This is a genomic window from Rhizobium sp. C1 (assembly GCF_021026335.1).
Taxonomy (GTDB): domain Bacteria; phylum Pseudomonadota; class Alphaproteobacteria; order Rhizobiales; family Rhizobiaceae; genus Ensifer_A.
In genome coordinates this window covers 114,184-226,025 of sequence record NZ_JAJNCY010000001.1, presented here as the reverse complement: position 1 = coordinate 226,025, position 111,842 = coordinate 114,184, and the positions used below count along the sequence as shown (strand labels likewise).

Annotated in this window: 113 protein-coding genes (2 of these 113 only partly in view); 68 read left to right on the top strand and 45 right to left on the bottom strand. The window is 61.5% G+C overall.

Features of this window, described 5'->3' with window-relative positions:
- Window positions 1–560, bottom strand: the 5' portion of a protein-coding gene (locus LQK83_RS21720) for a DUF930 domain-containing protein (RefSeq protein ID WP_230835444.1). It extends 358 nt beyond the left edge of the window; only the first 560 of its 918 coding nucleotides appear in the window; its start codon is at window positions 558–560; the stop codon falls past the left edge of the window.
- A 112-nt stretch (window positions 561–672) separates the two neighbouring features.
- Between LQK83_RS21720 and LQK83_RS01080 the strand changes: the two genes are divergently transcribed.
- Window positions 673–1,020 (top strand): hypothetical protein, encoded by a 348-nt coding sequence (locus LQK83_RS01080; protein ID WP_230835443.1) that lies wholly within the window; start codon window positions 673–675, stop codon window positions 1,018–1,020.
- 22 nt (window positions 1,021–1,042) lie between these two features.
- Here the strand turns inward: LQK83_RS01080 and rpoD are convergent, their stop codons facing one another.
- On the bottom strand, window positions 1,043–3,091 hold the full coding sequence (gene rpoD / locus LQK83_RS01075; RefSeq protein ID WP_230835442.1) for an RNA polymerase sigma factor RpoD: 2,049 nt from the start codon (window positions 3,089–3,091) through the stop codon (window positions 1,043–1,045).
- A 380-nt stretch (window positions 3,092–3,471) separates the two neighbouring features.
- Window positions 3,472–5,469, bottom strand: a complete 1,998-nt coding sequence (gene dnaG, locus LQK83_RS01070) for a DNA primase (RefSeq protein ID WP_230835441.1) — start codon at window positions 5,467–5,469, stop codon at window positions 3,472–3,474.
- A 243-nt stretch (window positions 5,470–5,712) separates the two neighbouring features.
- On the opposite strand from dnaG, the gene LQK83_RS01065 reads away from it, so the two are divergent.
- Both LQK83_RS01065 and LQK83_RS01060 read left to right on the top strand, forming a co-directional pair.
- On the top strand, window positions 5,713–6,681 hold the full coding sequence (locus LQK83_RS01065; RefSeq protein ID WP_230835440.1) for a VOC family protein: 969 nt from the start codon (window positions 5,713–5,715) through the stop codon (window positions 6,679–6,681).
- A 123-nt stretch (window positions 6,682–6,804) separates the two neighbouring features.
- Window positions 6,805–7,230 (top strand): Ivy family c-type lysozyme inhibitor, encoded by a 426-nt coding sequence (locus LQK83_RS01060; protein ID WP_230836243.1) that lies wholly within the window; start codon window positions 6,805–6,807, stop codon window positions 7,228–7,230.
- A 64-nt stretch (window positions 7,231–7,294) separates the two neighbouring features.
- On the opposite strand, the gene LQK83_RS01055 is transcribed toward LQK83_RS01060, so the two are convergent.
- Complete coding sequence (locus tag LQK83_RS01055; protein WP_230835439.1) at window positions 7,295–7,744, bottom strand: GatB/YqeY domain-containing protein; 450 nt, start codon at window positions 7,742–7,744, stop codon at window positions 7,295–7,297.
- 326 nt (window positions 7,745–8,070) lie between these two features.
- Between LQK83_RS01055 and carA the strand changes: the two genes are divergently transcribed.
- Window positions 8,071–9,282: a glutamine-hydrolyzing carbamoyl-phosphate synthase small subunit gene (gene carA, locus LQK83_RS01050; RefSeq protein WP_230835438.1), complete on the top strand. Its 1,212-nt coding sequence runs from the start codon at window positions 8,071–8,073 to the stop codon at window positions 9,280–9,282.
- Window positions 9,283–9,372: 90 nt separating this feature from the next.
- Here carA and LQK83_RS01045 read toward each other — a convergent pair whose 3' ends face one another.
- From LQK83_RS01045 to LQK83_RS01030, 4 genes are all read right to left on the bottom strand, one after another.
- Window positions 9,373–10,746, bottom strand: a complete 1,374-nt coding sequence (locus tag LQK83_RS01045; protein WP_230835437.1) for an MATE family efflux transporter — start codon at window positions 10,744–10,746, stop codon at window positions 9,373–9,375.
- 197 nt (window positions 10,747–10,943) lie between these two features.
- Window positions 10,944–11,858 carry a KPN_02809 family neutral zinc metallopeptidase gene (gene ypfJ / locus LQK83_RS01040; RefSeq protein WP_230835436.1) on the bottom strand — a complete coding sequence of 305 codons (915 nt, stop codon included), beginning with the start codon at window positions 11,856–11,858 and terminating at the stop codon, window positions 10,944–10,946.
- A gap of 73 nt (window positions 11,859–11,931) precedes the next feature.
- Window positions 11,932–12,579 (bottom strand): glutathione S-transferase, encoded by a 648-nt coding sequence (locus LQK83_RS01035; protein WP_230835435.1) that lies wholly within the window; start codon window positions 12,577–12,579, stop codon window positions 11,932–11,934.
- Window positions 12,580–12,590: 11 nt separating this feature from the next.
- Window positions 12,591–13,136: a DUF2306 domain-containing protein gene (locus tag LQK83_RS01030; RefSeq protein ID WP_230835434.1), complete on the bottom strand. Its 546-nt coding sequence runs from the start codon at window positions 13,134–13,136 to the stop codon at window positions 12,591–12,593.
- 92 nt (window positions 13,137–13,228) lie between these two features.
- On the opposite strand from LQK83_RS01030, the gene LQK83_RS21715 reads away from it, so the two are divergent.
- Window positions 13,229–14,080 carry a LytTR family DNA-binding domain-containing protein gene (locus LQK83_RS21715; RefSeq protein WP_230835433.1) on the top strand — a complete coding sequence of 284 codons (852 nt, stop codon included), beginning with the start codon at window positions 13,229–13,231 and terminating at the stop codon, window positions 14,078–14,080.
- Window positions 14,081–14,091: 11 nt separating this feature from the next.
- On the opposite strand, the gene LQK83_RS01020 is transcribed toward LQK83_RS21715, so the two are convergent.
- Together LQK83_RS01020 and LQK83_RS01015 are read right to left on the bottom strand one after the other, a co-directional pair.
- On the bottom strand, window positions 14,092–15,018 hold the full coding sequence (locus LQK83_RS01020) for a DMT family transporter (RefSeq protein WP_230835432.1): 927 nt from the start codon (window positions 15,016–15,018) through the stop codon (window positions 14,092–14,094).
- A gap of 96 nt (window positions 15,019–15,114) precedes the next feature.
- The gene (locus LQK83_RS01015) at window positions 15,115–15,627 is read right to left on the bottom strand and encodes a MarR family winged helix-turn-helix transcriptional regulator (protein ID WP_230835431.1); all 513 of its coding nucleotides are present in this window, start codon (window positions 15,625–15,627) and stop codon (window positions 15,115–15,117) included.
- A gap of 197 nt (window positions 15,628–15,824) precedes the next feature.
- Here LQK83_RS01015 and LQK83_RS01010 point away from each other — a divergent pair, with 197 nt between their 5' ends.
- From LQK83_RS01010 to LQK83_RS00965, 10 genes are all read left to right on the top strand, one after another.
- Window positions 15,825–17,294, top strand: coding sequence for an MDR family MFS transporter (locus LQK83_RS01010; RefSeq protein WP_230835430.1), 1,470 nt, complete (start codon window positions 15,825–15,827; stop codon window positions 17,292–17,294).
- A 163-nt stretch (window positions 17,295–17,457) separates the two neighbouring features.
- Entirely contained in the window at window positions 17,458–18,390 is a 933-nt protein-coding gene (locus tag LQK83_RS01005; protein ID WP_230835429.1) for a phosphatase PAP2 family protein, read from the top strand.
- A gap of 157 nt (window positions 18,391–18,547) precedes the next feature.
- Window positions 18,548–22,033, top strand: a complete 3,486-nt coding sequence (gene carB / locus LQK83_RS01000) for a carbamoyl-phosphate synthase large subunit (RefSeq protein WP_230835428.1) — start codon at window positions 18,548–18,550, stop codon at window positions 22,031–22,033.
- Between the two features lie 175 nt (window positions 22,034–22,208).
- Window positions 22,209–22,553: a hypothetical protein gene (locus LQK83_RS00995; protein ID WP_230835427.1), complete on the top strand. Its 345-nt coding sequence runs from the start codon at window positions 22,209–22,211 to the stop codon at window positions 22,551–22,553.
- A gap of 99 nt (window positions 22,554–22,652) precedes the next feature.
- Complete coding sequence (locus tag LQK83_RS00990; RefSeq protein ID WP_230835426.1) at window positions 22,653–23,912, top strand: DUF2235 domain-containing protein; 1,260 nt, start codon at window positions 22,653–22,655, stop codon at window positions 23,910–23,912.
- Window positions 23,913–23,986: 74 nt separating this feature from the next.
- The gene (ppk2, locus tag LQK83_RS00985; protein ID WP_230835425.1) at window positions 23,987–24,889 is read left to right on the top strand and encodes a polyphosphate kinase 2; all 903 of its coding nucleotides are present in this window, start codon (window positions 23,987–23,989) and stop codon (window positions 24,887–24,889) included.
- Window positions 24,890–25,045: 156 nt separating this feature from the next.
- Window positions 25,046–25,897, top strand: a complete 852-nt coding sequence (locus tag LQK83_RS00980; protein WP_230835424.1) for a GGDEF domain-containing protein — start codon at window positions 25,046–25,048, stop codon at window positions 25,895–25,897.
- A gap of 445 nt (window positions 25,898–26,342) precedes the next feature.
- Window positions 26,343–26,720, top strand: a complete 378-nt coding sequence (locus LQK83_RS00975; RefSeq protein ID WP_230835423.1) for a DUF930 domain-containing protein — start codon at window positions 26,343–26,345, stop codon at window positions 26,718–26,720.
- A gap of 240 nt (window positions 26,721–26,960) precedes the next feature.
- Window positions 26,961–27,437, top strand: a complete 477-nt coding sequence (greA, locus tag LQK83_RS00970; RefSeq protein ID WP_112696535.1) for a transcription elongation factor GreA — start codon at window positions 26,961–26,963, stop codon at window positions 27,435–27,437.
- Between the two features lie 21 nt (window positions 27,438–27,458).
- Window positions 27,459–28,517 carry a glycosyltransferase family 4 protein gene (locus tag LQK83_RS00965; RefSeq protein ID WP_230835422.1) on the top strand — a complete coding sequence of 353 codons (1,059 nt, stop codon included), beginning with the start codon at window positions 27,459–27,461 and terminating at the stop codon, window positions 28,515–28,517.
- 152 nt (window positions 28,518–28,669) lie between these two features.
- Here LQK83_RS00965 and LQK83_RS00960 read toward each other — a convergent pair whose 3' ends face one another.
- Window positions 28,670–29,137, bottom strand: coding sequence for an Lrp/AsnC family transcriptional regulator (locus LQK83_RS00960; RefSeq protein WP_230835421.1), 468 nt, complete (start codon window positions 29,135–29,137; stop codon window positions 28,670–28,672).
- Between the two features lie 209 nt (window positions 29,138–29,346).
- Here LQK83_RS00960 and trxB point away from each other — a divergent pair, with 209 nt between their 5' ends.
- Both trxB and LQK83_RS00950 read left to right on the top strand, forming a co-directional pair.
- Window positions 29,347–30,312, top strand: a complete 966-nt coding sequence (gene trxB / locus LQK83_RS00955) for a thioredoxin-disulfide reductase (RefSeq protein WP_230835420.1) — start codon at window positions 29,347–29,349, stop codon at window positions 30,310–30,312.
- Window positions 30,313–30,342: 30 nt separating this feature from the next.
- On the top strand, window positions 30,343–31,245 hold the full coding sequence (locus tag LQK83_RS00950; protein WP_230835419.1) for a LysR family transcriptional regulator VtlR: 903 nt from the start codon (window positions 30,343–30,345) through the stop codon (window positions 31,243–31,245).
- 469 nt (window positions 31,246–31,714) lie between these two features.
- On the opposite strand, the gene LQK83_RS00945 is transcribed toward LQK83_RS00950, so the two are convergent.
- Entirely contained in the window at window positions 31,715–32,452 is a 738-nt protein-coding gene (locus LQK83_RS00945) for an EF-hand domain-containing protein (RefSeq protein ID WP_230835418.1), read from the bottom strand.
- Window positions 32,453–32,634: 182 nt separating this feature from the next.
- Complete coding sequence (locus tag LQK83_RS00940) at window positions 32,635–33,837, bottom strand: pyridoxal phosphate-dependent aminotransferase (RefSeq protein ID WP_230835417.1); 1,203 nt, start codon at window positions 33,835–33,837, stop codon at window positions 32,635–32,637.
- A gap of 231 nt (window positions 33,838–34,068) precedes the next feature.
- On the opposite strand from LQK83_RS00940, the gene LQK83_RS00935 reads away from it, so the two are divergent.
- Window positions 34,069–34,965, top strand: coding sequence for an EAL domain-containing protein (locus LQK83_RS00935; protein ID WP_230835416.1), 897 nt, complete (start codon window positions 34,069–34,071; stop codon window positions 34,963–34,965).
- 24 nt (window positions 34,966–34,989) lie between these two features.
- On the opposite strand, the gene LQK83_RS00930 is transcribed toward LQK83_RS00935, so the two are convergent.
- Window positions 34,990–35,496 carry a DUF4405 domain-containing protein gene (locus LQK83_RS00930; RefSeq protein WP_230835415.1) on the bottom strand — a complete coding sequence of 169 codons (507 nt, stop codon included), beginning with the start codon at window positions 35,494–35,496 and terminating at the stop codon, window positions 34,990–34,992.
- 375 nt (window positions 35,497–35,871) lie between these two features.
- Here LQK83_RS00930 and LQK83_RS00925 point away from each other — a divergent pair, with 375 nt between their 5' ends.
- The 5 genes from LQK83_RS00925 (at window position 35,872) to LQK83_RS00905 (ending at window position 39,344) form a co-directional block, all read left to right on the top strand.
- A complete protein-coding gene (locus LQK83_RS00925; RefSeq protein WP_230835414.1) occupies window positions 35,872–36,432 on the top strand; it encodes a hypothetical protein in 561 nt (186 codons plus the stop codon).
- The gene (locus tag LQK83_RS00920) at window positions 36,422–37,054 is read left to right on the top strand and encodes a class GN sortase (protein ID WP_230835413.1); all 633 of its coding nucleotides are present in this window, start codon (window positions 36,422–36,424) and stop codon (window positions 37,052–37,054) included. The genes LQK83_RS00925 and LQK83_RS00920 overlap by 11 nt, the downstream gene beginning before the upstream one ends.
- A gap of 135 nt (window positions 37,055–37,189) precedes the next feature.
- The gene (locus LQK83_RS00915) at window positions 37,190–38,092 is read left to right on the top strand and encodes a DMT family transporter (RefSeq protein WP_230835412.1); all 903 of its coding nucleotides are present in this window, start codon (window positions 37,190–37,192) and stop codon (window positions 38,090–38,092) included.
- A gap of 397 nt (window positions 38,093–38,489) precedes the next feature.
- Window positions 38,490–38,705: a cold-shock protein gene (locus tag LQK83_RS00910; protein ID WP_109857120.1), complete on the top strand. Its 216-nt coding sequence runs from the start codon at window positions 38,490–38,492 to the stop codon at window positions 38,703–38,705.
- 210 nt (window positions 38,706–38,915) lie between these two features.
- Window positions 38,916–39,344: a BA14K family protein gene (locus tag LQK83_RS00905; protein WP_230835411.1), complete on the top strand. Its 429-nt coding sequence runs from the start codon at window positions 38,916–38,918 to the stop codon at window positions 39,342–39,344.
- 81 nt (window positions 39,345–39,425) lie between these two features.
- Here the strand turns inward: LQK83_RS00905 and LQK83_RS00900 are convergent, their stop codons facing one another.
- Window positions 39,426–40,073: an MBL fold metallo-hydrolase gene (locus LQK83_RS00900; RefSeq protein WP_230835410.1), complete on the bottom strand. Its 648-nt coding sequence runs from the start codon at window positions 40,071–40,073 to the stop codon at window positions 39,426–39,428.
- Window positions 40,074–40,122: 49 nt separating this feature from the next.
- Here LQK83_RS00900 and LQK83_RS00895 point away from each other — a divergent pair, with 49 nt between their 5' ends.
- The 5 genes from LQK83_RS00895 (at window position 40,123) to LQK83_RS00875 (ending at window position 43,693) form a co-directional block, all read left to right on the top strand.
- Entirely contained in the window at window positions 40,123–40,368 is a 246-nt protein-coding gene (locus LQK83_RS00895; RefSeq protein WP_230835409.1) for a hypothetical protein, read from the top strand.
- A 163-nt stretch (window positions 40,369–40,531) separates the two neighbouring features.
- The gene (locus LQK83_RS00890) at window positions 40,532–40,807 is read left to right on the top strand and encodes a hypothetical protein (RefSeq protein WP_230835408.1); all 276 of its coding nucleotides are present in this window, start codon (window positions 40,532–40,534) and stop codon (window positions 40,805–40,807) included.
- Between the two features lie 185 nt (window positions 40,808–40,992).
- Window positions 40,993–41,499, top strand: a complete 507-nt coding sequence (locus LQK83_RS00885) for a MarR family winged helix-turn-helix transcriptional regulator (protein WP_230835407.1) — start codon at window positions 40,993–40,995, stop codon at window positions 41,497–41,499.
- The gene (locus LQK83_RS00880) at window positions 41,496–42,206 is read left to right on the top strand and encodes a response regulator (protein WP_230835406.1); all 711 of its coding nucleotides are present in this window, start codon (window positions 41,496–41,498) and stop codon (window positions 42,204–42,206) included. Before LQK83_RS00885 ends, LQK83_RS00880 begins: the two co-directional genes overlap by 4 nt.
- Window positions 42,207–42,289: 83 nt before the next feature.
- The gene (locus tag LQK83_RS00875; protein ID WP_230835405.1) at window positions 42,290–43,693 is read left to right on the top strand and encodes an ATP-binding protein; all 1,404 of its coding nucleotides are present in this window, start codon (window positions 42,290–42,292) and stop codon (window positions 43,691–43,693) included.
- A 5-nt stretch (window positions 43,694–43,698) separates the two neighbouring features.
- Here the strand turns inward: LQK83_RS00875 and LQK83_RS00870 are convergent, their stop codons facing one another.
- The 5 genes from LQK83_RS00870 to LQK83_RS00850 form a co-directional block, all read right to left on the bottom strand.
- Window positions 43,699–44,256: a protein tyrosine phosphatase gene (locus LQK83_RS00870; RefSeq protein WP_230835404.1), complete on the bottom strand. Its 558-nt coding sequence runs from the start codon at window positions 44,254–44,256 to the stop codon at window positions 43,699–43,701.
- Between the two features lie 72 nt (window positions 44,257–44,328).
- On the bottom strand, window positions 44,329–44,670 hold the full coding sequence (locus LQK83_RS00865; protein ID WP_230835403.1) for a tRNA-binding protein: 342 nt from the start codon (window positions 44,668–44,670) through the stop codon (window positions 44,329–44,331).
- A 10-nt stretch (window positions 44,671–44,680) separates the two neighbouring features.
- Window positions 44,681–45,490 (bottom strand): pyrroline-5-carboxylate reductase, encoded by an 810-nt coding sequence (gene proC / locus LQK83_RS00860; protein WP_230835402.1) that lies wholly within the window; start codon window positions 45,488–45,490, stop codon window positions 44,681–44,683.
- Between the two features lie 3 nt (window positions 45,491–45,493).
- Window positions 45,494–45,994: a YbjN domain-containing protein gene (locus LQK83_RS00855; RefSeq protein ID WP_230835401.1), complete on the bottom strand. Its 501-nt coding sequence runs from the start codon at window positions 45,992–45,994 to the stop codon at window positions 45,494–45,496.
- A gap of 476 nt (window positions 45,995–46,470) precedes the next feature.
- Window positions 46,471–46,731 (bottom strand): accessory factor UbiK family protein, encoded by a 261-nt coding sequence (locus LQK83_RS00850; protein WP_230835400.1) that lies wholly within the window; start codon window positions 46,729–46,731, stop codon window positions 46,471–46,473.
- Window positions 46,732–46,952: 221 nt separating this feature from the next.
- Here LQK83_RS00850 and lgt point away from each other — a divergent pair, with 221 nt between their 5' ends.
- From lgt to LQK83_RS00805, 9 genes are all read left to right on the top strand, one after another.
- Window positions 46,953–47,798 (top strand): prolipoprotein diacylglyceryl transferase, encoded by an 846-nt coding sequence (gene lgt / locus LQK83_RS00845; protein WP_230836241.1) that lies wholly within the window; start codon window positions 46,953–46,955, stop codon window positions 47,796–47,798.
- The gene (locus LQK83_RS00840) at window positions 47,795–48,910 is read left to right on the top strand and encodes a class I SAM-dependent methyltransferase (protein ID WP_230835399.1); all 1,116 of its coding nucleotides are present in this window, start codon (window positions 47,795–47,797) and stop codon (window positions 48,908–48,910) included. Before lgt ends, LQK83_RS00840 begins: the two co-directional genes overlap by 4 nt.
- Window positions 48,911–49,005: 95 nt before the next feature.
- Window positions 49,006–49,794, top strand: coding sequence for a peptidoglycan editing factor PgeF (gene pgeF / locus LQK83_RS00835; RefSeq protein ID WP_230835398.1), 789 nt, complete (start codon window positions 49,006–49,008; stop codon window positions 49,792–49,794).
- Between the two features lie 48 nt (window positions 49,795–49,842).
- Entirely contained in the window at window positions 49,843–50,118 is a 276-nt protein-coding gene (locus tag LQK83_RS00830) for a type II toxin-antitoxin system ParD family antitoxin (RefSeq protein WP_442966674.1), read from the top strand.
- Window positions 50,111–50,401: a type II toxin-antitoxin system RelE/ParE family toxin gene (locus LQK83_RS00825; protein ID WP_230835397.1), complete on the top strand. Its 291-nt coding sequence runs from the start codon at window positions 50,111–50,113 to the stop codon at window positions 50,399–50,401. Before LQK83_RS00830 ends, LQK83_RS00825 begins: the two co-directional genes overlap by 8 nt.
- Before the next feature lie 119 nt (window positions 50,402–50,520).
- Window positions 50,521–51,672 carry a M24 family metallopeptidase gene (locus tag LQK83_RS00820; protein ID WP_230835396.1) on the top strand — a complete coding sequence of 384 codons (1,152 nt, stop codon included), beginning with the start codon at window positions 50,521–50,523 and terminating at the stop codon, window positions 51,670–51,672.
- A 116-nt stretch (window positions 51,673–51,788) separates the two neighbouring features.
- Complete coding sequence (locus LQK83_RS00815; protein ID WP_230835395.1) at window positions 51,789–52,565, top strand: hypothetical protein; 777 nt, start codon at window positions 51,789–51,791, stop codon at window positions 52,563–52,565.
- 125 nt (window positions 52,566–52,690) lie between these two features.
- Window positions 52,691–53,623: a ribose-phosphate pyrophosphokinase gene (locus LQK83_RS00810; protein WP_230835394.1), complete on the top strand. Its 933-nt coding sequence runs from the start codon at window positions 52,691–52,693 to the stop codon at window positions 53,621–53,623.
- 151 nt (window positions 53,624–53,774) lie between these two features.
- Window positions 53,775–56,039: a methyl-accepting chemotaxis protein gene (locus tag LQK83_RS00805; protein ID WP_230835393.1), complete on the top strand. Its 2,265-nt coding sequence runs from the start codon at window positions 53,775–53,777 to the stop codon at window positions 56,037–56,039.
- An 80-nt stretch (window positions 56,040–56,119) separates the two neighbouring features.
- On the opposite strand, the gene LQK83_RS00800 is transcribed toward LQK83_RS00805, so the two are convergent.
- Window positions 56,120–57,061, bottom strand: coding sequence for a helix-turn-helix domain-containing protein (locus LQK83_RS00800; protein WP_230835392.1), 942 nt, complete (start codon window positions 57,059–57,061; stop codon window positions 56,120–56,122).
- A gap of 410 nt (window positions 57,062–57,471) precedes the next feature.
- Between LQK83_RS00800 and LQK83_RS00795 the strand changes: the two genes are divergently transcribed.
- The 5 genes from LQK83_RS00795 to pth all read left to right on the top strand — a co-directional run bounded on the left by LQK83_RS00795 (window position 57,472) and on the right by pth (window position 63,074).
- On the top strand, window positions 57,472–58,077 hold the full coding sequence (locus LQK83_RS00795) for a 50S ribosomal protein L25/general stress protein Ctc (protein ID WP_230835391.1): 606 nt from the start codon (window positions 57,472–57,474) through the stop codon (window positions 58,075–58,077).
- Between the two features lie 265 nt (window positions 58,078–58,342).
- Window positions 58,343–60,652 (top strand): putative bifunctional diguanylate cyclase/phosphodiesterase, encoded by a 2,310-nt coding sequence (locus LQK83_RS00790; RefSeq protein ID WP_230835390.1) that lies wholly within the window; start codon window positions 58,343–58,345, stop codon window positions 60,650–60,652.
- Window positions 60,653–60,658: 6 nt separating this feature from the next.
- Entirely contained in the window at window positions 60,659–61,444 is a 786-nt protein-coding gene (locus tag LQK83_RS00785; protein ID WP_230835389.1) for a substrate-binding periplasmic protein, read from the top strand.
- A 68-nt stretch (window positions 61,445–61,512) separates the two neighbouring features.
- Window positions 61,513–62,268 (top strand): substrate-binding periplasmic protein, encoded by a 756-nt coding sequence (locus LQK83_RS00780; protein ID WP_230835388.1) that lies wholly within the window; start codon window positions 61,513–61,515, stop codon window positions 62,266–62,268.
- A gap of 89 nt (window positions 62,269–62,357) precedes the next feature.
- The gene (pth, locus tag LQK83_RS00775) at window positions 62,358–63,074 is read left to right on the top strand and encodes an aminoacyl-tRNA hydrolase (RefSeq protein ID WP_230835387.1); all 717 of its coding nucleotides are present in this window, start codon (window positions 62,358–62,360) and stop codon (window positions 63,072–63,074) included.
- Between the two features lie 8 nt (window positions 63,075–63,082).
- Here pth and LQK83_RS00770 read toward each other — a convergent pair whose 3' ends face one another.
- The 3 genes from LQK83_RS00770 to LQK83_RS00760 form a co-directional block, all read right to left on the bottom strand.
- Window positions 63,083–63,394: an ATP-dependent Clp protease adaptor ClpS gene (locus LQK83_RS00770; protein WP_109857096.1), complete on the bottom strand. Its 312-nt coding sequence runs from the start codon at window positions 63,392–63,394 to the stop codon at window positions 63,083–63,085.
- Between the two features lie 128 nt (window positions 63,395–63,522).
- Complete coding sequence (locus LQK83_RS00765) at window positions 63,523–63,915, bottom strand: type II toxin-antitoxin system VapC family toxin (RefSeq protein ID WP_230835386.1); 393 nt, start codon at window positions 63,913–63,915, stop codon at window positions 63,523–63,525.
- On the bottom strand, window positions 63,912–64,169 hold the full coding sequence (locus LQK83_RS00760) for an AbrB/MazE/SpoVT family DNA-binding domain-containing protein (protein WP_230835385.1): 258 nt from the start codon (window positions 64,167–64,169) through the stop codon (window positions 63,912–63,914). The genes LQK83_RS00765 and LQK83_RS00760 overlap by 4 nt, the downstream gene beginning before the upstream one ends.
- A 148-nt stretch (window positions 64,170–64,317) precedes the next feature.
- On the opposite strand from LQK83_RS00760, the gene ychF reads away from it, so the two are divergent.
- From ychF to LQK83_RS00725, 7 genes are all read left to right on the top strand, one after another.
- Complete coding sequence (gene ychF, locus LQK83_RS00755; protein WP_230835384.1) at window positions 64,318–65,421, top strand: redox-regulated ATPase YchF; 1,104 nt, start codon at window positions 64,318–64,320, stop codon at window positions 65,419–65,421.
- An 81-nt stretch (window positions 65,422–65,502) separates the two neighbouring features.
- Window positions 65,503–66,717, top strand: a complete 1,215-nt coding sequence (locus LQK83_RS00750) for a glycosyltransferase family 2 protein (protein ID WP_230835383.1) — start codon at window positions 65,503–65,505, stop codon at window positions 66,715–66,717.
- 86 nt (window positions 66,718–66,803) lie between these two features.
- Window positions 66,804–67,280 (top strand): MaoC family dehydratase, encoded by a 477-nt coding sequence (locus LQK83_RS00745; protein ID WP_230835382.1) that lies wholly within the window; start codon window positions 66,804–66,806, stop codon window positions 67,278–67,280.
- Window positions 67,277–67,744: a MaoC/PaaZ C-terminal domain-containing protein gene (locus tag LQK83_RS00740; protein WP_230835381.1), complete on the top strand. Its 468-nt coding sequence runs from the start codon at window positions 67,277–67,279 to the stop codon at window positions 67,742–67,744. Before LQK83_RS00745 ends, LQK83_RS00740 begins: the two co-directional genes overlap by 4 nt.
- A gap of 28 nt (window positions 67,745–67,772) precedes the next feature.
- Window positions 67,773–68,252 (top strand): glutathione peroxidase, encoded by a 480-nt coding sequence (locus LQK83_RS00735; protein WP_230835380.1) that lies wholly within the window; start codon window positions 67,773–67,775, stop codon window positions 68,250–68,252.
- A gap of 4 nt (window positions 68,253–68,256) precedes the next feature.
- Window positions 68,257–69,087, top strand: a complete 831-nt coding sequence (locus LQK83_RS00730) for an AraC family transcriptional regulator (RefSeq protein WP_230835379.1) — start codon at window positions 68,257–68,259, stop codon at window positions 69,085–69,087.
- Window positions 69,088–69,133: 46 nt separating this feature from the next.
- Window positions 69,134–69,748 (top strand): LysE family translocator, encoded by a 615-nt coding sequence (locus tag LQK83_RS00725; protein ID WP_230835378.1) that lies wholly within the window; start codon window positions 69,134–69,136, stop codon window positions 69,746–69,748.
- Here the strand turns inward: LQK83_RS00725 and LQK83_RS00720 are convergent, their stop codons facing one another.
- The 5 genes from LQK83_RS00720 to petA all read right to left on the bottom strand — a co-directional run bounded on the left by LQK83_RS00720 (window position 69,749) and on the right by petA (window position 74,245).
- Window positions 69,749–70,801, bottom strand: a complete 1,053-nt coding sequence (locus LQK83_RS00720; RefSeq protein WP_230835377.1) for a hypothetical protein — start codon at window positions 70,799–70,801, stop codon at window positions 69,749–69,751.
- A gap of 38 nt (window positions 70,802–70,839) precedes the next feature.
- Window positions 70,840–71,379 carry an adenine phosphoribosyltransferase gene (locus tag LQK83_RS00715; RefSeq protein ID WP_112696458.1) on the bottom strand — a complete coding sequence of 180 codons (540 nt, stop codon included), beginning with the start codon at window positions 71,377–71,379 and terminating at the stop codon, window positions 70,840–70,842.
- Window positions 71,380–71,505: 126 nt separating this feature from the next.
- Complete coding sequence (locus LQK83_RS00710) at window positions 71,506–72,381, bottom strand: cytochrome c1 (protein ID WP_230835376.1); 876 nt, start codon at window positions 72,379–72,381, stop codon at window positions 71,506–71,508.
- Window positions 72,382–72,407: 26 nt separating this feature from the next.
- Complete coding sequence (locus tag LQK83_RS00705) at window positions 72,408–73,664, bottom strand: cytochrome b (RefSeq protein ID WP_230835375.1); 1,257 nt, start codon at window positions 73,662–73,664, stop codon at window positions 72,408–72,410.
- Window positions 73,665–73,681: 17 nt separating this feature from the next.
- The gene (gene petA / locus LQK83_RS00700; RefSeq protein WP_269065241.1) at window positions 73,682–74,245 is read right to left on the bottom strand and encodes a ubiquinol-cytochrome c reductase iron-sulfur subunit; all 564 of its coding nucleotides are present in this window, start codon (window positions 74,243–74,245) and stop codon (window positions 73,682–73,684) included.
- Between the two features lie 705 nt (window positions 74,246–74,950).
- On the opposite strand from petA, the gene LQK83_RS00695 reads away from it, so the two are divergent.
- Window positions 74,951–76,240 carry a sugar MFS transporter gene (locus tag LQK83_RS00695; protein ID WP_230835373.1) on the top strand — a complete coding sequence of 430 codons (1,290 nt, stop codon included), beginning with the start codon at window positions 74,951–74,953 and terminating at the stop codon, window positions 76,238–76,240.
- A gap of 81 nt (window positions 76,241–76,321) precedes the next feature.
- On the opposite strand, the gene LQK83_RS00690 is transcribed toward LQK83_RS00695, so the two are convergent.
- Window positions 76,322–78,199 (bottom strand): ABC transporter ATP-binding protein, encoded by a 1,878-nt coding sequence (locus LQK83_RS00690; protein WP_230835372.1) that lies wholly within the window; start codon window positions 78,197–78,199, stop codon window positions 76,322–76,324.
- A 249-nt stretch (window positions 78,200–78,448) separates the two neighbouring features.
- Here LQK83_RS00690 and LQK83_RS00685 point away from each other — a divergent pair, with 249 nt between their 5' ends.
- Window positions 78,449–78,856, top strand: a complete 408-nt coding sequence (locus LQK83_RS00685; RefSeq protein WP_230835371.1) for a hypothetical protein — start codon at window positions 78,449–78,451, stop codon at window positions 78,854–78,856.
- Window positions 78,857–79,535: 679 nt separating this feature from the next.
- Here LQK83_RS00685 and LQK83_RS00680 read toward each other — a convergent pair.
- Entirely contained in the window at window positions 79,536–81,398 is a 1,863-nt protein-coding gene (locus LQK83_RS00680) for an ABC transporter ATP-binding protein (RefSeq protein ID WP_230835370.1), read from the bottom strand.
- Between the two features lie 430 nt (window positions 81,399–81,828).
- On the opposite strand from LQK83_RS00680, the gene LQK83_RS00675 reads away from it, so the two are divergent.
- Window positions 81,829–82,305 (top strand): tRNA (cytidine(34)-2'-O)-methyltransferase, encoded by a 477-nt coding sequence (locus LQK83_RS00675; protein WP_230835369.1) that lies wholly within the window; start codon window positions 81,829–81,831, stop codon window positions 82,303–82,305.
- A gap of 17 nt (window positions 82,306–82,322) precedes the next feature.
- On the opposite strand, the gene LQK83_RS00670 is transcribed toward LQK83_RS00675, so the two are convergent.
- Complete coding sequence (locus LQK83_RS00670) at window positions 82,323–83,273, bottom strand: flagellin N-terminal helical domain-containing protein (protein ID WP_230835368.1); 951 nt, start codon at window positions 83,271–83,273, stop codon at window positions 82,323–82,325.
- Window positions 83,274–83,554: 281 nt separating this feature from the next.
- On the opposite strand from LQK83_RS00670, the gene LQK83_RS00665 reads away from it, so the two are divergent.
- A complete protein-coding gene (locus LQK83_RS00665) occupies window positions 83,555–84,763 on the top strand; it encodes an MFS transporter (protein WP_230835367.1) in 1,209 nt (402 codons plus the stop codon).
- A complete protein-coding gene (locus LQK83_RS00660; protein WP_230835366.1) occupies window positions 84,760–85,791 on the top strand; it encodes a 2-dehydropantoate 2-reductase in 1,032 nt (343 codons plus the stop codon). The genes LQK83_RS00665 and LQK83_RS00660 overlap by 4 nt, the downstream gene beginning before the upstream one ends.
- Here LQK83_RS00660 and LQK83_RS00655 read toward each other — a convergent pair.
- The gene (locus LQK83_RS00655) at window positions 85,760–86,020 is read right to left on the bottom strand and encodes a hypothetical protein (protein WP_230835365.1); all 261 of its coding nucleotides are present in this window, start codon (window positions 86,018–86,020) and stop codon (window positions 85,760–85,762) included. The two genes, LQK83_RS00660 and LQK83_RS00655, sit on opposite strands and share 32 nt — an antisense overlap.
- Before the next feature lie 156 nt (window positions 86,021–86,176).
- On the opposite strand from LQK83_RS00655, the gene hemF reads away from it, so the two are divergent.
- The 3 genes from hemF (at window position 86,177) to LQK83_RS00640 (ending at window position 88,715) form a co-directional block, all read left to right on the top strand.
- Complete coding sequence (hemF, locus tag LQK83_RS00650; protein WP_230835364.1) at window positions 86,177–87,091, top strand: oxygen-dependent coproporphyrinogen oxidase; 915 nt, start codon at window positions 86,177–86,179, stop codon at window positions 87,089–87,091.
- A 70-nt stretch (window positions 87,092–87,161) separates the two neighbouring features.
- Window positions 87,162–87,347, top strand: a complete 186-nt coding sequence (locus tag LQK83_RS00645) for a DUF1059 domain-containing protein (RefSeq protein WP_230835363.1) — start codon at window positions 87,162–87,164, stop codon at window positions 87,345–87,347.
- Between the two features lie 102 nt (window positions 87,348–87,449).
- A complete protein-coding gene (locus LQK83_RS00640) occupies window positions 87,450–88,715 on the top strand; it encodes a GGDEF domain-containing protein (RefSeq protein WP_230835362.1) in 1,266 nt (421 codons plus the stop codon).
- Here LQK83_RS00640 and LQK83_RS00635 read toward each other — a convergent pair.
- The 3 genes from LQK83_RS00635 to LQK83_RS00625 are packed head-to-tail and all read right to left on the bottom strand — an operon-like array spanning window position 88,696 to window position 91,192.
- Window positions 88,696–89,961: a CCA tRNA nucleotidyltransferase gene (locus LQK83_RS00635; protein WP_230835361.1), complete on the bottom strand. Its 1,266-nt coding sequence runs from the start codon at window positions 89,959–89,961 to the stop codon at window positions 88,696–88,698. The genes LQK83_RS00640 and LQK83_RS00635 overlap by 20 nt on opposite strands.
- Window positions 89,955–90,584, bottom strand: coding sequence for a CoA pyrophosphatase (locus tag LQK83_RS00630; protein ID WP_230835360.1), 630 nt, complete (start codon window positions 90,582–90,584; stop codon window positions 89,955–89,957). Before LQK83_RS00630 ends, LQK83_RS00635 begins: the two co-directional genes overlap by 7 nt.
- The gene (locus tag LQK83_RS00625) at window positions 90,581–91,192 is read right to left on the bottom strand and encodes a DUF1285 domain-containing protein (protein WP_230835359.1); all 612 of its coding nucleotides are present in this window, start codon (window positions 91,190–91,192) and stop codon (window positions 90,581–90,583) included. The genes LQK83_RS00630 and LQK83_RS00625 overlap by 4 nt, the downstream gene beginning before the upstream one ends.
- A gap of 151 nt (window positions 91,193–91,343) precedes the next feature.
- Between LQK83_RS00625 and LQK83_RS00620 the strand changes: the two genes are divergently transcribed.
- From LQK83_RS00620 to LQK83_RS00605, 4 genes are read left to right on the top strand one after another with little or no spacing between them, the layout of a single operon-like run.
- Complete coding sequence (locus tag LQK83_RS00620; RefSeq protein WP_230835358.1) at window positions 91,344–92,348, top strand: AAA family ATPase; 1,005 nt, start codon at window positions 91,344–91,346, stop codon at window positions 92,346–92,348.
- Window positions 92,349–92,357: 9 nt separating this feature from the next.
- Window positions 92,358–93,263 carry a DUF58 domain-containing protein gene (locus tag LQK83_RS00615; protein WP_230835357.1) on the top strand — a complete coding sequence of 302 codons (906 nt, stop codon included), beginning with the start codon at window positions 92,358–92,360 and terminating at the stop codon, window positions 93,261–93,263.
- A complete protein-coding gene (locus LQK83_RS00610; protein ID WP_230835356.1) occupies window positions 93,263–96,064 on the top strand; it encodes a DUF4159 domain-containing protein in 2,802 nt (933 codons plus the stop codon). Before LQK83_RS00615 ends, LQK83_RS00610 begins: the two co-directional genes overlap by 1 nt.
- Window position 96,065: 1 nt before the next feature.
- On the top strand, window positions 96,066–98,135 hold the full coding sequence (locus tag LQK83_RS00605) for a hypothetical protein (RefSeq protein WP_230835355.1): 2,070 nt from the start codon (window positions 96,066–96,068) through the stop codon (window positions 98,133–98,135).
- A 12-nt stretch (window positions 98,136–98,147) separates the two neighbouring features.
- Here LQK83_RS00605 and LQK83_RS00600 read toward each other — a convergent pair whose 3' ends face one another.
- Window positions 98,148–99,002, bottom strand: coding sequence for a LysR family transcriptional regulator (locus LQK83_RS00600; protein WP_230835354.1), 855 nt, complete (start codon window positions 99,000–99,002; stop codon window positions 98,148–98,150).
- An 88-nt stretch (window positions 99,003–99,090) separates the two neighbouring features.
- Between LQK83_RS00600 and LQK83_RS00595 the strand changes: the two genes are divergently transcribed.
- Entirely contained in the window at window positions 99,091–100,074 is a 984-nt protein-coding gene (locus tag LQK83_RS00595) for a bile acid:sodium symporter family protein (protein WP_230835353.1), read from the top strand.
- A 6-nt stretch (window positions 100,075–100,080) separates the two neighbouring features.
- Here the strand turns inward: LQK83_RS00595 and LQK83_RS00590 are convergent, their stop codons facing one another.
- Window positions 100,081–100,584, bottom strand: a complete 504-nt coding sequence (locus LQK83_RS00590; protein ID WP_230835352.1) for a GNAT family N-acetyltransferase — start codon at window positions 100,582–100,584, stop codon at window positions 100,081–100,083.
- A 235-nt stretch (window positions 100,585–100,819) separates the two neighbouring features.
- Between LQK83_RS00590 and LQK83_RS00585 the strand changes: the two genes are divergently transcribed.
- The 3 genes from LQK83_RS00585 (at window position 100,820) to LQK83_RS00575 (ending at window position 102,835) form a co-directional block, all read left to right on the top strand.
- Window positions 100,820–101,791 carry a glutathione S-transferase family protein gene (locus LQK83_RS00585; RefSeq protein ID WP_230835351.1) on the top strand — a complete coding sequence of 324 codons (972 nt, stop codon included), beginning with the start codon at window positions 100,820–100,822 and terminating at the stop codon, window positions 101,789–101,791.
- A 67-nt stretch (window positions 101,792–101,858) separates the two neighbouring features.
- Window positions 101,859–102,335 carry a type II RES/Xre toxin-antitoxin system antitoxin gene (gene parS, locus LQK83_RS00580; RefSeq protein WP_230835350.1) on the top strand — a complete coding sequence of 159 codons (477 nt, stop codon included), beginning with the start codon at window positions 101,859–101,861 and terminating at the stop codon, window positions 102,333–102,335.
- Window positions 102,332–102,835 carry an RES family NAD+ phosphorylase gene (locus LQK83_RS00575; protein WP_230835349.1) on the top strand — a complete coding sequence of 168 codons (504 nt, stop codon included), beginning with the start codon at window positions 102,332–102,334 and terminating at the stop codon, window positions 102,833–102,835. Before parS ends, LQK83_RS00575 begins: the two co-directional genes overlap by 4 nt.
- 3 nt (window positions 102,836–102,838) lie before the next feature.
- Here the strand turns inward: LQK83_RS00575 and LQK83_RS00570 are convergent, their stop codons facing one another.
- Window positions 102,839–103,330, bottom strand: a complete 492-nt coding sequence (locus LQK83_RS00570) for an NUDIX domain-containing protein (RefSeq protein ID WP_230835348.1) — start codon at window positions 103,328–103,330, stop codon at window positions 102,839–102,841.
- A gap of 70 nt (window positions 103,331–103,400) precedes the next feature.
- Here LQK83_RS00570 and LQK83_RS00565 point away from each other — a divergent pair, with 70 nt between their 5' ends.
- Window positions 103,401–104,294: a metallophosphoesterase family protein gene (locus LQK83_RS00565; RefSeq protein WP_230835347.1), complete on the top strand. Its 894-nt coding sequence runs from the start codon at window positions 103,401–103,403 to the stop codon at window positions 104,292–104,294.
- A 6-nt stretch (window positions 104,295–104,300) separates the two neighbouring features.
- Here the strand turns inward: LQK83_RS00565 and LQK83_RS00560 are convergent, their stop codons facing one another.
- From LQK83_RS00560 to LQK83_RS00545, 4 genes are read right to left on the bottom strand one after another with little or no spacing between them, the layout of a single operon-like run.
- Complete coding sequence (locus tag LQK83_RS00560) at window positions 104,301–105,437, bottom strand: ABC transporter permease (RefSeq protein WP_230836238.1); 1,137 nt, start codon at window positions 105,435–105,437, stop codon at window positions 104,301–104,303.
- Window positions 105,437–106,357, bottom strand: coding sequence for an ABC transporter ATP-binding protein (locus LQK83_RS00555; RefSeq protein WP_230835346.1), 921 nt, complete (start codon window positions 106,355–106,357; stop codon window positions 105,437–105,439). Before LQK83_RS00555 ends, LQK83_RS00560 begins: the two co-directional genes overlap by 1 nt.
- Window positions 106,354–107,322: an HlyD family secretion protein gene (locus LQK83_RS00550; RefSeq protein WP_230835345.1), complete on the bottom strand. Its 969-nt coding sequence runs from the start codon at window positions 107,320–107,322 to the stop codon at window positions 106,354–106,356. The genes LQK83_RS00555 and LQK83_RS00550 overlap by 4 nt, the downstream gene beginning before the upstream one ends.
- Before the next feature lie 4 nt (window positions 107,323–107,326).
- The gene (locus LQK83_RS00545; RefSeq protein WP_230835344.1) at window positions 107,327–107,977 is read right to left on the bottom strand and encodes a CerR family C-terminal domain-containing protein; all 651 of its coding nucleotides are present in this window, start codon (window positions 107,975–107,977) and stop codon (window positions 107,327–107,329) included.
- Between the two features lie 161 nt (window positions 107,978–108,138).
- On the opposite strand from LQK83_RS00545, the gene LQK83_RS00540 reads away from it, so the two are divergent.
- Window positions 108,139–108,693: a tetratricopeptide repeat protein gene (locus LQK83_RS00540; protein WP_442966672.1), complete on the top strand. Its 555-nt coding sequence runs from the start codon at window positions 108,139–108,141 to the stop codon at window positions 108,691–108,693.
- Between the two features lie 67 nt (window positions 108,694–108,760).
- Here LQK83_RS00540 and LQK83_RS00535 read toward each other — a convergent pair whose 3' ends face one another.
- On the bottom strand, window positions 108,761–109,567 hold the full coding sequence (locus tag LQK83_RS00535) for an alpha/beta fold hydrolase (protein WP_230835343.1): 807 nt from the start codon (window positions 109,565–109,567) through the stop codon (window positions 108,761–108,763).
- A gap of 87 nt (window positions 109,568–109,654) precedes the next feature.
- Window positions 109,655–110,929: an arsenic transporter gene (locus LQK83_RS00530; RefSeq protein ID WP_230835342.1), complete on the bottom strand. Its 1,275-nt coding sequence runs from the start codon at window positions 110,927–110,929 to the stop codon at window positions 109,655–109,657.
- A gap of 346 nt (window positions 110,930–111,275) precedes the next feature.
- Here LQK83_RS00530 and LQK83_RS00525 point away from each other — a divergent pair, with 346 nt between their 5' ends.
- Window positions 111,276–111,842, top strand: the beginning of a protein-coding gene (locus LQK83_RS00525) for an MFS transporter (RefSeq protein WP_230835341.1). 699 nt of this gene lie beyond the right edge of the window; the window shows 567 of its 1,266 coding nt (coding positions 1–567); the start codon lies at window positions 111,276–111,278; the stop codon falls past the right edge of the window.

The window sequence follows — 111,842 nt, the reverse complement described above, 5'->3', positions numbered from 1 at the left end:
AACTCCCTCGCCTCATCGGGCTTCGGCGCGGCGGCCTTCTCCTCGGCAGGCTTGCCGGCAGCGGCAGCGGCGGCAGACGCCTGTTGCTCCTGCGTTTTCAGGACATCCGGAACGCCGGGAATGTTATCTTTCGGTGGCTCTTTCGCAGCCTCCTCCGTGACAGCCTTCGGCTCCTCGGCAGGCGGGGCAGCTGGCTTCTGGTCCGCAAGCTCATCTGCCGCATCCTTCTCGCCGTCAGAGGCGCTGCCGGCCTGTTTCTGCGATGCCTCATCCTTCTGGCCGAACTGGAAGACAGGCCTCAGCTGTGGAATGGGCGGACTTTCCGGCGGCTCGACCTTTGCCTCCTCCTTGGCTTCCGGCGGAGGCGGTGGAGGCGGTGCTGGCGGCTTCTCCGCGGCCTTCTCCTCCGGCTTCTTTTCTTCCGGCGGCTTCTGTTCAGGAGGGGGCGGTGCCTCCTTTTCCTGCACGATATCCACCTTCACCGCTTCATCCTTGGGCGGTTCGGCGGAGTGCTCGGGAAGTTTCAGAAAAAGCACCAGCGCAACGGCAATATGAAGCACGGCGGACGCCGCATAGGCCCACCCATTTCTCCGCTCCGGCAATTCCTGCGCACCGTCCATCATTCCTATGTAGGGCGGAATCAGCCCGGGATCGAGAGGGGAAACCGGCAGATTGGACAGCTATGTGCATTGCGCGGTTAAACAAAATGCTCCCGTGTTAAATATATCGGACAAGCGCTACGCAAGCGGCAGTCGTCCAGTCGTCATCCAACCGGCTGACCACAAATTCGGTTCGTCATGGCCCGGTCAGCGCTTCCCGTTTCATGACGGCGGCGCGCTTCATGAAGGGCATACGCTCGACCTGCGCTCTGGAGACGCACCGCATCTGGCCATTGCGTTCGAAACGGGAGACACAATGGTGGTAACGCTGGAAGCAAGACTGACAAAGGCATGCGAGGCGCTGGGCGCTTTTGCAGAGATCGCATGGAAAAGCCGGCGAAGTTGCCCTCGCCGGCTTTGAAATCTCTCAAAAGCTACTCTGCTCAACTGTCGAGGAACGAGCGCAGCTTGCGCGAGCGGCTCGGGTGCTTGAGCTTGCGAAGCGCCTTGGCTTCGATCTGGCGGATACGTTCGCGGGTGACGGAGAACTGCTGGCCGACTTCTTCGAGCGTGTGGTCCGTGTTCATGCCGATACCGAAGCGCATGCGCAACACGCGTTCTTCGCGCGGCGTCAGCGAAGCGAGAACGCGGGTGGTTGTCTCGCGCAGGTTCGCCTGAATGGCGGCGTCGATCGGCAGAAGCGCATTCTTGTCTTCGATGAAGTCGCCGAGATGGCTGTCTTCTTCATCGCCGACCGGCGTTTCGAGCGAGATCGGCTCCTTGGCGATCTTCAGAACCTTGCGCACCTTTTCAAGCGGCATGGCGAGCTTTTCGGCCAGTTCTTCCGGCGTCGGCTCGCGGCCGATCTCGTGCAGCATCTGGCGCGACGTGCGAACGATCTTGTTGATCGTTTCGATCATATGCACCGGAATGCGGATCGTGCGGGCCTGGTCGGCGATCGAACGCGTGATCGCCTGCCGGATCCACCACGTTGCATAGGTGGAGAACTTGTAGCCGCGCCGATACTCGAACTTGTCGACCGCCTTCATGAGGCCGATATTGCCTTCCTGGATGAGATCGAGGAACTGCAGGCCGCGGTTCGTGTACTTCTTGGCGATCGAGATCACGAGACGAAGGTTGGCTTCCACCATTTCCTTCTTCGCAATGCGCGCTTCGCGTTCGCCCTTCTGCACCATGTGCACGATGCGGCGGAACTCCGTGACCGAAATACCGGTCTCCGTGGCGAGGTTCTGGATCTCGGAACGCAGGTCCTTGATCGCGTTGTTTTCCTCGCGGGCGAATTCCTTCCAGCCCTTGGAGGCAAGGTTTGCGATCGACTTCATCCAGTTCGGATCGAGCTCGGCACCGTGATAATGTTCCAGGAAGCTGTCGCGCTTGACGCCATAGGACTCTGCCAGACGCAGCAGCTTGCCTTCGTTCTGCACGAGACGCTTGTTGATGTCGTAAAGCTGCTCGACCAGAGCATCGATACGGTTCTGGTTGAGAGACAGCGACTTCACGGCCGCAATCAGCTCGTCCTTGAGTTCCTTGTACCGGCGCTCCTGCGCAGTCGACAGCGATGCGGTTGCGGCAAGGCGCGCCTCCACCTGCTGGTCCTGCAGCTTGCGCAGCTTCTTGTAGGTCTCGGCGATCAGGTCGAGCGTCTGCATGACCTGCGGACGAAGCTCGGCTTCCATCGCGGCCAGAGACAGGTTGGACTCGTCTTCGTCCTCTTCCTCTTCTTCAGGCGCCAAGCCCTCGCCGCCGACATTGGTGATGTCGTCGTCATTGGCAGCAGAGCGGGCACGCTTTGCCTTGTCCTTCTCTTCGGCAGCCTTGCGGTCGGCCTCGATCTTCTCGGGGCTTTGGAACTGCGGCGCAGCCTTGGCTTCCGGGCCGGAATAGGTGGTTTCGAGGTCGATGATTTCGCGCAGCAGCGTCGCGCCTTCATTCAACTCGTCGCGCCAGATGATGATGGCCTGGAAGGTCAGCGGGCTCTCACAGAGGCCCTGGATCATCGTTTCGCGGCCGGCCTCGATGCGCTTGGCAATCGCGATTTCGCCTTCGCGCGAGAGCAACTCGACAGAGCCCATCTCGCGCAGATACATGCGCACCGGATCGTCCGTGCGATCGGTCGGTTCTTTCTTCTTTGCCGTAGCCAGCGCCGTGCTCGCCGAGGTGGTCACAAGACCGCCCTCGCCGTCCTCGTCGTCATCAGCTGCAGCGCTGTTGGCGTTCTCGTCGACTTCTTCGTCTTCAACGACGTTGATGCCCATGTCGGAGAGCATTGCCAGAATGTCTTCGATCTGCTCCGAGCTGACTTCCTCGGAGGGCAGAACGGAGTTCAGCTCGTCCATGGTGACATAGCCGCGCTTCTTCGCGACCTTGATCATCTTCTTGACGGCGTCGTCCGAAAGATCGAGAAGCGGACCGTCTGTTGCGCCTTCGCGTTCAGATTCGGCTTCTTCGTTCTCTTTGACCTTCGTTACCATGTATCCGTCGCTTTCCTGTCACGTCTCAATTCGCCAAGCCGGACGAGAGGCTTGCGCAACGGCTCTTGAAAGCGTCGCGTCGCCCCCGTATCTGTCTTGAGCTAGCGGAAGACCATTAAATCCTGATTAACCACGAAGGCCCTCTTCTCGCAGCAGCCGGTTCGGCGCATGCATGAAGATGCAGGCATTCAAGTTGATTGACCAATACCACCATTTCCGATCCCGAAGGTGATTCCCACAATTCTCCGGGCAGTCAAGCATTTTGCCTGAAAAATCTGAAAAAACACCAAAAGCTGTAAAATCCAGACCTTTCGGGGCAGTCTCCACTATTTGGGAACTGTGAGGGAAATTTCAAGTCGCGGGAAATTCCGCGAATCATTTCAACTGCCGACTGCGGGTCCTTTGACGCGTCCGGACAACACGCCGAAGCCATCGATGATGGCTTCCTGGTTCTCCAGCCGGGCGGCTTCCGTCTGCACTTCCCGCAAAGCCTGCATCAGGGCGTCGATGTTCCGGTCATCATCACGCTCGATGGCGTCGGCGATTTCGCGTTCCAGTTCGCCGATCTGCTGCCGCAGCACACGGGTTCGCTGGTGCAACGCCAAAACCTGCAGGAAAGCTTCCCGCGCGTCCTCGGATGCCGCCTGCTCCGTGGCGGTCCACAGCCGGGCATTGCGCACCTGCTGATCGAGAAGCTTGAGCAGCGTCGAAAAGCCTTGTGCCTCCAGACTCGCAATCAGCGTCTCGCGGCTGAATTTCATCGACCCCGCCATGGCGGCCTCGGACAGCACCGCCGAACGCAGCTTCTGGATATCGCGGTTCTCGAACTCGAGATCGGCGATGTGGTCATATTCATCGATCAGGATCTGCGGATGGTTCACGATGGTCAGCGCCAGCACCGCCTCGCGCAACGTCGGAACATCCTGATGCCCGCGCACCATACCGGACCGCGCAAGGCTGTCGGAAATGCCGCCCACGCGGCTATTGGCCTGAGAGCCGCGCTGACCGCCGCCACCCCGCTGGAAGTTGCCGCCGTTGCGCCCGCCCCCACCGCCCGAGCGCCAGTTTCCACCATCGCGCTGCTGCGGCTGAAAGAAGGCAGTCAGTTTTTCGCGCATCGCCTGCTGGTAATGGCGGCGCACAGTCTCGTCCGCGATCACATTGGTGATCTGCCTGAGCCGTGCTTCCAGTTCCGCGCGCTTTTCGGGCGTCGCGAAACTGCCGGACTGCGATTCCCGTGTCCAGATCATCTCCGCAAGCGGTTTCGCCTGCGCCATGACCCGATCGAACGGCGCGCGCCCGTCATGCTTGACCAGATCGTCCGGGTCCTTGCCATCGGGAAGCAGCGCGAAAGACACCGACTTGCCCGGCCCGATCAGCGGCAAAGCCAGATCGGCGGCACGATAGGCCGCGCGCAGGCCCGCCCCATCACCATCGAAGCAGAGCACAGGCTCGGGCGTCATTTTCCAGAGCAGTCCGAGCTGGTTTTCGGTGAGCGCGGTGCCAAGCGGCGCTACTGCGTTCTCAATGCCCGCCTGATGTAGCGCAATCACGTCCATGTAGCCTTCGACCGCGATCACGGTCGACGCACCATTTGCTCCCTGCATCGCCTTCCGTGCACGGGCAAAATTGTAAAGCACGTCGCCCTTGTGGAAGAGCTCCGTGTCATTGGAGTTGAGATATTTCGCCATCGCGTCCGGCGACATCGCGCGCCCGCCAAAGGCGATGACCCTCTCCCGCGAGCTCAGGATCGGGAACATGATGCGATCCCGGAAGCGGTCGTAGGAAACCGGGATGTCCGGTCCATGCACGACGAGTCCGCAGGCCTCGATCTGCTCCTTCTGGATCCCCTTCCCCGCCAGATGCTCCTTCAGCGCGTTGCGGCTCTCCGGCGCATAGCCAAGACGAAACGTCTCGATCGTCCGCCCCGTCAGCCCGCGGTCGCGCAAGTACGCCCGCGCCCTGGCGCCATTGGCGCTCTGCAACTGGTCCTGGAAGAAGGCGGTCGCCAGCTCCATGACATCCATGAGCGTCGTGCGCTGCTCGTCGCGCCGCGCTGCTTCCGCATCCGGCTGCGGCATGGGAACGCCCGCAAGCCCTGCGATCTGCTCGACCGCTTCCGGAAAGCTGATCCCCTCAAGGTCCGTCAGAAACCGGAAATGATCGCCCGTCACCCCACAGCCGAAGCAATGGTAGCGCCCCTTGCGGTCCTCGCAGTGAAAGCTCGGCGTCTTCTCGCCATGGAACGGGCAGCAACCCCAATAGTCGCCACGCGCCGCATTCGTCTTCTTGCGATCCCACGCAACGCGACGACCGATCACCGCCGAAATCGGCACACGATCGCGTATCTCGTCGAGAAAGCCCTGGGAAAAGCGCATGGAAACCTCTGATTAATTCTTCCATATAGGTCGGCCGGCCCCAGAAGACCACCTACTATGCCGCTCAGCCCCCGATATTCACAATCGGCGCCGGTCAGGATGACCGCAACCTAACGATCTTCTACGCTGAACAATAACACATCCGTTGTTCACTCCAAGAGAACGATTCATCCATTCCGCGTGATCTATGCGGGCGACTTCCGGTGGAGCATAACATCTCCATCATAACCGCAGGATCACCCCATGGCCTCCTCCCTTGACATCACCCGCCGCGCCGCCCTCCACGTGCTGGGCGCAGCACCGATCCTCCTTGGTGCAGCCGCCCCCTCCCTCGCAGCGCCGCTAAAGCCGTCCTTCGCCGTCAGTACGCCGATCCATATCAACTCGGTGACGCTGCGTGCGCGCGACATGACGGTCATGACCACCTTCTACAATCAGGTCCTCGGGCTTGCCATTCTGACGTCGAACGCAGATCACACGGTGCTGGGAGCCGATGGCATGCCGCTCGTCACACTCCTCAACAAGCCGCAAGACGCTCCCGACGATCCGTCGACCGCCGGTCTCTATCACACGGCCTTTCTGATGCCAGACCGCGAACAACTCGGCCGCTGGCTGATCACGGCCTATGTCAACGGCGTCCCGTTCACCGGCTTCGCAGACCACTCCGTTTCCGAGGCGCTCTATCTCGATGACCCGGAAGGAAACGGCGTCGAAGTCTATGCCGACCGGCCGCACGAAGGCTGGACATGGAAGACCGATGGCCAGGTGAAGATGGGGACCGACGAGCTGAACGTCGATGACCTCATTGCCGGACTGCCGCGAGACAGCAAGCTGCCCTACACGGCGCCCGCCGGCTTTCGCATCGGCCATGTCCACATGCGCGTCGGCGACACGGCGCTGGCCCGCGATTTCTACGTCAAGGCGACCGGTCTCGACATGACGGCGCTGATTGCCAACGAAAGCGCTGCCTTCTTCTCAAACGGACGCTATCACCACCATGTCGGCTCCAACGTCTGGCAGTCGCGGGGAGCCGGCCGGCGGCCGGGCAACATGTCGGGTCTCGAAACGGCCGCATTCACGGTCGCTCCGGACCTGATGGACGACCTGCGTTCGCGCCTGAAAAGCCATGGTACGGACACAAAGGAGGAAGGCAGCACGCTCGTGGCACTCGATCCGTGGAACACCCCGATCCGGTTTGTTCCGGGCGTTTGAGCCTGAACGATTTGAAACTGAACGATTTGAAACTGAACGCGCAGGTGAAAATCGCTTGCGGCGAGACAAGAGCGGTGGGATAAAGTCACGTTGAATCAAAGTCCAAACGGAGAACTCCGCTTGATGCGTCTCGCTCTGATCGCCGCCGCTGTTTTTGTGACAGCTTTCCAAGCCCAGGCAGAGGACGTCAAGTTCGCGCCGACCGATGCCAAGAAACCGTATCTGATGGATGCGTTGAGAGACAGGACCGTCCGCGCGCCCATCGTCTCGCTCATCACGCGCGAAGAGCTGCCTCACTGGGCCAAAGGCATCATCAAGAACCGCAACTACACCGCCCAGCCCGTGCTGACGACAATTTCGCCGCTGCCGGGAACGGATGTCTACAACGCCTGCGAAGCGCATAATTGCAGCGAAGCCCGCATCTCTATCCTGGTGACCCCGCAGCGGAAGCATGCCTATGCTCTGCTGAAGGAAGGCAAGACGCTCCGCTTCGTGGGCGGGCCGAAGCCGCAGCAGCAGGCTATCCTCAGCGCCGCCATGGCGAAGTGAGGCGGCCGCCTTGTGCGGTCGGGAAAGGCTGGAACCGCTTCCCCGACCGGCATGACCTGTGGGTCTACTTCAAGAGCTCCTTGAGGATCGCCGAAGCCTTGGCGAAATCCATCTGGCCGGGATAGCGCTCTTTCAGAAGCGCGACGCATTTGCCCATGTCGCGCAGACCCAACGCCCCCGTTTCAGCGATGACACCTACACAGATTTCCCGAACCTTCTCGTCCGATAGCTGTTCCGGCATGAAGCTGCGGATGATGTCCATTTCCTCGCGTTCCTGATCGGCGAGATCGGCGCGGCCGTTTTCCGCATAGATCTTCGTCGATTCCTCGCGCTGCTTGATCATCTTGGCGAGGACCTGCAGGATATCCTCGTCGCTGATCTGCTCGTGCCCCGGCGCGCGCGTGGCAATGTCCCGATCCTTGATCGCGGCCATGATGAGACGGACGGTCGCAAGCCGCCGCGTGTCCTTGGCCTTCATGGCATCCTTCATGGCTTGTGAGAGCGTGTCGCGCATCGAATTTTCCCTTGTCAGTCGCCGGCCAACGAAAGATTTTTCCAGCAGGCGCTACAGCTTGCGGCGGCTCTTTCAATCCCGGCATTTTTCGGATTTCAGTGCGCCGTACTTAGGCTCTCGTCTGCCACCAATCAAACAAAATGAATAATCGATTGAAAAGATTAGCCTTTTAAAACGAGGAATCGTCCCGCCAAAGGTTGACCCCAAGGGATGCCCGCACTATTTTCCCGGCCTTAGCACACAGACAGATGGATTTCGCATCCGCGGCGCAGGCAACTGCGAGCCGCGCCCTTGCCGCGAACCCGTCAAACCGCCGGAGAAAAGCCATGGCCACCGCCCCCTGGACGACTGAAAAGCCCACCGCCCTTCTGGTCCTCGCCGACGGAACGGTCATCGAAGGCAAGGGCATCGGCGCCACGGGCCATGTCCAGGCCGAGGTCGTCTTCAACACCGCGCTCACCGGCTACGAGGAAATCCTCACCGATCCCTCCTATCTCGGCCAGATCGTCACCTTCACCTTCCCCCATATCGGCAATGTCGGCACGAACGAGGAAGATATCGAAGACCTGACGCCCGCAGCCCGCAAGGGCGCTGTCGGCGTCATTTTCAAGGCCGATATCACCGATCCGTCCAACTATCGCGCCGCCAAGCATCTCGACCAGTGGCTGAAGGCCCGCGGCGTCATCGGCCTGTGCGGCGTCGATACCCGCGCGCTCACCGCCTGGATCCGCGAAAACGGCGCGCCGAACGCCGTCATCGCCCACGAGCCCTCGGGCACGTTCGACGTTGAAGCGCTGAAGAAGGACGCCAAAGCCTGGAGCGGCCTGATCGGTCTCGACCTCGCCATCGAAGCGACCTCCGGCCAGTCCTCGCGCTGGAACGAGCGCCCGTGGGTCTGGAACGAAGGCACGAGCGAACTCGGCGACGCCGACGCCCGCTACCACATCGTCGCCGTCGACTATGGCGTGAAGCGCAACATCCTGCGCCTCTTTGCCGGTCTCGACTGCCGCGTCACCATCGTTCCGGCCAAGACGTCGGCTGAAGACATCCTGGCGCTGAACCCGGACGGTATCTTCCTGTCGAACGGCCCCGGCGACCCGGCCGCCACCGGCGAATATTCCGTTCCGGTCATCCGCAAGCTGATCGACAGCGGCCTGCCGCTCTTCGGCATCTGCCTTGGCCACCAGATGCTCGCTCTGGCGCTGGGCGCCGAGACCGAGAAGATGCATCAGGGCCATCATGGCGCCAACCACCCGGTCAAGGATTACACGACCGGCAAGGTGGAAATCGTGTCGATGAACCATGGTTTCGCAGTTGCCTCGAAGTCGCTGCCGGAAGGTGTTGAGGAGACTCACGTTTCCCTCTTCGACGGCACCAATTGCGGCATCCGCGTCGTCGGCAAGCCGGTCTTCTCGGTGCAGCATCACCCGGAGGCTTCGCCCGGCCCGCAGGACAGCCACTACCTCTTCCGCCGCTTCATCAACCTCGTGCGCGAGCGCAAGGGCGAGCCGGCGCTGAACGAACGCAGCGCCGCCTGATCGACCAGCCCGCGACCTGACGCACAAAAGCCCCGTGCATCCTTTCGAAGCACGGGGCTTTTCTTTGACTTCTTAAGGCCGCGGGAGCTTTCAGGCGAGCCGGTTGCGGCGTGCCAGATAATAGAAGCGGCCGTTGAGCGCGATGGAGGCCGCCGCCAGTCCCAGCATGAAGCCGTACCAGATGCCGATCCCGCCAAAGCCCAGCGGGAAGGCAAGCAGATAGGCGCTGGTAAAGCCGATGCCCCAATAGCTGACGATCGCCAGAACCATCGGCACGGTCGAGTCCTTGAGGCCGCGGGCAAGGCCTGCTCCGATCGCCTGCAGCCCGTCAAAGAGCTGGAAGGCGCCGGCGACGATGATGAACGGGCCTGCCGTTGCGATCAACTCTGCCGCATTGTTTGAATCCGGATCGACGAAAAGCCGCGCAAGCGATTCTCTTTCCACGATAAAGAGGATACAGCTCGCGAGCGCAAACCCGGTGGCAAGCAGTACGGCTGCGCCTCCCGCCCGCATCACATCGGCACGCTTGCCTGCCCCCGCCGCCAGGCCAACGCGAACAGTCGCGGCCTGTGCCAGCCCGAGCGGCACCATGAAGGACATGGAGGCGAACTGCAGCGCAATGCCATGCGCGGCAAGCTCAACCGTCCCGATCCAGCCCATCATGAGAGAGGCAACGGTGAAGAGGCTGACTTCCGCCAGAACCATCAGGCCGACCGGAATACCAAGCCGCACCACCTCGCCCAACGCCTGCCAGTCAGGCCGCCAGAAGCGGGTAAACAGGCCATAGGCCGCCAGGATCGGCACGCGCTCGATATAGACGACCGCAGCCACGAAGCCGAACAGGTTCACGCCAGCCGCCACATAGGCCGCCGCATGCATGCCGAAGGCCGGCATGCCGAAATGCCCCAGCACGAAGGCATAGGCAAAGACAGCGTTGAGCACGAGGACCGCAACCGTCACATAAAGGATGATGGCCGCGCGCTTGAGTGCGCTGAGGAACGAGCGCAGCACCATAAACTGCAGCGCCGGAATGATGCCAAAGCCGGCAATGTGCAGGTAGGACGCCGCATAGGCCGCCACGTCCGGCTTCTGCCCGAGCAGGAGCAGGATCGGCTCCGAGTAAAGGAACAGCGGAATGCACAGGATGGAGAAGGCGAGCGACGCCCACATGCCCATGCGGATCGCGCGGCGCACGCCGCGCTCGTCGCCAACTGCCAGCGCATGCGTCGCCAGCGGGATCGCCGCCGTCGAAAAGCCGCTGCCCAGAATGAAGATCGTGAAGAAGAACTGCGAGGCCAGCACGATCGCCGCCAGCTCGGTGGTTCCCAACTGGCTGATGATGAGCACATCCGTCGTGTTGATCGCCAGCTGCGCGATCTGAGCGCCGATCAGCGGTGCACCGAGCAACGCCGTGTCCGCCAGATGCCGGCCCCAGGAGCCGCCTGTTTTCAATGCCTGTTCCATATCGATTCTCGAGGCGCTTTATCTTAGCCACCGGTCAGGAAAGCGCTAAAAGCATCCCGGCAGTCTCAATTTGCGCGAGAACCTAGCTTAAAAAAGCGGCAAATGGCACCCCGGAAAAGTACCGCGTTGATGAAATTTCTTGATAGAGCGCAAAGGCGGGCGAATGGGACAAGCCCATTCGACCCTCCATGTACGGCTCAAATCGCGCCGCTGAACGTATCGCAGGCCGAAAGCTTGCCGGTGTCGAAACCGCGCTGAAACCACTTCATGCGTTGCGCTGACGTGCCATGCGTGAAGCTGTCGGGAACGACATAGCCCCGGCCCTGCTTCTGCAGCGCGTCGTCACCGATCTGGTGGGCGGCATTGAGAGCTTCTTCCAGATCGCCCGATTGCAGAATACCCTTCTGCTGGGTGAACTTGCCCCAGATGCCGGCAAAACAGTCGGCCTGCAGCTCGACCCGCACGGACATGGCATTCGCCTGCGTCTCGCTCATGCTTTTGCGCGCCTGGTTGAACTTCGGCAGAATGCCGAGAAGGTTCTGCACATGGTGGCCAACCTCATGCGCGATCACATAGGCATCGGCGAAGTCACCGCCAGCCGAGAACTTGGTCTGCATCTCGTGGAAGAAATCCGTGTCGAGATAGACCTTGCGATCGGACGGACAATAGAAGGGCCCGACGGCAGCACTGGCCTCGCCGCAGGCCGAGTTCCAGCGGCCTGAATACATGACCAGCTTCGGCCGCTCGTAATTCTTGCCCATGGATTCGAAAATGCCGCTCCAGGTATCTTCCGTATCGGCCAGCACCTGCGAGACAAATTTCTTCATGTCATCGTTCTGCGCGGTGTTGCTGGCCGGATTTTGCGACTGGCTGTAGCTTGACCCGGCCTGCCTGCTGGGCTCGCCGGAGAGAAGCTGCAGGAGATCGATCCCGAGCGCAAACTTGCACACAAGATAGATCACCGCGAAGATCAGGAGAGTACGGAAGGAAAAACCGCCAAGCGGGATGCCGCCCGGAATGTTAAATCCCCCACCGCGCCCGACAGGCCCGCCATCGGACTGACCCCGCACATCCTCGATATTGTCGGATTCCCGGCGTCCGTTCAGATCCATAGCGAGCCCCTCTCAACCGCTGACATCACCCTTCTATCCGAATTGAGCGGCGCGGCAAATCTATGGCGCAGCCTCAGCTCACCTTTTCACTGGCCCGCTTGTGAGCGTCCCGCGTCTTGATCGCCTGAAGCCATTTCTGGATCGCGGGATAGCCGGAACCGAGGCCAGCCCGCGTGACGGCAGCCTCCACCGGAAAACTCATGATGATGTCGGCGGCCGAAAAGGCAGAGCCGGCAAACCAACCGTTCTCGGAAAGCTCCGCCTCCCACAGATCGGCATTCTCCTTCAGCTGCGGATCGATCATGCGCCCCATGATGCCGCCGCTGATCGCCCTGGCGAAGGGCTTCATGAAGAAGGGAACCTGTTTCGGGATCATGGTGAAGATCAGTTTCATGACCAGAAGCGGCATGGCCGAACCTTCGGCATAATGAAGCCAATAGGTATAGGCCAGACGCTCCGGCGTTCCTGGCTGCGGCACGAGGCCCTTCGGATCGTATTTATCCAGGAGATATTCGAAGATCGCCCCACTCTCGGCAATCACCAGACCGTCGTCTTCCAGAACCGGCGACTTGCCGAGCGGATGCACCTTCTTCAATTCGGCCGGCGCACGATAATCAGGACCGCGCCGGTAGAATTTGATCTCGTAGTCGAGGCCAAGCTCTTCAAGCAGCCAGATCAGCCGATGGGCGCGGGAGTTGTTGAGGTAATGGACGATCAGCACATGGTTCTCCGTCAGGCATTTTCTAAACGTCGCGCATTCCGGGCAGGCCGCCGCGCGGACCGGAAACGCGTAGCATACATCGCACAGGCATATCCAATCGCAACCACAATACCGGCTGCCAGGATCGAATGCCGAACAGTATCCGCATCAGAACCGACGGAGCCACCCAGAACGATCTGGTTCATCAGCCGGCCCGGCCAGAATGTGAAAAGCCCCGCACCGAAGATGCCGCCGATATAGGCGCTGATCAGGGCGGATTTATGCGCCCGGATGTTTCCGCGCCGAACCTGCCAGATCGCGAGCGCACAGGAAACGATTACGACGACAGAGAGAAGATGGATCGGGCTGAAAGCACCCCAAACCCGGATTTGGTGGATAAAGAAGGTGGAGATTGCCGTCAGGATCATCAGCGCCACCCAGATGCGACCAAGGCGTTTGTGGCGCGCTGTACCCTTTCGGGTCATGAGGACATAGGCGCCGAGAAATGCCGCAGGGATGACGGTACAAACGTGAAACTGTACCGCGAAGGAGGCGTCGAGAAAGGGCTGAAGGTTCATTTGGCACACTCCGGGGGATTGCAACTGGCCTCTGCTTCGTCCAATTGTTTCCGCCGATCAAATCCGTGTACGCACGTTGAAGGGGCACATACGTGAACGGTGGCAAATTGCACTCCGCGCTTCGCGAATTGCAGGATTTCGCAAGCTCCAGAAACTTCTGGATCGTGCTGGCGGCCATCGTCTTGCTGTTCACCGCCATTGGCCCGTTTGGCACGGGCCAGCATCTCGGGGTCTTGCCGCGCTTCGGCTTCTGGCTGGTGAGCATCTTCGTCAGTACCGGGATTGCCATCGTCTTCGTGATCCTTGCCGAACTGTACCTGGACGGACTGATCGCAGCGCCCTTCCCCCGTATGTTTCTGGGCTCGCTCGCCTCCTGCCCCGTCATCGGCCTGTCGACGATGTTCATCGTCTATTCCTGGCGCGGCCCGGAACCGTCCTGGCAGGCCTATCTGGAAAACACCGCACAAGCCCTCCCGATCTCCGTGGTTTTCACGCTGATTTTCTGGGCCTCGATGCGGCATGAAAAGCAGATCCGGATGGTGACGGACGCGGCCAATGCCTCTGCAGCAGCCGTCTCTGCACCCTTTTCGGCAGAAGCAGGCATGCAGCCTTCACGGACACCGGAGCCGCCTGCCCTTCTATCCCGTCTCAAGCCGGAAAATCGCGGCCCGATCCTGCGCCTTTCGGCGGAAGATCATTACACGATGACGGTCACGAGTCGCGGACGCGAACTGATCCTCATCCGCTTCTCCGATGCGCTCTCGGAACTCGCAGAGACAGAGGGGACACAGATCCACCGTTCGCACTGGATCGCCCGCGCCGCCTTCGAGGCCCTGGCCTCAAGGGACGGCAAGCTGCTGGCGCGTCTGAAAGACGGAACGGAACTGCCCGTCAGCCGCAGCTTCGCAAGCGAAGTCAAGGCAAAGGTCGCGAGCTGGAACTGACACTTGTGTTTTCAGGCCGTCTTCGGACGCGCTACCCAGATGCCGCAGAGAATGACCAGTCCGCCACCCGCCTGAAGCAGCGACACCGGCTCATCGAGCAGGATCCAGGCGATGATCGCTGCGGCAATCGCCTCGAGGAAAATGACCAGCGACGAGAATACGGTCGGCAGACGGCCCAGCGCGATGGAGAGCAGCCCCTGCCCGCCGGCATGACTGACAAAGGCGAGCGTCAGGAGAATCCCCCAGCCATAGCCACTCTTCGGCAGAATATGCGGCTCCATGACCAGGGCCACAACGAAAAGCAGTGCCGCCGTGATGAGACTCATTTCGAACGTGACGCGTGCCGCTCCGCTCTTCAGGCGCGCAGCGCCGACTGCGAGGAAATAGAGACCGAAGAACACGCCGGTGACGATGCCCATCATGTCCCCCAGCGCATGAGCGGGATTGAAGGCGAGACTCTCCGCCACCAGCGCCGAACCGCCGACCAGGCACAGCCCCAGGCCGAACAGCGTCATGCGGCTCACCTTCTGGCGCAATAACAGCCAGCCGAAAACAACCACCCAGAGCGGCGCCATGGTGGCGAAGAACGTGCCATTGGCGATGCTCGTATGCATCACCGTCAGATGCCAGAAGAAGAGATCGCCGGTAAAGGCGAGGCCCGCCAGGATCGTTCCGAGCGGAAAATGCGCCCGCGGCGCATCCGGTCGCTGCCGCTCCTCCTGCAGCATCCAGAACCACAGGACAGGCAGCGCCAGAAAAACGCGCCAGAAGGCGCTGGCATAGGGGCCGACATCGGCAAGCCGCACAAGCGACGGGGAAATGCTCATCGCCAGCGCCGCGGCAATCATGGCGACAAGGCCAAGCGCGAAGCCCGCCGGTCGCCCCGAAGGCGCCACAGCGGCTGCAGTTTCAGGCTTCGGTGAAGCATCGATGATCATGGAGGGGACTTTCGGGAAAAACGACCCCCGCCTTCTGACAGAATCGCGGCGTCATGGAAATGTCTTTTTGAGACGCTCCATAGGCCGGATGGGAAATCAGACCTCGGAGGACTTCGCCATTTGCTCGAACTCCTCGACGAATTTCAGGTAGAGGCGCCCGAAATGCGCGATATCGTCCACGCTCCAGTCTGCGACGATGGATTCGATCAGGTCGCGCTTGACGCTCTGGGCCTCGCGGAAATAGGCGCGTGCCTTGTCGGTGAGTTCGACCACCGCGCGCCGCGCATCGGCCTGCGAGACGGAGCGGACGAGGAATTCACCTTGCACGAGCTCGGAAATCAGCCGGCTGCTGCGGGATGGATCGACATGCATCATGTCCGCCACCGCCCCGACCGTCACCTCGCTGCTCTCGGAAATTCGCCGGACCGCCTCGATGACGTCGAGATGCGACAGCTCGAGCGTCGGCGCCGCCCTCTTCATCGCCATACGGCCGATGATGCGTCGGCCAATCATCAGGCGCATGCGCGACATCGCCTGCGATATCCGCGCGATATCCGCCGCGGCGGCAGACTTTTCACCGTTGGACGCGTGTTCGGCCTTGGCGCTCATGACGATAAAAACTCCTCCTGATCCTGCTGAAGTATAACAAATTTAATTGCACTTGTCACGCATATGAATTTGACATTTGTTTGATGTAGGCACATAAATGCGCGACTTCCCATACGCTGCACTATCGGAATTGTCCTGTCATGCACAACCGTTTGAAAAATGCGAGCCCCGAGGCCGAAATTCATCATGAAGCGCCCATGGGACTCGACCACAAGCGCCGGCTGATCATCTTCGCATTTCTCTTGACGGGCGTGTTCATGGCCACGCTCGACAACCAGATCGTGGCGACGGCGCTGCCGACGATCGTCGGCGAGTTCGGGCAACTGGAACGCTTCGGCTGGGTCGGCTCTGCCTATCTTCTCGCCTCCAGTGCAGTCATGCCTCTTTACGGGAAGCTCGGCGATCTGTTCGGACGCAAATATGTGATGATGGCGGCTGTCTTCATCTTTACCCTGGGCTCCGCCACCTGCGGTCTTGCGGTCTCGATGGACACGCTGATTGCCGCGCGCGTCCTGCAGGCGCTGGGCGGCGGCGGCATCATGGTCTCGATCTTCTCGATCAACGCCGATCTCTTCGAGCCGCGTGAACGGGCGAAATACCAGAGCTATTCGAGCCTGATGCTGATGCTTTCGGGTGCGGTCGGACCGGCGCTCGGGGGCGTGATGAGCGACGTTTTCGGCTGGCGGTCCATCTTCCTCGTCAACCTGCCCGTCGGCATCGTCGTCCTGCTCGGCATCGGCGCCATGCTGCCTTACAAGCGTCCGCATCGTAAACCGAAGATCGACTATATCGGCGCGCTCCTTCTGGCGGCCGCCATTGCAAGCCTCGTCCTTTGGGCAGACAGCTCGGAACTGTTCGGCGGCCTGCTCGCGCCTCAAAGCCTCGCCATCCTCGGCATCGGCGCGCTCTGCATCGTCTTCTGGATCCAGGTGGAAAAGCGCGTGGCCGAACCGGTCGTGCCCCTGAGCCTTTTCTCGAAGTCGACGGTCAATCTTCTCCTGGTCTTCTCCATGGCAAGCGGCGCAATCGGCATCGGCCTTTCGACCTATTTTGCGCTTTATCTCCAGTCCGCCGTGGGCCTCACCCCGACCAACGCGGGTCTCCTGTTCATCCCGCTGACCGGCGGCATCGCCATCGGTTCCGTCACCTCCGGCCGCATCATGTCGCGCACGGGTCGCTACAAGATCTTTGCCGTCATTTCAGGCTGCTCGGGCGTTGTCGCGCTGACGATCATCGCCTTCCTGCCGCTCTCCGCCCCGCTCTGGGTCATCGCGCCGCTGCTGCTGCTCAACGGGCTTGGCATCGGCGTTGCCCAGCAGGTTCCGGTTCTCGGTGTCCAGAACGCAGCCGACAAGCGCGATACGGGCGCCGCGACCGGCGTGGTCACGCTCACCCGCATGGGCGGCGCCTCCATCGGCATCTCTGTCTATGGCGCGATCCTTGCGGCCAGCGTCGCCCATCTTGCCAAGCCCATTCCCGGCGTCGACGACATCGAAAAGCTGACCCCGAAAGACGCTGCAGCCCTCCCGGAAGCCGCTCGCCATCTCGTCGCCGAAGTCTATCACGGCGCCTTCCACCCGCTCTTCCTGACGGGTGCCATCATCGGCTTTATTGCGCTGATCTGCGCGGTGAGCTTGAAGAATGTACAGCTGCCGGTCAAAAAGTAGGATATTCTACAATATAAAAATATATATATTATCTATACCGACAGACATCAGGACAGCCTCAAGATTTTTATTTTGAGCAAGCTCCTGAACTGGAAATACTGCGTTAACTCGCAGCGATCTAGGATCGCACCACATCGATCTGATATATATCCGGGGTGGTAAAATGCTAAAATTGCTGACATGGTTTTCGGCAGCATTTTGGCTTGTGATCGTCGCAATACTGCCTTTTACAGTCCTGCGTGTGGACCTCGAAGCATGGTTCATGGCGTTGGCTCCAGCAGCAATAGCGAGTGCCACTTTGGCGTTATACGCTCGTAGATGCGGGTTCCGTCGGGTTCAGGCTTTTGCGCAGGCTCTACTCTTTCACTTGCTTCTGCTTTTTCCCGTTGCGGCCTCGGCTTATATCGCGATGCAACTGCCTTTCGATTTCTCGGATCACCAGTTAAGTTTTGCCGATTCCGCCATAGGTTTCGACTGGAAAGCAACAATCGGGTTCATTGATGAGCGGCCGTGGCTTGGCCGCCTGTTTGGCTACGCCTATTCGGCATTCACGCCGCAGCTCATTGCATACCCATTGCTGCTCTCACTCGGCTCCGTTCCAACGCGGGCTTACAAGATGATTATGTGCTATGGTCTGATTGTTTTGGCTGCAAGCATCGTCGCAGCAACGGCACCGGCAGTGGGCGCATTTGCCGCCGCCGACATACACCACGCGAAAAATATTAGCTTGCAGTTCGCCCTCGATTTCGTTCCGCAACTGCAACAACTCAAGAGCGGTAACATTTTCGCCTTCGCACCGTTTAAGCTCGCAGGGGTCATATCTTTCCCATCGGTGCATGCAGCAGTGGCGGTTCTATGCGGATGGGCGTGGTGGCACCACAAGCTTCTCCGCTACCCCGTCGCGGCCATCAATGCTATGATGGCGGCATCCGCAATCCCCAATGGTGGGCATTACCTCGTCGATGTTATCGCAGGAATTGCCGTTGCCGCTTGGGCCATTCTCGCCGTCTCACGTCTGGAAACGCGCCTGAAATCACGTTCTGGTCTCCGGCCCGTTCAAATGGATTACGTGGGAGCAACGACCGTCCCCTCCTGACGGTACAAATCCCCAGAGAGTTACATTTTCGGGGTTGGTTTCCACAAAGACATTCCCTATAAGGCCCACCTAGCCTTTAAGTCACGAAGCCTGCACCCGGCCCGGTCAAGTACCGTCGCCGGTCTTTGTCGCAGGCCTACAAATATGGAATGACGCCATGCCGAAGCGCCAAGATCTCAAGTCCATCCTCATCATCGGCGCGGGGCCGATTGTCATCGGTCAGGCTTGCGAATTCGACTATTCAGGCACACAGGCCTGCAAGGCTCTCAAGGAAGAGGGTTACCGCGTCATTCTGGTCAACTCCAACCCGGCCACGATCATGACCGATCCGGGTCTGGCGGACGCGACCTATATCGAGCCGATCACCCCTGAAGTCGTCGCCAAGATCATCGCCAAGGAGCGCCCCGATGCGCTCCTTCCGACCATGGGCGGCCAGACGGCGCTCAACACCGCCCTCTCACTGAAGCGCATGGGCGTGCTCGACCGCTACAATGTCGAGATGATCGGCGCCAAGCCCGAAGCCATCGACAAGGCAGAAGACCGCGCGCTCTTCCGCGAGGCGATGGAAAAGATCGGTCTCGAAACGCCGAAGTCGATGCTGGCCAATGCCACCGACATCAAGAATGCCGACCGCAAGACGCATGAGGCCGCCCGCGCCAAGCTGCGCGCCGAGCTGTCCGGCGACGCGCTCGACAAGGCGCTCGACGAGCTGGAAAACCAGTGGAACCTTGGCGAGACCGACCGCAAGCAGCGCTATATCAGCCACGCAATGGCGGTCGCCGCGCAGGCGATCGATGTGGTCGGCCTTCCCGCCATCATCCGCCCGTCCTTCACCATGGGCGGCACCGGGGGCGGCATTGCCTATAACCGCTCGGAATTCTACGACATCGTCTCCGGCGGCCTCGACGCCTCGCCGACCACCGAAGTCCTGATCGAAGAAAGCGTTCTCGGCTGGAAGGAATACGAGATGGAAGTTGTCCGCGACAAGGCGGACAATTGCATCATCATCTGCTCGATCGAAAACATCGACCCGATGGGCGTCCACACCGGTGACTCGATCACCGTTGCCCCTGCGCTGACGCTGACCGACAAAGAATACCAGATCATGCGCAACGCCTCGATCGCGGTTCTGCGCGAGATCGGCGTCGAGACCGGTGGCTCGAACGTTCAGTTCGCCGTCAACCCGGAAAACGGCCGCCTCGTCGTCATCGAAATGAACCCGCGCGTGTCGCGCTCGTCCGCTCTTGCATCGAAGGCCACCGGCTTCCCGATCGCCAAGATCGCCGCCAAGCTCGCCGTCGGCTACACGCTGGACGAACTCGAAAACGACATCACCGGCGGCGCAACGCCGGCCTCGTTCGAACCGTCAATCGACTATGTCGTCACCAAGATCCCGCGCTTCGCCTTCGAGAAGTTCCCGGGCGCATCGCCGGTTCTGACGACCGCCATGAAATCGGTCGGCGAAGTGATGGCGATCGGCCGCACCTTCGCGGAATCGCTGCAGAAGGCCCTGCGCGGTCTTGAAACCGGCCTGACCGGCCTCGACGAAATCGAAATCCCCGGCCTCGGCGACGGCGACGACGACAAGAACGCCATCCGCGCCGCCATCGGCACGCCGACCCCGAACCGTCTGCGCCACGTCGCCCAGGCGCTGCGCCTCGGCATGTCGGAAGAAGAAGTGCATCAGGGCTGCAAGATCGACCCGTGGTTCATCGCCCAGCTCAAGAAGATCGTCGACATGGAAGCCCGCGTGCGCGAGCATGGCCTGCCGGAAGACGAGCAGAATCTGCGCATGCTGAAGGCCATGGGCTTCTCCGACGCCCGCCTCGCCTCGCTCACGGCCAAGACCGCCAAGGAAGTCGCGCACCTGCGCAACCGCCTTAACGTCCGCCCCGTCTACAAGCGCATCGACACCTGCGCTGCCGAATTTGCCTCGCCGACCGCCTACATGTACTCGACCTACGAGACGCCCTTTGCAGGTGCGACGCGCTCCGAAGCGCAGGTCTCGACGCGCAAGAAGGTCGTCATCCTCGGCGGCGGCCCGAACCGCATCGGCCAGGGCATCGAGTTCGACTATTGCTGCTGCCATGCCGCCTTCGCGCTGAAGGATGCCGGCTTTGAAGCCATCATGGTCAACTGCAACCCGGAAACGGTCTCGACCGACTACGACACCTCCGATCGCCTCTATTTCGAGCCGCTGACGGCCGAAGACGTGATCGAGATCATGCGCGCCGAGCAGGAAAGCGGCGAGCTCGTCGGCGTCATCGTGCAGTTCGGCGGCCAGACCCCGCTGAAACTGGCCGAAGCGCTCGAAAAGAATGGCATCCCGATCCTCGGCACCGCGCCGGACATGATCGACCTTGCCGAAGACCGCGACCGCTTCCAGAAGCTCCTCCAGAAGCTCGACCTGACGCAGCCGAACAACGGCATCGCCTATTCGGTCGAGCAGGCCCGCCTCGTCGCCGGCGAGATCGGGTTCCCGCTGGTCGTTCGCCCGTCCTATGTTCTGGGCGGCCGCGCCATGCAGATCATCCATTCGGAAGGCCAGCTCCAGTCCTACCTGCTGGATACAGTTCCGGAACTCGTGCCGGAAGACATCAAGGCGCGCTACCCGAACGACAAGACCGGCCAGATCAACACGCTGCTCGGCAAGAACCCGCTTCTCTTCGACAGCTACCTGACCAACGCCGTCGAAGTCGACGTCGACTGCCTCTGCGATGGCAAGGATGTGTTCGTTTCCGGCATCATGGAACATATCGAAGAAGCCGGCATCCATTCCGGCGATAGCGCCTGCTCGCTGCCCGTCCACACGCTGTCTAACGAGATGGTCGACGAACTGGAACGCCAGACCAAGGTTCTCGCCAAGGCGCTGAACGTCGGCGGCCTGATGAACGTCCAGTTCGCGGTCAAGGACGGCACGATCTACATTCTCGAAGTGAACCCGCGCGCCTCGCGCACCGTACCCTTCGTCGCCAAGACCATCGGCGCGCCGATCGCCAAGATCGCCGCCCGCATCATGGCCGGCGAAAAGCTCGACGAGGCCGTCGCCGCCTATGGCAAGAAGCCCGATCCGCGTGCGCTCAAGCACATCGCGGTCAAGGAAGCCGTCTTCCCCTTCGCCCGCTTCCCCGGCGTCGATACGCTGCTCGGCCCGGAAATGCGCTCGACCGGCGAAGTCATGGGCCTCGACACCGATTACGCGCTGGCGTTTGCCAAGTCGCAGCTCGGCGCCGGCGTCGATCTCCCGCGTGAAGGCACCGTCTTCGTCTCCGTGCGCGACGGCGACAAGGACCGCATCCTGCCCGCCATCCGCATCCTCGCCGACATCGGCTTCCGGGTGCTGGCAACCGGCGGCACCCAGCGCTTCCTCGCCGAAAACGGCATCGAGGCGATCAAGATCAACAAGGTGCTGGAAGGCCGCCCGCATATCGAGGACGCCATCCGCAACCGCCAGGTCCAGCTCGTCTTCAACACGACGGACGGCAACAAGGCGATTTCGGACTCAAAATCGCTGCGCCGCGCCGCGCTGATGCAGAAGGTGCCCTACTATACGACCATGTCGGGCTCTCTTGCAGCAGCGGAAGCGATCCGCGCTCTGAAGCAGGGCCAGCTGGAAGTGCGTCCGCTGCAGAGCTATTTCTGACTTCAGCATCGGTCCGCAGCCCGACGCGGGTTGCGGACCCAACCGCGACTCTGCCCGAATTAACGGTATTGTGTGGACCGATTAGGGGCCGCCAGAGTTTGCTTGACCGTATCCTTCTTCCAAGATAGCCCTTTCAGCGAGGGTACGTTTACATCTTGGGATTGTGAGGATTTTTATGAAGAAGATTGCAGTTCTCCTCCTGTGCGGCCTTGCCGTTTCGGGATGCACCACTGTGCCCTCAAAGACAAATTTTGAAACCGGCGCCGCCGCGCTTGCAGGCAGCAAGAGGCTGCGGAGTGAGACGACGGAAAAGTGCATCGCGCATGCGCATCTCTCCAGTCCACAGACAAGACATAACGTGGCGCTGCTTCTTGACGTCAAGGACTCGGAAGCTGATCGCGCAGCCTGCACGAGAATGATCAACGCGGTCGCAAGCGGACGCCTTTCCTACGAGGAAGTCGCGCAGATGCGCCTCGGGCACATGAGCCCGAGAGTGGTCAGGATTCTTCAGCAGCGATAGAGCGCGTCGGCAAGACGCGAATATATGCAAAAATAAAACCTGCAATTGAAAAAATTGAACAGACCCACTAAGATCCCCTTCATGACTATGGAGGGGATCGTGGCCAAGAACATCGTGATCATTTTCGACGGAACGTCCAACCAGATCAGCGGTGACCGCACCAACCCCTTGCGCCTCTACGGCTGCCTCGAAAGAAGCGCTCGGCAGCTCGTCTATTATGACCCTGGCGTGGGCACAATGGGTGTCAATCACGACACCAGCTGGCTCGCCAGCCGGATCTATGAAATCTGGGGGCTGGCCACAGGCTTCGGGCTCGATCAGAATGTTCTCGATGCCTATGGCTTCATTGTCGAGAATTTCGAAAGAAGCGCTCTCGACGCGTCTGGGCGCAAGACCGGCGAGGAAGATCGCATCACCATCATCGGCTTCAGCCGCGGCGCCTATTCCGCCCGCGTGCTCGCGGGTTTCATTCATGCTCTGGGTCTTGTCGAACCCTACCAGCTAAACCTGCTCGACTATGCCTACCGCACCTACAAGTCGATCCCCAAGACCGAGGATGACGACGGCATATCGCGCGAAACCTCAGGGCCAGACGCCGCTTTCCAGACGATGCGCCTCTACGAGCGAACGCTGCGGACCTACCGGCCCGCGATCAAGTCGCTGCTTCTGTTCGATACGGTATCCTCGGTCATTGAATGGGGTAAATACTACCCGCAACTGACCACACATCCCTTTACGCGCAAGAACCGCAGCGTCGAGGCCGTCAGGCACGCGGTTTCCATCGACGAGCGGCGCACCATGTTTCATCCGCAGCTTTGGCCAGCCGGCGAGAAATTCTGGGGCGGCCCGTTCCGGCCGAAGGATGCATTCGGAAACCCACTGCCGGACGCGGCCCTCCCGGATCAGAACGTCAAGGAGCGATGGTTTGCCGGCGTCCACGCCGATGTCGGCGGCGGCTATGTGGAGGCGGAAAGCGCGCTCGCAAAGGTTCCGCTGGAATGGCTGATCACAGAATCGGCGCAGAGCAATATTGGTCTGCTTTACGACGAAAGCGCGATCCAGACACTGCTCGGCAAGGCACCCGGCAGTCCTTATCCGGCGCCCTCTCCCGTCGCGAAACAGCACGAATCCCTCAAAGGTCTCTGGTGGATCATCGAGTGTATCCCGCGTCTTCGTCCGTGGCGTGAAGACGAACGGGGCCGGCCAAATCGCGGCTGGCGAGGCTGGATGATCCCGTTCGGTCGGCATCGCAAGATACCACAAGACGCCATCCTCCATCCCTCTGTCGGGACCCGCTTAGAAGAGCGCAAGGACTATCGTCCGCCCAACCTCCCCCCAAATCCGACCTTCGGCATCTGAACGTCATCCAACTGTCACAAGTCCTTCACAGAAGCCTGCTTCTCTCCGGCCAATTCGACGGAAGGATTTGACGAATGCAATATGACCTCGAGCGCATCAAGACGGAAATCGCCGACAGCTTCGATGAGGAGCTGGAAATGCAGATGGACGAGGATCAGCTCGATGAGCTCGTCGTCGACGGCATGACGCATGAGGCCGAGCCGACGCTCGACCGCAAGGTCTACTTCCGCGAACTCTTCCGACTGCAGCACGAGCTTGTGAAGCTGCAGGACTGGATCCAGCACAAGAAGCTCAAGGTCGTGGTGATCTTCGAAGGCCGCGATTCCGCCGGCAAGGGCGGCGCGATCAAGCGTGTCACGCAGCGCCTCAACCCGCGCGTCTGCCGCGTCGTGGCACTCCCTGCGCCGACCGAGCGCGAGCGTCACCAGTGGTATTTCCAGCGTTATGTGCCGCATCTGCCGAGCGCCGGCGAAATGGTTCTCTTCGACCGCTCCTGGTACAACCGCGCCGGTGTCGAGCGCGTCATGGGCTTCTGCACCAAGGACGAACTGGAAGAATTCTTCCGCTCCGTCCCGGAATTCGAGCGCATGCTTGTCCGCTCGGGCATCATCCTCATCAAGTACTGGTTCTCGATCACCGACGAGGAGCAGGAATTCCGCTTCAAGATGCGTATCCACGATCCGCTGAAGCAATGGAAGCTCTCGCCGATGGACCTCGAAAGCCGCGTCCACTGGGAAGACTACACCAAGGCCAAGGAAGAGATGCTGGACCGCACGCATACGCCCGAAACCCCGTGGTGGGTGGTCGAGGCGGTGGACAAGAAGCGCGCCCGCCTCAATTGCATCGCCCACCTCCTCAAGCAGATCCCTTACGAGGAAGTGCCGCGCCCGGCCATCGACCTGCCCGAGCGCGTCCATCACGATGACTATTACCGCAAGCCGGTACCCGAAGACATGTATGTGCCGAAGCTCTACTGAGCATCTGCACCAGAACGGCACGAAAATGCGGCTCCCTGTTACCAGGCGGTTAACACGGAGCCGCAGAATTTACACCGGGCTTAGACGGTTCCTCAGCAAAATTGACTTATAACAAGTCGGGCAAGGTCATCTTGTTTCGGCGCAGTCCGAACGACGATGATCCTGAACGGTCCGGTTGAAACAGGAATTCGCCTGTCGCCCGGCCCCAAGGACGCCGCGGTGAAGTCAGTCAAATTGAGCATGCGGGATTATGCGCTGATCGTCGCCGCGACGACCGGTTTCACGATCGTGGTCCTGGCTCTGGTCTTTGCGCTCGACTACGGCAACCTCACGGCTCAGACAAACGAACTCGTTTGGCTTAGCGTCCGCAATGACATTCTCGGCCCCGTTCTGATCGGCGGCCCCACATTCTTCTATCTCTTCTCGAAGCTTCGCCAACTAGCCCTTACCCGTGAGGCGCTGGAGCGCCTGGCCTTCACCGACAGCCTGACGGGTATCTTCAACCGGCGCGCGTTCCACAATGCGGTCGAGCCAGTTTTGCTCTCCGATACACCTGTGGCTGCGGCCATGCTGGTCATCGACGTCGATCATTTCAAGAAGGTCAACGACACGTTCGGCCATCACACCGGTGACGAAGCGCTGATCGCCGTCACGGAGGCGATCAAAGGCTGCCTTAGGGAGGATGAGGTCTTCGGTCGTATCGGCGGTGAGGAGTTTGCCGTGTTCACCCGTAGCGCCACAGCTGGTCTGGCCGCCCTCCAGGCCGAGCGCCTGCGAGCAGCCGTTGCAGCTGCTGAGTTTTCCCAAACGTTCCTGCCCACCCGACTGACCGTGAGCATCGGCGTCGCCTTCAGCGACACGGCGGCCACATATGAACAGCTCTATCGCGAGGCCGACGCTTGTCTTTATGAAGCAAAGCAGACGGGCCGCAACCGTGTTGTCGTCGCCTTCCGCGATCGGCATAGTACCTTTGCCGATACACCATCCCCTGCCGTGAGCGCGGCCTGAGACGCCGGACGTCGATTGACTGTTGCGTCCAGCACCCAGCCCAGTATCGATGACGGGAGCGAAGGACATCGAGGCAACAGGACAGATGGCGCACCCCATGCAAACAAGGAAGGATTTTCGGGCCGGCCTTGCCGCGTCGATCGTCCTCCACCTTGTTCTGCTCGCTTCTCTCCTGCGGTTCGCGCCTGCTTCGGTGGAAGACGCGCCCGAACCCGTAATCTCCATCAGGATGGTCCCGCAAACCGTCGCCCCGGAAACCCCGAACAGTCCACAGCCACCGGCGGCAGGCACTTCCGCGGAACAACAGCAACCTAGACCTGCCGGGCAACAGGCCGAAGGCGCAGCCCCACCGCCTGCGCCTCCGGCCCCTACCGCTACGCCGGCCCCTGAGGCGGTCCCGAAACCGGGCGAGACGCAAACTGAGCCGCCCAAGGCCGAGCCGGAGATGAAGGAGGCAAGCGCCTTCTATGCCGCCACCATTCTCTCCCGCCCGGAAAACCGCTCCGCTCGCGACGCACTGAAAACGCTGTCCCCGTCCGAACGGAACGAGCAGATTTGCGATACGGAGGCGATGGAGCAAATTCGCCGCACCGACTCAAAGCTCCAGCCGGACCGGCTGATTGCCTACGCTCTGGAGAATACACAGGTGGATGGGGATCGGTTGCGCGCGCCCGGTGCCGCCTTCCGGAGCGCGCATCGCTGGTTCCGCCTGACCTTCGACTGCATCCTCGACACCAGGCGTGGCGCCGTCATCGCCTTCCGCTTCGCCATCGGCACACTCATCCCGAGCAGTCGCTGGGACGACCTTCATCTGGAACGCTGAGCCTCCACCAAGCATTTGTTCTCAAAGCGCCTTTGGAAACAGGCCGAGCACCGCGACAGATTTTTCTCGCTTTTTCGAAAAGCTTTCTGTTATATTGTTTTCCGTTTTGAACGGTTCCGTTGCGTGAAGCTCCGGGGACCGTTTTATTTTTGTGCCGCGCTCATCAAAAGACGTGGAAACGACAAGACATGCGGCCGCATGGGAGATGTCCTATGCGTCAGCGACGGGAAGGAAATGGAAATGGTCGAAAAAGTTCCGATGACCCAGTCCGGCTTCGCCAAGCTCAATGAGGAGCTGCGTTGGCGCCAGCAGGAAGAACGCCCCCGCATCATTGAGGCGATCGCCGAAGCGCGCGCCCATGGCGATCTGTCGGAAAACGCCGAGTATCACGCCGCCAAGGAAGCACAGAGCCACAACGAAGGCCGTATCAGCGAGCTTGAGGATCTGATTGGTCGCGCCGAAGTCATCGATCTTTCCAAGATGTCCGGAAGCACGATCAAATTCGGTGCCACCGTCAAGCTCGTTGACGAGGACACGGAAGAAGAAAAGACCTACCAGATCGTCGGCGACCAGGAAGCGGACGTGAAGTCCGGCCGCATCTCGATCTCCTCGCCGATCGCCCGCGCCCTCATCGGCAAGGAAAAGGGTGACTCGATCGAGGTCAACGCCCCCGGCGGTTCCAAGGCCTACGAAATCCTCAACATCTCCTGGGGCTGATCCGCCCGGAAATCCGACACCGTGCCCGAGTTAACGACCGCCGCCGAAACCCGCGTCATTGCGCCGAATTTCAAGCGGCGGCTCTCGGGCGTGACGTCCACGATCGTCCAGCTCGTGCCGGAACAGAATAGCCAGGGCCAGCGCGTCGCCGTGCTCGGCCCCGGCCTGCCCGCCCACCTGCCGCATCTTGGCTGGCTCGACCTTCTGAAGCTCTGGCGCAAGCCAAGGGGCGGCGGCAAGCGCATCTGGCATGCGCGCCGCAACAACGAAATGCTGTTCGGCCTCCTCCTGCGCGACGTGTTGCGCATGCCGATCCGGCTGCTCTTCACATCTGCCGCCCAACGCAACCACAGCCACTACACCCGCTGGCTGATTGCGAAGATGGATGCCGTCGTCGCCACCAGTGCGCGCTCGGGCTCTTTTCTGAAAGTGCCGCACACCGTCGTCTCCCATGGCGTCGACCTCGCCCTCTTCCATCCGGCAGAAACCGACAGCGACACGATGGCGGCGTCAGGCCTGCCCGGCCGCTATCTCATCGGCTGCTTCGGCCGCGTCCGTCATACGAAGGGCACCGATCTTTTCGTCCGAGCGATGATCGAACTTCTTCCGAAGTATCCGGACTGGACCTCGATCGTCACGGGCCGCGTCACCTCCGACAACAAACCCTTCGCAAATGCATTGGAAGCCGACATCAAGGCCGCCGGTCTCGAAGACCGCATCCGCATCCTGGGCGAGGTGGACGATATCAAGCCTTGGTACCGCCGGCTTACGCTATACGTCGCCCCCTCCCGCAACGAAGGCTTTGGCCTCACCCCGCTCGAAGCCATGGCATCGAAGACGGCGGTGGTTGCCAGCGACGCGGGTGCCTATGCTGGAATGATCGTGCCCGGAAAGACCGGCGAGATCGCACCGGCCGGTGATTACGAGACGCTGCGCGATGCGATTGCGAAATACTTGGCAGACCCGTCATTGGCGGAAGCGCACGGAGAAGAAGCTCTCGCCGACGTCCGCGCACGCTTCGATCTCAAGGGCGAGGCTGAAGCGCTGGGCGCGATTTACGAGACGTTGGCGAGGGACTGAGAGCCCGCCCCAACCGTCTCCCCCCTTGTGGGGGAGATGGCGGCAGCCAGAGGGGGACTTTACCGCGAACGCCGGAGCGAGCGGAAATAAAGACCCCTCCCCAACCCTCCCCACAAGGGGGAGGGAGAGTTACCCGCAGCGCAAGCCCACCATCAAATCTCGATCAGCCCGACCTTCTTCACCTGCCGGATCGTCAGCATGGTCCGCACGGTGTCGACATTCTCGTCTGCCGCCAGTTGCTCGATGACGAAATCCTGAAACACGGTCAGGTTCTCCGCCACGCATTGCAGCAGGAAATCGCTTTCGCCCGACACCATCCAAGCCTGCCGCACCAGCGGCCACTTGGTGGTGGCGGCCGAAAAGCTCTTGAGATTGGCCTCAGACTGATGCTTCAAACCCACCATGCAGAAGGCCGTCAGATCCATCCCGAGCTTCGGACCGTTCAGGATGGCGCGATAGCCTTCGATGATCCCGGTGTCCTCCAGCCGGCGGACCCGACGAAGACAGGGCGGCGCGGAAATGCCGGCGCGGCTTGCGAGCTCCACATTCGTGATGCGCCCGTCCGCCTGAAGCTCCCGAAGGATTCTGATGTCGATCGCGTCGAGTTCGGCACGGAACATGAAGGGTCCAAAAGCTTGGGAATCGGCTGAAATGTGTGCTTTAGCTATGACAGGACGCGAGTTTACGCACAAGCGGGCGCGGCTTTCTGTTGGTAAGCAGCCCGCTCCCTTGAAACTACCCCCTGCCGCCTCATAAATAACGTTCAAGTTTCATGGTCGCGGCGCGCATATTGCTTTGCGCCTTTCAGGCCGCGCGAAAGGATCACACAATGTCCAACCGTCACGTCAAGGTTCTCATCATCGGCTCCGGCCCGGCCGGCTACACCGCCGCTATCTACGCCGCGCGCGCCATGCTGCAGCCGGTGCTGATCGCCGGCCTCGATCAGGGTGGCCAGCTGATGATCACTACCGATGTCGAGAACTATCCGGGCTATGCCGATCCGATCCAGGGCCCGTTCCTGATGGAGCAGATGCTGAACCAGGCGACGCATGTCGGCGCCGAGATCGTCAACGACATCGTGACGAGCGTCGACACCTCCCGCCGTCCCTTCAACGTCGTCACCGACAGCGGCGCGACCTGGACCGCCGACACGCTGATCATCTGCACCGGCGCAAAGGCCAAGTGGCTCGGCATCGACTCCGAAAAGACCTTCCAGGGCTTCGGCGTCTCGGCCTGCGCCACCTGTGACGGCTTCTTCTATCGCAACAAGGACGTGATCGTGGTCGGCGGCGGCAACTCGGCCGTTGAAGAAGCGCTCTATCTCTCCAATATCGCGAAGTCGGTGACCGTCGTGCATCGCCGTGACTCGTTCCGCTCGGAAAAGATCCTGCAGGAACGCCTCTTCGCCAAGGAAAACGTCAAGATCGTCTGGAATGTCGAGATTGCCGAAATCGTTGGCGACGCCTCCCCGGTCTCCGTGACCGGCGTGAAGCTGCGCAACACCAAGACCGGCGAGATCACCGAACACGCCACCAATGGCGTCTTCGTCGCCATCGGCCATGCGCCGGCGGTCGAACTCTTCGAAGGCCAACTGCGCCAGAAGCCGAACGGTTACCTGTGGACAGCGCCCGATTCGACTGCCACAAACGTCGAGGGGGTATTCGCAGCAGGCGACGTGACGGACGACACCTTCCGGCAGGCCATCACGGCGGCCGGCATGGGCTGCATGGCAGCGCTCGAAGCCGAGCGCTATCTGGCCGGTCACCTCGCAGCACCTGCTGTCGCCGCCGAATAAATAAAAGTTCATGACCTAAAGGGGAACGGCATGGGCGGACCGCTGGACTGGGACAAGCTGAGAATCTTTCATGCCGCTGCGGAGGCAGGCTCGTTCACGCATGCCGCCGAGAGCCTGCATCTGTCGCAATCCGCGATCAGCCGTCAGGTCAGCGCGCTGGAAAGCGATGTCGGCTGCAAGCTCTTCCACCGCCATGCCCGCGGCCTGATCCTGACCGAACAGGGCGAACTGCTCTATCGCACCGCCCATGATGTGCTGATGAAGCTGGAAACGGTGAAGATCCAGCTCACCGAAACCACCGAGAAGCCGAGCGGCAAGCTGAAGGTCACGACGACCGTCGGTCTGGGCCAGGGCTGGCTGACCGACAAGATCCAGGAATTCCTGAACCTCTATCCCGACATGCAGGTCCAGCTCATCCTTGACAATGAGGAATTGGACGTGAACATGCGTCACGCCGACTGCGCCATTCGTCTACGCCAGCCGCAGCAGTCGGACCTCATCCAGCGCAAGCTCTTCACCGTGCATATGCATGTCTATGCCGCCCCCGCCTATCTGAGCCGCCACGGCGAGCCGCAGTCGCTCGACGATCTGGACAAGCACCGCATCATCACCTTCGGCGAGCCTGCCCCCGGCTACCTGCTGGACGTGAACTGGCTGGAGATCGCCGGTCGCTCGTCCGACAACCCGCGGGCATCGCATCTGCAGATCAATTCGCTCAGCGCCATCAAGCAGGCAGCCCTCAAGGGCATCGGCATCGCCATGTTGCCCGACTATATCGTTGGCCGCGATCCGGGCCTCGTACAGCTGGTCACCAATGCCGACGTGCCGTCATTCGACACCTATTTCTGCTATCCCGATGAAATGAAGAACGCAGCAAAGCTCAAAGTCTTCCGCGATTTCATCGTCGCCAAAGCGCGTAACTGGAACTTTTGATCCTCTGTGCAACGTCAAAATTGCGCCGCACAGATTCGAGGCAGACATAGTTGACGGCTATATTTTAAGCAGAAATCAATCAAATTTAGTGAGCGCTGTCGGACGATTCAAAATTCTGATTGATGAAGCCTTGAAATTTTGACCGCAGAGTCAAATATTTAAATCATAAAAAACAATAACTTATTGGAAAAATCACCAAAGCTATGCGCAAAAAGCATGTCTGGCATGCAAGGCCAATCCTTGAAACTTGCACAATTTGGCATCATATCACGCTCAGTTGTTGAGCTCAGCGGTTTTCCTCCCAGTGCCGCTGCAACAACTGTTCCCCTCTGGAGGTTTTTACCTTCACAACTATACGGGCCCGAGAGAAATCTTGCGGCCCATTTTTTTTGCTTGAAAAAATGCTTTGGTTTTGACGTGAAGACGAGCGCGGCGTGACCGCCACGCTCTCGGCAGGCTTCGCCACTCCTTATCCCACGGTGGTCGTATCCGCCGGCTGCTGGCCGACATCCCCGCCATCGACATAGCCGTTGTTGAAGGTCTGGATGACCTGCTTGAGCTGCGTCATCAAATCCTGCGCCAGCGTCTTCATATCCGGCTTGGCGTCGCCACTTTCAGCGCCCTTGGCATGATGCGCGCCGCCGGCCTTCTCATGCTCCGCCTTCAGATGCGTTGCGAATTGCTGCTCGTCGATCGATCCCGTCCCACCCGTATCGATCGACTGAAAGATCTTGGTCGCATCGTCCTCCGACATGGTTTTCGGACGACCGGCAACGAATTCGGAAAGCGAAACGGAACCGCTCTTGTCGGTGTCGATGTTGGAGAAGGCCTTAGCCGCTGCCGCCTCACCTCCACCATGATGGCGATGATGGTGGCCATTAACCGCGCCGCTCTGCTGCGGGTCGACGGGCTGTGTGCCGTCAGCGGTGGAACCCGTCGTCGAAGACGGATCGACTGGCGTTCCGGCCCGCATCGCCTGGATCTGCATCATCAGCGAATTGATGGTGGAGGCCGCCTGCGCGCCCACCCCCGTGGTATCGTCGGTACTCAGAACGCTCGCCAGCGACGGAACCGTCTGGCTGGCCGCAACCGGGCTATTGCTGCTGGATGAATCATCATTGTCCGCAGACTGGTTGGCTGCGAGCAATTGGGACAATTGACTGGAATAGACGGCACTGCCGCCTGGTGATGACATTATCGAAGTCATGCTCATCTCCTCGAGAGATTGCAGTTGGAGTCACCACTCGCCGCTGTCCCCAAGCGTTGAGAGGCAGCTTCACTAGGCTCGCGGAAGCTTGAGCCAGGATTGCGTTTTCAAAGCCGACATACGAAAAAACCGCCGGATTTGCGCCCGGCGGTTTGAAACATGCGAAAAACGCTCTTCAGCGCTTAGTTGCAGGCATTGCAGAAGCGCTGAATGCGGCGGCAAGCCTCTTCCAGCATGGCTTCCGACGTCGCATAGGAGATGCGGAAATTCGGGCCCATGCCGAAGGCAGTGCCGTGAACGACGGCCACACCTTCCGATTCGAGCAGTTCCATCACGAAGTCCTGGTCCGTGTTGATGACGCGGCCCGAAGGAGCCGTCTTGCCGATCAGGCCGGCGCAGGACGGATAGACGTAGAATGCGCCTTCCGGAACCGGGCAGGAAATGCCCTTCGCCTGATTGAGCATGGAGACGACCAGATCGCGGCGCGACTGGAAGATCGCCTTGTTCTTCTCGATGAAGTCCTGCGGACCGTTCAGTGCCTCAACGGCTGCCCACTGGGCAATCGCGTTAGTGCCGGAGGTCTGCTGACCCTGGATCATGTCCATGGCCTTAATCAGCTCGACGGGGCCGGCGGCATAGCCGATACGCCAGCCGGTCATCGCATAGGCCTTGGAAACGCCGTTCATGGTCAGCGTACGGCTATAAAGGCCGGGCTCGACCTGAGCAGGTGTCGCAAACTTGAAGCCGTCGAACGTCAGGTGCTCGTACATGTCGTCGGTCAGAACCCAGACATGCGGATGGCGCAGCAGAACGTCGGTCAGCTTCTTCAGCTCGTCATGCGTATAGGCCGCTCCGGAAGGGTTGGACGGCGAGTTGAAGATGAACCACTTGGTCTTCGGCGTGATCGCCTTTTCCAGATCTTCCGGCTGCAGCTTGAAGCCGTTTTCGATCGTGGCGTTGACGAAGACGGACGTCCCGCCGCAGATCGCGACCATTTCCGGATAGGAGACCCAGTAAGGCGCAGGGATGATGACCTCGTCGCCGGGGTTCAGCGTCGCCATCAGCGCGTTGAACAGGATCTGCTTGCCGCCGGTGCCGACGATGACCTGGGCCGCCGTATAGTCGAGGCCGTTCTCGCGCTTGTACTTCTTGGCGATCGCCTCGCGCAGTTCCTGGATACCGGCAACAGCCGTGTACTTCGTCTCGCCGCGGTTGATGGCGTCGATGGCGGCTTTCTTGATGTTGTCCGGCGTATCGAAATCGGGCTCGCCTGCGCTGAGGCTGATGACGTCAACGCCCTTGGCCTTGAGCTCGCGGGCCTTCTGGGCCATTGCGATGGTGGCGGAGGGCTTCACTCGGGAAAGCGCGTCGGCAATAAAAGCCATGATCTTCGAACCTTTGAGAACTGACAGAAAGGCTGGCCGACCCCTTGAGAACCCGGCCTTGAGCCGCGATGGGTTATGTCGAAACAAACCCCGTAATTCAAGTCAATTCAGGCGATGAATGCTTCAATTTTGACGATCGCTCGGCAGTCAATCGGCAAGGCTTAATCGGCAAGTAACGATTTCGTGCTACCCCAGAGGTTGATTGTACCAATATGCCACCGGATTCCGTTGATGACGTCGACCAGTCTCTTCTCACGTTTGCAGCGCCTTGAGGATGGCACGTATGTTGCAACCCATGGCGCCTTCGTGCTTCAGACCGCGCTCCAGCCGATCTTCGGCGAAGATGCCAATGGCGATCTGCTCCTGGCCGCCTTCGAAGGCCTCGTACGCGCCCGGCGCGGCAATGATGCCGTCGCCCCGTCACAATTCTTTCCGCAGGTCGATCCCGCCGATCTTCCGGAAGTCGACAGCCTGCTGCGCACGCTGCACATTCTCAACACCGGGCTTCTCAACCGCCGCTCGGTCAAGCTCTTCGTCAACTTCCATCCCGGCATGTTCCTGACGTTGCAGGCGATCCGCCACGAAGTGGACCGCATTGCGCTCGCCACCCGCGAAGCCGGCATGAAGCCCGAGCAGATCGTCTGCGAAATCACACGCAAGAAGAACGAGGACCTGAAGGCGATCACCCATTTCGCCAACAGTCTGCGCGAACTCGGCTTCAAGACCGCCGTCGACGAATATGGCGCGCAGGACAGCGACGCCGAGCGCGTGGCGATCCTCAAGCCGGAATTCGTCAAGTTCGAAACCAGCTGGGTTCTCGAATTCATGCAGGACTCGACGGGCTTTGCGCTCCTGAAGGTCATGGTCGAGCAGTTCATGGAACGTGGGATCCAGCCGATCTTCGAGGGCCTGGAAGAACTTTCGCAGGTGGAACTCTGCCAGGAACTCGGCGTACCGCTCATGCAGGGCTATGTGCTCGCCCGCCCGGAAATCGCGCCGACGAGTTTCAACCGCACCTATCCGGAGCCCTTCGAGCATGTGCGTCCGCAGATCGCCCCTGCCCGCGCCTCCATGCCGTCCTTCGGCACCGGCCGACGGGCTTCCTCCTTCGGTAAGCGAGGGGCGTAAGCGCCCCTCTCCGTCTGGAAACGCTTACTTCCCGACCGAATTCAGCACCTTGTAGAGATCCGCAGGCTTCTTGCCGGCAGCCGCTGCCATGGCGCTCATCGGCGAAGCGGCATCGGCATTGATAAAGCCGGCGGCCTTCAGCGTCCCGACCAGTTCATCCGGGGTGACGCCCAGCACCGGTGCGACCGTAGTCGGCGTCGCGGCAGCCATGGCAGCCGCCAGCGCGAATTGTGGCGGTCCGCTTCTTTCCCCTTGCGCACCCGCCGGAACAAGCCCGAAGGCAGCCACGGCGGCAACGCCAAAGGCAAGGCTGACAGGCATGGCCGCGCGTTTGAAATAGTTAATAAAAGGTCTCCAGTTTCGCCACATGTGAAGCCCGAAAGGGACTGCCAGAAGCAGGCTGAGCCATTCATGGACGCCATGCAACCAACTGGGTCCGATGTGGAAGAAAATGATCACGCCAGATATCAGCGAGACAACAAAAAGTGAGGTCAGCGCGGGGGTCGCATAACGGAACAGGACGTCTTTCATCTCCGGTCTCCTTCAGGCCTTTCAAACATGTCCGGAAGATGTCGTACGCCTGATATAAACGCCTGTAAAACAACATTAAATTTGTTTTCCTTCGCGCAAAATGGCTTCACGTTTACGACACAAAACTTAACATGCGGCCCGCCTTGCGGCAGTCAGGAGGCGATGGCGTCATACAAGTTTCACGCGTGCCTTGAATTGGCCACGATAAATCTCGGCTGGCGTCACAATTTGACCCGTCTGAGGCCATGATGACCCGTTTTAAAATAAGACATCGATCACGTGCCGTCTGTAACACGAGGAAACAGCCTCCGGCCGTCGAGATCGGTGGGACATTGCAGGCCAGTCCAACGGCCGGCAGGAAGATTGGGGAAGATCATGTTTCTGGAAGACGAACTGGAATATGTCCGGCTGAAGCGCAACGACAACATCATGGGCTGGCTCGCGATTGTCTTCGTGGCCGCTCTGGTGTTCATGTTCGCGGGCCTGATGAATTCCGCCTCTGCAACGGGCGCTTCCCCGGCGCATACAGCCGAGGCACGCCAGAATGCCGGCGTCGGCTCTCTCTTCCTTCCCTCGCCTCACGTAACGAGCCACGTGGCGGCAAGCCAACCTCTGCTTGTCGAGGTCGCCAGCCGTGACGTCCCGTCGGCCGAAGCAGCCTCGCAGCCGGCAGACGCGATGTTTCAGACCGTGGCCCTGAACGATGCCGATGCAAACGAGACCTCTTTTGCTCAGGCCGGGCGGGAACTGGCCCTGGCGATCTCCAAGCAGGCCAGCGCCTTCCAGTTCGCGCAGAGCGCGGGGCTCGCCGATCACGACATCCTGAATGGCCTGCTGCTGGTCTCCGTCGCGTTCATCGGCGGCAGCTTTATCCTGCTCACGTTCGGCGGCCCGCGCGGCAGCAGGGACGATGAGGATCGTATTGATGTCCTCTAAAAAGGACGATCGCCGCCAGCCTCTCGCCATCCGGACTGCTATAGCCCTGTTGGCGACGCTGGCTCTGGCAGGCCTCGTCCTGATTGGGAACGGCCTCTACATCAAGGCAAAAGCTGAACTGTCACAGGCCCTCCTAAACCGCAGCTTCGAACGTCGCGTTCAGGGCCTGGGTGACGGCAGGCCTTGGCCATGGGCGGATTTTCAGGTGGTGGCGCGCATCTCGACGCCCCGCCTGGCAAAACGCGGCATCGTGATTGCCGGCGTCAGCGCCACGACACGCAGCCTCGGTCCCGCATGGCTTGAAGCCTCTCCCTTGCCAGGCGACAACGGCACGTCCGTCATCGCAGCAAACAGCGACAGCCAGTTTGCCTGGATTGGCAATCTGAGGCGTGGCGACACCATCCACATCGAACTCGCCGACGGGCGCGCGCTGGATTTCCGCGCCACCGGCACCCGCATTGCCCGCTGGGACGATAACGGCATCGACGTCTCGGCGCTGGGCCGTCATCTGGCCCTGACGACCTGCTGGCCGCTCGACGGCACGGCCGGGAGCCCCTTTCGCTATGTGGTCGATGCCGACCTCATCGATATCCGGCAACCGATGCTGGCCTCGGCGCGCTGAACCCCGACGCCGGCACGGCCCCCGCCCACCCCTTGAGCCCACACCGTGATCCCGGCCCCTTGAGGAAGAGACAAACGGCTGGTAGAAGGCCGGCGTCGCGCATTGCCGCGCCCTCCCCCGGAAAAGGCTCTCAACATGTCCCGCCTGCAAGCCAATCTTTGCCTTCTTCTCGCCGGCGCGATCTGGGGCGGAGGTTTTGTCGTGCAGGCAAGCGCCATGAAATCGCTCGGCCCGCTTTGGTTCATCGGCCTGCGGTTTCTGGTTGCCACCGCCGCCGTGGCACCCTTTGCCTGGCGCGAGGCAAAACGCGCAGAAAAGCCGGTGACGCCCCGCACATACGCTGCCTTCTCGGCCATCGGCCTGGCGCTCTTTGCCGGTGCGGTGACGCAGCAGATCGGACTTCTGACGACCACGGTCACGAATTCCGGCTTTCTGACCGGCCTCTACGTCATCATGGTGCCGATCCTCACCGTCGTCATCCTGCGCAAGGCGCCGCACTGGATCATCTGGCCGGCCGCCATGCTGGCGCTGATCGGCATCTTTCTCCTCAGCGGCGGGGCGATCGCCAGCCTCACCTACGGCGACGCCATGACGATTGTCTGCGCGTTCTTCTGGTCGGTCCAGGTATTCCTCATCGGCATCTTCGCCAGCCAGAGCGGTCGACCGCTGCTCTTGTCTGCCTGGCAATTCGCCGTGACGGGGATCTGTGCGACCGCCGGTGCCATTCTGCTGGAACCGATTTCATGGACCGCCATTTCAGATGCGGCGTTCGAGATCGCCTATGCAGGCATCTTCTCCTCAGGGCTCGCCTTCAGCCTGCAGGTCATAGGCCAGCGCTATACGACGGCGCCGCAGGCCGCGATTTTCCTCTCCTCCGAAGCCTTGTTCGCAGCGACGTTCGGGGCGCTGATCCTGGGCGAAACGATCACCCCGCTCGGCTATGTCGGCTGCGGCGTCATCTTTCTCGCGATGATGCTGGTTGAAATCGTTCCGGAAATTCTGTCGCGACGAAGCCAGTCCGCGACGCAAGCAGGATAAAAGTCAGCCCTACACACTGATTACTTTTCAAGCACTTGCGAAATATGCCCATATGGCGGGCAATTAAACATTTGAAATTTCCGCGCGCGGACCCGAGAAGTTTTCAAAAAACCCGTAAAAGTTTCTCTTGCCAATTTTTCAGAACTACATCACTCTGCGCTCCGTCCACAGAAATGTTTGGACACACGGGAAGACCTCATAATTTCTGCGCTCCGGAGACGCGACAAGTTCCGGGCGGTCGTTTTGGGTATCGGGCAAGGCAGGTCCGGTGTCCAGATGAACCGCGGTAACAAACAGGACCTTTCCTCCGCATGACGACGACTGCCTGCCGGGGGCGCTTCTGATGGCGCTGAATGAGCCCGTACCGGCACGGGCATGAGAAAAGGACCTGAGACACATGGCCGAGACTGGCACTGTAAAATTCTTCAATACCGACAAGGGCTTCGGCTTCATCAAGCCCGACAAGGGCGGCGCGGACATCTTCGTCCACATCTCCGCCGTACAGGCATCGGGCCTCAATGGCCTGACCGAAAACCAGAAGGTCAGCTTCGACACCGAGCCGGATCGCCGCGGCAAGGGCCCGAAGGCTGTCAACCTGACGGTGACCGGCTAAACGGCGACGACTTGAGCGTCTGACTTAGATTTGAGACCGCAGTTTGCCGGCGCAGCCTTTTGCGCTTCCAGACTGCGGTTTTCTCTTTTGGTGCGGAACTTTCGGACCTTTGGGCAATTTTAACCTTGTTCAGACTGCGTTCAGCTTCGAAGACCTAACTTTCGTCGCAACAACGCGATCTGATCGCGCGCATGGACGAAAGGAAAGGCCATGAACAAGGTTTCGAAATTTGTCGCGATTTCCTGCGCCGCAACGGTCGCAGCCTTTGCAGTTGCCGGCAGCGCATCTGCTCATGAATGGCATCGCCGCTACTATGGCGGTGGAGATGCCCTTGCCGCGGGCGTGGCGGGTCTGGCCGTCGGCGTGATCGCCGGCGCAGCCATTGCCAGCCCGCCGCCGCCGCGCCGCTACTATTATGATGACGGTTATTACGCCCCGCCGCCGCCACCGCCGCCACGCCGTGTCTACTATCGCCCGGCCTATGTTTACGAGCAACCGGTTCCGGTCTATCGTCCGAGCCTCGAGCCGTGGTCGCGCAGCTGGTATCGCTATTGCTCGAACCGCTATCGCTCGTTCGACCCGCAGAGCGGCACCTTCATCGGTTATGACGGCCGCCAGCATTTCTGCACCGCAGGCTGATCAGCGTCTTCTCTCAAAACTGAAAATGCCGGGTTCGTCGCCCGGCATTTTGTCTGCCTCTCGGTGCTCGAAGCTAGGCGCTCAAAGCCCGGCCAGGAAAGGATTGTTCCGGCGCTCGTCGCCGATCCTGCTCCCCGGTCCATGTCCGCAAAGAAAGCCGACATGGTCGCCGAGCGGAAACACCTTGGTCTTGATCGAATTCAGCAGTGTCGCGTGGTCGCCGCCCGGCAGATCCGTGCGCCCGATGGAACCATGGAAGAGCACGTCGCCGAGATGAGCGATGCCCTCCTCCCGGTGGAAATAGATCACGTGCCCCGGCGCATGGCCCGGCGTGTGATAGACCTCGAAGACATGGGTGCCGAAGCTGACGGTCTCGCCGTCGTCCAGCCAGCGATCGGGAACACAGTTGCGCATGGGCGTATCGAGCCCATACATTTTCGCCTTCGCCTCGATATCCTTCAGCAAAGTCTCGTCGTTCCTGTGCGGACCGACGATCTCGACACCCAGTGCCTCCTTGAGCTCCATCGCCCCGCCGGCGTGATCGAGATGGCCGTGGGTCAGCCAGATCGCCTTCACGTCGATCGCATTGGACTTCAGAACCTCAAGGATCGTCCCGACATCGCCGCCGGGATCGACGACGACGCCTTCCTTGCTCTCACTGTCAAAGAGGACCGTGCAGTTCTGCTGAAAAGCCGTTACCGGGATCACGCCTGCCTGAAGCTTCGCCATATCGCTACTCCGTTGTCGTTGCCACAGCAGATAGAGGAAGATCGAGCAGATGGAAACGGGGCTGATGGGAATTCAGCGTTCGGAAACCGCCTCGGGCACGGCAAGCGGCGATACCGCCAAGGATGCCGTCGTAGCAAGAAGCGCCGCAATGCCGAAAACGACGGTGAAGAAAAGGATGGCCACAGGCCGCATCGAGCGCGGCTCGTCCTCTTTGGTAATTTCGGTCGACGACATGGGTACCCCTTTTCATGCGGTTCTGGTAGCGGATTCGCGGCTAGAACGCGAGGAAGGATAAAGGGTTCCGCGGGGAAAAGCGCTGCTTTTGCCTTTTATCAAGCCCGTGCATATTTTGTCACACCAAACTTTGATCTGGATCAAGCTGCGTCATTAAGTCGTTGACATAAACACAGATTCGCATGAAACTTTCGGACAGATCATGAACTGACGGGAGGCATTTCATGGACTACGCGAATATCGCAATACAGATCGTCGCAGGCATTATCGCCGGTAACGCCGTCTGCGCGGGCATGAAGCAACCGGCTCTCACGCTTTTGAGCAGAACAGCGATCGGCGCGGTGGGCGGCGTCCTTGGCGGCCTCGTGTTCAACCTGACCGGCGGCGCAAGTGCCGTCTCCGGTGCATTGGTGGATGTTTACACGGGCGGCTTCGGAGGCGCGATCCTCACGCCGATCGTCGGGGCCCTGGCGACAGGCATGCTGCGGACGCGCCACTAGGCCGACTAGGGAGCGACGGAGAGCGGATAGAGAGGCGGGTGGACCCGCGACGCAGCGGAATGCTTCTCCGGCTGGAGCGGCGAAGCAGAACTCATATCTTGCTGTTGATCCGATGGACATTTACGGTCTATCGGAAAACACGGTCGCAGACTGCGGCTGCGACATGAAAGACATGAGGACTACGCATGCTTGAAGCTCAACGCACGCGGCCTGGCAAGAAAAGCCGGCCCGAACCAGTCATGGAGCCGATGACGGCTGCCGATGGCGTTGACTTCGAGATCATAGAACTCCTCTTCTTCGCCTATCGCGCCTTTACCTCCGACCCTGACGCGATCCTGGAAAAGGGCGACATGGGCCGGGCGCATCACCGCGTCCTGCATTTCGTCAACCGCGAGCCGGGCATGACGGTGGCAGCGCTTCTCGACACGCTCAAGATCACCAAGCAGTCGCTTGCCCGCGTCCTGAAGCAATTGATCGACAAGGGTTACATCTGTCAGATCGCAGGACCGGAAGATCGCCGCCAGCGCTGCCTCTACCCCACCCGCGCCGGTCGTGACCTGGCGCTCGAACTGTCCACGCCCCAGCACCGCCGCATCGCGCGGGCGCTGGCGTCCGCAACCGCGCAGGAACGCGCCGAAATCGTGCGTTTCCTGACCCGCCTGAGCGTCGAAGACGAAGGAGGCGAAGCATGATCGCCAATGTAAAGGCCGAACCGATTGCCGATGACGCCCCTCACCTCCTGATCGTCGATGACGACAAGCGTATTCGCGATCTGCTGCAGCGCTTCCTGCAGGACAAGGGCTTTCGTGTCACCGCCGCCGCTGATAGCCAGGAGGCGCGACGCAAGCTGGAAGGCCTCGATTTCGACCTTCTGATTGCCGACGTGATGATGCCCGGCGAAAACGGCATTGCGCTGACGAAGTCGCTGCGCAAGGACCGCAAGTTCCCCATCATCGTGCTGACCGCGCTCAGCGAACCGGAATCGCGCATTGAAGGACTGGAAGCGGGCGCGGACGACTATCTGGGCAAGCCGTTCGATCCGCGCGAGCTGGTGCTGCGCATCAACAACATCCTGCGCCGCAGCGTCGCCGAACGCCCCCCGGCGATCGAACAGATGATGTTCGGCCCGTTCACCTTCTCGATCACCAAGGCCGAGCTTCGCCGCAGCGGCGAATTCGTGCACCTCACAGATCGCGAGCAGGAGATCATGCGCATTTTCGCCATGCGCGCAGGCGATACCGTTCCCCGTCACGAGCTGGCCGGCAGCGACGCCGAGACGGGCGAGCGCACCATCGATGTCCAGATCAACCGCCTGCGTCGCAAGATCGAGGACGATCCGTCCAATCCGGTCTGGCTGCAAACGGTGCGCGGCATCGGCTATCGTCTCAACACGGAATAGGTATTCAGGCACGCCCGGTGAAATCGGAAACGGTTTTTTCGACAGGGTGTGCCAAACGGGAAGCTGGGTTCAGGACCCTTGAAATGGCAGATACGGACGCAAAGCCGAGCAGTTTCGATGCGATCCGCCCCGAGCGGGACCGCGTCCCGTCGTCGGGCTGGAAGCGGTCGATCCGCTGGCTGCGCCGGCAGTTGCCGACCGGCCTGTTTGCCCGCTCGCTGCTGATCATCATCCTGCCGATGTTCATCCTGCAGGGCGTCGTGACCTATCTCTTCATGGAGCGTCACTGGCACATGGTGACGGAGCGCCTGTCGAGCGCGGTGACGCGCGACATCGCCGCGATCATCGACATGATGGAGACCTATCCGCAGAACGACGATTTCGCCCAGCTGAAACGCATCGCCAGCCAGCGCCTCGAACTGGATATCTCGGTCGAGAAGAACGGCACACTGCCACCGCCACGGCCCAAGCCCTTCTTCTCCCTGCTGGACGACTTCCTGAGCCAGGAAATTGCCCGGCGCATCGGCAAGCCCTTCTGGATCGATACGGTCGGCAATTCGCGCATCATCGAAATCCGCATCCTGGTCGGCAAGGACGTGCTGCGCATCTTCGCGCCCCGTGCATCCGCCTATGCCTCCAACACCCATATCTTCATCGTCTGGATGGTGGTGACGTCGATCATTCTGATCGGCATCTCCGTCCTCTTCATCCGCGGCCAGATCCGGCCAATCACTGCGCTGGCCAGGGCCGCGGAAAGTTTCGGCAAGGGCCAGAAGATGCCGGAAAACTTCGCCCCGCGCGGTGCCGATGAGATCCGTAAGGCAAGCCTCGCCTTCATTCTCATGCGCGAACGCATCGAGCGCCATGTGGAGCAGCGCACCGCGATGCTCAGCGGCGTCAGCCACGACCTGCGAACGGTGCTGACGCGCTTCAAGCTGCAGCTGGCCCTTCTCGGCGACGACAAGGAACTGGAGCCGCTGCACCAGGACGTCAACGACATGCAATCCATGCTCGAAGGTTATCTCGCCTTCGTCCGCTCGGAAGCGGAAGAGGATGTCGGAACGGTCTATTTGAGCGAAGTTGTGCGCCGGCTGGAAATGCATGCGGAGCTGGAAAACAAGGGCTTCAGCGCGACGATCGAAGGGCAGGATGAAATCCGCGTCCGCCCCAATGCCTTCAACCGGCTGATCTCGAACCTCATTTCGAATGCCTGGCGGCATGCCGACAATGTGCGCTTCAAGGCCGATCACGGCACGAAGTGGCTGACGGTGACGGTCGATGACGACGGTCCAGGCATTCCGCCTGCTATGCGCGACGACGTCTTCAAGCCGTTCTTCCGGCTGGACGAGGCTCGCAATCTCAACGCCTCCGGCACCGGTCTCGGCCTCTCCATCGCGCGCGACGTCGCTCGCTCGCATGGCGGCAACGTGACGCTGGACGACAGTCCCATGGGAGGCCTGAGGGCCGTTATCCGTATCCCGGCATAAGCCGGCTACCGGCCGTAACCACCCATCAGTTCAGGATAGGGCCGACGCAGATTGAAGCGATGCCAGGCATCGATGCGCTTGGGATAGCGCGCCCTGAGCGCGTCGAGCGGCTGCAGAAGCGCGCCGCCGCGACCGAGATGTGCGTCGATGATCTCGACGATGCGCCGGTTGGGCCAGGGCTTGTTGACGATCTTGAGAAAGGCGTCGAAGGCCTTCGCCTCCTGCCCTGCCCCCGCTCGATGCGCCATGAGGCAGAAGGCAAACGCAGTCGAACGGCTCACGCCGGCATGGCAATGCACGAGAATGCGGCTGTCCGGCAGTTCCACGGCGGGCCGCACAGTCTCGAACAGGCTGACGACAAGATCGGGAAAATGCGCGGTAAAGGCCGCGGTCTCCTGGTCGCGCAGCCGCGCCACGATATGCTCGCCGCGCCCGATGACCGGCACGAGATGATCCGGCAATTCGGGATCGATCAGCGACACGACATGAGTGGCGCGCCATTCCTCCGCCACCTCGCGGGCGCGCGGCAGGCAGCTCACACGGAAATTCTGATCCAGCATCATCTTCATCCCCTCGAATCCCGGAATCAGGCCTACGCCTCGATTGGGGCAAAAAACGGCACATTCAGGGAGAGTTCAGTAGAGCCGCGCACCATCCGGGACAGGACGCTCGACACCGGCCAGAACAATCGCGCCTTCCGCATCGGCAAAGCCAAGGGTCAGCACCTCGGACATGAACGGGCCGATCTGGCGTGGCGGAAAATTGACAACGCCCATGACCCGCCGCCCGACCAGCGTCTCGGGCGCATAATGCACGGTGATTTGCGCGGAGGACTTCTTCCGGCCGATCTCCGGCCCGAAATCGATCACCAGCTTGATGGCTGGCCTGCGCGCCTGCGGAAAGGGTTCAGCCTCTACGATCGTCCCGATGCGGATATCCACCTTCTCGAAATCAGCATAGGTGATCGGTTCGGTCATGATGGCTCGCTCAGTTTGCCAGTTCCTGCGCACGCTTCCGCGCCGCGGCGATCGCGGCATCGAAAAGCGGCTGCATGCCGTCCTCGGCCATCAGGACGGAAAGGGCTGCCGCCGTCGTGCCGCCCGGGGACGTCACATTGATACGCAGCCGCGAAGCATCCTCGGGGGACTGGTGTAGGAGTTCACCAGCCCCCGAGACTGTTTCTCGAGCAAGACGCATGGCGAGATCCGCCGGCAGACCGAGTTTTCGGCCCGCCTCAGCCATGCACTCGACGAGATAGAAAACATAGGCCGGGCCACTGCCCGACAGCGCCGTGACGGCATCGATATCCGCCTCCGACGAAACCCATTCGACCGGACCGCTGACCTTGAGCAGGTCATGAACCTTTGCCTTCTGCGCAGGCGTCACGGCGGAATTGGCATAGGCCCCGGTCACCCCGCGACCGACCATGGCCGGCGTATTCGGCATGGCGCGCACATGGGCGCCCGCTCCGAGATGTCCTTCAATGAACGAAAGCGTCTTGCCTGCGGCAATCGACACCACAACCGTGTCCACCCCAACCAGACTTTTGACCGAGGGCAGCGCGGCATCCATGATCTGCGGCTTCACGGCCAGAAAAAGGATCGACGCCTTGAGGCCTTCCGGCGCAGTGGTGGCAACCTCCACGCCATGCTCGGCGGCCAGCGCCGCCATGGCATCGGAGACCTTCGGATCGAGGATCAGGATCGAGGAACCGGCAATACCGCTTTTGAGCCAGCCGGCGAGCATCGCCCCGCCCATATTGCCCGCACCGAGAAGAACGATCTTGCCTTCAGACATGCCTCAGGCTTCCCCGGCCGTTTCAAACAGGACAGCGTCAACCGCGTCCTGTGCATCCATGCCGGACCAGACGACGAACTGGAACGCCTGGAAATAGGCTTCGCAGCTGTCCAGAGCATTCGACAGCAGAACCTCCACCTGACGATCGGTCGGCTCGGCCCCGCCTGCCAGAAGAAGAGACTGACGGAAGATCACCGCGTCCTCATGCCGCCACAGATCGAAATGACCCATCAGCACCTGTCCGTTGACGATGGACAGGAGGCGGATCACTTCGTTGACGCGGCTTTGCGGCACTTTCAGATCGAAGGCGCAGGCCAGATGCAGCGCTTCGAACTCCTCCATCCAGGAAAAGGACACGTTGTAGTCGGCCCAGCGGCCGCCCACGGACATCGAAATCTCGTCTTCGCCGGACCTTTCGAAGGACCAGTCATTATTGGCGGCGACAAACTCGATCATATCGACCGGGTTCGACTGGCGCGCGATCTGCATTTCAATAAGGCTCATTCGGCATGTTCTCCATCGGACCCGCAACGGCTCGGCGACAAGCACACACTCGCCAAACCCAATGAACGCGCCAGATACAAAGATTAAACGATCCTATGCGGTAAAAAGGCTAGGCGCGTCGTCCTGCCCGAAACTTGCGCCGCTTCGAATCGTCGTTGAAAATCAGTCTATAGCGGCGCCCCGTTCCCGCCACCCCCGCATCAATACCTTTTGGCGCATCAAATGGCGCAACCGCTTTAGGAGCTGCTTGATCGCAAAGGCATAACCGACTCTGCGGCAATGATTTTTCGGTGGAATCCACAGGCGCAGAAAATTTCTGAAAAAATTCGATTGAACGGAAATGCGATGAATGCACCTGCGAAAAGGCGGTGATTCATACACAGGCAAAGGCCCGCAACAGCGGAAAAACAAAAGGGGCCTCGCCAAACGAGACCCCTCGAATTCTTTGTAATTCAACACCAAAGCCGAGGCGGCGGTCAGCCCTTCTTCGCCGCCAGCTTCGCCTCAAGCTCGGCGATCTTCGCGGCCAGCGCGTCGTTTTCCTCGCGCGCCTTCACAGCCATCTCGCGCACGGCCTCGAATTCCTCGCGCTTGACGAGGTCCATCGAGTTCATGAAGCGCTCGGCCTGAGCCCGGAATGCCGTTTCGGCCTCCTGACGAAGGCCCTGTGCTGCGCCCGCCGCATCCGTCATCAGCTTGGCGAAATCGTCAAAAATGCGGTTCGGTCCCGTGGACATGATCGTCTCCCTTGCCTTTCGGACTACAACATTCAGAAACTGAGGTAGGTCGTCGCGCGGTCTTATGCAAGCACTATTGCTCGATGCCGCAACCCGCGCGCGGCAAAGCCCGTGGAGGTTTACCAAAGGTCAGAAAAATCGCCTTGACCCTGCCCCTTTCACACTTCATTTTCCCGCCGAAACAACGGGCGGGAAACAGATTGCACACCGAACTCATCACCATGTCGGCCCTCGCCTTTCCGGGCTTCAACCCGATCGCCTTCGAAATCGGGCCGCTGAAAGTACATTGGTACGGCATCGGCTATGTCGTCTCCATCATGCTCGGCTGGTTCTACGCCCGCCGGCTGATCGCCAATGACACTCTCTGGCGAAGTGGCCGGGCGCCGGTCAATGCCCAGCAACTCGATGACTTTGTTCTCTACGCCGCCATCGGCATCGTGCTCGGCGGCCGCGTCGGCTATGCGCTCTTCTACGACCTGCCGAATGTGCTTGCGGATCCGATGCGATTCTTCCGTGTCTACGATGGGGGCATGTCCTTCCATGGCGGCTTCCTCGGCACGACCATCGCCATGATCCTGTTTGCCCGCATCAACAGGATACCCGTCTGGAGCCTGTTCGATATCGTCTCGATTGTCGCGCCCATCGGGCTCGGCATCGTACGTGTCGCCAATTTCATCAATGGCGAACTCTGGGGCCGCATTACCGACGTGCCGTGGGCCATCGTCTTTCCGACGGGCGGCCCTTTCCCGCGCCATCCGAGCCAGCTTTACGAAGCCGGCCTTGAAGGCATCGTCCTTCTCTCCGTGCTCAGCCTGCTCGCCTACGGCCCGAAGCTCCTGAAAACGCCCGGCTTCATCACCGGCGTCTTCGTCTGCGGCTATGGCCTCAGCCGCATCACGGCGGAATTCTTCCGCGAGCCCGATGCGCAGCTTGGCTATCTCTTTGGTGGCTGGCTCACCATGGGCATGCTTCTGTCGCTGCCGATGGTGGCTGCCGGCCTGTGGGCAATCTGGCGCGCCCGCCGCGCCGCCGCCCGCCTGCCGCAGGGAGACGAAGCGACCTCATGACGACGCCGCTTGCCGAAAAGATCAGGGCTTTCATCCGGACCAACGGGCCGATCAGCGTGACCGACTATTTCGCGCTGTGTCTGGCCGACCCGGAACACGGCTACTACAAGACCCGCGAACCCTTCGGGGCTGCCGGCGATTTCACGACGGCGCCCGAGATCAGCCAGCTCTTCGGCGAAATGGTCGGCATCTTTCTGGTGCAGGCATGGAAGGCGCATGGCGCGCCATCGGAATTTCACCTCGCCGAAATCGGTCCCGGCCGCGGCACGATGATGGCCGACATCCTGCGCGTCATCAAGAAGCTCGCGCCCGACATGTTCGAGGCCGCGCAGATCCATCTGATCGAAACCAGCGAACGTCTGCGCAAGGTTCAGGCGCAGACCCTGGTGGCCGACAAATGGAAGATCACCTGGCATGACGGGTTCGACGGCATTCCGGCCGGCCCCCTCCTCCTTGCCGCCAACGAACTCTTCGATGCGATCCCGATCCGCCAGTTCGTCAAGACGCCGACCGGCTTCCGCGAGCGCATGGTCGGCCTCGACGCCGAGGGTCGATTGACATTCGCCGCCGGAATTGCAGGCGTCGATCCGGCCCTCCTGCCCGGTCCTCCCGGACCGCAACCCATGGGCGCCATTGCTGAATTTGCCCCTGCCCGTCTCGCCGTCATGCAGGCGCTCTGCCAGCGGCTTCTCGAAGGTGGCGGCTCCGCGCTGATCATCGACTATGGCCATGTCGCTTCCGGATATGGCGATACGCTGCAGGCGATCCGCGCGCATCAGTTCGACCCGCCGCTCGCCCATCCCGGCGAAGCGGACCTGACCAGCCATGTCGATTTCGAGGCCCTGGCGAAAACCGCGCATCTCTCCGGCCTGCATGTCAACGGGGTCATGCATCAGGGCGATTTCCTCGCCGGACTCGGGATTTACGAGCGCGCCGAGTCGCTGGCGCGTGGCAAGGAAAGCCTTGCCGCGGAGGATATCGCCACGGCGGTCGATCGTCTTGCCGGTGCAGGGATCGGCAAGATGGGGGAACTCTTCAAGGTTCTCGCCGTTTCTTCGAGCCATGTGGAGCTCGAACCTTTCATCGCCCGCCGCCATCCGGCCGTGGATTGACAGACCCTTCTGCAGTTTGCAACATCCGCCCAGGTCCCGGGTTCTGAGCGTCCTGCCAGAGACCCGCGGTGCGGGCGACAACGGGAGACAACATCATGGACATCTCCGCAAGTCTGAGCCCGATCATCAGCGACGTGTTGCAAGCCGCCTCCGGCGATGTGATCCGGCACGGCTATTTCACCCGGCAGGGCGGCGTCTCTGAAGGCATTTATGCCGGCCTCAATGTGGGTCTGGGCTCGCGCGACACGCCGCAGCGGGTGATCGAGAACAGAGCCCGTGTCGCAGGCTGGTTCGATGCTCAGATCGAGAAACTGGCAACCGTCCACCAGATTCACTCCCCCGACGTCTTCACCGTAACGGAAAACTATGACGGCGAGCGCCCGCAGGCCGACGCTCTCGCCACGGCAACCCCTGGCATCGTCCTCGGCGTGCTGGCCGCCGACTGCGGCCCGATCCTTTTTGCCGATGCGGAAAACCGCGTCATCGGCGCGGCGCATGCCGGCTGGAAAGGTGCACTCTATGGTGTTCTGGAGAGCACGATCGATGCGATGATTGCGCTTGGCGCGAAACGCGAAACGATCACCGCCGTGCTCGGCCCCTCGATCAGCGCCGCCAACTACGAAGTCGGCCCGGAATTCGTCGAACGCTTCCTCGCCGTCGACACGGACTACGCTCGCTTCTTTACGCCGTCTGTCAATGCAGATCATTCCATGTTCGACCTGCAGGGACTGACTGTCGCGCGCCTCAAGGCCGCTGGCGTCAACGCCGCAATGACCGGACATTGTACCTATCCCGACGAAGAACGCTTTTACTCCTACCGCCGCACCACGCACCGCAAGGAACCGGATTACGGCCGTCAGATTTCCGCGATCATGCTCAGGTAAGCTAACAAAGTTTGTTAAAGCTTGTGAGAACTGCTATAAACCGAAGTCATGAAAGCCACGACCATGAAAACCCTCACCGTCTCCCTGACGCCCCACCAGGCTGCCATGATGCAAGGCGCCGTCGAAAGCGGCGGCTACGCATCGAATAGCGAGATCGTCCGAGATGCGCTTCGTCTGTGGGAGCAGCGCGAGGAAATTCGGCAGATGGAGTTGGCTCGGCTTAAAAGGGCCTACGACGAGGGAATGGCCAGCGGTGAAGGCCGCGAAGTGAGCGCCGATACGCTTCTCAAGGAATTGAAAGCGGAAGCGCGCTCAAGTGGCTAAGTACGTCTTAACCCCACGTGCAGAAGACGACTTAAGAGAGATTTGGCGTGCGATCGCAGCCGACAATGAACGGGCGGCAGACGGGTTGTTACGCCGCATTCTGGATAAGATCGAACTCGCTGGCAGCCAGCCGCACATGGGGGCTCCCCGTCATGAGCTGAGCCCCACAGCGCGGATACTGATTGAAGGGCGCTACATCGTCATCTACGAACCGATGCCATATGGTATTCTGGTGGTGGCCATCGTCTATGGCCCCCGCAGCACTGAAAACTGGTTGGGTTAAGCTGCACGAGCGTGCTGCTCCCTGATGGGTGCTCCGCAATTGCGCGGAGCAGTGTGACGACTAAGACCTGCGGAAGGCGTCGAAGTCGCCAAACGCTATTGACCGGGAGGAACAAGACCATGGCGATGCATTTCTCGGAACGGGAATATACGCAGCGGATGGACAGGCTGACGGCGCAGATGCGCGAGGAAAAGCTCGACGCGATCCTGCTCTTCGCCCAGGAAAGCATGTACTGGCTGACGGGATACGATACGTTCGGCTACTGCTTCTTCCAGACGCTCGTCGTCAAGGCTGACGGCTCAAAGGTGCTGCTGACGCGCTCCGCCGATCTGCGCCAGGCGCGCCACACCTCAAACATTTCCGATATCCGCGTCTGGGTCGATCGCGCCAATGCCGATCCCTCGGTCGACCTCAAGGACATGCTCAACGAACTCGACCTTCTCGGCGCCCGCATCGGGGTCGAGTATGACACGCATGGCATGACGGGCCACACGGCCCATCTCATCGACCGACAGCTGATGAACTTCTGTGAGGTCATCGACGCCTCGCTGCTGGTCGGCAAGCTCCGTCTCATCAAGAGCGAGGCGGAAATCGCCTTCACCACGGAAGCGGCCCGCCTTGCGGACATCGCGCTGGACGAGGCGATCCGCCTCACTCGCGCGGGCGCGAACGAGGCTGAAATCCTCTCCGCCATGCAGGCCGCGATCCTGGCCGGCGGCGGCGACTATCCGGCCAATGAATTCGTCATCGGTTCGGGCGCGGATGCGCTTCTGTGCCGCTACAAGTCCGGCCGCCGGACGCTGTCCGAACGCGATCAGCTCACCCTCGAATGGGCCGGCGCCTCCGCCCATTATCATGCCGCCATGATGCGCACGATCGTCATCGGTGCACCGGAGCCGCGCCAGACCGAGCTCTTCGAAGCCTGCCGCGATGCGATCGAGGCGATCGAACTGGTTCTGCGTCCCGGCAATACGTTCGGCACCGTCTTCGACGTCCATGCCCGCGTGATGGACGAGCGCGGCCTCGCCCGCCATCGGCTCAACGCCTGCGGCTATTCCCTCGGCGCACGTTTCTCGCCATCCTGGATGGAGCAGCAGATGTTCCATGCCGGCAATCCGCAGGAGATCGCGCCGGGCATGACGCTCTTCGTGCATATGATCATCATGGATTCCGAATCAGGTTTCGCCATGACGCTGGGCCAGACCTATCTGACGACGGAGGATGCGCCGAAGCCGCTGTCGCGCCATCCGCTGTCGCTTCTGACCGCGTGAATCGTGCAGAACCCGCTCGGGTCACCGACAATTGCAGCCTTTACATTGACATGGCGTTGACGCCAGACGTTAATGCTGCCGGGTTTGAGCCTGAACCAACAGGAGGAAGGAACAGGATGCGGCAGCTTCTCATGTCAGTGCTGGCAGCCGCTGCACTTTCATTCCTGTCCGCCTGCACGACCTCGAACCTGATGTCGCCACCCGAGTCGATCGGCGACCAAGGCCAGAAGACGGCGAGCGCGAAGAAGGGCGGGCCTCAGCCCATCGACCCGGCCGGCCAGACCAGCCTCGCCGCCGAAGAAAGCCGCAATATCGGAACGCAACAGACACCCTTCCCGACAAACGCGACGACCGCCGGCGCCGACCAGCAGCCGATGCCTGAGCAGACCGGTCCCCGCAGCCCCATGCTCGGCACGCCAGGCGGGGTTTCCGCCACGCAGAAGTCGATCTATCAGGCCTCCAGCCAGCCCGCCACACCCGGCGTTCTCGGAACCTTGCCGGCCGGCAACGGCGCAATGGGGGGCGCAGTGGGCGGTTCGATCCGCTTCCTGCCGATCATCGGCGCGCCTTTGTCCGCCGTCACGCCGCTGTCCCGCGATCTGGCCTCGAATGCTTCCGCGCGCGGCCTTTCCATCAAACCCTCCTCCGACAATTCGGCGGAGCATATGCTGAAGGGCTATTTCTCAGCCTTTGACGACGGCGCCGGCACGACCATCACCTATGTCTGGGACGTGCTCGATGCATCCGGTGCAAGGCTCACACGCCTTCAGGGCCAGGAAAAGCTTCCGGGCAAATCGTCCGATCCATGGGCAAACATTCCCCCGGATGTCATGTCGAAGATCGCCGCCGACACGATCAACCAATATATCGCATGGAAGTCGCGGCGGGGCTGAAACGCAAGAAGTACGCCGCACGACCGTCATTTTGCGGGAAAACATCACAAAACCGTCTTTACTGCTTGCATTCACAGGTAAGCGCGCTAAAAGGCCGCCATTCAGCATCATCAGGGCGGGCCATCATGAAGGTTTTCGCAGGGAACTCGAACCGGCTTTTGGCCGAAGCGATCTGCAACTATCTTAAAGTTCCCATGGGAAAGGCCACGGTTCGGCGTTTTGCGGACCAGGAAATCTTTGTCGAACTTCAGGAAAACGTGCGCGGCGAAGACATCTTCGTTGTCCAGTCGACATCCTTCCCGGCCAATGACCATTTGATGGAACTGTTGATCATGATCGACGCGTTCCGCCGTTCGTCTGCCCGCCGCATCACCGCCGTGCTTCCCTATTTCGGCTATGCCCGCCAGGACCGTCGCGCCTCCGGCCGCACACCGATCTCGGCCAAGCTTGTTGCCAACCTGATCACCGAAGCAGGGGCCGACCGCGTTCTGACGCTCGACCTGCATGCCGGCCAGATACAGGGCTTCTTCGATATTCCGACAGACAACCTCTTCGCCGCACCGATCCTCGCCCGCGACATCAAGGACCACTATGACCTCGCGAACGTCATGGTCGTCTCGCCCGATGTGGGCGGCGTGGTGCGCGCCCGCGCGCTCGCCAAGCGGCTCGACTGTCTGCTGGCCATCGTCGACAAGCGTCGCGATCGTCCGGGCGAGTCGGAAGTCATGAACATCATCGGCGACGTCACCGGCAAGGACTGCATCCTCATCGACGACATCGTCGACTCGGGCGGCACGCTCTGCAACGCGGCCGAAGCACTGCTGAAGAACGGCGCGACCAGCGTCACCGCCTATATCACCCATGGCGTTCTCTCGGGCGGCGCCGTAGCCCGCGTCAGCTCTTCGAAGCTGAAGGAACTGGTGATCACCGATACAATCCAGCCGACCACGGCCGTTCAATCCGCGCATAATATCCGCGTGATCACGGCCGCACCCCTCCTCGGCGAGGCGATCAACCGCACCAGCATGGAAGCCTCGGTTTCCAGCCTGTTCGACTGAGGCATCCCCCGCGCACCCAAACTGATTCAAACTCTCCGCAAACGGCGCTATGCCGTTGCGGATGCATTAGATTTGGGCGCGTCCGTTCACAGTCCATTAAGCCTGCACTCTAATATTCGAAATCACAGATATACATCTGCGGGGACGAGTGATGGGTGGAGCAGGAACACGAGCCGGCTTTTTGCGGCTTCGAACGGTCAAGTCGAAATTTGCAGCACTTGTCATTGGCGCCACGCTGGCCTCCTGCGCCTCGGTCGGCCTGCTCAGCTACAAGATCGGCAGCGAGGGACTGATTGAGGCCAGCAAATTCGGTCTGCAGTCGGTGGTCAATGCCCGCGCAAAGGAAATCAGCGCCTTCGACACCCGCGCCCTGCAGACCCTGGGTGAGGTTTCATCAAACGCAGCGCTCGGCGAAGTGATGGATGTGTTTCCCAACATTATCGCGAGCGAGAACGACCAGATCCGGATCGCTTTTCAGCCCGCGGGATCAAGTGCCGAGCAGCGGGCGGGCATCAGCGGTTCCGACACGAAGCTGCTCTTTGGTGTCCGCCATGCCAAGATTCATTCCGCCCTTAACGCGGTACGCAAGAACGCCCACGTCTCGGAAATCTTCGTCATCGGCCTGGACGGCGTGATCTACTACACGGTCACGAAGGGTCCCGAATTCCTGTCAAAGATGTCCGATCCCGCCAACGCCGCACTCAAGCCCTTCGTGGACAAGGCGGCGGCCGGGAAGATGACAGACGTCTACAAGACCGGCTTCATCAAGGGGGTCGATGGCGCCTTCGCAGCCTATTATATCCAGCCGCTCGCCGTGGATGTCTGGGGTACGCAGACCCTCAAGGGTGTGGTCGTCATCAAGGTGAGCCAGAGCGAATTCACATCGCTTCTGAAGCCGCAAGGCGAAGAGGCGGCGGTTCAGGACTCCTTCCTTCTTTCCGGCGACGGTATCCTGCGTGCCGGCGAAATGACAGCGACGGAGGGCGGACAGGCGCCGCCAATCCTCGCGGAGGCGGCCAAGGGCGGATCGACTGGCTCGGTCTTCGGCGACACCGTCAAAGGCAGCATGTTCTATGCCTACAAGCCCGTTGACATTGACGGACAGCCGCATCTGCTCGTTGCCGGCCAGCCGAAATCTTCAATCCTGGCCGCAGCCAACAATCTGGCGCTGATGGCGAGCATCTGTGCGCTCGCAGTTCTTGCCGTCATGGGCACCGCCGGCCTCGTCATCGCCGCGCGCCTGACCAGCCCGCTGACCACGCTGGCCGGCTTGATGAACCGCCTGAACGACGGCGAGAAGACCATTACCGTGGGCTACACCGAGCGCCGCGACGAGGTGGGCACCATGGCCCGCGCGCTGGAATCCTTCCGCCAGAGCGCCATCGACAAGGAGCGCGTCGAACGCAGCGCCGACGAACAAAGCCGCGTGTCGGAACGGGACCGGCAGGAACGCGAGGCCGAAAAGGCCCGCAGCACGGCCGAACTGGAGGCTGCTGTCTCCGCGCTTGCCACGGCCCTCAAGTCCCTGTCGGGCGGACGGCTCGACATCCGCATCGATCGCCCCTTCGTGCCGCAACTGGATCAGCTGCGCATTGACTTCAACGAATCGGTCTCCCGTCTCGAGCAGACCGTGACGGCGATCCGCACCAGCGCCGACAGCATCCAGGCAGGCGCGGCCGACCTGAAGAGCGCGTCGGAAGATCTCGCCCATCGGACCGAGCGGCAGGCTTCTTCGCTCGAAGAGGCCGCTGCCGCGCTCAGCGAAATGACCGACACCGTCAACGCCACCCGCCGCCGCTGCGAAACCGCAGACAGCGAAGCCTCGACCGCGCTAAACAACAGCCTGTCCTCCGCCAGCGTCGTCCAGCAGGCGATCGAAGCCATGGAGCGCATCGAAGCCTCCTCGTCACAGATCCGCTCGATCATCGACGTCATCGACCAGATCGCCTTCCAGACCAACCTTCTGGCCCTCAACGCGGGCGTTGAGGCCGCGCGTGCCGGCGAGGCCGGAAAGGGCTTCGCCGTCGTGGCGCAGGAGGTGCGCGAGCTGGCGCAGAAATCGGCCGCGGCCGCGCGCGATATCAACAGCATCATCGCCACCTCCGCGAGCGATGTCGAGAACGGCGTCAGTCTGGTTCTGAAGACGGGTGAAAGCCTGAAGATGATCGAAAACGGCGTGAAGACGATCCACGAGCATATCGGCGAGATGGTCGCCGCCACGCGCGATCAGTCGGTTCGGCTGCAGGAGATCAACAGCACGGTGAACGATCTCGATCACGTCACCCAGCAGAATGCCGCCATGGTCGAGGAGACCACGGCAGCAGTCTTCGGGCTTGATCGGGAATCGGCTGTTCTCACCGGCCAGGTCAGCGCTTTCACCACGTCGGACAGCATGCAGAACAGAAAGGCGGCCTGAAGGCCGCCTCACTCATCGGTTTTGGAACCCTGCGCCTGGGCACTCTTGCGGCCTCCGCCGGGATGGGAACCACACTGCCCTCAGGTCAGGCCGAGCCGCTTCACCTTGCGATGCAGCGTTGCGCGGCTGATGCCCAGCGCCTCGGCCGTGCGCGACATGTTGCCACCATTGCGGTTGATCGCCCGGCGAAGCGCCGAACGTTCAGCCTCCAGAAGATCGGTCGAGCGCGCCGGCTCACTTTCATCCAGCAGGTCAGCTGCCGGAACGCCGGCGGCCAGACGGTGATCGTCGAGGCCAAGGGCCTGACGCGCGCCGCGCGTGGCACCCAGCACGATATCGTCCCGATCGACCGCCAGGAGTGCGCCGTAACCGCTGCCCACCATGACAATACGCGCCGTCGGGAAGGCTCGGCGGAACAGATTGCCTTCGATCCTGAGCGCCGCATCGCGCACCGCATGCGACAGCATGGCCATGGTCAGTTCATTGGCATCGTCGCGGCAGGTCGAGAAATCGAGCACGCCCGAAATGCGTGCCGTGTGGTCGCGAATGGGAGCTGCGGTACAACTCAGGCCCGTGTTCGACGACAGGAAGTGCTGATCGCGGCTCACGGTGGCCGCGCGCTGATCTGCCAACGCCGTCCCGATGCCGTTGGTGCCGACGCTCGCCTCGCTCCAGACGGTTCCCGACCACAGGCCGACACCACGGAAATCCTTCTCGTCGCCAGCGGTTCCGCGCCGGTCGAGCACGACGCCGTTTCCGTCGGTCAGCAGCAGCGCATGGCCGGACCGGCCCGCCATCAGGAACAACCGGTCAAGCTCGTCGCGCGCCTCTTCGACCATCACCCGCGACCGGTCTGTCGCATCGCGAAATTCCTGCTCGGTGAGCCGGGCGGGCGACAGGTTCTGGTCGGGACTGAGCTTGTGCACGTTCATGCACCGCAGCCACGAGGCGGCAACGGGCGAACTGGCGGCCTGCGAAGACTTGCGCGCCAGCGAATAAACCTTTTCTGCATGATGGGTCATGATCAGCTCAGCTCCTCCCAAAGCTCCCGTTCAGGTTATCCTTGCTCGACATATCGAAGGATATGTCCAACGCCCCTGCCAGGTTCGTGCCGATTTCACGAAATTGCCCTGCAGAATGACATGGCCTTGCGACAAATGCATCACGACTTTTGTATACGAGTTACGAACTGTCGCAAGAATGCGCCATCTGAGACACTTGCGCGTTGACCCTGATCAATCCATTCCGGACAGCAGGGGCTTGTTCCCCTGCCCTTGCATTCCCGCACCCTTTGGAGTAAGGAGCGCCGTCCGCCTAGACACCCTTGGAGGCAAGGCGGATGAGGCTTTCTGCGAAATAGGCACAAGCTTCAGTTCGCATCGGTTCGCGATGAACGGGTGCGGGCTCTCCGCAAACGTTGAAAGGAAATACCATGAGCCACGCTTCGTACGAGCTCAAGGCCGAAAAGCGCGATCGGGCTGGTAAGGGGTCCTCCCGCGAACTGCGCCGCAACGGTCTTATCCCTGCAGTTATCTATGGCGACAAGCAGCCCCCGATTTCGATCGCTCTGTCGACCAATGAAGTCACGAAGAAGATCCACGCTGGCGGTTTCATGACCACCATCGCAACGATCGACGTCGGCGGCGAAAAGATCTCGGTTCTCCCGAAGGACTACCAGCTCGATCCGGTCCGCGACTTCACCATGCATGTCGACTTCCTCCGCGTCTCTGGCAACACCCAGGTCACGGTTGCCGTTCCGGTTCACTTCGTGAACCATGAGAAGTCCCCGGGCCTCAAGATCGGCGGCACGCTGAACGTCGTCCGTCACGAAGTTGAATTTGTCTGCCCGGCGAACGCTATTCCGGAATTCATCACGGCTGACCTCGAAGGCTTCAAGATCGGCGAAGGTGTTCACATCTCGCATATCAAGCTTCCGGCTGGCGTCACGCCCGTCATCACCGACCGCGACTTCACGATCGCTACGATCGCGACCCCGGCTGCCGGCGTCGAAGAAGCAACCGGCGAAGCTGAAGCCTGATCACCTGGCGGCCTGAGCGCCGTCCGGATGACATCAGACACGCAGTCTACTCATGGGCCCGCTCCACAATTGTGTGAGCGGGCCTTTGTTTTTTTACGATCGGCAAGAACTGTTATCTCGATATTCAAGTTCGATTAAGGCTCACATGCAAGATTACCTGCTTCATCGAAGCCAAGTCCTACCGCGCGCGAAACGGAAGCTTATGCATACTCACTCCGTGGAAAAGCGATTCCTTTTGATCATTTGTTCCGCGGTATTCGCTTTCGTGATCCCGCTCTTCGGGTTGTTTTTCTACCTGTCCGCCGAACGGACGCTGACCGAACGCAGAGAGCGGATCGACCTGACGATCTCCACCAACGCACAGGCGCTCGGTAAGCCGCTGTGGGATTTCGATATCGACAGCGCCAGAAAGGTCGCCGCTGCCATTGCGGCCGGCAACGAGATCGAGGCGGTCCATGTCCGCGACAGCTCCGGCTCCATCGCCATCAGCATCTCGACCACGGGCACGAAACACGATGTGGAACCGCGCCGCATCTCGACGCCGATCTACTACCCGTCCGTGGACGGCGACAAATATGTCGGCACGCTCGAGATCGAGGTGGACAATGGCGGCCTGATGTCGACGATCGGCAGCCGCGACATCAATTTCATGTTCATCTTCGTCTTCGCGGTCGCCATCGTCTTTCTGGCGGCCGTCATCGCAAATCGCGTCATCGTCATCCGCCCGCTCCTGCGCCTTACGGACGCCGTGATCAGCACGCGCCGCAGCGGCTATCGCCAGCGCGTCAACTGGCATTCCCGCGACGAGATGGGCCTTCTGGCCGAAAACTTCAACGAAATGCAGAGCGAACTGGCGCATGAGGAAAGCGCGCTGAAAGCGGCGCATGCCATGGTTCAGGCGGTCTACAACAAAACCCCCGCCATGCTTTACATGATTGATGCTGACGGCCGCATCGCAGCCGTCTCCGACTATTGGATGTTTGCCACCGGCTACTCCCGCGAGGAGGTCACGGGACGGCACTTCACCGAGTTCCTCGCACGCGGCGCGACATGGGACATATCTAGCAAAATCGGCCATGCGCCCTCCTCCGAGCCCAATGGCGCCACCGTCAAGTTCCAGTGCGCCGATGGCCGCATCATCGACGTTCTGATCCGTGAAACACCGATGGGAGAAACCACCGGCCCCACCAGCGTACTCTGCGTCATGACCGACGTGACGGAGCTGAAGGAAGCCGAGACGCGCAACCATCTCCAGGCCATCACCGACCATCTGACCGGTCTTCTGAACCGGCAGGGCTTCGAGGCCGCTCTCGACGGCAAGATTATGGATGCGGACAAGCGCGGCCATGAAGTCGCCTGTCTCTTCGTCGATCTCGACCGCTTCAAGTGGATCAACGACAACATGGGACACGCAGCCGGCGACGAGGTGCTGAAAGAAGTCGTCAGCCGCGCCAGCCAGCAATTGCGCCCGACCGATATCATCGCCCGTCTCGGCGGAGACGAGTTCGCAATTCTCATTTCAGCACCGGAGGCGGAAGCAATCGCCCGGGGTATTTCGGAACGTATCAAGGCGACCTTTGCCGCCCCCTTCACGCCGGACGGGGCCAGCGTGACACTGAGCGCCAGCATCGGCATCGCGCTTTACCCGCACCATGCAACCTGCGCTGCGGAACTGCTGCAAAAGTCCGACCTGGCCATGTATGCGCGCAAGCGCAACGGCAAGAACGGCACGGAAGTCTTCAACGATTCCATCGCGGATACCGCCCGTGAGCGCGCGGAACTGGAGCGCTACATCAACGAGGCGCTGGAAAACGACTGGTTCGACGCCTGGCTTCAGCCGATCTGCGACCTCAAGACCGGCCAGCCGACGAATTTCGAAGCGCTGATGCGTCTGCGTCATCCCGCGCACGGGATCCTCCCGCCGGCAAAGATCATTGCCGTTGCCGAGGAAAACGGCACGATTGAAGCCATCGGCAACGTGATCCTGAAGAAGGCCGTCGACTATCTGACCCGGATCAGCCGGATTCCGGGTCTCGAAGCGGCCTGCATGTCGATCAATTTCTCTCCTCTGCAGCTGAATGCCGACCTTCTGGCGCGCATGTCGGATATTCTGATGAAATCGGGCGTCCAGCCCGCGCGCATCGCGCTGGAGATCACCGAAGCCGTGCTGATGCGCAACAACCCCGAGATCAACATGGTGCTGCGCGGTCTGCGCGACTGCGGCATGTCCATCGCGCTCGACGATTTCGGAACCGGCTATTCCTCGCTGAGCTACCTCCACAGGTTCCCGGTCAACATCGTCAAGGTCGACCGTTCCTTCGTCGCGGCTCTTCACCCCGACAGCGCCGTTGAACGCGACAAGCCCTACCTTCTCGTCCAGGGGATCAACACCATAGCCCAGCATCTGAAATGCAAGGTCGTGGCGGAAGGGATCGAGACCCCCAGCCAGCGGGAAATTTTGAAGGACATGGGTATTCAGTACGGCCAGGGATACCTCTTCTCCCGTCCGTTGAGCATCGATGATATCGAGCAGCTTTACAATCCGACCGGCGAACGGCTGGCCGAGCTCGTCTGACACTCTATGCCAGACACCACAGCAGCTTCGCTTGCACGTCACGTCCTGCGCCACGGCCTCGTCAAGGCTCTTCTTGGCGCGCATCTCTCGCTGCTGGCGGCCGGTCTGGCGCGGGCGGAGAACATCCGCTTCGTGACCGAAACCTATCCCCCCTTCAATTATCTGGAAAACGGTCAAGTCAGGGGGGCTTCGGCAGATCAGATCAAGCTGATCATGAAGGAGGTCGACATACCCTTCTCCATCGAGGTCATGCCGTGGGCGCGGGCCATCTCGGAGGCGGAGACCGGAAACGGCGTCTGTCTGTTCACCGCCGTCCACAATCCCGAACGGGACCACCGCTTCAAATGGGTGGAGCCGCTGCTGCGAAGCCGAACGATCCTCATACACAAGACAGGATCGAAGGCAGCGCCGAAGACACTCGATGAAGCAAAATCCTATATAGTCGGCACACAGCGCGGCGACTTCACCGAAGATCTGCTGACAGAGAACAAATTTCCCAAAGTCGATCTGGCGACAGACCTCGTTCTGACATTCAAGAAGCTGATGAGCGGGCGGATCGATCTGATGCCGATGTCAGAAAAATACTACGATCAGCTGAAACGGGATGGCGCAGACATCGAATCTGTGATCACATTGTCTGAAAGTACGTATTCGATTGCCTGCAACCGAAACACGAAGGACTCTATGATCCTTCGGCTACAGCAGGTGCTGAACAATTTGATTGCCGAAGGCACGCAACGGCGAATTCTCGATACGTATGGCGTTGCCTCGGATGAAAAGACGTCCCAGTGATCGCATACGCAGAAGCACCGTCCCCGTGAGGTATCGCAATGGCAATCGTTCACCCCAGATGCAGGGGCATGAGGAAAACCGCGACATTCGGCAGATGGATGTGGGCGGCAACGTTCGGCCTCTGGTCGGCCGCCGCCCTACCCGCGTCAGGCGAATCTCTTCATCTGCTCACGGAAGACTATCCTCCTTACAACTATGAAGAAGACGGCGTGCTGAAAGGCATTGCCGTAGACCTTGTGAAAGCGGTCATGGCGGATGCCGGCCTGCAATACGAAATGACGCTGCAGCCGTGGGCACGGGCCTATAGCCTCGCTCTCAACACGCCAGGCTCTTGCGTGTTTTCGACCGTCCATACGAAGGAGCGCGCAGATCTGTTCGAGTGGGTGGAGCCGCTGTTTACAACCGAGGCCTATCTTGTCCGCAAGTCCGGATCGGGCATCCGTCCCGCCAATCTGGAGGAGGCGAAGCGTTACCTCATCGGGACTCAGCTCGGCGATTATACCGAGAACCTCCTGAAGCAGAACGGCTTTACCCGGATCGACCTCACGTCGGAGATCGACCTGAGCGTCAAGAAACTGCTCGCGGGCCGCATTGACCTGATGCCCATGGCCGCCTCCATGCTGGCCGATCTGCAGAGGCAGGGCCTTCCGGTGGAGGCAGCCGTCATTCTCAACACCAGCCTCGACGCTCTGGCCTGCAACAGGCAGACCGATGCCGATGCGCTGCGACGCATGCGCAGCAGTCTGAAAAAACTGATCGCGGACGGGACCCGGTCGGGCATATTCCAGCGTTATAATTTCGTGGAAGGTGGGCTTCTGCGCTGATTGCCGCCGACCCACCCGAGAGACGCTTGACACGGGCGACCGTTTCGCATTTCACAACGCCATCCTTGTCACATGCGCGGATCAAAGCCATGAAGATCATCGTCGGCCTGGGCAATCCCGGCCCGAAATACGCGGCCAACCGCCACAATATCGGTTTCATGGCGATCGACGCGCTGCATCGCAAGCACCCGTTCGGCCCATGGTCGAAGAAGTTCAAGGCCGAAATTTCCGAGGGCGAGATTGCCGGCGAGAAGGTTCTGCTGATGAAGCCTCAGACCTTCATGAACCTCTCCGGCGAGGCCGTGGGCGAAGCCATGCGCTTCTACAAGCTCGGCCCCGGCGACATCATCGCCATCCACGACGAACTTGACCTGCCCGCCGGCAAGGTGAAGCTCAAGGTCGGCGGCGGCCATGGCGGCCATAACGGCCTGAAGTCCATCGACGCCCATTGCGGCCGCGACTACAAGCGGCTCCGCCTCGGCATTGGCCATCCGGGCGCCAAGGAACTCGTCCACAACCATGTTCTGGGCGATTTCGCCAAGGTCGACCAAGGCTGGCTCGATGAACTGATGGACGACATCACCCTCAACGCCGAACTCCTCTTCGACGGCGACGGCTCGAAATTCATGAACAAGCTCGCCCCGCCGCCGACCAAGGCCGAGAAGAAGGACGCGTCAGCACCCAAGGCTCAGACGGCTCCGAAAGCCCAGTCCCACATCCACCAGGCCCGCAATCACAAGCCGGACCTGCCGGCAACCGGCCCCATGGCGGACATGCTGAAGCGGATGTTTGGCAAGAAGGATTGAAGAGCGGATCACTCCTCCGGCTCGGCCGTGAACATCAGCGGGAACCCGGCCTCCTTGGCCAGATCCATCGCCTCCTTGACCTTCGTCTCGGCAATATCCTTCGTATAGACGGCCACCACCGACGATCCCTTCATATGCGCCGTCAGCATGATCTTCTCGGCGGAGGAGCTATCGGCGCGGAAGACATATTTCAGAACCATCACGACAAATTCGCGCGGCGTGTAATCATCGTTGAACAACAGCACCTTGTAGAGCTTCGGCTTCTCGACCTTCGGCGTGGTCTTCACGCGCGGAGCAAGCACGACATCGTTCTCGGCCATGAGAAGACCTCCGGGGAATTTGATGCTGTTGTCCAGGATTGTTGGTCCGAACCTTTGATCGGACACCCATATTTTGGGTCATGCACGGAAAATTGCAAGAGGTCGATCAGCCGGGGCCACTTGAGCTCTCAAACCAGCCGGCATTCGTGCCCTTCGGCCCCAAGGATCCGGCTTGCGCGACGATCAAAGGTCGCAAAGACGCTGCCGCCAAGGCGCCGTCCTTCAAATGCCACAACACCATCGGCGAAGTCGCCGCCCCTCTTCATGACCGCAAGGCCAGCGGCCACGGCAGCTGTATCAACAACGACGCCTTCCGTGTCAGACCAGGCCGAGATAACCTCGATCAAGTCACTATGTGACAGCTTGTACACCCTGCTCAGAACCCAAGTCAGCTCACAAAAGACATGGGTCGGAATCACGACCTCGTTGGCGGAAAGCAGGGCTTTGGCTCTCTCGGCTTCCTCGGCGTGATCCTGGACAATGGCTCGTACCAGAATGTTCGTGTCGATGATAAAGGTCAAGAGTTGACCTTCCCGGCCCAGCCGTCCCTGATCGCTTCATCCAGTTCCTCAAGGCTGTGAACCCGGTCAGCCTTGTGAGCGAACATGCCGAACAGTTCCTGCTTCGTGTGCCGCTTGCGAGCCGGACGGACAGAAACCTCGCCCTGCTCCTCGAACGACACGTCGATCTCGTCGCCGATCTCGACGCCCAAATGTTCGCGGATGTCTTTGCGCAAAGTGACTTGACCTTTGGCCGTGATCTTCAGGCGCACCATGTGCCGAGGTTCTCCGTGTTACTCCTTTTCTTCACAGTAAGGCACTTCCACCTTACATACAAGGCTGTCCGGCCTGCCTCTTGACGCGCGGAGGCCTATCCCGCATAGGCAACGCAATCATTTCACGACCTGCGACAGGCGATATATCATGGGCTTCAAATGCGGCATCGTCGGGCTTCCCAATGTGGGCAAGTCCACTCTCTTCAATGCACTGACGCGCACGGCGGCGGCGCAGGCGGCGAACTATCCGTTCTGCACGATCGAGCCGAACACCGGTGAAGTGGCGGTTCCCGATCCACGCATGAAGCTGCTGGCACAAGCCGGCAAGTCGAAGGAAATCATCCCGACGCGCATCTCCTTCGTCGACATCGCCGGCCTCGTGCGCGGTGCCTCGAAGGGCGAAGGCCTCGGCAACAAGTTCCTCGCCAATATCCGCGAGGTCGATGCCGTCGTCCATGTGCTCCGCTGCTTCGAAGATTCCGACATCACCCATGTCGAAGGCCGCATCGACCCGGTCGGCGATGCCGACACGATCGAAACGGAACTCATGCTCGCCGACCTCGAAAGCATCGAGCGCCGGCTGGAGCAAACCCGCAAGCGCGCCGCCAGCAAGGACAAGGAATCGCTGACCGTTCTTCCCGTCATGGAAGAGGTCGTGAAGCTGCTTCAGGACGGCAAGCCCGCCCGTCTGCTGCTCAAGACGCTTCCCCCGGAAGACATCGCGATCCTGAAAGGTCTGAACCTTCTCACCTCGCATCCAGTGCTTTACGTCTGCAACGTCGCAGAAGGCGACGCGGCGACCGGCAACAGCTTCACGGCTCAGGTCGAGAAGATGGCGAAGGATCAGGGCGCAGAATGCGTCATCATCTCCGCTGCCATCGAGGCAGAAGTCGCCCAGCTTCCGGACGACGAGTCTCAGGAATTCCTCGCCGCTCTCGGCCTTGAGGAAGCCGGTCTCGACCGCCTGATCCGTGCAGGCTACCACCTGCTCGACCTCATCACCTATTTTACGGTCGGCCCGAAGGAAACCCGCGCCTGGACGATCAAGCGCGGCACCAAGGCACCGGCCGCCGCCGGCGTCATCCACTCGGATTTCGAACGCGGCTTCATCCGCGCCCAGACGATTGCCTATGAGGACTATATCGCGCTCGGCGGCGAAGTCGGCGCCAAGGAAGCCGGCAAGGCCCGCGACGAAGGCAAGGAATATGTCGTGCAGGATGGCGACGTTCTGATGTTCAAGTTCAACACCTGATCGCACGGCCCTTTGATCGGAACCTCGCGGTACAGTCTCGCATAAGCGACCCCGGCTAACGTGCCGCCAAAGGAGACTCCCATGGCGGCAGAACCGGTGCTTTCGATCTGCGTCCCGTCACGCAACCGCCAGTTCTATTTTCGCGAAACGATCAGGGCGCTGCTGCGAAACGAGCGCACAGACGTACAATTTGTCTTTGTCGACAACTCCGACGATCCGTCGATCATGAACGGCTTCATCGCGGAGAAGATCGGCGATCCCCGCATCACCTACCTCCCCTCCGGCGAGCGCATCCATTCGATGATGGAGAACTGGGAGCGTGCGGTGAGCGCAGCAAGAGGTCGCTATGTCACAGTGATCGGCGACGATGACTATGCCGATCCGGATCTCGCGGCCTTCCTCATCAATCTGGAGGCGAAGGTTGGAGAGATCGACGCACTCACCTGGAGCGGCTTCAATTATGTCTGGCCGGTCGATGGTGTACCGCCCCTGCCGCTCAAGGTCGATCTCAACGCCAAAGTCACCCGCTTCGACAAGCGCGACCTCATCGGCCGCGCGTTCGGCTGGCAAGGTGCGGCACATGTGCCCATATGCGGCAACTCCGTCTATCACGGCGCAATATCGCGGGCGCTGCTTCTGAAGATACGGGATGTCTTTGGCGGCCGCTTCTTCGAGTTTCCGACCATCGATTACGAAAACGCTTTCAAGGTCATCCTGACGGGCAAGACTTTTTATCACGTTTCACGCCCGTTTTCGGTGCCAGGCGTTTGTCCTGAGAGCAATTCCGCCGCAACGCGAACAATTGCAGAGGAGGACGCCTCTGCACATCGCTTCAATCTCGATCTCGGGCGCGACATCAACGATGACCCCTTGCTCTCCGACACACCGTTTCGGGCCGGGCGCGGCGTCACCGCGACGATTTTTGTCGTTCAGCATTGGCTTTGCAGGAAATATGGCTTTCCCCACATGGGCTATGAGGAGAACCTCGTCAAAGCCCTCATGCGCAACTGCGAGAACTACCGCGACAAGGAAAGCTTCGACACGCTCGCCGCCCGTTACCGCGCATCACTGGAGCGCTGGCACGACGGGCGATACCTGCCGCTTTTCGAGCCGCACTTCACGCCCTTGCCGGCGGATGCCGCACGGTCGAGACCACCAGTCACCACCGGTATCGACAATGAAGGCAACCTGCATTTCGCAGAAAACGCCGCAGGCACCAGGACACCGGGCGAATTGTTCGAAGTCTTGAAGGGACTTCTTGTCCCCGCCAACGAGATCGAAATTGCACTGCCGTGAACGCTTCCCTGCAACACTGGCCTTGAACTCCGCCGCCTGTATCGCCATTGTTCAACCTTGATCGGAATTGTCGAGGAATGACCCGCATGGCGGATGAAATGCTTTACTACGAGGACTTCGAGGAAGGCCGAGAATTCATCAGTGCGGAAAGGACCGTATCGGCCGAAGAGATTATTGCCTTCGCATCCGAATTCGACCCGCAGCCCATGCATCTCGACGAAGCGGCCGGCAAGGCCAGCATCCTCGGTGGCCTCTCCGGTTCCGGCTGGCATATGAGTTCGCTCGCCATGCGTCTGTTCTTCGACACCGTCATTTCGAAGAGCGCGGGCGAAGGCGGTCCGGGCATCGATTTCATGGAATGGCGCAAGCCGCTCATTGCCGGCGATACGATCCGGCTCAATGTGAAGGTCAAATCGCGCCGCCCGCTCGCCTCCCGTCCCGGCATCGGCCTGGTGACGATGGAACATCTGCTGACGAACCAGAAGGGCGAGAAGGTCATGCGCATGCAGGCTCCCGCCATGCTCCGGATGCGGCAGGCGCAGACAGTGGAGGCCTGCCGATGAGATTCGAAGATGTCTGGCCCCGCGATACGGCCTCGGAAATCGGCAGCTACCATTTCACGCCTGAGAAGATCATCGAATTCGCCTCGAAATTCGATCCGCAGTATTTTCATCTTGATGCCGAGCGCGCAAAGGAGTCCGTGCTTGGCGGTCTTTGTGCGTCAGGCTGGCATGTCTGCTCCGCCTGGATGGGGCTGAACGTCGCCTATATGTTCGGCGAGTTCAAACGCATGGTGAAGGAAGGTCATCCCGCGCCCAAGCTCGGTCCGGCTCTCGGCTTCCGGGATTTGCGCTGGCGTATTCCCGTGTTCGCCGGCGATGTGGTGACCTATTCGAATACGCTGACGCGCACCGTCAGGGCTCCCAACCATGCCGATCGCCTGCTGCATGACGTCTACTGCGAGGGCAAGAACCAGGACGGGAAGATCGTCGTATCATTTACACCGACCGTGATCGAATTCATCTAACATATTTCCGGCAAGAAGAGGCAGAACCATGAGTGTCTACGGTTTCACCGCGAACGACATCAACGGCAAGGAGCGCAGTCTGGACGAGTTCAAGGGCAAGGTGCTCCTGATCGTCAACACGGCCAGCGCCTGCGGCCTCACCCCGCAATATGCGGGCCTGCAGGCGCTCTACGACAAATACAATGGCGACCTCGTTGTGCTGGGCTTTCCCTGCAACCAGTTCGGCGCACAGGAACAGGGCGACAGCGAAGAGATCAAGTCCTTCTGCGACCTGCGTTTCAACATCAAGTTCCCGCTCTTCGAGAAGATCGAGGTCAACGGCGCCGCCGCGCATCCGCTCTACAAGTATCTGGTCCATGAGAAGCCCGGTCTGCTCGGCACCGAGGCGATCAAATGGAACTTCACCAAGTTCCTCATCGACCGCGACGGCGAACCCGTGAAGCGCTATGCGCCGACCACCACGCCGGAAGAAATCGACGGCGACATTGCAGCGCTCGTGAAGGGTTGACCCAATGGCCGGCTTCGCCGCGCATTCCACCGGCGTCGAAGGTCTGCAGGCTGTGTCGGGTCGCAGCGCCCATTGCTTCCCCCGACACACACACGACGATTTCGGCATCGGCCTCGTGGTTTCAGGCGGCCAGATTTCCGCCTCCGGACGCGGTCAAGTTGAGGCTGGCCCGGGCAATGTCATCACCGTCAATCCCGGCGAAGTTCACGACGGTAAGCCTGTTCGCGGCGAGCCGCGCCAGTGGCACATGTTCTATCTCAGCCCTGCCCTGATCGACAAAATTGGCGAAGGGCTGGATGTCGGCAAGGCGGCAGCACTCGAGTTCCACCACCCCGTGATGGCCGACGGCGAGGCGGCCATCCGGTTTGCCACCGCATGGCGGGACATCGTCGGCGGCGACGTAGCGCGCCTTTCTCCGTTGGCCGCGGAGGAGACTTTGCTGACCTTCCTTCATGGGCGTCTGGGCAGCCGACGCGATGGCCGCGATACCTCGCTGGCGGCAGACAAGATCGCGCGGCTCCGCGCACTGATCGACGACGATGTGCTTGGCAAACACTCACTTCAGAGCCTTGCTGACGAGGCCGGCCTCAGCCGTTTCCAGGCCTTGCGCGCCTTTGCCCGCGCCACCGGCCTGACGCCCCATGCCTATCTCGTCGAACGTCGTACCCAGCTGGCGCGCCGCCTGATTCTCGCCGGCACACCCCTTGCCGAGGCCGCGGCCGCCAGTGGCTTTGCCGACCAGAGCCACATGACCCGGGCCTTCCGCACGCGCTATGGTCTGACGCCGGCAGCCGCTCAGAACGCAGCGCTTGCTGCAATTCCGTTCAAGACCTGAGGCACCGACCGGGGCCACAAGGAGGTTCCAGCACAAGGAGCCTCGCATGACCCTCGAATTCATGATCACCGCCCTGATCATCGTTGCCACGCCCGGCACCGGGGCGCTTTACACGATCGCCACCGGTCTCTGCGAAGGCCCGCGCCGCAGTGTCATAGCCGCATTCGGCTGCACACTCGGCATCGTGCCGCATATGGCCGCCGCCCTGACCGGCCTTGCCGCCGTGCTGCACGGCAGCCCCATGGCCTTCAACCTGCTGAAGCTCTGCGGCGTCGCCTATCTCTCCTACATGGCCTATGGCCTGATCGTATCAAGAGCCTCAGCCCCCGCCGCAACCGACGCAGGCAACGGCCTGACCGGCATGGCGATCGTCATCAAGGCGATCCTGATCAATCTGCTCAATCCGAAGCTTTCGCTGTTCTTCCTGGCCTTCCTGCCGCAATTCATCGATGCGGCCGCACCGGATGCGCTTGGCCTGATGATCGAGGCAAGCCTCGTCTTCATGGCGCTGACCTTCGTGGTTTTCGCACTCTACGGAATTTCTGCCGCAAGCATCCGGAGCCGTGTGATCGCCCGTCCGGCGATAGCCACATGGATCAACCGGACCTTAGGCATCGCCTTACTCGCCATGGCGACGAAGCTCGCGATGGAGCAGCGCTGATTATCTCAGAACGGGCAATCTTGCCTGCAGCGCCTCCGGCATTCCGCTCAGCAGAAGCTGGCGGAAGAACCGCCAGCCGAAGCCGACAGTGAGCACGATGAGGCCGATGGCCACGAGGATCCACATGATCAGATTGCTCGTGTCGAGGTCACCCAGCACGCCGGTATCTGTGTCGATCAGCGCTGCGAAGGCATAGCCGAGATAAATCAGTCCGGCGGTGACAAAGGCGCGGCGATCGAGCAGCAGCCCGACCATCATCATGAGAGCGACGACCACAACGACCAGGACGGCGCCCTGTGTCGTCTGCGGATGCACGCTCCCGAAAATGCCCTTGAGGATCGAAGGCACGGCCACGAGATAGAGCCAGAAGGCAACGTCGGAGCGCGTGTAGAGCCGCATCGGATCGGTCAGGTCGAAACGCATCGCGACACCGACGAGGACCACGCCGGCGATCAGGAAGAGCATCGTGGCATACTCTTCGAAATCGCCGTGATAGATGCTCGAAAGAACCAGAACAGTGCCGGTGACGACGGCAGCGACCAGCAAGGCGGCCAGAGCGACCGGAACGCGGTAACGCCAATAGAAGACCGCCAGCGCCACGCATTCCGCTGCCGCAAGTGCTGCCATATGCAGCGCACTGGCCGACAAGGCATTTTTCTCACCCGAAATACCATAACGATCGAGAACAATGATCGTCCAGCCCGCCAGGAGCGCGAAGGCGATGGTCAGCGCGAAGGACGGCAGGGCCAGCCGCTGCCGATAGACGAAGATTTCTGCAAGAACGACCACCGCAGCAACGGCCATATAGATCGGCGCCAGACCGCCAATGCCGGTCAGCACCACGACGATGCCGATCGTGATCAGGATGTCGTGATAACCGCGGATGAAGCGCGGAATTTCGCTGTCTTCCTCGCGGCTGGGCTCGTCCGTAGCGCCACCGGCCGGAAGCGCCGCCCGCGCCTCGACGAAGCGGGAAAGAGGCTCCACCTGTCCGGAAGAGATAATCCCGGCCTGAGCCGCCGCCGCGAGACTTTCGCGCAATGTTTCAGCCATGCGTATCCGAAGCCTCCGGCCTCACGAAAGTGCTTCAATCAATGCCCGTCGAACTCGACCAGTGTGCGGACCTCGACGCCCAAGGCCTCGAGCTTCTTGCGGCCGCCCAGCGCCGGCAGGTCGATGATGAAGCAGGCGGCGACAATGTCTGCGCCCATCTGCTTCAGGAGCTTCACCGCGCCTTCCGCTGTGCCGCCCGTGGCAATGAGATCGTCCACCAGGATCACCTTCTCGCCGGGCTGCACCGCGTCGCGATGCATCTCCATCTCGTCCACGCCATATTCGAGGCTGTAGGCCACGCGCACCGTGTCATGCGGCAGCTTGCCCTTCTTGCGGATGGGCACGAAGCCGGCCGACAACTGGTGCGCGACTGCTCCGCCAATGATGAAGCCGCGCGCTTCCATGCCCGCAACCTTCTCGATCTTCGTGCCCGCAAAGGGATGCACAAGCTCATCCACCGAGCGGCGGAAGGCGCGCGGATTGCCGAGCAGCGTCGTGATATCGCGGAACATGATCCCCGGCTTCGGATAGTCCGGAATGTTGCGGATGGCGGCGATGAGTTCTTCAGTCAGCGTCATGGGATGGGATTCCTTTCGGCCTTTGATAGCGCATGGCACGAGCGGTGCAATCGGATTCTGGACCGCACATGAAAAAGGCGGCCCTTGCGGACCGCCTCTCCGAATTCACGTCGGCTTGTTCAGGCCTCAGTGTTCCTTGTTCGCATAGACCGACTTCTTCGTGAGGTACACGAGGCCGGCGAAGATGACGAGGAAGACCATGACCATGAAGCCGGTGCGCTTGCGTTCTTCCAGATGCGGCTCGGCGGCCCACATCATGAATGCGGCAACGTCGTGGGCATACTGGTCAAGCGTCGCCGGCGAGCCATCATCATAGGTGACCTGGCCGTCGGAGAGCGGCGGCGGCATCTTCAATGCGGAAGCGCCGGCGAAATAGGGGTTGAAGTGCGTGCCTTCAGCCACCTGAATGCCCTGCGGGGCTTCGGTATATCCGGTCAGCAGCGAGTAGATATAATCCGGCCCGCCTTCCTGATACTGCGTGAAGATGTCGAAGATGAAGGTCGGGAAGCCGCGCTCCACGCCGCGCGCCTTGGCGAGCAGCGAAAAGTCCGGCGGAGCAGCGCCGCCATTGGCGGCAGCCGCCGCTTCCTCGTTCGCAAACGGCGACGGGAAGTGATCGGACGGGACGCCCTTGCGGGTGTACATCTCGCCGTCCCCGTTCGGGCCGTCCTGAACGTCGTATTGCGCGGCGAAGGCCTTCACCTGCGCCTCGTTGTAGCCGAGCTCTTCCAGACTGCGGAAGGCGACGAGCTTCATCGAGTGACAGGCCGAGCAGACTTCCTTGTAGACCTTCAGGCCGCGCTGCAGCTGAGCCTTGTCATACTTGCCGAACGGACCGGCGAAGGACCATTCCTGGTTCTTCGGCTTGAGGATCGGGAAGTGACCGCCCTCGATGGCATGTTCGGTGAGCGCCTTGAGGTCGTGCTCCTCGGCTGCGGAGGCCACGCCCCGGAAGCCGACGAGCGTTGCGGCGATAGCGATGCTTGCAACAAGCTTTTTCATGTTTTTGTTCCTCTCCACCGCTCGCATCAGGCCTTGGCGCTCTTTTCGAGCACGGCTTCCGTGATCGAGTTTGGCAACCGCCTCGGCGTCTCGATCAGGCCGAGAACCGGCATGATGACGAGGAAGAAGCCGAAATAGTAGAGCGTGCCGAACTGCGCCATCAGCGTGTAGGTGTCGGTCGGCTGACGCGAACCCAGCCAGCCGAGCAGAATGCAGTCTGCCACGAACAGCCAGAAGAACAGCTTGTACCACGGACGATAGACGGCCGAGCGAACCTTCGACGTATCGAGCCAGGGCAGGAAGAACAGCACAATGATCGAGCCGAACATGACGAGCACGCCGCCGAGCTTGGAGTCGATCGGACCGACATTGAACGTGATGGCGCGCAGCATCGCATAGAACGGCAGGTAATACCATTCCGGAACGATATGAGCCGGCGTCTTCAGCGCGTTGGCCATCGTGTAGTTATCCGGATGGCCCAGATAGTTCGGCATGTAGAAGACGAACCAGCTATAGGCCAGAAGGAAGATGACCACGCCGAGCGCGTCCTTGACGGTCGCATAGGGCGTGAAGGCCACGGTGTCGGTCTTCGACTTGACTTCGACGCCCGTCGGGTTCGTCTGGCCCGTCACGTGCAGCGCCCAAACGTGCAGGATGACGACGCCGGCGATCACGAAGGGCAGCAGATAGTGCAGCGAGAAGAAGCGGTTCAGCGTCGGCTGACCGACGGCAAAGCCGCCAAGCAGGAACTGCTGGATCCACTCGCCGACCAGCGGGAAGGCCGAGAAGAAGCCGGTGATAACGGTCGCACCCCAGAAGGACATCTGACCCCAGGGCAGAACATAGCCCATGAAGCCCGTTGCCATCATCAGAAGATAGATGACCACGCCGAGGATCCAGAGGATTTCGCGGGGCGCCTTGTATGAGCCGTAGTAGAGACCGCGCGCGATGTGCAGATAGACGGCAATGAAGAAGAAGGAGGCGCCGTTGGCATGCAGGTAGCGAAGCAGCCAACCATGGTTCACGTCGCGCATGATACCTTCGACGGACCCGAAGGCGAGATCAATGCTACCGATATAGTGCATCGCGAGCACGACGCCGGTCAGGATCTGCACCACCAGCATGACAGCCAGCATGGCGCCGAACGTGTAGGCGTAATTGAGATTGCGCGGCACGGGATAGGCAATGAAGCTATCGTAGACCATGCGCGGCAGGGGAAGACGGGAATCAACCCATTTTCCAAGACCGCTTGTCGGCTCGTAAGAAGAATGTCCACCACTCATTATCAGGTCCCCTCCCGTCAACCGATCTTGATGACGGTATCTTTTGTAAACGCGAAAATCGGCATCAGCAGGTTTTCCGGTGCGGGGCCCTTACGGATACGGCCAGCCGTATCGTAGACCGAACCATGGCAGGGACAGAACCAGCCGCCATATTCACCCGCCTGACCGAGCGGCACGCAACCGAGATGCGTGCACGATCCGATCATGACGATCCAGTTTTCCTTGCCCTTGCCGGCAGAACGGTCGACACCGGTCGCGGGAGCATCGGGGGGAAGGTTCTGGTTGCGCGCAACCGGATCCTTGAGCTGTTCCAGTGTGACCGCTGCCGCTTCCTGCACTTCCTTGTCGGTGCGGTTGCGGATGAACACCGGCTTGCCGCGCCACTTCACCGTCAGCGACATGCCCGGCGTCAACGCCGAAACGTCGACTTCGATGGAGGCCATGGCGAGCGTCGATGCATCAGGCCGCATCTGGTCGATAAACGGCCATGCCACAGACACGGCACCCACAGCGCCGGCCATTCCCGTCGCCAGATAGAGAAAGTCGCGGCGAGTAGGCTCGCCCATGGTGTGATTGTTCATGTCGTGGTCGGTCACGGCTTCATCATCCCCTAGCGCAAAAGATTGCGATCCTCGTCCCATGATTCGATATCCGGGACATACAAATGCCACAGATTCCCCTCGATCCGCTCGAGGTTTAAGCTTGATCAGACTTCATGTCCAGAGAAGACGCGGGAGGGATGGCACAATGTCGCGGGAAAAGGGGCAGGTTTGACCTTTATCAAGACTGCCACGAAAACAGTTGGAAGCACACGGACTTGGCAATTCGGTTTTGTCAGTTTCAAAGCCACCCGCGGGACCTTGTCCGCCTGCTGCCCGCAACCGTGCGTAGCGATCACCACCCCTCACCGGTTCGCCCTGCACCGTGCCCCTCCGTCACCACTGCCTGTATCCTCCTGTCCGCTTCGGTGGATGAGGAACAAATAAGGCAGTCAAAGCGTTTTGAACGCTTGCCAAGCGGTCGCTTGAGCCATAGATCGCCCACGTGCCGCACCGCGGCGTCGGTCCGGCCTGGGGTGCAGCCGGCGGCAAGGCATTCACCGGACCAGGCGAATGTCCGACCGGCGATGCGGCAACGACAAACCCGAATTGCTTCCGCCGGAAGCGGTTCGCCCTCCATTTAAGGCGCAGCTCCGGCGCTCCCAAAGCCGGGCGAGGCCTTCATCTCGTGGCCAGCCCTCACCCTCCCCGAGCGGCTGCCTGCGAAAATCGACAAGGGTATTTTCCGTGGCCACCATTCAACCCAACAACGCGGCCGGCGCGTCCTCCGCCGCCGCAGCAGCCGTCCCGCCTGCGGCCTCCTACCGTTTCGCCCTCGTGGCGCTGACCTCCCTCTTCTTCATGTGGGGCTTCATCACCTGCCTGAACGACATTCTCGTGCCACATCTGCGCAATGTCTTCTCGCTGAACTATGCGCAGTCGATGCTGATCCAGTTCTGCTTCTTCGGCGCCTATTTCCTCGTGTCCCTGCCCGCCGGCGCGATCGTCAAGCGCATCAGCTATAAATGGGGCATCGTCTGCGGCCTCGTCGTGGCGGCCATCGGCTGCGCGCTCTTCATCCCGGCCGCCGGCGCCCGCTCATACCCGCTCTTCCTCGGCGCGCTCTTCGTGCTGGCCAGCGGCATCACGCTTCTCCAGGTCGCCGCCAATCCTTATGTGACGGTGCTTGGACCGCCCGACACGGCAGCCAGCCGCCTGACGCTGACGCAGGCCTTCAACTCGCTCGGCACCACCGTCGCGCCGATGTTCGGGGCCTTGCTCATCCTGGGTGGCACGGCCGCCGCGACCGCCGGCATGACAGCGGAACAGCTCGATGCCATCAAGGCGGCGGAAGCAGCCACCGTCAAGCTGCCCTATATGGGCCTGGCGGCAGTTCTGCTGCTGCTCGCCGCCATCTTCGCCGCGCTTCGCCTGCCGCAATTCGACGACCAGGAAGACCTGACGCCGATCAGCGATACGGGCTCGGCATGGCATCACCGCCACCTGGTCCTCGGCGCCGTGGCCATCTTCCTCTATGTCGGCGCGGAAGTCAGCGTCGGCAGTTTCCTCGTCAACTTCCTCGGCGAGGCTTCCATCGCGCATCTGTCGGAAGCGGACGCCGCCCATTACGTCACCTATTTCTGGGGCGGCGCGATGATCGGCCGTTTCATCGGCTCGGCCGCCATGCGCTACGTTTCGGGCGGCAAGGCGCTTGCCTTCAATGCGGCGATCGCAGCGCTGCTGCTGCTCGTCACCATCTTCACATCCGGAACGATCGCCATGTGGGCGGTGCTGGCCATCGGCCTCTTCAACTCGATCATGTTCCCCACGATCTTTTCGCTGGCGCTGCACGGCCTCGGCCGCCATACCAGCCAGGGCTCGGGCATCCTGTGCCTTGCCATCGTGGGCGGCGCCATCCTGCCGCTGGCGCAGGGCGCGCTGGCCGACCATATCGGCATCCAGCATGCGTTCCTGATGCCGGTCCTGTGCTACATCTACATCGCCTATTACGGCATGAAGGGCAGCCATCCGGCTTGATTGCAGGCCCTGTAGACAAGCATGAAGAGGGCGCTGCCGGCCAAGCGGCAGCGCCTTTTTGATTGGCCGCAATGTTGCGTCTTATTCTGCCGGACGCGTTTCCGGGTCGTCGTCATCCGCAAGGAACCCGCCGGACTGGCGCGCCCAGAGCGAGGCGTAAAGACCGCCCTGCGCGATCAGTTCGGCATGGGTGCCACTCTCCACAACCGCGCCCTTGTCCATGACGATGAGCCGGTCGAGCGCCGCAATGGTCGAAAGCCGATGGGCAATCGCCAGAACCGTCTTCCCCTGCATCAGCCGCGTCAGGTTGTCCTGGATCGCAGCCTCGACTTCCGAGTCGAGCGCCGACGTCGCCTCGTCCAGAACGAGGATCGGCGCATTCTTGAGCATGACGCGGGCAATGGCGATGCGCTGCCGCTGACCGCCGGAGAGCTTGACGCCACGCTCGCCGACATGCGCGTCGAAGCCGGTGCGCCCGCGCTGGTCCTTCAGGCCCTGAATGAAGTCATAAGCTTCGGCCTCCTCCGCCGCCGCGATCAGATCGGCTTCAGATGCATCCCAGCGCCCAATCATGATGTTATCCCGGATCGAACGATGCAGCAGCGCCGTATCCTGCGTCACCATGCCAATCTTCGAGCGCAGCGACTCCTGCGTCACGCTCGCAATGTCCTGCCCGCCGATGAGGATGCGCCCGCCTTCCAGATCGTAGAAGCGCAGCAGCAGATTGACGAGCGTCGTCTTGCCCGCGCCGGAACGGCCGACAATGCCCACCTTCTCGCCGGGGCGGATGGAGAGCGAGAGGTTCTCGATCACCCCGCCGCCCTTGCCGTAGTGGAAGCGGATATTCTCGAAGCGGACCTCCGGTTCCTTCGCGATCAACTCACGCGCATCCGGCTTGTCGAGCAACTCGATGGGCTTGGAAATCAGCTCCGCCGAGTTCTGAATGGAGCCGAGGCTGCGCATGATGCTGTTGAGCTGCGTCATCAGCCGGCCGAGCAGGAAGTTGAGCCTGAGCACCAGGCCCAACGAGAAGGCAACGCCGCCCGCCGAAATATGTCCGGCAAGATAGAGATCGACGCACAGCGCGCCAAAGGTCGAGATCATGATGCCCGACAGCAGCGCCAGCGACGAACGCACGCCGGTGATGAAACGGGCGAAACGCGTGACAGTCTTCTGGAATGTATGGAAGCCGGACAGGATGAAGGCGTCATGGTCCTCCGAACGGCCGAAGAGCTTCAGCGTCTGGATGTTGGAATAGGCGTCCACCACCCGCCCGTTCAGCATCGAGCCGGCTTCCGCGGTATCGCGCGAATGGATGCGGATGCGCGGCACGAAATAGCGCGCCAATGCTCCGAAGGCGACGATCCAGACGGCAACGAGTGCTGCCAGCCGCCAGTCGAGCCGCGCCACCAGCGCCATGGTCGAGACGGTATAGATCACCACGAACCAGGCGACCTGCAGGATGGAGGTGACGAAATCCCCCGTCGCCTGCCCCGCTGCCCAGACCTTGGTGACGATGCGGCCGGAGAAATCGTTCTGGAAGAAGGCGAGCGGCTGACGCGATACATGCAGATAGGACTGCCAGCGCACCATGTTGAAGAAGCCGACAACGATCGCCTGCTCCTCCACCAGCGCGCCGATCGCCGTCACCAGGAAGCGCACTATGAGCACGACCACGACCATCGCCGCAAGCTCGTACCCATGCGCCGCAATCAGCCCGCTCCAGCCCGCATCCTTCGGAATGCTGGCAAAGATGTCGATCAGCCGGCCCACGAACCAGAACAACGCCGCTTCCAGCGCCCCGACCATCGCGCCCGTGATCATCATCAGCAGGAACGGCCACTTCGCCTGCCCTACATAGAACCAGATGAATCCCCACACATTTTCCGGCGGGGTGAGATCATCGCGCCGGTCAAACGGCGGGATCCAGCTCTCGAACAGTTCGAATATGCGCTTCAAGGATGGCTGCTTTCTCTTCTCGTCAGATCTCCGGCTGAGACCCTAAGCGATTCCCGCGTCTATGTTTGTCAGGATTCAGACTAGCACCATGCGGCAAGGATGGGGTGTTACAATTCGGCCATGAAGCCGGAGCATTTCCGGGTCGGCACGGAACCTGTTTTTCGGTCTGGACATGCCTTGAAACAAGATATGTTACCGAAGTGATCACACCAAACGCTCCAAGTCTTCCATCAGATCCCGGGATAATTCATGAAAGACCATATCCGCTACGAATTTCACCATATGGGCATCCCGACGACAGAGGAACGCGATGGCGAAATCTTCAGCGCCGCAGCAGGCATGTTCACGACGGACAATCCGGGCCGCTTCCGCATACAGTGGCACCGTTTCACGGATACATCGCCGCTTCACCCGCTCATCCGGACGGTCCCGCACCCGGCCTTCAAGGTTGCCAGTCTTGAAGAAGCCATGGCCGGCGAGGAGCTCCTGCTCGGCCCCTACGAACCCATCGACGGTTACCGCGTCGCTATCATCAACGATGCCGGCGTGCCGGTCGAACTGATCGAGACCGCGCTTTCCGACGACGAAATCTGGTCCCGCGCACGATCGGGAAAAGGTTCGCTTTATCGCGAGGACGAGAGCTTGTTTGAGCTCTGAGGCTCGAACGCCTCACGCTCCCGCCACGCCAAAACCCTCGGGAAAAACCTCTCCCGAGTTCCGCTCCGGTCCTCACGCCTCCATCCCTGTCTTCGGACATCGGCTTCCGGAGAGCCACGCTGACGCGCCGCCCAGTTGGTAGTTAGTAAAAACGGCGGAGCGCCAGCGCGACCCGTCGAGATTGCCAAGGGGAGCCTCATCCGACTCCATTCCTCAAGCGCGGGCCGCCTCGCTAAACCGCCTGCGGAGGCAGACGGGTTCTCTGGCGTAGCCAGGCCGCCGAGCTATTCGCAGCCCATCGGGGGAGTCGTTTCGCTGGATGTGTCAGATCCATCGCCGCCCGCGCCCCCTGATGACATCCGCCGCACGTTACGATGGACATCATCAAGCTCTCCTCCCGCCTGAGCCAGTCGTCGCTGGCCCATCCGGTGACGGGAGGGGTTCAGGATAAGGGGAGTTGAGAGTGCGGGGAAATTGAGGGACGAAATTTTCTCTCGGACGTTCACGTGAGACAGCCGCGGCACCACATTCAACGCCGTCATGGTCGGGCCTGTCCCGACCATCTGCTGACGAAGCCAAGCAATTGACGGTGCAGCAGAAATTCGACCGTAGCAGATCCTCGGGACAGGCCCGAGGATGACGCAGGAGAGGGTGTACCGCTCCTGCGTCGCAGCCCCCTCTACTCCGCCGCCTGATCCATCTCGCCCTGCTCGGTGTCATCCGCCAGGAACCCGCCCGACTGCCGGGCCCAGAGGCTGGCGTAGAGACCACCCTGCTGCAGCAACTCGCCATGCGTCCCCGTCTCGGCGATCGCGCCCTGTTCGAGCACGACGAGGCGGTCCATCTCGGTCAGCGTCGAGAGCCGGTGGGCGATCGCGATCACCGTCTTGCCCTGCATGAGGGCGAAGAGGTTTTCCTGGATCGCGGCTTCGACTTCCGAGTCCAGTGCCGAGGTCGCCTCATCAAGGATGAGCACGGGCGCATCCTTGAGGAAGACGCGGGCAATGGCGATGCGCTGGCGCTGGCCGCCGGAGAGCTTGACGCCGCGCTCGCCGACCTGAGCCTCGAGGCCACGGCGGCCCTTCTGGTCTTCGAGCGTTTCGATGAAGTCCCAGGCATTGGCACGCTTCGCCGCCGCGACGATCTCCTCGTCCGAGGCATCCGGCCGGCCATAGGCGATATTCTCGCGAATGGAGCGGTGCAGCAGCGAGGTATCCTGCGTGACGACGCCGATCTGCGCGCGCAGCGAATCCTGCTCGAGCGAGGCGATATCCGTCCCGTCAAGCGTGATGCGCCCGGCCTCCAGATCGTAGAAGCGCAACAGCAGGTTCATGAGCGTCGTCTTGCCGGCACCGGAGCGGCCGACCAGACCGATCTTCTCGCCCGGCGCAATCGCCAGATCGAGATGTTCGATGACGCCCTTGTTCTTGCCGTAGTGGAAGCGCGCACCCTCGAAGCGGATCTCGCCCTTCGACGCGGTAAGGGCTTTGGCCCCTTCCCGGTCGATGACATCCACCCTCTTCGACAGCATGGCCATGCCGTCATAGACCGTGCCGACATTCTCGAACAGCGCCGAGATTTCCCACATGATCCATTGCGACATGCCGTTGATGCGCATCGTCAGCGACATGGAGACGGCAAGCGCGCCGATGGCGACCGCGCCCGACTGCCAGAACCACAGGCCGAGACCACCCACGAGGAACAGCGCCACGGCGTTGTTGAAATAGACCAGCGAATGATAGAGCGTCACGTAACGCATCTGCCCATGCACCGTGTCGAGGAAGACCTGCATCCCCTGCTTCGCGTAGGACTCTTCACGGCCCGCATGCGAGAACAGCTTCACCGTCGAGATATTGGTGTAGCTGTCGACGATGCGGCCCGTCATCATCGAGCGCGCATCCGCCTGCGCTTCGGAAATTTTCCGGAGCTTCGGGATGAAATAGACGAGCAGACCGATATAGACGCAGAGCCAGAAGACGAGCGGCATGGCAAGCCGCCAGTCGGCAGCCGCCACGACGGCCAGCATCGAGATGAAGTAGACGACGACGTAAACGAGAACGTCGAGCACCTTCATCATCACTTCGCGCACGGCAAGCGAGGTCTGCATGACCTTGGTGGACACGCGCCCTGCAAACTCGTTGGCAAAGAAGGACACTGTTTGCCGCAGCAGATAGCGATGCATCTGCCAGCGCGCGATCATCGGATAGTTGCCGAGCAGAACCTGATGCATGATCAGCGACTGGGCAAGCACGATCAGCGGCAGGCCGATGAGCACGAAGCCGCCCATAAGCGCGAGCCGCACACCTTCATCCCGAAGGAATGTCTCGCGATTGGCATTTGTCAGCCAGTCGACGATATTGCCGAGGAAGCTGAACAGCATGACTTCGCCGACCGAGATCATCGCGGTCAGCACCGCCATCAGCACGAGCCAGCCAACGACGCCTTTAGAATAATGCATGCAGAAGGCCAGGAAGCGCGCCGGCGGCGTTTCCGGAACCTCCGGCGGGAACGGATTGATACGTTTTTCAAACCAGCCGAACATGGCGGTTCTCTCCTCTTGGGCCCGTCTTCAGATGCGGGCAAACTATTGAAACAGGGAATCCGGACGATGACAGGTCAGCTTCGGCGCAAAGGTCCGAACGCAAATTTCCGCAATGGGACTGGAAATTCTATAACCCGTCAGGACAGCCGGATGTCGGCCCAGATATGGACAAGAAGGCGAATGCGCCAGACCGGAATGTGATCCATCAATGCCTCCTCCTTGATCGGGTTGAAAGTGGTGACGAACATAACCGCGTTCAACCCGCTTGACCACCCTCAAAGATCAATAGGCGGCGTTCCTGACAATCTGTGGCAGCATCGCCACAGATATGAAAGCAACGCTGTAAAACTATTTGTATTCAACGCACTGCAAAGCCTAATGGAATCAGGTTCTAAAGCCGTTGAATCAGAATTCGAAGAAGAGCCGACAAATGCCCGATCTAAAAATCGCCCTCTACCAGCCGGACATTCCAGGCAATACCGGCACGATCCTGCGCTTTGCCGCCTGCATGGGGCTCACGGTCGACATTATCGAGCCGGCCGGTTTCGTGCTCTCCGACAAGAACCTCAAGCGCGCCGGCATGGACTATATCGCCTCGGTGACGATGACGCGACATGTCAACTTCGAGGCCTTCGAGATATGGCGCAAAACAAGCGGACGCCGCGTCGTGCTGGCCAGCACCAAGGCCGCCGTCTCCTATGTTGATTTCGAATTCAGGCCCGACGATATCCTGCTCTTCGGCCGCGAGAGCGCCGGCGTGCCGGATCATGTGCATGAGAGCGCGGATGCGCGTATCCTGATCCCGATGGCGCCCGGCCAGCGGTCGATCAATGTCGCCCTGTCGGCGGCGATGATTGCGGGGGAAGCGCTGAGGCAAACGGACGGCTTTGCGCCGCCCGCCGCATGATCAATGGCGTGGAGTGATCACCGGAACAGAGCGAGCGTATTGGCGCCCTTCTGGTTGGCGATCGACAGACCGAGGGTGCCGAGCTGTGAGGCCGCCTTCGCCGCCGCCATGTTGGCCGCGACCTGCTCCATGTTCGCGTCCACCAGACGTCCGGTCGAGATGGCGAGTGTGTCCTGCAGCTTCTGCATGACGTTGGACGTGCCCTGCAGATTGCTCGACACCGAGCCGAGCGCGGAGCCTGCCGACCACATCTTGTTCAGCATGCCGCCGACGGCTGAGAGCATGCCGTCGATCTCGTCATTGCTGGTCGTGCTGGAAACCGCGATTTCGCTGCCGCCGGCCGGTGTGGCCGAGCCGACATCCAGCAGATGATAGTCATAGGTGTTGCCGGCTTTCGTCGTTACCGAATAGGATTGGGTGAGGATACCGTCGGCAGCGTTGCCGGTCGAGGCAAGGTTGGTCTTCGACGTATCGAAATTCAGCGAATTGACCTGCGTGGAACCGTCCTGCGCGGTCGAAACGGAGGCGACGAGCGAGGTCGTGCCCGGCTTGGCCGAACCGCTGGAGAGCCAGTTCTGACCCGAAAAACCGGCCGACTTCATCACCGTGCCGAGCTGTTCCTTCAACTGGGTGATTTCGGAGTTGAGCGCGCTCTTGTCCGCGCCGACCGCCTTGGCCATGATCAGCTTGGTCTGGATGTCCTGTACGATATCGGTCGCCTTGCTCATGCCGAGGCTCGCGGCGTCCGCCGTGGCGGCGCCGAGTTCGGAGGCATCGGCAGCGGCCGACATCGACATGCCGGTCGAGTTCATCGCCTTGGAAATGGACCAGTAGGCCGCATTGTCGGAGGCGGTATTGATCTTCTTGCCGGTCGACATCACCCGCTGCTGGTTTTCCAGCGCCTGGGTCGATCCGGTCAACAGCGCCAGAGCGCCGGCTGCACTGCTATTGTAAGATACGCCGGACATCGCGTTCTCCCGTGCCCTTCATGCGAACAGTTCGCAAACCTTCGAAAATCACCATAAATCAGACATATTGAAATGACGTTTCCGCAAAAGCTCGGAATTGAATCAATTGCGGCACCCGGAAACGGTTGTGACGCGGCGTTTTTCCGGTCTAAGATGCCTTGGCGTCGCGGCCTTCAACGAGCCGCTTCAGGGTCAGCCCCATCATCCGTTCATCATCCCGGAAGCACACCGGCCGAAAGGCGTGTTCACGCTCCCGCGCATCCGCCACAGTGAGTACCTGAATGTCCGAACCTCGCCCTGCCGTCTCGTCCGAACCGACCGCGCTCATGGTCTGGCTGGCCGCCATCGGCTCCGGGGTTCTCGTCGCAACGATCTACTATGCGCAGCCGCTGATCGACCCGATCAGCCGCGACATCGGCCTGTCGCGGCAGGCGGCCGGCCTGATCGTGACGGCGATGCAGATCGGCTATGGTCTCGGCCTCGCGCTTATCGTGCCGCTGGCCGACCGTTACGAGAACCGCATGCTGGTGACGATCAGCCTCGTCGTCACGGCGCTGGCGCTGACGGCCATCGCGCTCTCCGGCAATGAGGCAGCCTTCCTGACCTCCGCAGTCGTGGCCGGTGCGGCCTGCGTCGGCGCGCAGATCCTCGTTCCCATGATCGCCGGCATGGCCTCCACCGCGCGGCGCGGTCGCGTCATCGGCACGGTCATGGCAGGGCTGATCACCGGCATCATGCTGGCCCGCCCCTTCTCGAGCTTTCTTGCCAGCGTCATCGGCTGGCGCGGCGTTTTCTTCACCGCCGCCGCGATCACGTTGCTGATCGGCCTTCTCCTGCGCGCGCTGCTACCCACCCGCCAGCCAGCGCTCAAGGAAGGTTATCTGAGCACGTTGCGCTCGACTGCGGCTACCGTCATGCGCTACGGCGTGCTCCGCCGGCGCATGGCCTACCAGATGTCGCTCTTTGGCATGTTCACCGCCTTTTGGACCACGATCCCCCTGCTGCTGGCCGACCGCTTCGGCTATGACCAGCAGGAGATCGCGCTCTTCGCGCTGGCCGGTGCCGGCGGCGCGCTGTCGGCCCCTCTCGCCGGACGCATCGCCGACAGGGGCCTGTCGCGTGCGGCAACGATCGCGGCCGGGCTCGGCGCCGCGATCATCCTGGCGCTGACTGAATTCTTCGCGCAGGCCGGGATGATCATCGCCCTGATGATCGCCGCAGCGCTGTTCGACGCCTGCGTTCAGGCCAATCAGGTCATCAGCCAGAGGCTGATCTATGCACTGTCCGAGGAGGAACGCGGCCGCATCAACTCCGCCTATATCACCTCGATCTTCGTGGCGGGCTCGATCACCTCGGCGCTCGGTCCCGTGCTTTATGCCCATTTCGGCTGGCCGGCGATTGCCGCGGCAGGCTTCCTCGCCACATTGCCCATCGCCGTTGCCGAAATGCTGAACGGTCCCGTTCCCAAGAAGGCGGGCGCAACGTCATGACGCCACGCCCCAGGATCGTCGTTTTCGGCGCGGGTTCCATTGGCTGTCATGTCGGCCTCACCTGGCTCGCCGCCGGGCTCGATATCCGCTTCGTCGGCCGGGCATCGCTCGCCGAGCGCATTGCCGGCGAAGGCTTGAGCGTGGAGGGCGACGGCGGAACGCATCTGTTCAAACCGCAGGACATCGCCTTTTCGACATCGCCCGAAGCGCTCGCCGACGCCGATATCATCGTGCTGAGCGTCAAGACGACCGATGACGAACCTGCCGCCGCCGAGATCGCCGCCCATGCCCGCCCCGGAACCCTCATTCTGTCACTGCAAAACGGCGTTGAGAACGCTGTTCGACTGTCCGCCCTGCTTCCGACTATGAGCATTGTCGAGGGCATGGTGCCCTATAATGTGGTACGCCCCACGCCGACCCGGTTTCGCAAGACCAGCGCCGGCCATGTTGCGATGGGCCGCAATGCGTCGCTGGAAGCGGCGTTCGCACCGCTTTCCGCTTCAGGTCAGCCCATCGACTTCGTGACCGACATGACCGCCGTCAAATGGAGCAAGCTGCTTCTCAATCTCAACAATCCGCTCAATGCGCTTTCAGGTCTCACGCTTCACGAGCAGCTGTCGCAGCGCGCCTGGCGTCGGCTTCTCGCCACGCTGCAAGGCGAATGTCTGGAAGTGATGAGCGCCGAGGAAATTGAGCCGGCCAAGCTGGGGCCGCTTCCGCCCTGGCTCATTCCCTATTTCCTCGCAACGCCGGACTGGTTGTTCAACCGAACCGGGCTGAAGCTCCAGAAGATCGCCCGCGACGCGCGGTCATCGATGGCCGACGATTTCGCGGCCGGACGCCGGACCGAAATCGATTTCCTAAACGGCACGGTCGCCGAACACGGACGCCGCCACGGCGTCCCCTGCCCTGCGAACGAAACGATGGTGGAACTGGTGAAACAGGCCGAATGTGGCGGGCGGAAAAACTGGACGCCACGGGAGATTGCAGGGCTGATCAATCAGCGGATGGCAGGCGCCGCATCGTGAACTCGATCGCGCCATCGGGAAGCTGCCGCCAGCTCTCGACCTCGGTCCAGTAGGCGGCCTTGGGAAAGGCGTCGAACCATTCCCGCGCCTTGGCGCGCGCATCTTCGCGCGGCAGCATAAAGGTCTCCCGCACGAAGCGACCTTCGCCCGCGCCGGCCCTCACCTGCCGACCTTCTGCAATCTTGCGCCTCAGCCCGTCCATGGGAGGAGGCCCGGGTACCCGTGCCATGCTGCCTCACACTAAACCTGCGATATTTAGCCTCAAGATGGGCAATTCCCGGGGGAGAGTCAATTCACGCACTGGATGCGGCGGCGCGCTGCTGTTAGATGACTCAAAGCTCAAGCACACGAGCGCAAGATATTGATCGGAATCGGAATAGCCTGAATGCAGAGACCGAGCTTACCGAAGGGCCTTCCGCCCGATATCGAGGCCAGGAAGGGTGCGGCTCGCCAATGGTTCGAAAACCTGCGCGACCAGATCTGCCGATCCTTTGAGGCGCTGGAAGACAAGCTGACGGGCCCGCTCTCTGATCGCGCGCCGGGCCGTTTCGCTCCAAAGGACTGGCATCGTGAAGAGGGTCGCGGCGGCGGCGGCCGCATGTCAATCATGACCGGCCGGGTCTTCGAAAAGGTCGGCGTTCACACATCCACCGTCCATGGTGAGTTCTCGCCGGAGTTCCGTGCGCAGATCCCGGGCGCGGAAGAAGACCCGCGCTTCTGGGCCTCGGGCATTTCGCTGATCGCCCATCCGGTGAACCCCAATGTGCCGGCCGTGCATATGAACACGCGCATGGTGGTAACCACCTCGCACTGGTTCGGCGGCGGTGCCGACCTCACGCCGGTACTCGACCGGCGGCGCACACAATACGATCCCGATACCAAGCTCTTCCACCGCGCCATGGAACTGGCCTGCCGCCACAATGAGGCGGTTGCGGACTACGAGAAATACAAGGCCTGGTGCGACGACTATTTCTATCTCAAGCACCGCAACGAGCCGCGCGGCATCGGCGGCATCTTCTACGACTGGCTGCACTCGCCCGAAGACAAGGGCGGCTGGGAAGCCGACTTCGCGTTTACCCGCGACGTCGGTCGCACCTTCGCGATGGTCTATCCGAAAATCGTGGAATCCAATTTCAATACGCCCTGGACCGAGCAGGACCGCGAGGAACAGCTGATCCGTCGCGGCCGCTATGTCGAGTTCAACCTGCTCTACGACCGCGGCACGATCTTCGGCCTGAAGACCGGCGGCAATGTCGAGTCGATCCTCTCCTCGCTCCCCCCGATGGTGCGCTGGCCCTGATCTGACATTGGCCGGGAACGTCTCGGCCCCTGCTCAGTTCGGAATGGACCGAACCAGCAGGAGGAAGATCATGCGACAGTTTGAATGCGCAACCCTCGTTCCCGGCTGCCAGTGGCATACGCGGGCGGAGGAGGAAGCTGAAGTTGTTCGCCGCGCAGTCGAACATCTGCGAGAGGTCCACGGCGAAACCATCATCCGGGAAACCATGGTGGAGAACATCAAGGCGCGCATCCGCGACGAAATGCCCGCGAAGTGAAGCACCAGCAGTCTCAAAAAGAGGCGCAACAATTAAATAAAGACGGACGCGATTAGCCTATTTTTTAAGCTTGTCCAATAGCCTTGGGGCTGGAGACAAGCGATGGAACTTATCAGCGTACCGACGATCACCCTTTGTATCTTCATTGTCATGGTGGCTTTGTCCGTGGCAATGGCGATCATATGGCACCATAACAGAAGAGAAACGGCCGCTGCCTTCTGGGCCCCGGGCTTTCTCGCTGGCGCCTGCTCAGGGCTGACGATTACCCTCATGCCCCATGCGCCGGAGGTTGGAGTCATCGTCGCCTCGGTCCTGAACACGCTATCTTACACGCTCTCCTGGTCAGCCTACCGAGCCTTCGGTAGCCGGCAGGTTTACCCGTCCGCGATCGTGGGCCTGCCGCTGGCCATGCTTCTCGTGCATCTTCTGTTTCCAGCGCTGCGTGAGAATCCGAACAATGCGGTGATGTTGCAGTCGACCCTCACATGCATCTTTGCGACGAGCAACGCCTTTACCCTCTATTTCGGCAAGGGTAATTCGGAATTGTCACTGACAAAGCCTCTCGTCGGTTTCCTGTTGCTGCACGCGACCTTTCACGCCGCCAATGTGATCGTGCTCTTTAACGATCCGGCACCGCTCGTGGCTGGGCGCATCGCATCCACCTGGTTCAAGCTCTTCATGCTTGAGGCCTTCCTGAACGTGACCATGATTGCCACGAGCTCAATGCTGCTCATCAAGGAACGCTCCGAGCAACGCCATCGCATCGCATCTGAAACAGACATGCTGACCGGCGTCGCCAACCGCCGCGCCTTCGTCCAGCGCACCGACACGGCCCTTAGAAGCGCCGGCGAAGGGGCCGTTCTCGCCATTATCGACCTCGACCACTTCAAATCCATCAATGACGAGTTCGGTCATCAGGCCGGCGACCTGGCGTTGGTCGAGTTCGCCCGCACAGTGAAGGGCCGCCTGCCACATGACGCCCTTTTCGGCCGCGTAGGCGGCGAGGAATTTGCGGTTTTCATCCCCGAAAACCCGGAGCGCAGCGTCTTCATACTGCTCGATGAATTGCGTGAGGCCGTCGAGAACACCGTCCTCCAATGCCAGGGCCGACCGCTGCGGCTGACCGTCAGCATCGGCGTTGCCACCATCGCCAAGGCCGGCGTCAACTTCGACAATCTCGTTGCCGCCGCCGATTGCGCACTTTACGCCGCCAAGGAAGACGGACGTAACCGCGTGACCATGTTCAGCCCGACCATGCGGCTGATGAAAGTGCTCGAAAATGACGGCGAGAAGCGCGTTGGCCTTGCCGAACAGCGAATCAGCCGCCGCATGACGCGGATCTATTCGGCTAAGAAGACGGGGCCGTAATCAGCGCCTCCAGCCGGGCAAGCAACGCGGACCTGTCCGCGTTGAAATCGCCCGCCACCCATTCCTCTTCCAGAACGGACAGGATTTCGCCCACCCGCGGGCCGGGCGCGATGCCCTTGGCGATGACATCCAGACCTGTCAGCGGAAAGACCGGCTTGCCCCATGTGTCAGCCTCTTTCAGCAACGCGCTCAATCGGCCGACTTCGGCCATGAGCGCCACATCGCCCTCCGCCTTGGCGCGTGCGATGGCAAGCTGCAATTTCAGCCGGACAATCGCGCCCGCCTTGCCGGTACGGTAAAGCATGCGGCGGAATGCCGTGACCGCAACATTCTCCGGAATTGCCGGCGACGACGCCCATTGACCCAGAAAATCCGCCTCCTGCCGGGACATCCGCAGCCGGTCGGCCATCGCGGCCAGCCGCTCGGCATCCGGGGGCACGATAGCGGCGAGGCGAAGAAGCGGATCGGGTTTCCAGCCGAAGGCACGCTCGGCTGCAATCAGCGCCGGCACTTCGTCAATGCCCCATTTCTCCGTCTCGGGCAGGATGAGCGTCAGAATGCCCGCCGTGCGCATCCATAAAAGCGCCCGCCCCGGATCGTCCGCCGAAAGCAGCTTCTTCAGCTCCGACCACACCCGCTCGGCCGAAAGGCGCTTCAATCCGTCCTTCTCCCGCGCCATGGCCTTGAGCGCTCCGGCGTCCGGACGTCCGGAACCGTAGAAGGCAAAGAAGCGGAAATAGCGCAGGATGCGTAAGTAATCCTCGCGGATGCGCGTCTCCGCATCGCCGATGAAGCGCACGGTGCGCGTCTCGATATCGGCAAGCCCGCCAACGAGATCGATGACCTCGCCCTTGGCATCTGCATAAAGTCCGTTGATCGTCAGATCGCGCCGGCTGGCATCCTCCTGCCAGTCATCGGTGAAGGCGACCTCGGCGCGGCGTCCGTCCGTTGTCACGTCTCGGCGCAGCGTCGTCACCTCAAAGGGCCGGCCATCGATCACCAGCGTCACCGTACCATGCTCGATCCCGGTCGGGATCGCCTTGATGCCGGCCGCCTTGGCGCGTTCCATCACCTCTTCGGGCTTCAGTGTGGTCGCCAGATCGACATCGGCAATGGCGATCTTCATGAGACTGTTGCGCACGGCACCCCCGGCAATGCGCCCCTCCCCGCCATCGGCGTTGATGAGCGCCATGGCCTGCTTCAGGTCCCGCGCGTTAAACCAGTCTTCATTCGCAACATTCACCATGCGTATAATCTTTCCCAGGCGGTGTGCAGGATGCCCGCCGTCACGCCCCATATATTCCAGTTTTCATAAGGCATGCGATAGAAGAAGCGCTCGCCGCCGTCCCAGCTGCGGCTGTCGAGAATATGGTTCTCCTCATTCATCAAAAAGGAGAGCGGCACCTCGAACACATGATCGACCTCGTCCGGGTTGATCTTGAGTTCAAACCCCGGCTTGACAACCGCCATCACCGGCGTGATCGAAAAGCCCGTAAATGTCCGGTAATCCGGCAGCCGCGCGACCGTCTCCACGAAATCCGGCTTCAGCCCGATTTCCTCCTCCGCCTCGCGCAGTGCCGCGGCCTCGGGAGACACATCCTCAGGATCGATGGCCCCGCCCGGAAAGGCGACCTGACCGGAATGCTTGCGCAGTTTCGCGGTCCTCTGCGTCAGGATCACCCGCGCATCCGGCCCGTCATCGATGACCGGAACAAGCACCGCCGCATCGCGCAGTTTGATTTGCTGCAGCTGATCGGCATAGCCGGGATTCATGAGAATATCGCCGTGATCGGCCCAATCGAGCCCTTCGGGCTCGCCGACCTGGCGCAGCGCGCGGCGACGAAACTCATCCGCCGAATAAAGGCTCATTGCGAGAGCCTCTCCAGCTCGTCGGCCGGCATGACGGGGAAGACGGTCCCGCCGGAGCGGACAGCAAACATCGCCTTGCCCTCGATCTCGACGACTTCGCCGAGTTCGACCAGATCGTACATCACAGCGCGCGAGACCAGAGCCTCCAGCCGTCCGCGCACATGCAGATAAGGCTTCAGCTCGCCTTTCTCGCCGGCAATCTCGAAGCGCAATTCATGCTCTGGTCCGGCCTCGGCAAGATCGCCCACATTGGTCCGGAAGGTGAGCACCTGCTCGCCGTCCCGTTCAGTCCGCGTCATCTCCACGGCGAGAAACGGCGCATCCTCGACGCGGATGCCGACCTTTTCCACAGGCGTCACAAGGTATGTTTTCCCGTCCTCGTCGCGGCGCAACACGGTCGAGAAGAGCCGCACCAGCGCCTCGCGCCCGATCGGCGTTCCCATGTAGAACCACGTGCCGTCGGCGCGGATTTCCATGTCGATATCGCCGCAAAAGGGTGGATTCCAGCGATCCACGGGCGGCAAACCACGCTTGGGGTCCGCCGCCCGCGAAATCATCGCCGCCAGTCCCGCCGCATCGCCCGCCTTGTCCAGCCTGTCATCCGCCATTCTTTGGTCCCGGTTTACCTTCAGAAATCAAATAGTCGCTCAGCCCGCGCTTGTCAGCCCGCCACCGCGCTATAAGTTAAAGGGAAACGATCAGAACACCGTTCCGGTTCGATTCGAACTTGAACGACCGAGACCTTGAGGAGAAAGCCGCATGACGGCCGTCACAACAAGCGAACCCCTCGACGAAGCCGCCATGGTGGCCGCCGCCGAAAGCGCGCTCGCCGACATTGCCGCGATCCGGCAGGAAGTCGCCAAGGTCATTTTCGGTCAGGAAGCCGTGGTGGAGCAGACCTTGCTCGCCGTGCTCTCCGGCGGCCATGCGCTTCTCGTCGGTGTGCCAGGGCTGGCCAAGACCAAGCTCGTCACCACGCTCGGCTCGGTGCTCGGGCTGGATGCCGCGCGCGTGCAGTTCACACCGGACCTGATGCCCGCCGACATCCTCGGCTCGGAAGTCATGGATCAGGACGAGAGCGGGAAACGCTCCTTCCGCTTCGTTCAGGGGCCCATCTTCACCCAGCTTCTGATGGCCGATGAAATCAACCGCGCCTCGCCGCGCACGCAGTCGGCGCTCTTGCAGGCGATGCAGGAATATCACGTCTCGGTCGCCGGCAAGCGGCTCGACCTGCCCCGTCCGTTCCATGTTCTGGCGACCCAGAACCCGCTGGAACAGGAAGGCACCTATCCGCTGCCGGAAGCCCAGCTCGACCGCTTCCTGATGCAGGTCGACGTGCCCTATCCGGAGCTCGCCGCCGAGCGCCAGATTCTGCTCGAGACCACCGGCGTCGCCGAACGCACCGCCGGCCGCGTTATTGACGCTAACCGTCTCGCTGAAATCCAGGGTCTCATTCGCAAGATGCCGGTCGGCGAAACCGTGGTCGAGGCGATCCTCAACCTCGTGCGCGCCGCCCGCCCCGGCCATGGCAACGAACTCACCGACCGCAACGTTTCCTGGGGGCCCGGTCCCCGCGCCGGTCAGGCCCTGATGCTCGCGACCCGCGCCCGCGCGCTCTACGAAGGCCGTCTCGCGCCCTCCGTGGACGACGTCCACGCCATTGCCGAAGCCGTGCTCCAGCACCGCATGGCCCTGACATTTGCCGCGCGCGCCGAAGGCATGACGGTGAAGTCGGTCATCGCCGGCATCGTTGGCAGGAAGTAAGGAATAGGAATGGCGCCAATAGGCCAGTCAGTCGAACGAACGGGCGGAGCGGAAATCCTCGCCCGCGCCAAGGCGCGCGCAGCGCTCGTGCCCGACTGCCTTGTCGAAGCCCGCCGCATCGCCAACACCGTAAGCGCCGGCTGGCATGGCCGCAGACGGCGCGGCATCGGCGAGAATTTCTGGCAGTTCCGCCCCTATTCGCCGGGCGAGGACATGGCCCGCATCGACTGGCGCAGATCGGCGCGCGACGATCTCCACACCTATGTCCGCGACAAGGAATGGCAGGCCGCGCATACCGTTTGGCTTTGGGCCGATTTGTCCGCCTCCATGATGTATCATTCGAAATTCGGACAGGTCTCCAAGGAGAGCCGCGCGCTGGTCCTGATGCTGGCGCTGGCCGAAGTGCTGGCCCGCTCCGGCGAACGCATCGGCGCGCCCGGCCTGATGGAGCCGATTGCCGCCCGCAACGCCGCCGAACGGCTGGCAACCGCGCTGGCCTATGCCGAAAATGTCAGCGGTCTGCCGGATACCTCCATGATCCGGGGCGCCAGCGAAATCGTGCTGATCGGAGATTTTCTCGACCCGCTCGACAGGATCATGGAGCGCATCGCGCCGCTCGCCCGCCGGGGCCTGCGCGGAACGCTGATCATGGTCGCCGACCCCGCTGAGGCCGACTTCCCCTATGCAGGGCGCACGGAATTCACCGATCCCGAGACGGGCGAGAAGTTCACCGCAGGCCGCGCCGAAGTGCTGGCCGAAGAGTATCGCCTCGCCTATGCCGCGAACCGCGACGCGCTGGGCGCAGAACTGCGGCACATCGGCTGGTCGCTGATCCGCCATTCCACGGATCGACCGGCATCCGAAGCGCTGGTCTCTGCGCATATTTATCTCTCCGGCCAAGGGAGCGCGCGCTGATGGGAGCTCTCGGTTTCGCCAATCCGATCCTGCTGGTGGCGCTGGCTGCCCTTCCCGCCATCTGGTGGCTGCTGCGCGTCACGCCGCCGCGGCCGGCACGCGAAGTCTTCCCGCCGCTTGCCATTCTGGCCCGCATTGCGAAGCGTGAGGAAACGCCGGCGACGAGCCCATGGTGGCTCACGGCGCTGCGCATGCTTCTCGCCGCACTGATCATTCTGGCACTCTCCGGCCCCATGCTCGACCCGCATCGCAACACGCTCTCCAAGGCCGGTCCGCTGGCGCTGGTTATTGACAATGACTGGGCCTCCGCCCCCGACTGGCCCGACCGCGTCGCGACTGCGGAAGGACTGATCGAACAGGCAGGCCGCGCCGATGTGCCCGTCTCGTTGACGCTCACCGCCGACCCGACGAACGATCCGGTCCCCACCTCAGCCGACGCCGCGATGACGCGCCTCAAGGCCGCCGAACCGCGCCCGCTGGAGGCCGACCGCAAGGCCGCCTTCGCGAGCCTCGCCACGGCCCTGCAGACCACGCCACCCGGCACGCTGGCCTTCGTATCGAGCGGCATCAAGGCTCCGAAGGACGAGGACTTCACGAGCCTCGTCGCGGGTCTGAAGCCCGGCGAAACATGGCTCTATTCGGCACGCGGCAGCGTGGCCGCCATCACCGAGGTCAAGAACGACATCGATAACACGGACGTCACCGTCACCCGCCCCTTCGCCCAAGGCCCGCAGACGATCGCGCTCGATGCGCTGGACGAAAAGGGCCGTGTACTCATGAAGGGCACCGCCGAATTCAAGGACGGCGAGACCGTGGCCACCGGCAAGATCGCCGCCCCCATCGAACTCCGCAACGATTTCGCCCGTATCGCCATCACCGCCAGCCGACAGGCAGGCGGCACATACTTGCTCGACGATGGCTTCAAGCGCCGACGCATCGGCCTGCTCAGCGGCGAAACGCGCTTCCTGTCGCAACCGCTTCTGTCGCCGCTCTATTATATCAAGCGCGCGCTCTCGCCCTATGCCGACATAGCGGAGCCCGGCGAGGCCGATCTCGCCAAGGCGATCCCGGACCTCATTGCCGAAAAGCCCTCTGTCATCATCCTGGCCGATATCGGCAAGCTGCCCGAGGCGGCCTATCCGCAGATCATGGACTGGATCAAGGCCGGCGGTACGCTGGTGCGCTTTGCCGGCCCGCGTCTGGCTGCAGCCCCCGCCGACGATCCGCTCGTGCCGGTCGAGCTGCGCCAGGGCGAACGCTCGCTCGGCGGCGCACTGTCTTGGAGCGAGCCGCAGCCGCTCGCGGCCTTCCCCGAAAAGAGCCCCTTTGCCGGATTGCCGAAGCCGGATGGCGTGACCGTCACGCGGCAGGTTCTCGCCAACCCCGCGCCGACTCTCGCCGAACATACCTGGGCAAGCCTCGCCGACGGCACCCCGCTGGTGACCGCCAAGAAGCTCGACGCAGGGCAGATCGTGCTCTTCCACACCAGCGCCGACACGAGCTGGTCGAACCTCGCGCTCTCCGGCCATTTCGTCGAAATGCTTCGCCGCATCACGCAGATTTCCCGCGCGCATGGCGGAACCGCCTCCGGCACGGCCGAAACGCTCGCGCCCTTCCGCCTGCTCAACGCAAACGGCGTGCTGACGGCGGAAACGGCGGGCGCCAAACCGCTGACGGTCGCCGCCGGCAAGGTACCAACACCCAGCTTCGACACGCCCCCCGGCCTCTACGGCACGGAAGAAGGCTTCACCGCGCTCAATCTCTTCCGCCCCGGCAATACGCTCGCCCCGCTGAATTTCGCGCCTCAGGGCCTCTCCGTGACGACGGCTGGCCTCGCCGGCTCGGGCACGACCGAACTGCGCCCCGCGCTTCTGCTGGCGGCCTTCCTCCTGCTGGTCGCGGATTCCATCGCCGTCTTCGTGATGGGCGGCGCGTTTTCCGGTCTCTTCAGCCGTCGCCGCGCAGGCGCGACCGCTGCCATCGCTCTCGCTTTCGGCGCAGCACTTGCCCTGATGCCGCATGACGGCCGCGCTGCGGACGATTCCAGACCGGGCGACGACAAGATCATTGCCGCGCTCGACTCGACCCATCTCGCCTATGTCCGCACGGGCGAAGCGGACGTGGATCGCATCTCTCAAGCCGGTCTGATGGGCTTGTCCGACTTTATCCGTTACCGCACCTCGCTGGAGCCCGGCGATCCCGTGGGTCTGGATCTCGAGAAGGACGACCTCGCCTTCTATCCGATCATCTACTGGCCGGTGACGGCGACCGCACCCATGCCATCGCGGGACGCGATCAACCGCATCGACGCCTATATGCGCGCCGGCGGTACCGTGCTTTTCGACACGCGCGATCAGGACACGAATCTCGAAGGCGCCGCCGCCGGACCCAATACCGAGCGGCTTCAGGCCATTCTCGCGAGCCTCGACATTCCGCCGCTCGAGCCAGTGCCGCACAGCCATGTGCTCACGAAATCCTTCTATCTCCTGCAGAATTTCCCCGGACGCTATGCCGGCAGCCCGCTCTGGATCGAGGCGGCGGGCGATGCCAAGCGCGATGCGGCGCGGCCCGTGCAGCGGGGCGATGGCGTTTCGCCGATCCTGATCACCGGCAATGATTTCGCCGGTGCCTGGGCGACCGACCGCGCCGGCAATCCACTTCTGCCGACCGTGCCGCCGGACGACCGCCAGCGCGAGCTCGCCTTTCGCGCCGGCGTCAACATCGTCATGTATATGCTGACCGGCAATTACAAATCGGATCAGGTGCATATCCCTGCCCTCCTCGAACGGCTGGGGCAGTGACATGATCACCTTCGCGCCCTTCTTCCCCCTATGGGCCATGCTTGCCATCGGCGTCGCCGCAGTCCTGCTGGCAGGCTTTGGCCTCGCCCGGCGCATGCGCGGCGCGTGGCTGCGCGCGCTGGCGCTCGGCCTGCTCGTGCTCGCGATCGCCAACCCGTCCTTCGTCTCGGAGAACCGAGCGCCTCTACCCACCATCGTCGCCGTCGTGGTGGATCGCAGCCAAAGCCAGCTGATGCCGGAACGCGTCAAGCAGACGGACGCGGCGCTCAAGGAACTCACCGACCGTCTCTCCAAATTCCCCGGCATCGAGCCGCGCATTGTCGAAGTTCGCGACGACGGCCAGGAGGAATCGCCCTCCACCAAGGCCTTCGCGGCGCTCAATGAAGCTTTGTCGGATGTCTCGCCCGCCCGTGTCGGCGGCGCAGTGTTCATCACTGATGGCCAGATCCACGATATTCCGGAAGCCGGCAAACTGCCCGGCTTCAATGCGCCTGTTCATGCGCTGATCACCGGGCGGCCCAACGAATTCGACCGCCGCATCGAGGTCGTCCGCGCGCCGCGCTTCAGCCTTGTCAACGCCCAGCAGCAATTGACCTTCCGCGTCATCGACGACGGCCAGCCGATCGCCGCCCCGGCGGATGTCACCATCCGCATTAATGGCGAGGAGGTCGGCTCCCTGAAGGCCGAGCCCGGCAAGGACACGCGCTTCGACTTCAAGCTCAACCGCGCCGGCACCAATGTCATTGATTTCGAAGTCGCCGCAGTCCCCGGCGAGCTGACGACAAGCAACAATCGCGCGGTCCAGCTCATTGACGGCATCCGCCAGAACCTGCGTGTGCTGCTCGTTTCCGGAGAACCCCATGCGGGTGAACGGGCATGGCGCAACCTTTTGAAGTCGGATGCGCTGGTCGATCTCGTCCACTTCACCATCCTGCGCCCGCCGGAAAAGCAGGATGGCACGCCAATCAACGAACTGTCGCTGATCGCCTTCCCGACACGCGAGCTCTTTGTCGACAAGATCAAGGAGTTCGACCTGATCGTCTTCGACCGCTACCAGAACCGCGGTGTGCTGCCGATCCTCTATTACGATAACATCGCTGAATACGTGAAAAAGGGCGGTGCGCTGCTGATTGCGGCGGGGCCGGAATATGCGAGCCCCAACTCCATCGCGGACACGCCGCTGGCCGATATCCTGCCGGCCCTGCCGACGGGACAGATGGACGAGAAGGGCTTTTATCCCCGCCTCACCGACCTTGGCAAGAAACACCCCGTGACGCGCGGGCTGGAAGGTTCGGAAAGCGAACCGCCGAAATGGGGCCGCTGGTTCCGCACGATCGGTGTCTCCGACACGCAAGGCAGCACTGTGATGAAGGGCGCCAATGACGATCCGCTTCTGGTGCTGAACCGCGCCGGCGAAGGCCGCGTCGCCATGTTGTTGTCCGACGAAGGCTGGCTCTGGTCGCGCGGCTTCGAGGGCGGCGGGCCGCATGCCTCTCTCTATCGCCGCATCGCCTACTGGCTGATGAAGGAACCCGCTCTGGAAGAAGAGGCGCTGACGGCGCGCGCGAGTGGCCGCAACCTCGAAATCACCCGCCAGACCATCGGCGACGATCCAGGCGAAGCAACCATCACCTATCCCTCGGGCAAGACGGAGAAGGTCAAGCTCACATCCTCCGAACCAGGCCTTTACAAAGCCTCGGTCGCCGTGGGTGAAACCGGCCTGTTCAAGGTGACGAATGGCGACCTTTCAGCACTCGCCCATGTCGGCGCGGTCGATGCGCCAGAGTTCAAGTCGGAAATCTCGACCACGGCGACGCTTGCCCCGATGGCAGAGGCGACGCATGGCATCGTCACGCGCCTCGCCAAGGCCGATGGCAGTGCCGAACCGCTGCCGCAAATACTCACAGTCAACGGCAATGTTCGCATCGAAGGCAACGACCGCATGGCGTTCCGCCTGACGAACGAATCCGTGCTGAAGGGCATCGACACGCTGCCGCTCTTCAACGGCCTGATCGGCCTTGTGGCACTTCTCTTTGCAGCCTCGGCCATGTGGTGGCGCGAGGGGCGGTAACTCTCTCGGACGTTAAAGCGCCGCGCCGCCGATCCGGGCCTCCACCTCGCGCCACAGCGCCTCGACGATCTTCGGATCGACCCCGCGCGACGGAACGAGAACGAATTCGACGGCCTCCAGCGCGGGAAGCTGCGGCACCTCCACCTCGACCAGCCCCGCCGGCGCCATGGCGACCGGCTGGACCAGCACACCCATGCCCGCGGCAGCCGCGGCCGTCAGCCCGCTCAGGCTGTTGCAGGTGCAGACGATCCGCCAGGCAAAGCCCGCTTTTTGCAGCGCCTCGATGGCGACGCGTCGCGTGATGCTGGGTTGCGGATAGGTGATGAGCGGAATCGCGGCCCCGCTTTCAAGCTGGAGGTGCCGGTCGCGGCCGAGCCAGGTGAGCGGCTCGCGCTGCAGAAAGCGTCCCCGCGCCTCATCCTTCAGCCGCTTGGCGAGCACGAGATCGAGATCGCCCTTCGCCTGCGCCTCGTAAAGCACACCACTCAGATCGACCGTCAGCTCCAGATCGACCAGCGGATGCTGGCGGATGAAGCTTTCCAGCACCGAAGTCAGCCGCGAGGTGACGAAATCCTCAGATATCCCGAGCCGCAGCCGGCCGCGCAGCCGCGTCTGGTTGAACAGCGCCGAAACCTTGCCGTTGATTTCCAGCATGTCGCGCGCATGGCTGATTAGCGCCTCCCCGTCAGGCGTCAGACGCACGGCATGGGTCGTCCGCCAGATCAGCTTGCGCCCCAGATGCTCCTCAAGCCGCTGAATATGCTGGCTGACCGTCGATTGGCTCAAGCCCAGCCGCGTGGCCGCACCGGTGAAACTGCCGGCCTGTTGAAGCGCGACAAAGGTCGCCACATGCTGGAGATTGAGCATTTATTGCGAAATCCGATAACTGTTAGCGTTTTCATTATGATCCGTGATGAAATAAACTGCAAGCCAGCTCACGTCCCGGATTGATCCCATGAAACGCTTCCTGCCCGACACCTTCACCATCCTCCTCGTTTGCACCGTGGCCTTTGCGTCGCAGGTGCCGATCTACGGCCAGCCGGCAGAATGGTTCTCGACGGCGACGAAGATTGCGATTGCGGCACTCTTCTTCCTGCACGGCGCCCGGCTGTCGCGGGATGTGGTGATTGCAGGCCTCCTGCACTGGCGGCTGCATCTGATGATCGTGCTGGTGACTTTCGGCTTCTTTCCGCTGGTCGGTTTCGGTCTGAGTTACGCGCTGAAGGGCGTTCTCTCGCCGACGCTCTTCATCGGTGTGCTCTATCTCTGCACCCTGCCCTCGACCGTCCAATCCTCGATCGCCTTCACCTCCATGGCCGGCGGCAATGTGCCGGCGGCGATCTGCGCGGCCTCGGCCTCCAACATTTTCGGCATGTTCCTCACGCCGCTGCTCTGCGGCCTGATCCTCTCGGCCGGTGGTCATGGCGGCGTGTCGCTGGATGCGATGCTGCAGATCTTCACGCAGCTTCTGCTCCCCTTCATCGCCGGCCAATTGCTGCAGCCCTGGATCGGCAACTGGGTGCGCGCGCACAAGAAAATCCTCATGCCGATCGACCGGGGCTCGATCCTGATGGTTGTCTATGGCGCCTTCAGCGAGGCGATCGTCGAAGGCATCTTCCACAATTTCGATCTCGCGGATCTCGGCCTCATCGTCGTCATCGACGCGGCACTTCTCGCCGTCATGCTCGTCATCACCATGTTCGGCAGCCGCAAGCTCGGTTTCTCGCGCGAGGACGAGATCGCCATAACCTTCTGCGGATCGAAGAAGAGCCTGGCTTCAGGCGTGCCGATGGCCAACGCCATCTTCGCCGGCCAGGCGGTGGGGGCGATCGTCCTGCCGATCATGATCTTCCATCAGATCCAGCTGATGACTTGCGCGGTGATTGCCCAGCGTTATGCCGCCAAGGCCCCGAAGGAGGCGCTCGCCGCGGCGGAATAGAACCGCTTAGTCCGCCCGCCAGTGCATTTCGCCCCGGATCAGATCGTGGGCGCCTTCCATCAGCGGAACGACGAGGATACGGCCGGGGTCAGTCGGCCCCGGAAACTGCAACGCGTTATAGGCGACCTTCTCGAAGCCAAGCGGCATGTAATAGGGTGGATCGCCAACCAGGATCACGCCCTGCGAGCCCTTGCGCCGCGCCGCATCGACGGCAATCCGCACCAGCTCGCGTCCAATGCCGATATTCTTGTGTGAAGGCCTGACCGCGAGCGGTCCGAGAAGATGGCCCTTCAGCTGACCGGCAAAAACGGGCGTCATGCGCACGGAGGCGATGACCTCTCCATTGTCGATCGCGACATAGGACAGCGACCGGTCATGCGGCCCCTGCTCGCGGATGCGCTGCGACGATTTCGTATAGCGTCCGGGACCGAAAGCCTCGTCATTGATGAACTCAATGACGTTATCATGCGTTGCATCTTCGGTGAGATACAGGAAGTCGTGCTTTTTCATGGGATAGAATCAACCGCAACGGAACAGACATGGAAAACCGGTCGCGCCTTTCAGCGCGTTCAAATCGATCTTCAGCGTCGTCGCGGGTTTCTTCCGAACATGTTGGCCTTCCTGTTGTAAAAAATGCCGATAGCAGGAAATTTTCAAAACGCAAACCGAAAAACACAGTGTTCATTGAATTCGCGGTACTCCTGTCATCCAGCGCGGACTATGTTTGCGACAAAGGAGAACATCCATGGGCATGCTGATCGAAGGCGTCTGGCACGATGTCTGGTACGACACCAAGGAAACGCGCGGCCATTTCAAGCGGCAGGAATCGCGCTTCCGAAATTACGTGACCGCAGACGGCAGTGCCGGCCCGAGCGGCGAAGGCGGCTTCAAGGCGCAAGCCGGTCGCTACCATCTCTACGTCTCGCTCGCCTGCCCCTGGGCGCACCGCACGCTCATCTTCCGCAAGCTGAAGAAGCTGGAAGACCTCATCAGCGTCTCCATCGTCGATCCCTACATGCTGGAAAACGGCTGGGAATTCAAAGGCCGCAACGGCGGCACGAAGGACGACCTCTTCGGCTCGGATTATCTCTGGCAGGTCTACACCCGCGCCGATCCGAATTACTCAGGTCGCGTTACCGTGCCGGTTCTCTGGGACAGAGAGAAGAACACGATCGTTTCCAACGAAAGCGCCGAAATCATCCGTATGTTCAACACGGCCTTCAACGAGCTGACCGGTTCGACGGAGGATTTCTATCCGGAAGACCTGCGCCAGGAGATCGATGCGCTGAATGCGGAGATCTACGACAAGGTCAATAACGGCGTCTACAAGTGCGGCTTCGCGACCACGCAGGAAGCGTATGAGAGCCATATCGGCCCGCTGTTCGACATGCTGGACACGCTGGAAGCGCGTCTTTCGAAGGGCCGCTATCTCTTCGGCGACCGCATGACGGAGGCCGACTGGCGCCTCTTCACCACGCTCGTCCGCTTCGACCCCGTCTATGTCGGCCATTTCAAATGCAACATCCGCCGCATCGCCGACTACCCGAGCCTTCAAGCCTATCTGAAAGACCTCTACCAGCATCCCGGCATCGCCGAAACGGTCGACTTCTACCACATCAAGCACCACTATTATGGCAGCCACCACACGATCAACCCGACCGGCATCGTACCGAGCGGCCCGGTCATGGATCTGACGAGCCCGCACGGACGGGGTTAAAACATAACATTGCAACTCACCGTCACGTGTCGTATATTAAACGACACGTGACAAAGGATGGGACGCGATGAATACGCGCGAAACGGTCGGCAAAGTCAGCGAAGCAATCGATGTTGCAACCCTCTTCGGTGGCGAAAAGGGTCTCAAGCACGATGTTTCGAGCCCGATTGCAGTCCATGAACTGATCCTCACGGGCATTCCCGGCGCGGCACTCGAACGGCTGGTCAAGCAGTTGCCGGCCATCGCCTACGACAGCGACGCCTTTGAAAAAGCCTTCGGCATGAGCGAGCGCACCTATCAGCGCCACAAGGCCGACAAGACAAAGGTGTTGAGCCCGGAGCAAAGCTCGCGCACCTGGAATTTCGCCCGCCTTCTAGCCAAGGCTGCCGCTGTTCTCGGTTCGCAGGCCGAAGCGGAAGCGTGGATGCTGCAACCGGCACTCGGTCTTGAAGGCCGCCGTCCGATCGATCTTCTCGCAACAGCCGCCGGCAGCGACCTGGTGCGCGAATATCTCGAGCGGCTGGACTATGGTGTCTATGCATGATGCCGCTTCCCGGCCCGCTCGGTTCGGGAAAGATCATCGGCTGGCGGCTGGATCACAAGCGTTTCGCGGAGACGTGGGATAGCGGCGAAGGCGCCTTCCTCGTGGGCGGGCGCTGGAACAGCAAAGGCAGCCGCGTAGTTTATGCCGCGCTCGATCCCTCGACGGCCATTCTCGAAGTTGCAGTTCACAAGGGCTTCAAGGCGCTGGATACCGTGCCGCATGTGTTGACTGCCTTTGAAATTCTCGATCAGGCGGATCTGAAGACGGTTTTGCCTTCCGACGTGCCGAACGCGAACTGGCTGCGCCCGGCCATCCCCAGCGCGGGCCAGCAACAATTCGGCGACGTCCTCGCCCGGGATCACCTCTTCGTCGCCATCCCGAGCGCAGTGTCTTCCATGGCATGGAACGTCGTCTTCAATCCGCAAAGGGCTGCCGGTCGCTACAGGCTGATCGAGCAATCCGATTTCGCCCTCGATCCTCGTTTGCATCCGCCAGCATAATTGTCACCAGACCTGCATCACCTCGTCCTCGCCGGAGATCTCCCTGAGGCGTTGGCGGGTGGATTGGGTCGTGCCTTCCGGCAGGGCGTCGAGGGCGAAGAAGCCGGTCTCGGCGATCTCCTTGTCGGCGACTTTCGGGGTCTGGCAGCGTACGTCGCGGCAGACATAGAGCAGCACATGGTCGCGATTGGTGATGCGGCTGTTGAAATAGACGCTGAAGAGCTGGGGCGCCGCGCCCAGCGTCACATTGCCCTCTTCAAGCAATTCGCGCTCCAGCGATTCCAGCGCCGTTTCATCCACCTCGACCCCGCCGCCGGGAAACTGCCAGCCGGGCACGTAGGTATGACGCACCAGAAACACTCTGCCCTTGTCGTCGAAGGCGGCCGCGCGTACGCCCAGCGTCAACCCGCGCTTCATGCGGAACCAGAGATGCAGAACCTGCAGCAGCGGCTTGCGGATGGGCCCGAGCGCGCCCGGATCGCGGGGTTGTTTCATCTGATCACTCTCCGAATCCATAGCGGCAAGCGATTTTGACGCAAGCCGCCCGACCTGCTAACCAGAACCCATGTTCAGGCTTGCCCACATTTCCGACATCCATCTCGGCCCCTTGCCGGATGTGCCGATCCGCGACCTCTTGTCGAAACGGATCACCGGTTATGTGAACTGGCATCGCAATCGACGCAAGCACCTCTTCGGCAATACGCTGGAATTATTGCTGGAAGAGATGAAGACGCATGCGCCCGATCACGTCGCCGTCACCGGCGACCTCGTCAATCTCGCAACCGAGGTCGAGATCTGCAACGCAGCGCTCTGGCTCTCCGGTGTCGGCAAGCCGACGGATGTCTCGGTCGTGCCGGGCAACCATGACGCCTACGTGCCGGGTGCTGCCGGCCGCGCCGCAGCCGCCTGGAACGACTATATGGCCGGCGACGCCGACGTGCTCTCGCAGGCGCGCCAGTTCCCCTATGTGCGGCGACGCGGACCAATCGCCATTGTCGGCTGCTCGACGGCGGTCGCCACCCCACCCTTCTCGGCGAACGGCTATTTCAGCGGCGGACAGGCACGGCGTACACTCGAACTCCTGCGCCAGCTCGGCGATGAGGGCCTTGCGCGCGTGGTCCTCATCCACCATCCGCCGATCAAGGGTGCAGCCGCCAACCACAAGCGCATGGTCGGCATCCGCCGCTTCGGTGCGGTGATGCGCGAGGCGGGTGCCGAACTTGTTCTCCACGGCCACACCCATCTCAATACGCGCTACACGCTCGCCGGCCGCGATGGCCCCGTGCCTGTCATCTGCATCGCCTCCGCCTCGCAATCGCCGGGGGGAAGGAAGCCGCCTGCCGGCTTCAACCTCTTCGACATCGACGGAGAGCCGGGCCGCTGGACAATCCAGCACAAGCGCTTTGCGCTGAACGACGATGCAAGGACATTCGGCATGAGCGTCGACGAGGTGCTTTAAGCTAGCTCAATCTAGCGTCCGCCGGAAACGCATCAGCGCCAGAGCCATGTAGAGCAGGATGAAGCCCGCGAGGATCATGATTTCGAAGGACACGGCATTCCAGTCCGCCCCCTTGAGCATGATGGCACGCACGATGCGCAGGAAATGCGTGATCGGGAAGATCTCGCCGAGATACTGCGCCCAGAGCGGCATGCCGCCGAAGGGGAACATGAAGCCGGACAGCAGGATCGACGGCAGGAAGAAGAAGAAGGTGAGCTGCATCGCCTGCATCTGCGTTCGGGCAATGGTCGAGAATGTGTAGCCGAGGATAACCAGCGCGAAGACGAAAATGAGGATGGCAAAGAGCAGCAGCGTCAGCGAGCCGACGAAGGGCACGCCGAAGAGCAGCTTCGCAGCTGTGAGCACCACAACCACCTGTACCGAGCCGACGCAGAGATAGGGCAGAACCTTGCCCAGCATGATCTCGATGGGGCTGGCCGGCATGGCGAGCAGGTTTTCCATCGTGCCGCGCTCGATTTCCCGCGTCAGCGCCATCGCCGTCATCATCATCATCGTCATCTGCAGGATGACGCCGAGCAGGCCCGGCAAGATGTTATATTGCGTGATGCCTTCGGGATTGTAGCGCTTGTGGACGATGACCTGCAGCGAATTGGCCGCCGCTTCTGCCGCCTCCGCCTGCTTGCCCTGTTCGCGCAGCAGCGCCTGCGAAGTCACGGTCGAGAGCGTCGAGATGGCGCCCGACGCAACCGCCGGGTCCGTCGCATCCGCCTCGATGAGGATCTGCGGATTGTCGTTGCGCTCGACGCGCGTTGCGAAATCCGAAGGGATCGTCACGACGAAGGAAACCTTGCCCGAGGCAATCATCGCCTCTGCCTCGTCCGCCGTCGCGCCCACCTTGACGAAGCGATAGTAGTTGGTGAGCTCCAGCGCCGACACCATCGCGCGGACATATTGATCCGTGCCCGAGCTGACGAGCACGGCGGGCAGATATTTCGGATCGCTGTTGATCGCATAGCCGAACAGCACGAGCTGCATCAGCGGCACGCCGAGCATCATGCCGAAGGTGATGCGGTCGCGCCGCATCTGGATGAATTCCTTGATGAGCAGCGCTGTCAGCCGGCGAACGGAAAAGAGTGAGGCCATCATGCCATGTTGTCCTTCGAGCGCGACATGAACTGGATGAACACATCCTCAAGGCTCGTCTCACCCTCGCTCACCGTCACGCCCGGCCGGTGGCGCAGCGGCTCCAGCGCCGCACTCAAGCGCGCCTTGTCCTCACCGACGACGTGCAGGGCCGAACCGAAGGGTGCGACCTGATCGATATCCGGAGTCTTCCGCAACTCGTCCGCCAGCGCGCCGATCTCCGGTCCCTCGACCACGAAGGTCGAAAGCCCGGCATTGCGCACGACCTCCGAGACGGTGCCGCTCGCGATCAGCGAACCATAGGAGATGTAATGGATGCGGTGGCAGCGCTCCGCCTCGTCCATGTAGTGCGTCGAGACCAGAACGGTCAGCCCACGCCCCGCAAGTCGATGGATTTCATCCCAGAACTCGCGCCGCGCCTTGGGATCGACACCCGCCGTCGGCTCGTCCAGCAGCAGCAGCTTCGGATCGTGCATGATGCAGGCGGCGAGCGCGAGGCGCTGCTTCCAGCCGCCCGAAAGCGTGCCGGCCAATTGCTTGCGCCGCGCCGTCAGCCCCAGGTCCTCCAGCGTCTTGGCGACATGTTCGCCGGGAGGGCTCAATTTGTAGAGCCGCGCCACGAACATCAGGTTTTCCTCGATGGACAGGTCCTCGTAGAAGGAAAACTTCTGCGTCATGTAGCCGACTTCGTTCTTGATCTTCAGGCTTTCGGTGTTGAGGTCGTAGCCTAGCACCCGCCCCGAGCCGCCGTCAGGCGTGAGCAGCCCGCACATGATGCGGATCGTCGTCGTCTTGCCGGAACCGTTCGGGCCCAGAAAGCCGACGATCTCGCCCTGCGCCACGCTCATCGTCACATTGTTGACGACCGTCTTGCCGCTATAGGTCTTGGTGAGCCCCGAGACTTCGATCGCGTTGGTCATGAAGCGCCCGCCCCTTGCGCATCGGCGAGCCGGACATCGACGATCTGCCCCGGTTTCAGGCCATCCGCCGAACCCTCGGGCTGTGCTTCGATCATGTAGACGAGCTTCTGCCGGTTCTCGAGCGAATAGATGACCGGCGGCGTGAACTCAGGCCCGTCCGCGATATAGCTCACCCGCGCCTTGATGCCGGCCTCGCAGCCATCGCAATTGACGGCCAGCGTCGACCCGACCTTCAGCCGCGACACATCCTTTTCCGGGATATAGATGCGCAGCTTCACCGCCCCGTCCGGCAGCACGGACAGCACCGGCTGCGACGGTCCCGCCACCTCGCCCTGCCGGCGGATGATGTCCTGCACGATGCCATCGGCAGGGGCTACAAGATTGCGCTTGCCGAGCTTCCATTTGGCCTGATCGAGCGAGGCTTCCGCCTGCTTCACCGCATCTTTCGCCGCGTCGATCTCCTGTTGCCGGGCGGGCAGTTGCGCGACGGCGAGATTGGCATTGGCCTGCGCCACGGCGGCGGTTGCCAGATCGAGTGCGGTCTTGGCCTTGTCGTAATCCGATTGCGGCGCGATGCCGCGCTTCAGCAGATCGGATTGTCGGTCGAAGGTGCGTTTCGCATCTTCGGCTTGCGCCTGCGCCGAGACGAGATTGGCCTGGATCACCGCCACCTCTTCCGGCCGGCGCCCCTCCTGCAGATTGGCAAGCTGTGCACGGGCCTGACCAAGGGCGGCCGTCGCGAGCTGCGCCGCAATCTCCGCATCCTGCGTTTCCATGGCCGCCAGCGACGCCCCTGCCCTCACCCGATCGCCGCGTCGGACAGCGATCGTCTCCACCCGCGCCACATCCAGCGGCGCCATCAGCACATAATCGCCCTCGACATAGCCCGTGGCGAGCGGCGCGCCGGCGCCGCAGGAGGCGATCAGCCCGCTGATCAGCGGCAGCGCGCAGAGAAAGCCTGCCATGACATCACCCCTTTCGATGGACTGCGATCAGCCCCTTGAGATTGGTCTTGAAGACGGCGACGAGTTCGTCCGCCTCCGCCTGCCCGATATCGTCCCAGTCCATGCGCTTCAGCACGATGGGCCGCGCGATGCGGAAATAGAGAACCTGGCCCAGCAGCGAGAACACCGCTGCCTTCACCAGGCTGCTTTCCGGATCTTGACCCGTTGCAACACCGAAGAGGCCGCAAAGCCGCATATGCGCCCGCGAAATCAGCGTGTCGTAGATGTAATCGACGACTTCGCCCGGCTGCATGATCTCGCGCAACATGAAGGCCGCATAAGTGCCGGCCTCGCGCGACGAAACGAGAAAGCGCGCGAAGCGCTCGATGGCGCCCTCCATCATGGCGATGGCCATCGCAGGATCGCTTGGGAGCGGAGCGGCGATCGCCGGTGCGGCAACGTGGACGATCCGCTCCGCCACGAATTGCGCGCAGGCGAGCCTCAAGCCCGGCTTTCCGCCGAAGTGATAGGCTATCGAGCCGATATTCGCCTCCGCCGCATCAGCAATCTGCCGCGTCGAGACCGCGTCGTAGCCATGGGTGCCGAAAAGCTTCAGCCCCGCCTCGATCAGCGCTGCCCGCGTCGCCTCGCCACCTGATTTTGTCTGCTTGACCATGAGAAACTCCTACATCACAATTTTAATCAATCGATTGATTAAAATAAAGCTCGCGAACATTTGATCATACTTGATTGTCCCTAAATCCGGGGACATGCTGATTTGGCTGTGGAAGCGGAGTCGAAGGACGGCGCTGACCTGATCAATCTGGAGAGAGAACCATGACCCTGCCCAACTTCAAGATGCTCGCCGCCACGCTGGCGATTGCCGTTGCCATGCCCGCCGCCGCCTTTGCCGTCGGCTCCGAAACCGACCAGACCAAGCCGCCGGCCAAGACCGAGACCTCGACCAAGTGCAAGGACGGCGAGGTCTGGGACAAGGACAAGAAAAAATGCGTGAACCCGAAGAAGTCGAGCCTCGACGACGACACGCTTTACCAGGCCGCCCGCGAACTCGCCTATGCCGGCCAGTATCGCAATGCGCTGAAGGTTCTCTCGGCCATGAAGAACCAGGATGAGCCGCGTGTGCTGAATTACAAGGGCTATGCCAACCGCAAGGCCGGCAACATGAAGCTCGGCATGAACTACTACCGGCAGGCGCTCGCCAAGGATCCGAACTTCATTCTCGCCCGCTCCTATATGGGCATGGCCTATGTGGAACAGGGCAATGTCAAGGAAGCCAACAAGCAGCTCCTAGAAATCCGCGAGCGCGGCGGCAGCAACACCTGGGCCTATACGGCGCTGAAGCAGACGATCGCGTCGAAGACCCGTTACTGAGACAGACGGCCCGGCTTTGAAGGTCGAGCCGTTTGAACCACAATGGCAAGAAAAGGCCGGCGGCGCGTCATGCGCCGCCTCGCTTAACCTCAGTTGACGCGCAAGCCGTCTGCTCGGCGATCAGGGCCGCAACGTTGGCCGGACACTCATCGAGCAGCATGTGGCCCATGCCGGGAATGCGAAGCTTGATGTAGTGCTCCGGCAGACGGTCCATCTGGTGGGAGGGCAGGATGGCGTCGTCATCGCCCCAGATCACCGCGACCGGCATCTTGAGCGTTTCCAGAAGCTCGAGCGGCAGTACGCCTTGCGCTTTCACCGGCGAGGACTGCTCGGTGAACATCGCGTCGTAGATCTCCTCCAGCGCCTCGATAGCGCCGGGGCGCTCGCGATCCATGGCCATGCTTTCGAGGACATCCGGGGGAAGCTCGACGCCGGGCGCGGTCATGATGCGCAGCGCATCGGCCAGTTCCTCGGCGGTCAAGGCCTGAGCAAAGCGCTCCAGCGCATGTGCATTGATTTCCGGCCCCATGCCGCCGGGCGCAACCAAGGTCAGGGATTTGACCTTCGCGCTCGCGCGCATCGCGATCAGCGCCGCCACTGCGCCACCCATCGAGTGACCTGCGAGATGGAAGGCCTGAATGCCCTGCTCTTCGAGATCGGCAAGCAGGGCTTTCGCCATGCGGCCCGCCCCGCCGCGCTCTTCGGTGTGCAGCGAACGGTTATGTCCCGGCAGATCGTAGGCAATCACCGGCAGGTCTTCCGGCAACAGCGGGACGACCGGGTCCCAGGCGGCGGCGCTGCCGCCAAAACCGTGGATCAGCACCAGGGGCGGACGAGCGCTCGGATCACCGGAAACTTCCGAAAACAAGGTCATGCGTCATCCTCTGCTGCTGTACTGTCGATTGCGCGAGTTTGGCAGTTCCGCATCCGGTCGTCCATGGCGCAAATCCAAGAAGCCCGTTCAGCCCGCGAGCAGAGCCACACTCGCCAGCGTCGCCAGCAGCGCCGGAACCATGACGACAAAGCCGATTGTCAGGAAGCGCCAGAAGCCGACTTCGATGCCTTCCCGCCGCAGCGCGTTGATCCAGAGGATCGTGGCCAGCGAACCGGTAATCGAAAGGTTCGGCCCGAGATCAATGCCGATCAGCACGGCTGCCGAAATCGCCGGCGAGGCGTGCGCCGTGTTGACAACGCTGCCGGCCACCAGTCCGGCCGGCAGGTTGTTGACGATATTGGCGATGAGCCCGGTCGCAATCCCTGCCCCCATGACCGTGGTCTTCGGATCGCTCGCGGCATAGGCGTTGAGCGTCGCCGCCAGCGAATGGATCATGCCCGTCTGCCCCAGCGCCTCGACGACGACAAAGAGGCCGGCGACCAGCGGCAGCACACTCCACGAAATCTCCTTCATGTAGCCAACCGGATTTTCGCGGTTGAAGAGGCTGACGAGCGCCAGCGTGGCAAAACCGGCAATGAAGGTCGGCCAGCCGAGATCGAAATCCAGCGCCGAGGCAATCAGAAGCGCGACGGCCGTCACGATGAGCCCGAGGCCGGCGATCTTCGCTCCATGACTGAGATGGACGGCTTCGACCTCCGTGGAGATGTTGTCCTGTGCGATCGCCTTGCGCTGCGTCATGTAAAGCGCAGCGAAGGTCACGACGATGGAGACCACCGAGGGCAGCGCAAACATCGAAAACCAGGTGCCCAGCGCCGGCATGTGCCCACCGCTGAAGATGACGAGGTTGGCCGGGTTGGAGATTGGCAGCACGAAACTGGCCGCATTCGCGATGAAGGCGCAGATCAGCATGTAGGGGAACGGATCGCGCACCTTCGCGGCCTTGCAGGCCGCATAGACGGCCGGCGTCAGCACGACGGCGGTCGCATCGTTGGACATGAAGACCGTGACCAGTACGCCGACGAGATAGATCAGCACAAAGAGTCGGCGCGGCGAACCCTGGGCGTGTCCCGTTGCAATCGCCGCCAGCCAGTCGAAGAGCCCTTCCTTGCGCGCAATGTCGGAGATCAGCATCATGCCGATGAGGAAGAGATAGACATCGAGCCCCTTGGCGACGCCCGCATAGGCGCTGCGCCAGGCAATCAGCCCGCAAAGGACCAGCACGGCCGCAGCCAGCACAGCCCAGACGGCCTCCGGCCATCGGAACGGCCGCACGAGAAGGCCAAGCGCAGTGAGCGCGGCAATCGCAACGATTGCCAGTGAGGAGGGATCGTTCAGGATCATGTCAGACGTCGTTCCAGGCTGGAATTTCGGCGGGAAGCGCGATCGGCAGGCAAGCTTCGGTCGCGGCAGGCTCTACCACAGGCTCCGATTCCAAAAAAGAAGCTATGCGGTGCCGGAACAATTCGGAGATGGCCGCATTGTTCCGCCGTTGGACGCTGCCCGCAAAATTTCAGAACGACGTTTCCCGCCCCCTCCTGATCCCTCGATGGTGACGTCGGCGCGCGGGCAGCGTCCAACGTCAAGCCTCCGCGCCGAAACGCGGGTGCTCCGTAAATTGTAATGGTGCCGGAACAAATTGCCCACGGAAGCATTGCTAGGGCGATTTCAATGACGAAAGCTGCAGTTCATGGCGACCGCCCCGGCACCCCCCCGCCCGTTCGACCGTTCCATCTTCGCCCTAGCCGCCCTCAACTTCTTCCTCGCTGATGCGCGCGACGGCCTCGGTCCCTTTCTGGACGGCTTTCTGGCGACCAATGGCTGGAACCCCTTCACGCTCGGCATGATCGCCACGATCGGCGGTGTGCTGGGAATGATCGCAACGCCGCTGTTCGGCGCGCTGGTGGACGCCTCGAACTACAAGCGCACGCTGATCATCCTGCCAGTCATCTTCGTCACCGCCGCGGCCCTCTGGACGCTCGCCAGCCCTGACAATTATTCGGTCTTCGGCGGACAATCAGCGACAGCCATTGTCGGCGCGGTTGTCGGCCCGGCGCTGATGGGCCTCACCCTCGGGCTCGTGGGCGAGCAGCGCTTCTCCACCCAGGTCTCGCGCAATGAATTCTGGAACCACGCCGGCAACGTCTTTTCGCTCGCCGCCATCTATTTCGGCACCGTCTTCTTCGGCATGGCCGGCATCGTCTATCTGATGATCGCAACTGCGATTGCAACCATCATCGCGGTTCTCGCCATCGAC

Excerpts from the sequence above, each read along its gene's own strand:
- rpoD (WP_230835442.1), bottom strand. The coding sequence starts at position 3,091 with ATGGTAACGAAGGTCAAAGAGAACGAAGAAGCCGAATCTGAACGCGAA.
- dnaG (WP_230835441.1), bottom strand. The coding sequence starts at position 5,469 with ATGCGCTTTTCCCAGGGCTTTCTCGACGAGATACGCGATCGTGTGCCG.
- LQK83_RS01065 (WP_230835440.1), top strand. The coding sequence starts at position 5,713 with ATGGCCTCCTCCCTTGACATCACCCGCCGCGCCGCCCTCCACGTGCTG.
- LQK83_RS01060 (WP_230836243.1), top strand. The coding sequence starts at position 6,805 with ATGCGTCTCGCTCTGATCGCCGCCGCTGTTTTTGTGACAGCTTTCCAA.
- LQK83_RS01055 (WP_230835439.1), bottom strand. The coding sequence starts at position 7,744 with ATGCGCGACACGCTCTCACAAGCCATGAAGGATGCCATGAAGGCCAAG.
- carA (WP_230835438.1), top strand. The coding sequence starts at position 8,071 with ATGGCCACCGCCCCCTGGACGACTGAAAAGCCCACCGCCCTTCTGGTC.
- LQK83_RS01045 (WP_230835437.1), bottom strand. The coding sequence starts at position 10,746 with ATGGAACAGGCATTGAAAACAGGCGGCTCCTGGGGCCGGCATCTGGCG.
- ypfJ (WP_230835436.1), bottom strand. The coding sequence starts at position 11,858 with ATGGATCTGAACGGACGCCGGGAATCCGACAATATCGAGGATGTGCGG.
- LQK83_RS01030 (WP_230835434.1), bottom strand. The coding sequence starts at position 13,136 with ATGAACCTTCAGCCCTTTCTCGACGCCTCCTTCGCGGTACAGTTTCAC.
- LQK83_RS01020 (WP_230835432.1), bottom strand. The coding sequence starts at position 15,018 with ATGATCATCGATGCTTCACCGAAGCCTGAAACTGCAGCCGCTGTGGCG.
- LQK83_RS01015 (WP_230835431.1), bottom strand. The coding sequence starts at position 15,627 with ATGAGCGCCAAGGCCGAACACGCGTCCAACGGTGAAAAGTCTGCCGCC.
- LQK83_RS01010 (WP_230835430.1), top strand. The coding sequence starts at position 15,825 with ATGGGACTCGACCACAAGCGCCGGCTGATCATCTTCGCATTTCTCTTG.
- LQK83_RS01005 (WP_230835429.1), top strand. The coding sequence starts at position 17,458 with ATGCTAAAATTGCTGACATGGTTTTCGGCAGCATTTTGGCTTGTGATC.
- carB (WP_230835428.1), top strand. The coding sequence starts at position 18,548 with ATGCCGAAGCGCCAAGATCTCAAGTCCATCCTCATCATCGGCGCGGGG.
- LQK83_RS00995 (WP_230835427.1), top strand. The coding sequence starts at position 22,209 with ATGAAGAAGATTGCAGTTCTCCTCCTGTGCGGCCTTGCCGTTTCGGGA.
- ppk2 (WP_230835425.1), top strand. The coding sequence starts at position 23,987 with ATGCAATATGACCTCGAGCGCATCAAGACGGAAATCGCCGACAGCTTC.
- LQK83_RS00980 (WP_230835424.1), top strand. The coding sequence starts at position 25,046 with ATGATCCTGAACGGTCCGGTTGAAACAGGAATTCGCCTGTCGCCCGGC.
- LQK83_RS00975 (WP_230835423.1), top strand. The coding sequence starts at position 26,343 with ATGAAGGAGGCAAGCGCCTTCTATGCCGCCACCATTCTCTCCCGCCCG.
- greA (WP_112696535.1), top strand. The coding sequence starts at position 26,961 with ATGGTCGAAAAAGTTCCGATGACCCAGTCCGGCTTCGCCAAGCTCAAT.
- LQK83_RS00960 (WP_230835421.1), bottom strand. The coding sequence starts at position 29,137 with ATGTTCCGTGCCGAACTCGACGCGATCGACATCAGAATCCTTCGGGAG.
- trxB (WP_230835420.1), top strand. The coding sequence starts at position 29,347 with ATGTCCAACCGTCACGTCAAGGTTCTCATCATCGGCTCCGGCCCGGCC.
- LQK83_RS00950 (WP_230835419.1), top strand. The coding sequence starts at position 30,343 with ATGGGCGGACCGCTGGACTGGGACAAGCTGAGAATCTTTCATGCCGCT.
- LQK83_RS00945 (WP_230835418.1), bottom strand. The coding sequence starts at position 32,452 with ATGACTTCGATAATGTCATCACCAGGCGGCAGTGCCGTCTATTCCAGT.
- LQK83_RS00940 (WP_230835417.1), bottom strand. The coding sequence starts at position 33,837 with ATGGCTTTTATTGCCGACGCGCTTTCCCGAGTGAAGCCCTCCGCCACC.
- LQK83_RS00935 (WP_230835416.1), top strand. The coding sequence starts at position 34,069 with ATGACGTCGACCAGTCTCTTCTCACGTTTGCAGCGCCTTGAGGATGGC.
- LQK83_RS00930 (WP_230835415.1), bottom strand. The coding sequence starts at position 35,496 with ATGAAAGACGTCCTGTTCCGTTATGCGACCCCCGCGCTGACCTCACTT.
- LQK83_RS00925 (WP_230835414.1), top strand. The coding sequence starts at position 35,872 with ATGTTTCTGGAAGACGAACTGGAATATGTCCGGCTGAAGCGCAACGAC.
- LQK83_RS00920 (WP_230835413.1), top strand. The coding sequence starts at position 36,422 with ATGTCCTCTAAAAAGGACGATCGCCGCCAGCCTCTCGCCATCCGGACT.
- LQK83_RS00915 (WP_230835412.1), top strand. The coding sequence starts at position 37,190 with ATGTCCCGCCTGCAAGCCAATCTTTGCCTTCTTCTCGCCGGCGCGATC.
- LQK83_RS00910 (WP_109857120.1), top strand. The coding sequence starts at position 38,490 with ATGGCCGAGACTGGCACTGTAAAATTCTTCAATACCGACAAGGGCTTC.
- LQK83_RS00905 (WP_230835411.1), top strand. The coding sequence starts at position 38,916 with ATGAACAAGGTTTCGAAATTTGTCGCGATTTCCTGCGCCGCAACGGTC.
- LQK83_RS00900 (WP_230835410.1), bottom strand. The coding sequence starts at position 40,073 with ATGGCGAAGCTTCAGGCAGGCGTGATCCCGGTAACGGCTTTTCAGCAG.
- LQK83_RS00895 (WP_230835409.1), top strand. The coding sequence starts at position 40,123 with ATGGAAACGGGGCTGATGGGAATTCAGCGTTCGGAAACCGCCTCGGGC.
- LQK83_RS00890 (WP_230835408.1), top strand. The coding sequence starts at position 40,532 with ATGGACTACGCGAATATCGCAATACAGATCGTCGCAGGCATTATCGCC.
- LQK83_RS00885 (WP_230835407.1), top strand. The coding sequence starts at position 40,993 with ATGCTTGAAGCTCAACGCACGCGGCCTGGCAAGAAAAGCCGGCCCGAA.
- LQK83_RS00880 (WP_230835406.1), top strand. The coding sequence starts at position 41,496 with ATGATCGCCAATGTAAAGGCCGAACCGATTGCCGATGACGCCCCTCAC.
- LQK83_RS00875 (WP_230835405.1), top strand. The coding sequence starts at position 42,290 with ATGGCAGATACGGACGCAAAGCCGAGCAGTTTCGATGCGATCCGCCCC.
- LQK83_RS00870 (WP_230835404.1), bottom strand. The coding sequence starts at position 44,256 with ATGATGCTGGATCAGAATTTCCGTGTGAGCTGCCTGCCGCGCGCCCGC.
- LQK83_RS00865 (WP_230835403.1), bottom strand. The coding sequence starts at position 44,670 with ATGACCGAACCGATCACCTATGCTGATTTCGAGAAGGTGGATATCCGC.
- proC (WP_230835402.1), bottom strand. The coding sequence starts at position 45,490 with ATGTCTGAAGGCAAGATCGTTCTTCTCGGTGCGGGCAATATGGGCGGG.
- LQK83_RS00855 (WP_230835401.1), bottom strand. The coding sequence starts at position 45,994 with ATGAGCCTTATTGAAATGCAGATCGCGCGCCAGTCGAACCCGGTCGAT.
- LQK83_RS00850 (WP_230835400.1), bottom strand. The coding sequence starts at position 46,731 with ATGTCCACGGGACCGAACCGCATTTTTGACGATTTCGCCAAGCTGATG.
- lgt (WP_230836241.1), top strand. The coding sequence starts at position 46,953 with ATGTCGGCCCTCGCCTTTCCGGGCTTCAACCCGATCGCCTTCGAAATC.
- LQK83_RS00840 (WP_230835399.1), top strand. The coding sequence starts at position 47,795 with ATGACGACGCCGCTTGCCGAAAAGATCAGGGCTTTCATCCGGACCAAC.
- pgeF (WP_230835398.1), top strand. The coding sequence starts at position 49,006 with ATGGACATCTCCGCAAGTCTGAGCCCGATCATCAGCGACGTGTTGCAA.
- LQK83_RS00830 (WP_442966674.1), top strand. The coding sequence starts at position 49,843 with ATGAAAGCCACGACCATGAAAACCCTCACCGTCTCCCTGACGCCCCAC.
- LQK83_RS00820 (WP_230835396.1), top strand. The coding sequence starts at position 50,521 with ATGGCGATGCATTTCTCGGAACGGGAATATACGCAGCGGATGGACAGG.
- LQK83_RS00815 (WP_230835395.1), top strand. The coding sequence starts at position 51,789 with ATGCGGCAGCTTCTCATGTCAGTGCTGGCAGCCGCTGCACTTTCATTC.
- LQK83_RS00810 (WP_230835394.1), top strand. The coding sequence starts at position 52,691 with ATGAAGGTTTTCGCAGGGAACTCGAACCGGCTTTTGGCCGAAGCGATC.
- LQK83_RS00805 (WP_230835393.1), top strand. The coding sequence starts at position 53,775 with ATGGGTGGAGCAGGAACACGAGCCGGCTTTTTGCGGCTTCGAACGGTC.
- LQK83_RS00800 (WP_230835392.1), bottom strand. The coding sequence starts at position 57,061 with ATGACCCATCATGCAGAAAAGGTTTATTCGCTGGCGCGCAAGTCTTCG.
- LQK83_RS00795 (WP_230835391.1), top strand. The coding sequence starts at position 57,472 with ATGAGCCACGCTTCGTACGAGCTCAAGGCCGAAAAGCGCGATCGGGCT.
- LQK83_RS00785 (WP_230835389.1), top strand. The coding sequence starts at position 60,659 with ATGCCAGACACCACAGCAGCTTCGCTTGCACGTCACGTCCTGCGCCAC.
- LQK83_RS00780 (WP_230835388.1), top strand. The coding sequence starts at position 61,513 with ATGAGGAAAACCGCGACATTCGGCAGATGGATGTGGGCGGCAACGTTC.
- pth (WP_230835387.1), top strand. The coding sequence starts at position 62,358 with ATGAAGATCATCGTCGGCCTGGGCAATCCCGGCCCGAAATACGCGGCC.
- LQK83_RS00770 (WP_109857096.1), bottom strand. The coding sequence starts at position 63,394 with ATGGCCGAGAACGATGTCGTGCTTGCTCCGCGCGTGAAGACCACGCCG.
- LQK83_RS00760 (WP_230835385.1), bottom strand. The coding sequence starts at position 64,169 with ATGGTGCGCCTGAAGATCACGGCCAAAGGTCAAGTCACTTTGCGCAAA.
- ychF (WP_230835384.1), top strand. The coding sequence starts at position 64,318 with ATGGGCTTCAAATGCGGCATCGTCGGGCTTCCCAATGTGGGCAAGTCC.
- LQK83_RS00750 (WP_230835383.1), top strand. The coding sequence starts at position 65,503 with ATGGCGGCAGAACCGGTGCTTTCGATCTGCGTCCCGTCACGCAACCGC.
- LQK83_RS00745 (WP_230835382.1), top strand. The coding sequence starts at position 66,804 with ATGGCGGATGAAATGCTTTACTACGAGGACTTCGAGGAAGGCCGAGAA.
- LQK83_RS00740 (WP_230835381.1), top strand. The coding sequence starts at position 67,277 with ATGAGATTCGAAGATGTCTGGCCCCGCGATACGGCCTCGGAAATCGGC.
- LQK83_RS00735 (WP_230835380.1), top strand. The coding sequence starts at position 67,773 with ATGAGTGTCTACGGTTTCACCGCGAACGACATCAACGGCAAGGAGCGC.
- LQK83_RS00730 (WP_230835379.1), top strand. The coding sequence starts at position 68,257 with ATGGCCGGCTTCGCCGCGCATTCCACCGGCGTCGAAGGTCTGCAGGCT.
- LQK83_RS00725 (WP_230835378.1), top strand. The coding sequence starts at position 69,134 with ATGACCCTCGAATTCATGATCACCGCCCTGATCATCGTTGCCACGCCC.
- LQK83_RS00720 (WP_230835377.1), bottom strand. The coding sequence starts at position 70,801 with ATGGCTGAAACATTGCGCGAAAGTCTCGCGGCGGCGGCTCAGGCCGGG.
- LQK83_RS00715 (WP_112696458.1), bottom strand. The coding sequence starts at position 71,379 with ATGACGCTGACTGAAGAACTCATCGCCGCCATCCGCAACATTCCGGAC.
- LQK83_RS00710 (WP_230835376.1), bottom strand. The coding sequence starts at position 72,381 with ATGAAAAAGCTTGTTGCAAGCATCGCTATCGCCGCAACGCTCGTCGGC.
- LQK83_RS00705 (WP_230835375.1), bottom strand. The coding sequence starts at position 73,664 with ATGAGTGGTGGACATTCTTCTTACGAGCCGACAAGCGGTCTTGGAAAA.
- petA (WP_269065241.1), bottom strand. The coding sequence starts at position 74,245 with ATGAACAATCACACCATGGGCGAGCCTACTCGCCGCGACTTTCTCTAT.
- LQK83_RS00685 (WP_230835371.1), top strand. The coding sequence starts at position 78,449 with ATGAAAGACCATATCCGCTACGAATTTCACCATATGGGCATCCCGACG.
- LQK83_RS00680 (WP_230835370.1), bottom strand. The coding sequence starts at position 81,398 with ATGTTCGGCTGGTTTGAAAAACGTATCAATCCGTTCCCGCCGGAGGTT.
- LQK83_RS00675 (WP_230835369.1), top strand. The coding sequence starts at position 81,829 with ATGCCCGATCTAAAAATCGCCCTCTACCAGCCGGACATTCCAGGCAAT.
- LQK83_RS00670 (WP_230835368.1), bottom strand. The coding sequence starts at position 83,273 with ATGTCCGGCGTATCTTACAATAGCAGTGCAGCCGGCGCTCTGGCGCTG.
- LQK83_RS00665 (WP_230835367.1), top strand. The coding sequence starts at position 83,555 with ATGTCCGAACCTCGCCCTGCCGTCTCGTCCGAACCGACCGCGCTCATG.
- LQK83_RS00660 (WP_230835366.1), top strand. The coding sequence starts at position 84,760 with ATGACGCCACGCCCCAGGATCGTCGTTTTCGGCGCGGGTTCCATTGGC.
- LQK83_RS00655 (WP_230835365.1), bottom strand. The coding sequence starts at position 86,020 with ATGGCACGGGTACCCGGGCCTCCTCCCATGGACGGGCTGAGGCGCAAG.
- hemF (WP_230835364.1), top strand. The coding sequence starts at position 86,177 with ATGCAGAGACCGAGCTTACCGAAGGGCCTTCCGCCCGATATCGAGGCC.
- LQK83_RS00645 (WP_230835363.1), top strand. The coding sequence starts at position 87,162 with ATGCGACAGTTTGAATGCGCAACCCTCGTTCCCGGCTGCCAGTGGCAT.
- LQK83_RS00640 (WP_230835362.1), top strand. The coding sequence starts at position 87,450 with ATGGAACTTATCAGCGTACCGACGATCACCCTTTGTATCTTCATTGTC.
- LQK83_RS00635 (WP_230835361.1), bottom strand. The coding sequence starts at position 89,961 with ATGGTGAATGTTGCGAATGAAGACTGGTTTAACGCGCGGGACCTGAAG.
- LQK83_RS00630 (WP_230835360.1), bottom strand. The coding sequence starts at position 90,584 with ATGAGCCTTTATTCGGCGGATGAGTTTCGTCGCCGCGCGCTGCGCCAG.
- LQK83_RS00625 (WP_230835359.1), bottom strand. The coding sequence starts at position 91,192 with ATGGCGGATGACAGGCTGGACAAGGCGGGCGATGCGGCGGGACTGGCG.
- LQK83_RS00620 (WP_230835358.1), top strand. The coding sequence starts at position 91,344 with ATGACGGCCGTCACAACAAGCGAACCCCTCGACGAAGCCGCCATGGTG.
- LQK83_RS00615 (WP_230835357.1), top strand. The coding sequence starts at position 92,358 with ATGGCGCCAATAGGCCAGTCAGTCGAACGAACGGGCGGAGCGGAAATC.
- LQK83_RS00610 (WP_230835356.1), top strand. The coding sequence starts at position 93,263 with ATGGGAGCTCTCGGTTTCGCCAATCCGATCCTGCTGGTGGCGCTGGCT.
- LQK83_RS00605 (WP_230835355.1), top strand. The coding sequence starts at position 96,066 with ATGATCACCTTCGCGCCCTTCTTCCCCCTATGGGCCATGCTTGCCATC.
- LQK83_RS00600 (WP_230835354.1), bottom strand. The coding sequence starts at position 99,002 with ATGCTCAATCTCCAGCATGTGGCGACCTTTGTCGCGCTTCAACAGGCC.
- LQK83_RS00595 (WP_230835353.1), top strand. The coding sequence starts at position 99,091 with ATGAAACGCTTCCTGCCCGACACCTTCACCATCCTCCTCGTTTGCACC.
- LQK83_RS00590 (WP_230835352.1), bottom strand. The coding sequence starts at position 100,584 with ATGAAAAAGCACGACTTCCTGTATCTCACCGAAGATGCAACGCATGAT.
- LQK83_RS00585 (WP_230835351.1), top strand. The coding sequence starts at position 100,820 with ATGGGCATGCTGATCGAAGGCGTCTGGCACGATGTCTGGTACGACACC.
- parS (WP_230835350.1), top strand. The coding sequence starts at position 101,859 with ATGAATACGCGCGAAACGGTCGGCAAAGTCAGCGAAGCAATCGATGTT.
- LQK83_RS00575 (WP_230835349.1), top strand. The coding sequence starts at position 102,332 with ATGATGCCGCTTCCCGGCCCGCTCGGTTCGGGAAAGATCATCGGCTGG.
- LQK83_RS00570 (WP_230835348.1), bottom strand. The coding sequence starts at position 103,330 with ATGAAACAACCCCGCGATCCGGGCGCGCTCGGGCCCATCCGCAAGCCG.
- LQK83_RS00565 (WP_230835347.1), top strand. The coding sequence starts at position 103,401 with ATGTTCAGGCTTGCCCACATTTCCGACATCCATCTCGGCCCCTTGCCG.
- LQK83_RS00560 (WP_230836238.1), bottom strand. The coding sequence starts at position 105,437 with ATGGCCTCACTCTTTTCCGTTCGCCGGCTGACAGCGCTGCTCATCAAG.
- LQK83_RS00555 (WP_230835346.1), bottom strand. The coding sequence starts at position 106,357 with ATGACCAACGCGATCGAAGTCTCGGGGCTCACCAAGACCTATAGCGGC.
- LQK83_RS00550 (WP_230835345.1), bottom strand. The coding sequence starts at position 107,322 with ATGGCAGGCTTTCTCTGCGCGCTGCCGCTGATCAGCGGGCTGATCGCC.
- LQK83_RS00545 (WP_230835344.1), bottom strand. The coding sequence starts at position 107,977 with ATGGTCAAGCAGACAAAATCAGGTGGCGAGGCGACGCGGGCAGCGCTG.
- LQK83_RS00540 (WP_442966672.1), top strand. The coding sequence starts at position 108,139 with ATGACCCTGCCCAACTTCAAGATGCTCGCCGCCACGCTGGCGATTGCC.
- LQK83_RS00535 (WP_230835343.1), bottom strand. The coding sequence starts at position 109,567 with ATGACCTTGTTTTCGGAAGTTTCCGGTGATCCGAGCGCTCGTCCGCCC.
- LQK83_RS00530 (WP_230835342.1), bottom strand. The coding sequence starts at position 110,929 with ATGATCCTGAACGATCCCTCCTCACTGGCAATCGTTGCGATTGCCGCG.